Below are 97,070 nucleotides of genomic sequence, written 5' to 3'. Positions count from 1 at the left end.
CCGTTCGCGCTGCGCGCGCCGGACGCGGCGCCCGGCTGCGCGGCGTAGACGCCGTCGGTCGGGAACGCGCCCGACACGGGCGCGGCCGGACGCTCGTAGCGCGGCGCGAGCGTGCAGCCCGTCGCGAAGACGGCGAGCGCGAGTGCGGTCGAACGGATCGCCGAGCGCGTGGCCAAAGCCGCGGCGTCGCGTGTGCGGCGGCGACGGCGCGAGGCCGCCGCCGTTTCGTGAGAGGAGCGATGCATGGTGTCGTCCATGGTTATCGGGTTGCCGCGAGGAGTTGCGCGCGCTCGCTGCGCATGGCCGCGCCGTGGTCCTTCGCGACGAATGTGTAGACGGTCGGCAGCACGAACAGCGTGAAGAGCGTGCCGACCAGCATGCCGGTCGACACCGTGATGCCGATCGCGAAGCGGCTCGCCGCGCCGGCGCCCGCCGCGAGCACGAGCGGCACGAGGCCCGCGACCATCGCGGCCGTCGTCATCAGGATCGGCCGCAGCCGCACCGCCGCCGCGCGCTCGATCGCCGCGCGGCGATCGAGCCCGTCGTGACGCTGCAGGTCGTTCGCGAAGCTGACCATCAGGATGCCGTGCTTCGAGATCAGGCCGATCAGCGTGACGAGCCCGATCTGCGTATAGATGTTCAGCGTCGCGAAGCCGAGGTACAGCGGGGCGAGCGCGCCGCAGATCGACAGCGGCACCGACACGAGGATCACGAGCGGATCGCGCAGGCTCTCGAACTGCGCGGCAAGCACGAGGAAGATCACGATCAGTGCGAAGCCGAACGTGACGGCGAGCCGGTTGCCTTCCTGCACGTATTGCCGCGATTCGCCGAGCCAGTCGATCGAGAAGCCGGCCGGCAGCTTCTGCGCCTCGAGGAACGCGACGGCCTCGCCCATCGTCACGCCGGGCGCGGGCACGGCGGAGAACGTCGCCGAGTTCATCTGGTTGAACTGGCTGAGCGCGTTCGCCTGGCTGCCGTTCGTCACGCGGATCACCGTCGACAGCGGAATCATCTGGCCGGAGCCCGTTTTCACGTAGTAGCGGCTCAGCATCTCCGACGACAGCCGCTCGCCGCGCGACACCTGCGGAATCACGTCGTACGAGCGCCCCTTGAAGTTGAAGCGGTTCACGTAGTTTTCGCCGACGAGGACGGCCAGCGTGTCGGCGATGTCCTTCATCGTCACGCCGAGCGTGTTCGCCTGATTGCGGTCGATCGTCACGCCGACCGCGCGGCTGTCGAACGTCAGGTCGCTGTCGACGACCGCGAAGAGGCCGCTCTTCGCCGCGGCCGCCTTGGTCCGGTCCATCTGCGCGTAGAGGTCCGCGAAGCCCGACGGCGAGCGCAGCACCATCTGGATCGGCAGCCCGCCGCTCGACGCGGGCAGCGCCGGCAGCTGGAACGCGAACACGCGGTCTCCCTGGATCTGGTCGCCGCGCGCCTGGATCAGCGCCTGCAGCGTCGACGCGCTGCGCGTGCGCTTTTCCCAGTCGACGAGGTTCACGCCGGCGAAGCCGAGATTGCTGCCGCCGTAGCTGTTCAGGATGAAGCTCGTGTCGGCTTCGGACAGCGTGCGGAACACGCGCTCGATGTCCGGCGCGTAGCGCTCCATGTAATCGAGGTTCGCGTACTGCGGCGCCTTCACCGCGACCATGATCGAGCCCTGGTCTTCCTGCGGCGCGAGCTCGCGCTTCACGCCGGAGAAGAGCAGCACGATGCCCGCCAGCACGCCGACGCCGATCAGCAGGATCGCCGGCCGCGCGGCGAGACTTGCGTGCAGGCCGCGGCGGTAGACTTGCGTCACGCGTTCGAGTGTGTGCTCGATCGCCTTCGCGACGCGGCCTTCCGACATCTTGCTCGTCAAGAGCAGCGAGCCGAGCATCGGCGACAGCGTGAGCGCGACGATCCCCGACACGAGCACCGCGCCCGCGAGCGTGAACGCGAACTCCTTGAAGAGCGACCCGGTCAGGCCGCCCATCAGCCCGATCGGCGCGTACACGGAGATCAGCGTCGCCATCATCACGAGCACGGGCGACGCGATCTCGCGTGCGCCGATCAGCGCCGCGCGCACGGGCGGCTCGCCTTCCTCGATGTGCCGATGGATGTTCTCGACGACGACGATCGCATCGTCGACGACGAGCCCGATCGCGAGCACCATCGCGAGCAGCGTCAGCAGGTTCAGCGAGAAGCCCGCCGCGAGCATCAGCGCGGCGGAGCCGACGAGCGACAGCGGGATCGTCAGCACCGGGATGATCACCGCGCGGAACGAGCCGAGGAACAGAAAGATCACGACGACGACGATCGCGATCGCCTCGGTGAGCGTCGAGCGAACCTCGGCGATCGACGCGTTGACGAAGCGCGCGCCATCGAACATGTTCGCGATCTGGATGCTCGCCGGCTTGTTGCGCTCCATCGCGGGCAGTACCGCGTCGACGCCGCGCACGATTTCCAGCGGATTGCCGGCGGGCGTCGCGTTGACCGCGATGTACACCGCGCGCCGGCCGTTCATCAGCGCGCTCGAGTTGTAGTTCTCGCCGCCGATCTCGACCGTCGCGACGTCCTTCAGCCGCACGAGCCCGCCGCCGTTCGGATCGTGCTTCACGACCATCTCGTTGAACGCGCCGACGTCGGTCAGATCGGTGTTCGCCGAGATGTCGGCGATCGTGAGCGATCCCTTGACCTGGCCCGGCGCCGCCTGCACGTTGTTCGCGCGGATCGCCGCGGCCACGTCGCCCGCGGACAGCCCGTGCGCGGCGAGCCGCGTCGCGTCGAGCCAGACCCGCATCGCGAGGTTCTGGCCGCCGAGGATCTCGGCCGACGCGACGCCCGGCACCGTCGTCACGAGCGGCTGCGCGACGCGCACCACGTAATCGGTGATCTGCGGGATCGACAGCGTGTCGCTCGCGAAGCCGAGGTACATCACCGCGGTCGGCGCGTCGGTCAGCTTCGTGATCACCGAGTCGTACGCGTCGGCCGGCAGCTTGTATTTCACCTGCTGGACCTTCGCCATCACCTCGGTCATCGCACGGTCCGCGTTCGCGTTCAGGCGCAGCCGCGCCTTCACGACGCTCTTGCCCTGCGTGGTCGTCGACGTGATGTACTCGATCCCGTCGGCCGTCGCGATCGATTGCGCGATCGGCGTCGTCACGAAGCCCTGCATCAGGTCCTGCGACGCGCCGGGGTAGTCGGTCTCGACGCTGATCGTCGCACTCTCGAGCGCCGGATATTGCCGCACCGGCAGCGACATCAGCGCGCGCAGGCCGACGAGCAGGATCAGCAGGCTGAGCACGAGCGACAGCACCGGACGGCGGACGAATACGTCCGTGAAGCGCGCGCGGGTTGCGCCCGAATCGTGAGGCGTGCCGGCGTTCATTGCTCGGCTCCCGACGATGCGCCGTCCTCGAGCGCGACCTTCACCTTGTCGCCCGCCGCGAGCCTCACCTGGCCCGACGTGACGACCACGTCGCCCGGGCGCAGGCCCTCGGCGATCGCGATGCGGCCGTCGGCGCGCCGGCCGGTGCGCACGGGCTGCAGCCGCACGACGCCGAGACCGTCGCGGCCCGGCTTGCCGACGACGAGCACGGATTCGCCGCGCTGCGACGTCTGCACCGCGGTATCGGGCACCGTCAGCGCGCGCTCGCGCGGCGGCAGCTCGAGCCGCGCCTGGATATACATGCCCGGGCGCAGCAGATGATCGGGGTTCGCGAGCGTCGCCTGCACGGCGACGTTGCGCGTCTCGGAGCCGACCTGCGGCTCGATCGCGGTCACGCGGCCGACGAGCGCCCGGTCCGGATACGCGTCCGTCGCGATCGACACGTTCTGGCCGAGGCGCAACTGGCTCAGGTTCTTCTGCGGAACCGTGAAGTTCGCGTACAGCGAATCGAGATTGGTCAGCGTCGCGATCGCATCGCCCGCGTTCAGATATTGGCCGAGGTTCACGCGGCGCAGGCCGAGCACGCCGTCGAACGGCGCGCGCACCGCCTTTTGCGTGATCACCGCCTGCGTCTCGCGGATGTCGGCCGCGGCCGCGTCGAAGTCGAAGCGGTGCTGGTCGAAGATGTTGCGCGGCTCGGCGCCCGTTTGCGCGAGCGCCCGCGAGCGGTCGAGCTGGCGCTTCGCGAACGCCGCCTTCGCCTGGATCGACGCGAGCTTCGCGCGCTCCGGCTCGTCGAAGAGCTGGACGATCAGTTGGCCCTTGCGGACCGTCGTGCCGGCCTCGAAATGCAGCGTGACGACGCGGCCGGCCACTTCGGGCGCGAGCGTCACTTGACGGACCGCGTCGAGCGAGCCGACCGCGTCGAGCGTCACGCGCTCGGGCGCGGCGCGCACGGAGACGGCGGAGACCGTCAGCGGAGGTGGGGGAGCGGGGGGATGATCGGCGGCCTGCACGCGGCTTTCCCGCCACAGAAAGAGCCCACCGAAAATGAACGCCAACAGCGCCAATGCAAGCAATAGCCGACGGCCCATGGAAATCTCTCAGTTATTTTGTAAGAATCGCGGACATGATTTGTCTGACGACGGAATAAGTCAAGCATATCCTTGATTTATACGGGTGATTTAGCTGACCGGATCGCGCGATCGTTGCATTGCGCAAGCCGGGCGTTTGATAATGCGGCGATGGACGATATCTTTTCGAAGCAGGAAATTCCGGTTTCCGAGCGCGTGCTGAACGTGCTGAAGCGGCGCGGCCCGTTGCAGGCGGCCGAGCTCGGCACGTATCTCGGCACGACCGCCGAGGCCGCGCGGCAGCAGTTGAAGAAGCTCGAGGCGGACGGGCTCGTCGAGGCGGAGAACGTGCCGCAGGGCGTCGGGCGGCCGGCGCGGGTCTGGCGGCTCACGACGCTCGGCCACGGCCATTTCCCGGACGCGCACGCGGACGTGACGGTCGACCTGATCCGGATCATCCGCACGACGCTCGGCCAGCCGACGCTCGATCTCCTGATCTCCGCGCGCGAGACGGAGATGCGCCGCACGTACGCGCAGACGCTCGCCGGCGTGACCGACCCAGAGACGCGGATCGCGCGGCTCGCGGAGCTTCGCGACAGGGAAGGCTATTTCGCCGAATGGTCGCGCGCGCCCGACGGCGACGGCTGGCTCTTCATCGAGAATCACTGTCCGATCTGCGCGGCCGCGACCGCGTGCCAGGGGTTCTGCAGGTCGGAGCTCGAGATCTTTCGCGAGATGCTCGGCGATGCGCTGTCGATCGAGCGCGTCGAGCACATTCCGGTCGGCGCGCGGCGCTGCGCGTATCGGATTCGGTCATGCGCCGGCGGTGCGCGGCAGGAAAGGGCGGCCGCGCCTTCGCGCGACGAATGACCGAGCGCCTCGCGGCTCATCGAGCGCGTCCGCGGTCGACGCTCGATCCGAACGCGAACGCCTGACGCCATTGCGCCGCAACAAGCGGCGCGCACGCTGACGACGCTGATCGATGGGCCGCCGCGTAGCGCACGTGGTGCGCCCTTGGTGCGCGAGGAACCGGAACGCCGGGCGCACCGCGCCGGCCGTCGCCCGTTGCCCATTGCCCATTGCCCGATTCGTGCGGCTGCGTCGAAGCGAGGGTCGCGACCGCATGCCGAACGAAAAAAGACGAAGCAGCCGGCCTTCTCGCGAACCGGCAACGCGCTCGTGCGCGCCTAGCGCGTCGCCGCGCGCAGGAACTGCCCCGAGCGCCGCGTTTCGCCGTAGCCGTCTGCGAACGCGCCGTCGCGATACACGATCTGTCCGTTGACGAGCGTCGCCGCGATCGCCGCGCCGCTGCGGTTCACGAGCCGGCGCAGCCCGCCGAACGCGGCCATGTCTTCCTCGTGATACGCGTCGACCGACGCGTCGAGATGCTCGGGGGCGACGATCGCGATATCCGCGCGATCGCCGGCGCGCAGCGTGCCGGCGTCGATTCCGAAGTACGCGGCGAGCTCGCCCGTCACGCGATGCACCGCCTGGTGCATCGACATGAACGGCCGCCCGGCGCGCTCGGCCTCGCGCACGCGGCGCAGGAAGCGCACCGGCGCGTTGTAGAACGCCATGTTGCGCAGATGCGCGCCCGAATCGGCGAAGCCGATCTGCAACGCGGGATTCGTCGCGATTCGGTCGAGCACGTCCGCGCGGTGATTCGCGATCGTCATGCACCAGCGCACTTTCTGGCCGTAGGCGACGACGAGATCGAGGAGCGCATCGGCCGGATGGATCCCGCGCGCGTCCGCGACCTGGCCGAACGACTTGCCGACGACCGATTCGTCCGGACAGCCGACGATCCGCGTGTCGTACAGATCGCGCGTCCAGAGCCGCAAGTCGAGCCCCTTGGCGACCTGCTTGCGGAACTGGCGCCGGTAGCCTTCGTTCTGCAGCAGCTTGTTGCGCTCGAGCGCGTCGTTCAGATGCAGCGCCGCGCGGCCCGCGCCGAATTCCTCGAAGATCACGAAATCGATGCCGTCCGCATAGACCTCGAACGGCACCGGCAGATGCTGCCAGACGAGCTCGCCGCGAAAGAGCGCGTTCGCGAGCCGCACGCCGCCGAGCAGCACGTCGATGGTGCCGCGCGGCGCCGCCTTGCTGTCAGCCGCGACGAGGAGCGACGTGCGCAGCGGCTTGCGCACGAAGTAGCCGCAGCTCTCGGCCATGAAGAGCAGGCCGTTCAGCGGATTCGTCGTGTTCGGCGCGCTTTGCAGCACGCGGCCGCGGCGGCGCAGCAAGCGGTTCAGGCGCCGGTACTCGCGCCACGTCGCGAACGTCGACGGCAGCGACTTCGACCGGTAGCGCTCGCCGTCGAGCTTGTCCCACGGCGTCGTCATCGACGACAGTCCGACAAAGCCCGCGTCGAGCGCGTCGTCGAGCAGCCGCTCCATGCGTTGCAGATCCGCTTCGTCCGGGCGCACGCGGTCGTCGACCGCGCGCCCGAGTCCGAGCACGTACGTGCGCAGATCCGAATGGCCGAGGAACGCGGCGACGTTCGGGCCGAGCGGCAGCGATTCGAGATGGCGGACGTACGAGGCCGCCGTGTCCCACGTCTTCACGCGCGACAGCACCGCGAGCATTTGCTCGCGCGGCAGCGCCTCGACGCGACTGAAGAGATCGGTGCAGTCGAGCGCGTCCGCGTGGACCGTCGACAGCGAGCACGAGCCGAGAAAGACGCTCGTCACGCCGTGCCGCACCGATTCGGGCAGCCCCGGCGACACGAGGATCTCGGCGTCGTAATGCGTGTGGATGTCGACGAAGCCGGGCATCACCCATTTGCCGGCCGCGTCGATCACGTTCGCGCCGTCGGCCGCGAGCGGCGCGTCCGACACCGTCTCGACGCGGCCGTCGCGAATGCCGAGGTCGCGCGCGCGGGGCTCGGCGCCCGTGCCGTCGAACCACAGGCCGTTCTGGATGATCGTGTCGTAACGCGCCATCTGGGGTGTCTCCGTTTTGTGTTCTGGCGGGCCGGGCGCATGCGCTGCGCCGCGTCGCGGCTCGGCGCGCGTTCCGCGCCGGTATCGCGGGGATGTGGGCCCCGCCGGTTCGCCGGACGGTCGGCGTCATTTGCGGCGGCCGTCGTGCGTCACTAAAACGTTACATTGACTGATGTCAAGATGAATTGCAATCGAGTGATGCTTCGAGTCGGAGCGGCCGAAGCGCAAGCGCCGAATCCGGCCGGCGGCGAAGCGTACCGATGCGGGCGGCTGCAAGGCGGACAAGACGTCCGGATGTTGCGGCGCGGCATCCTGTCGTCCTTCGCCGTCGCGCTTCGTTGCCGTGTTCAGTGTAGGCGCGGTTGGCATTCGCATGGCTTTGCGGGGCGTGATGTCGTGTGGCGACGCAGCATGCACGGCGAACGTTCGCCCATGCCACAACGCGCATGCCGCCGCAGGATGCGATCAAGATAACGCCGCCATTCGTCCGATCGACGCAAACACACGGAGCCGCTTCTGTCGCGACGCCGGACGACGGGCGCCGCGCTCGCCACCCGTACCGGCGCCGGCACGGCCGTTGACCCGCGTCAAAGATCGCCGCGACCGCGAACGTAGAGTGGTCGCATTGCCCCGCCGCCGCTCCTCACGATGCCGCACAACCGCCGCCTTCGCCTCACGCTGGCCGTCGCGCTCGCCGCCGCCGCCGTCGCGGCGCTCGGCTATGCGGCGCTGCGCTGGCCCGCGCTGTTCGGCCCGCGCGAGCCGCCGTCGCGGATCGTCGTGTCGGGCAACATCGAGGCGCACGAAAGCGTGCTGAGCTTCACGCAGGTCCAGGCGCCGATCGTCTATCTGCCGTTCGACGAAGGCGCACGCGTCGCGCGCGGGACCGTGCTCGCGCGCGTTGACGATCGCCTGTACCGGCGCCAGACCGATATCGACCGCGCGAACGTCGACGTGCAGACCGCGCAGGTCGAAGCGAACCGCAGCAACGTCGCGGCGCTCGAGCACGGCGTCGTCAGCGACCGCTTCGACCTGGCCGAAAAGCAGCGCGACTTCGCGCGCGCCGACACGCTCGCGCGGCAATCGGCGGTGTCGCAGCAATCGCGCGACCTCGCGCAGACAGCCGCGCGCCAGTCCGCCGCGGCGCTCGCGCGCGACCAGGCGCTCCTCGCCGCCGCGCGCAACGACGTCGCGCTCGCCGCCGCGAACGTGACGGCCGCGCAGGCGAAGCGCAAGCTCGACGAGACGACGCTGTCGTACACGGAGCTCGCCGCGCCGTTCGACGGCGTGATCTCGGTGCGGCACGCGGAGCTCGGCCAGCTCGCGGGGCCGGGCGTCGCGATCTTCACGATCGCCGAGCTCGATCACGTGTGGCTGCGCGCGTACGTGAACGAGCCCGACGTCGGGCGCATCCGGATCGGCGAGCCGGTCGACGTGCGCACCGACGCGTATCCGTCCGCCGTCTACCGCGGACGGATCAGCTTCGTGTCGCCGCAGGCCGAGTTCACGCCGAAAACGGTCGAGACGCATGAGGAGCGGATCACGCAGGTCTACCGGATCCGCATCGACATCGATAACCCGACGCACGAGCTGTTGCCCGGCATGCCCGCCGACGCGACGATCGCGGCGATCGCGAGCGGCCGATGAGCGCGCCCGATGCCGCCGGAGCCTCGGTTGAGCCGACCGTGCGCGTCGAGCATGTCGCGCGCCGCTTCGGCACGCTCGACGCGGTGCGCGACGTGAGCTTCGCGGTCGCGCGCGGCGAGATCTTCGGGCTCGTCGGCCCGGACGGCGCGGGCAAGACGACGCTGATGCGGATGCTCGCGGGCGTGCTGCGTCCGGACGCGGGCCGCATCGAGCTCGGCGGCATCGACGTGATCGCCGACCCCGAGCGCGCGAAGATCGCGCTCAGCTACATGCCGCAGCGCTTCGGGCTGTACGAGGACCTGACCGTCGACGAGAACGTGTTCTTCTACGGCGAGCTGTTCGAGGTGCCGCGCGCGCGCTATCGCGCCGATCTCGCCGAGCTGCTCGCCGCGGCGGGCCTCGAGCCGTTCAGGCGGCGGCTCGCCGGCCAGTTGTCGGGCGGGATGAAGCAGAAGCTCGGGCTTGTCTGCGCGCTGGTCCACCGGCCGAACGTGCTGCTGCTCGACGAGCCGACGACGGGCGTCGATCCGGTGTCGCGGCGCGACTTCTGGGCGATCCTGTACCGGCTGCGCGAGGAGGGCGTGACGATCGTGATGTCGACCGCGTACATGGACGAGGCGGAGCGCTGCTCGCGGCTCGCGCTGCTGCACGCGGGCGTCGTGCGGCAGTGCGATACGCCGCAGCGGCTGAAGCAGTCGATGCGGGGCGCGCTCGTCGCGGTGGGCGGCGGCGATCCGCGTGCGATCCGCGACGCGCTCGCCGATACGCCCGGCGTGCTCGGCGCGCTGCTGATGGGCGATCGCGTGCACGTGCGGGTCGACGACGCGCAGCGGCGCTCGCCCGAGCTTGCTGCGCGGCTCGCGGCGCGCGGGATCGCGCATGCGCCAATTGCCGCGATCGAGCCCGGCATCGAGGACGCGTTCGTCGCGCTCGTCGGAGACGCGGGATGACGCGCGCGACGAAACCGCCCGCAGTGGGCTCGCCGGGCGCCGACGCCGCCGCGAGCGCAAACGCGAATGCGAATGCGAGCGTGCACGCGCACGCGGCCGCGCCGGACGGCGTCGTCGTCGCGCGCGGCCTGACGAAGCGCTTCGGCGCGTTCACCGCGGTCGACGCGCTCGACCTGTCGATCGCGCGCGGCGAAGTGGTCGGCTTCATCGGCCCGAACGGCGCGGGCAAATCGACGACGATTCGGCTGCTGTGCGGACTCTTCGCGCCGAGCGCGGGCAGCGCGACGGTCGCGGGCTTCGACGTGCGCACCGAGCCCGAATCGGTGCGCGCGCACATCGGCTACATGTCGCAGAAATTCTCGCTGTACGGCGATCTGACGTGCCGCGAAAACCTGCGTTTCTTCGCCGGCATCTACCGGGTGCCGCGCGATGCGCTCGACGAGCGGATCCGTTTCGCGATCGAGATGGCGGGCCTCGAAGGGCGCGAGGACACGCTCGTGCGCACGCTCGCGGGCGGCTGGCGGCAGCGGCTCGCGCTCGGCTGCGCGATCCTGCATCGGCCGCCCGTGCTGTTTCTCGACGAGCCGACGTCCGGCGTCGAGCCGCAGGCGCGCCGGCGCTTCTGGGATCTGATCCACCGGCTCGCGGCCGACGGCGTGACAGTGCTCGTGTCGACGCACTACATGGACGAGGCCGAGTACTGCAACCGGATCGCGCTGATCGACGCAGGCCGGCTGATCGCGATCGGCAGCCCCGGCGAGCTGCGCGAGCGCGAACTGGGCGGCGCGCTGTTCGAGCTCGCGTGCGCGCCGCTCGGCGAGGCGGTCGCCGTGCTGCGCGGCACGCGCGGCGTGCTCGACGCGTCGATCTTCGGCGACCGGCTGCACGTACTCGTCGCCGATGGCGCGCAGGCGGGCGCGCTGCGCGACGCGCTCGCCGCCGCGCGCATCGAAGCGGGCGAGCCGCAGCCGATCCGCCCGAGCCTCGAGGACGTGTTCGTGCAGCTCGTCGCGCGCGTCGAGCGGCGCAAGCGGAGCGCGGCATGAGCGTCAGGCGCCTGATCGCGATCGCGTACAAGGAGACGCTGCAGATCTGGCGCGATCCGCGCAGCCTCGCGATCGCGCTCCTGATGCCGCTGATGCAGATGGCGCTGCTCGGCTATGGCGTGAGCCTCGACATTCGTCACGTGCCGCTCTGCGTGCACGACGAGGAGCGCAGCCAGCAAAGCCGCGAACTGATCGACCGCTTCGTGTCGTCCGGCTGGTTCGCAGGCGTGCGGACGCTCGGCAGCGAGGCCGCGCTGCGCGCGGCCGTCGACCGGCGCACGTGCGTCGCGGCCGTCGTCGTGCCGGTCGACTTCTCGCGCACCGTCGCGACGCGCGGCGCGGCATCGGTGCAGACGATCTTCGATGCGACCGACACCAACACGACGAACATCGCGATCGGCTACGCGCGCGGCATCGTCGCGCAGTTCGGCGCGGACCTGAACGCGCGCTGGCAGGCGGCGCACGGCGTGCTCGCGCAAACGGCCGGCACCGTCGATCCGGAGCCGCGCGTATGGTTCAACGAGGGGCTCGACAGCCGCAATTTCGTGATTCCGGGCGTCGTCGCGGTGATCCTCGCGCTCGTCGGCGCGCAGCTCACGTCGCTGACCGTCGCGCGCGAGTGGGAGCGCGGCACGATGGAGCAGTTGATCTCGACGCCCGTCGCGCCGATCGAGCTGATGCTCGGCAAGGTGATCCCGTATTTCGCGATCGGTTTCGTCGATGCGGCGTTCTGCCTGCTGACGACCGTCTACTGGTTCGGCGTGCCGTTTCGCGGCAGCGTGCTCACGCTGATCGCGACGACCGCGCTCTTCACGCTCGTCGTGCTCGGGATCGGCTACCTGATGTCGGTGCGCATCCGCAGCCAGCTCGGCGCGAGCCAGGTCGCGCTGCTGTTGACGATGCTGCCGACGACGATGCTCTCCGGCTACGCGTTCGCGATCGAGCAGATGCCGGTGCCGATCCAGGCGGTGACGCTCGTCGTCTACGCGCGCTACTACGTGACGATCCTGCGTTCGGTGTTTCTGAAGGGCGGGCCGTTTTCGAACGTCGCGGCGCCGTTCGCGGCGCTCGCGCTGTACGCGCTCGTGATCGGCTGGCTCAGCGTGCGGGCGTTCCGCAAGCATCTCGATTGACGCGCCGCGTCCGACGGAGCCGCCATGTTCGACCGCGTGCAATCGATGCTGATCAAGGAGTTCCTGCAGTTGAAGCGCGACCGCGGGGCGCTGTTTCGCCTCGTCGTGCCGCTGCTGCTGCAGGTGATCATCTACGGCTATGCGGCGACATTTACCGTCAACCACGTCGCGACCGCGCTGCTCGATCTCGACCGCAGCCAGGCGAGCCGCGATCTCGTGTCGCACTTCGTCGCGACCGGGCGCTTCGACATCGTCGACGATGCGGCGAGCGACGACGCGATCCGCCGCGACATCGACGGCGGCCGCGCGGAGTTCGCGATCGTGATCCATGCGGGCTTCGCGCAGTCTCTCGGCAGCGGGCAGACTGCGCCGCTGCAGTTGATCGTCGACGGCACGAACTCGAACACCGCGCTGATCGCGCTCGGCTACGCGAGCCAGATCGTCGCGCAGTTCCAGGCCGATTGGACGATGCGCGCGTGGCCGTCGAACGCGGGCGCGGCGCCGCCCGCGCTGAGCGTGTCGCTGCGCGAGCGGCCGTGGTTCAATCCGGGCCTCGACGACCGCTGGTTCTTCATTCCGGGCGTCGTCGGCACGCTGACGCTGATCCAGGTCGTGAGCCTCACGGCGTTCGCGGTCGTGCGCGAGCGCGAGGTCGGCACGCTCGAGCAGATCATGGTGAGTCCGATCCGGCCCGTCGAGTTCATCCTCGGCAAGACGGTGCCGTTCTTCCTGATCGGGCTCGGCGACGTCGCGCTCGTCGCGGCGCTCGGGATCGGCTGGTTCCATGTGCCGTTCGTCGGAAGCTGGCTCGTGATGCTGGCGGGCGTTACGCTGTTCCTGCTCGCGACGCTCGGCCTCGGGCTGCTGCTGTCGACGTTCTCGCGCACGCAGCAACAGGCGTTCGCGCTCAACTTCTTTCTCGTGAATCCGATCTTCATCCTGTCCGGCTTCGTGTTTCCGATCGCCGCGATGCCGCGCGTGCTGCAGTGGCTGACCTATCTGAATCCGCTGCGTTACTTCCTCGTCGTGATGCGCGGGGCATTCCTGAGCGGCGCGGGACTCGCGGTGCTGTGGCCGCAGCTCGCCGCGATGGCGCTCCTCGGCGGCGCGATGCTGGGACTGAGCGTGCTGCGCCTCCGGAAGTCGCTCGACTGAGATCCGTCGTTAGCGTGAACAGGCCTTGGCGGCGCGCGGCATCGTGCGTCGTCGATGCACGTCGAGCGGCCGGGCAGGCCGCGCGCTACGTTGTCCGTATCCCGTTTCGCGTTTCGGGGGATGCGATGAACCTCTCGTCGATATCGCGCGCGATGCTTGCGTCCGGCGTCGCGCTCGCGTGCGTGCTGGCTGCGGCGCACGCGAGCGCGCAGGACCACGGCGGCCGCGCGGGCGGTTTCCACGGCGAGCCCCGGTTCCACGGGTAGTCTCGATCCTACGGCCATCCTCGATTCCACGGCCAACCTCGATTCCAGGGGCATTCGGGTTTTCACGGCGTCCGTCGTTCCGCGGCCATCCCGATTTCCACGGCCGCGACTTCGGCCGCTTCGCGCCGCACGAAAGCTTCCGATGGCGCGGCGGACACGGGTCGCACGGCTGGCACAGTGGCGCTACGCGTGGTGGTGGGTCGTCGGCGGCGTCGGGTACCTCTTTCCGGAGCCCGTCTATCCGTACCCGACGTACGTTCTGCCCGCAGAGATCGTGCAGGTGCCGCTGCCCGTGCCGAGCGGTCTGCCGCCGGTGTCCGCGTGGCACTACTGCGACGATTCGCAGGGCTTTTTCCCGCACGTCGCATCGTGCGACGTGCCGTGGCGGGCGATTCCGGTTTAGCCGTGAGCGCCTGGCGCGCCGCGACGGCCGGAATTTGTGCGGCGCCGCACGACTGACCAATCGGCTGCGTAATGGAAAGAGGAAAGACAATTTGCGCGCGCAACGGCAGGAACCGAGCGGACCGCACGAGCACCTCACGCATTGACCATGAATACGTAGCAATCGGTGCGCGTATGGCAGCACGATTTCACCGACCGTTGATCGGCGTCAATCGCGGGCACGGGCGATCGCCGATGCTCGCTGATGTACATCGCGCGCTTGCGCGCATGCCGCGCGCCGCTATTCCGACGATTCCGACGACGCCCGCGCATGCCGCCGCCGACCGCCCGGCGCCGCGCGCGAAACGTCCGACATATCGACAAGGAAAGACGATGATCTACGGATCGAACGAACTCTATGCGGCGATGAAGCAGCGCCGCGATCACGAGCCGCGCGCGCATGCGATGGACAGCTACGGCGCGCCGGCGCGCCTGAAGAGCGGGATGGGCTGCAGCGAATGCGGCGCGCTGTACGACGACGGCCGCTGGACCTGGCATGCGGCGGCGGGCGCGCTCACGCAGATCGCGTGCCCCGCGTGCCGGCGAATCCGCGAGCACGCGCCGGCGGGCGAACTCGTGCTCGAAGGCGGCTATTTCGCACGCCATCGCGACGACATCGTCGCGCTGCTGCGCCATCGGGCGGGCGACGAGCGCAACGATCGTCCGCTCGAACGCATCCTGTCGATCGATGCGCTGCCGGCGCGCACGGTCGTCCGAACGACGGGCTCGCATCTCGTTTACCGGCTGAGCGAGGCGCTCGTGCACGCGCATCGCGGCGACCTCGCGATCGACTATCGTGAAGGTGAGGACGTGCTGCGCGCGCATTGGATGCGCGACGCCACGTAGCGCGTCCGCCGTTCCCGATCCCCCGTATCGCCCACCGCACGCCGAGGAATCCCGATGAAGAGCGAAACAGGATACCTGGGCTTCGTCGTCGTGCTCGTGTTCATGGTGCTGCTCGCGCTGCAACTCGCGACGCTGTCCGCGCCCGCGACGCCGATCGCGTACAGCGACTTCCGCAAGCTCGTGGCGGCCGCGCAGGTCGACGATCTCGAAGTCAGCCCGACGCGGATCACCGGCGTGCTGCGCGGCAGCGCGGCGGCGGCCGCGCTGCCGGCGTCGGACGCCGAGGCGGTCAAGCGCGCAGGCGCGCCGTGGCGCTTCACGACGAAGCGCGTGACCGACGACCACCTGATCGACACGCTCGCCGCGACGGGCACCCGCTACCGCGGCGCCGAGGACGACACGTGGATCGGCACGCTCGCGTCGTGGGTCGTGCCAATCGCGATATTCGCGATAGTCTGGAACCTGATGCTGCGGCGCCCGCGCGGCGGCTTGCAGGACTGGTCGGGCGTCGGCAAGAGCAAGCCGCGCGTCTACATGGAAGCGAAAACCGGCATCGATTTCGACGACATCGCCGGCATCGACGAAGCGAAGGCCGAGCTCCAGCAGATCGTCGCGTTCCTGCGCTCGCCCGCGCGCTACCAGCGGCTCGGCGGCAAGATTCCGAAGGGCGTGCTGGTCGTCGGCGCGCCCGGCACCGGCAAGACGCTGCTCGCGAAGGCGGTGGCGGGCGAGGCGGGCGTGCCGTTCTTCTCGACGAGCGGCTCGTCGTTCGTCGAGATGTTCGTCGGCGTCGGCGCGGCGCGCGTGCGCGACCTGTTCGAGCAGGCGCAGCAGAAGGCGCCGTGCATCATCTTCATCGACGAGCTCGACGCGATCGGCAAGGTCCGCGGCGCGGGCGTCATGTCGGGCAACGACGAGCGCGAGCAGACGCTCAACCAGCTGCTCGTCGAGATGGACGGCTTCCAGGCGAATTCGGGCGTCATCATCATGGCGGCCACCAATCGTCCGGAGATTCTCGATCCCGCGCTGCTGCGTCCGGGCCGCTTCGACCGGCATATCGCGATCGACCGGCCGGACGTGACCGGACGGCGGCAGATCCTGTCGGTCCACGTGAAGCAGGTGAAGCTCGCGCCGGACGTCGATCTCGGCGAGCTCGCGTCGCGCACGCCGGGCTTTGTCGGCGCGGATCTCGCGAACATCGTCAACGAGGCGGCGCTGCACGCGGCCGAGCATGACAAGCCGGCGATCGACATGTCGGACTTCGACGAGGCGATCGACCGCGCGATGACCGGCATGGAGCGCAAGAGCCGCGTGATGAGCGAGCAGGAGAAGATCACGATCGCGCATCACGAGGCAGGGCACGCGCTGATCGCGCAGACCCGCGCGCACAGCGATCCGGTGAAGAAGGTGTCGATCATCCCGCGCGGGATCGCGGCGCTCGGCTATACGCAGCAGGTGCCGACCGAGGACCGCTACGTGCTCAGGAAGAGCGAGCTGCTCGACCGGCTCGACGTGCTGCTCGGCGGGCGCGTCGCCGAGGAGATCGTGTTCGGCGACGTGTCGACGGGCGCGGAGAACGACCTCGAGCGCGCGACCGAGATGGCGCGGCACATGGTCGCTCGCTACGGGATGAGCGAGCGGATCGGCCTCGCGACGTTCGGCGACGCCGACAGCCGCGGACTCTTGCCCGTCGTCTGGCAGCCGGGCGGCGAGCGCTGCAGCGAGAGCACCGCGACGCGGATCGACGACGAGATCCAGCGGCTTCTCGCCGAAGCGCACGATCGCGTGTCGCGAACGCTCAAGGAGCGGCGCGACGCGCTCGAACGGATCGCGCAGTATCTGCTGAAGCACGAGGTGGTCGATCACGAGATGCTCGTGCGACTCGTGAACGACGAGCCGCTGCTGGAAGGCGAAACCGGCGAAACGGGAAAATCGGGCGAGCAAGGCGGGAGCGCGGCGAAGCGGGGCGAAGACGATCCCGATCCGCCGACGCTGCCGACAGGCGCCGACAAGGCCGATCATTCGGTGCCGCAGTGACGCGGCCGTATCGGCGACCGTGCGCTCGTCGCACGCGTCGGGCGGCGCGAAACGGTTCGCGAAGCAACGGTTCGCGAAGCGAGGTGAGCGCCCGATCGGATCGGCGGATATCCGCGGCGGCGATGTCACACGGAAAGGGCGCGGCGCGAGCGTCGACGGCATGACGAAGCGCTCGTTGCCGCAATCGTCCCGGGGTGCGCCGCGCCGGTGCGGCCAACGCCGCGCACGCGCCGCCGGCCGCGCGATCGATCGCGGGCGGCGCGCCGGCAAGCCGCCCGTCGCTACCCCTTACTCGATCGGCCATTCCCTTCGCGGCCGCGCCCAGAACAGCATCAGCACGAGCGCGCCGAACATCCCGCCCAGATGCGCGAAATGCGCGATGCCGCTGGCCGCGCCGGCGACGCCGAGCAGCAGCTCGACGCCCGCGTAGACGAGTGCGAACACCCACGCGGGCATCGGAATCGGCGGAAACAGCAGCACGACGCGGCGCGACGGATACAGCAGCGCATATGCGGCGAGCACGCCGAACACGCCGGCCGACGCGCCGATCGTCGGCGCGGCGCCCGCCGCCGTATAGCGGGCGACGACGAGCTGCGTGAGCGCGCCGCAGACGACGCTCGCGAGATAGAGCGTGCCGAACCGCGCGCGGCCGAGCGAGCGCTCGACGTCGCGGCCGAACATGACGAGCCCGAGCATGTTGAAGATCAGGTGCGACAGCCCCGCATGCAGCGCGCTGTACGTGACGATTTGCCAGGCATGGAACGCCGGCGCGCCGGCCGCGGCGCCCGTGCTGAGCCGCGGCGGCCACAGCGCGAACAGCGTGAGCACGCGGTCGGGATCGGCGAGCTCGATGAAGAAGCCGATCAGGTTCAGGGCGACGATGGCGAGCGTCATGGCGGCCACGGACGGGAAAAGTGGGGCGTCGACGGTCATTATGCCGGCATCGCCCGGCCGCCGCCGACGCGCGACGGCGGGCGGCGCGACATGGTCGATGCGATCGATCCGATCGTATTTCTCATCGACCGTGGACCGTGAGCGGCTTGCGCCGCGCGTCGCGGTATCGGGTCGTCCCGGCATCCCGGCATCGCGACAGCGGGCGTTGCGAACCGCCCCCGGCCAGCCATTCCGTCGCGCCGGCCGAGGGGGCCGCATAGGGCGACCGGACCGCCCGCATCGGCTTGCCCGCCGCCGGGTTCTTATCGATAATAGCCGGGCCATCAGGGGGAGCCGGACGATCGGCTGAGAGGTTCCGCGCAAGGAACGACCCCTAAACCTGATCCGGGTAATGCCGGCGTAGGAATGAGGTCCGCCATGGTTTGTCCGAAGCTCGCCGGTCGCCGCGCCGCGGCCGCGCTTTCCGTGTTTCCCGTGATTTCCGTTCTGCCCGGCGCGCGCCGATGACGCCGTCTGTCATCGCGCTCGTCCTGTTCGCGGCGATCCTGCACGCGACGTGGAACGCGCTGCTGAGAAGCGGCGCGGACCGTCTGTGGAGCATCACCATGATGAGCTTCGCGACGACCGCCGCCGCCGCCGTCTGCGCGGCGCTGCTGCCGTTGCCCGCGCGTGCGAGCTGGCCATATCTGACGGCGTCCGCCGCGCTGCAGGTCGGCTACAGCGTGTTTCTCGCGTACGCGTATCAGGGCGCGGCGCTCAGCCAGGTCTATCCGGTCGTCCGCGGCACGGTGCCGCTGCTCGTCACGCTGGGCGGCTACGCATGGGCGGGCCAGCGCCTGGGCGGCGCGTCGCTCGCGGGCGTCGCGCTCGTATCGGGCGGCATCGCGAGCCTCACGCTCGGCCGGTCGCGGATTCATCTGCGCTCGTTCGCCGCCGCGCTCGTCACCGCGCTTTTCATCGGCGGCTACGTGACGGTCGACGGCGTCGGCTCGCGCATCGCGGGCGATCCGCTCGCGTACGCGGCGTGGGTCTTCATCGTCTACGGCATCGCGATGCCGGCCATGTTCTTCCTGTTCGGCCGCCGTTTAAGCAACGGCTTCACGCGCGGCGAATTGCTGAAATCCGCGGCGGGCGGGCTGATCTCGCTCATCAGCTACGCGGCGGTCGTCGACGCACTGTCGCGCGGTCCGGTCGGTCCGATCGCCGCGCTGCGCGAGACGAGCATCGTGTTTTCGGCGTTGATCGGCTGGGCGTGGCTCGGCGAGAAGCCGAGCGGGCGGCGCTTCGCTGCCTGCGCGGCGGTGGCGGTTGGCGCCGCCTGCCTCACGTATCCCGCTTGAGACGCAAGTGTTCGCGCGAGGCGCGACGGCGGCCCATGACGCGCGGTCGGACCGCGTGCGTGAATGGCGGAAGCCGAGGGCGCCACAACACGAATGCGGGTTCCCATCGAAGCGCGCTTTCAGTTACTTTAAGCTATATTGGTACGACAAAATGCTCCCGCTGATCCTGACGATTTACTTTCAGCCGCGAACCGGTCCGAGTGCCGCCGACGGCCGCTTGACCGTCGTCGACCGCAGTGCGGATTCGCGCCTTCCCGAGATCGTTTCCACGGGATGATTGCGCACCACCGTTCGAGAGCAGTCGCAGGCACCGGGGAGCATATCGGCGACCGGGGATCGGCTGGCATCGGTCGAGGTATGGCCCCGAGATGCGCGAGTCGAACTGCGACGGCGTGCAGCTATTGGCAGCCGTCGACCTTGCGAATCGAATTTGGACGCGCGTTTGAGGCCCCGAAAACTGACGGGAAGATCGGTTGGCGATTCATAACCGCGGTCTCGATCGGGCTCGTGCCGATCGATGACGAGCACGTCTTGGGGATTCAGCGCATTCGGCGGATGCCGAAGCCGCTCGACGCTCCGCATCCGCGCGACGCATTCGGCGAAACCGAATGAAAAAGGTCGATCGAGGCCCCTCTCTCGATCCTCGACGGCATGAATGAGGAGACAGCCACGATGGAACATTTTTCTAACGTGATCATTGGCGGCGGCCCTGCGGGAATTAACATGGCTCTCGAATTCGAGAGACGGGGGATTGAGTACCTTTTGATCGAGGCGAACGAGACTGTCGGTGGGCAGTGGGATCGATTTCCGGTATGCGGGCAGCTTATTTCGCTAAACAAAAGATACGTTCCAGGCGATAGCCATACTTATCGGATGCGATACGACTGGCACACATTGAGCACCATCAATGCCGATGATGTGACGAACGATCCCAAGCTGCGATTCACGGAGTGGACGTCGGAACATTGGCCGTCGGCAAGAATTTACAAGGAGTATCTGAAGTATGTCGCGGAAAAGAAAGGGCTGTCGAAACACATTCGGACGCGTGCTCGCGTGCAGCGCATAGCGCGCAAAGGCGGATGCTTCGTTCTCGGCGTATCGAATGCGCCGCGCATCACCGCGGATCGTATTTTCTGCGCTACCGGCAAGTCGGAGCCGATCGTTCCGGATATCAAGGGACTCAATGCCGAGACCTGCACTTTCTACGGGGACTTCGAGCCCGATGCCGCGGCGGAACGCTACCGGAACAAGGTCGTCATCATTCTGGGCCGCGGCAATTCCGCATTCGAGATCGCACACCACCTCATCGATATCACGGCGGAGACGCGCGTCGTCACGCGGTCTCTACCGATGTTCGCCCGGCAAACACACAACGTGCATGACTTGCGGGCACAAGTCTCCGACGTGTTCGATCTGATGCAACTCAAGTCCAACAACAATATCGTGAGCGATCGCATCGTCGAAGTCAGGCGAATCGCCGGCGGCAAATACGAAGGCCGCTTGCTGGTTCGCTACGAGACGCCTTGCCCCCACTGGTCTCCGCCAAGGTGGATGAAGCGAACCGGCATCGTGGACGACGTGATCGTATGTTGTGGCTTCAACTACACGCTGCCCGGCGTTTTCGACATGGAAACCGTACGGCCGGCCATTGACGAAAAGGGAAAATATTGCCTGCTGACATCGAGTTGGGAGTCGGTCAGCGTGCCAGGTCTCTACTTTCTCGGCGCTCCGATGCGCGTCAATGATCCGGATGCCGCTTCCGGATTTGTACACGGCTTCCGATGCAACATTCAAGCGCTCGGATACATCGTCGCCGAAAAATATCACGACATGGTGCTCGAACCGGTATTCGAATGCGATGTTCCGCTAGCGCACCCTTCCGACCGGCTCATTTATCTTTCTGAATTTCTCGTCGAACTCGTGAGCACGAGCATGCCGTTGTTCGAGCTGTTCGGCTACTTCGGGTGCACGGTGACGTTCGAGCCAAGCGGCGACGATGGCTTGATCCGAGCACGTGTATGGCCCCCATTTCCGCGAGCATATAACCTTGAACGCTGGGGTGAGGAGCCGATGAGGCTCGAAATCGTTTTCGAGTATGGATTCAGCCGATACGGCAACGGCGAACTGCCGACTCACTATTTCGCGCTGCCCGCGGATCATTTCGATACTTCCCGGAGCGCATATGTCCATCCGGTGTTTCACGTCTATCGCGAAGGCGTCGAAGTGAATTCCTTCCATATGCAGGAAAGCCTCATCGGCCGCTGGGACCTCGACGATTATGTCGACGAGGAGACCAATCTCGACCAGTACAAGAACGTCGCGTTCAATGCGTGTGCATGCGCGCTGGGTCTGGATGAGCGTCGCAGCATGTTGCCCGTGCTCGACGAGTTTGTGGACGCATGCTATCCGCTGATGAGCGAAGAAGAGGTGGCCGAGGCGCTTCGAATTCAGCCGACGCTGGCTTTGCTCGCGAACCGATCTTGATTGCGTGTCGAGATCTGAAACTGTATAGATACTGATGTTCATTCACCCATCCACCCTGTAATCCGTCATCGGCGCATCACCGATCAATTGAAATCGGCATGAACCCGTATTGATTGTCGACCGGTTTGGGCAAACCGAACGCTGGCGTACAGTTTGCCAATTGATCATGCCAGGCGACGAACGGCATTGGAACGTGACGGATACCGACTGTTTAGCGACGGTTCAGGGGCGATTATGAGGGCGGCTCAATGTCTGGAAACTTCACGGCGCTCGATGGCCTACTCGGGCTTGTATTTACCTCTGCAGTGTTGATCGCCGTTCCCGGGCCAAGCATCATGTTTCTTGTCGGGCAGGCGATGACGGCGGGGCGGCGCAGCGCGATGCGCGGCGTCATCGGCAACGCGATAGGAACATATTGCGTCGCAGTGATCGTTGCGCTGGGAATCGGCACCTTGCTGATGCGCACCGACAGCGTCCTGACGGGTATTCGATTGCTCGGCGCCGTCGTCCTGCTGGCCATCGGTGTTCAATATCTGTTAGCCAGACCACTGCCCGCGGCGGAAGTCCGGGCCCCTGCCAAGCGCAAGCAAACGTTGGTCGCCGGCGTCATCGTGGGCATCACGAATCCCAAAGCCCTGATCATGTTCGGTACGATCGTGCCGAGTTTCCTGAGCAGAGGGGTCGAAAGTCCAGTGGAGTCGCTGCTCTTCTTTTCGCTGGTGCCCATCGGCTTGGGTTTGTTGATCGATTCGGCGTGGGTCGCCACCGCTCATGCCGTCAGTTCACGAGCGTTCTTCAATGAGAAAGGATTCAAGCTGATCAATATCGCGGGCGGGGGCTTGATGATCGCGATGGCCGTTCTCTTGGCGATCGAGACGTTGCGTTGACGGCAGGTCTTCGCGCATCCTCCGGGGCGGTGCGCCACGGCCACGGCATTGCGCCGAATGGCGGCCGCACGATGCCCCGCTGTCGTCGAGATCGGCCGCGCCCGCGCTGACGGCGCTGTCGGCAACGGCCGGGCAGTCGTGAGAGCCAGTCGTCGCGCGCTCGGCCGGCGCGGCGGTCGGGCGTTTCGAATGCCGCGCGCTCAACCCGCCGCGCGCCGCTCGGCCTCAGCGAGAAACGCCTCCCGCGCCCGCAGTTCGCCTTCCTTGAAATACCCGCCGCGCAACGTGCGCGCGATCCCGGGCGCGCCGAAATCGCCGCGTCCGTGAAAGATCCGCCGGTTGTCCCATACGACCATGTCGCCTTGCGACCACACATGCAGATACGATCGCATCGTCGCGACGAGGCGCGCCTTGAACGCGTGATATGCGTTGAAGAACGGCATCAGATCGTCGAAGCCGATGCCGTCGAAGAACATCTTCGTCGGATTGTTGACGAGGCGCTCGACGGAGCCGTCCGGCCGCAGCCGGACGATCGGCGTCCGATGCTCGTAGTGCTTGCGCGCATTCGGATAGTCGGCGCGGTAGACGACGCGCGTGTGCGCGAGCCGCTCGAACATGTCCGGCGACGCGTTGCGCAATTCGGACAGGACCGCCCAGCCGTCGACGAAGCGCGTGCAGCCGACCTGCTCGCGCGCGCAGCGCGGATCGACGTCGAGACCATAGAGGAACTGATAATCGGGCGGCGGCGAGCAGTACGGGATGTCGGTGTGCAGCGGCAATGCCTTCGTGCTGAACGATACGCTGTCGGTTACGTCGTCCGCTTTCACTTCGAGATCGAAGAAGTCGCCGAAGTACGACGGGTCGAGAAAGCCGGCGAGCCGGTTGCGGACGTCGTCGAACGGCGGCGCCGCGCCGTCGCTTGCTTTCAGCACGACGATGCCGAATTCGAACAGTTGATTCAGCGCGCGCCGCAGCGCGGCGTCGCTTTCCAGCACGTCGGCGATGCCGAAATGGCTCGCCAACGGCGCGCCGCGCTCGGGCCAAGGCGTCCAGCGCAGCCGCTCCGCCTGCCGCTCGGTCACAGGGGCGGCGTCGCGGTAGTCGTTGTGCTCGAGCCAGTCGCACGCGTACGTGCTGACGTGCGCGTCCTGCCAGACGATCCGCAGCCCATGCGCGTCGAGCGACACGCGCTCGGGCTGGATGCCTGGCGGAATCGTGCCCGGATCGAAGTGGCGTTGCCGGCAGTAGCCGTTGAAGCAGTCTGCGCACTCGCAAGCCTGGCGCAGCCACACCCAGTGATAGCGGCTCGAACGGCCGGATTCCCAGTCGATCTGCAGATGATCGGAATGCGACGTCAGCATGTCGGCTCCTTCGGAACGCATGTTGTACGGACGAACTATCGGCGCTGCGCGATGAATAGCCCCTGCAGCAGGCATCCTTCCTCGACGAAGCGGATCTTGCGCTGCCAGCGCTCGACGATGTGCTCGGCGTCGAGCATGTCGATCGACGGATCGCGCGTCGCGATGCGCGTCTCGTAGCGATGCAGGTCGTCGATCAACTGGCGGCGCGCGTCGTCGCTGACGTTGCGCGCCGCCACGACATCGAAGCCGGCGTCCGCGACGATGCGCGCGTAATCGTCGATCGTCTTCAGGTCATAGCCGGACACCGATGTGTAAGCGTCGAACTCGGGCGACGAGCGGCCGCGGCAGAAGTCGGTCACGTACAAGCGGCCCTGCGGCGCGAGCAGCGCGTGGCAGCGCGCGAACAACGATGGCTTGTCGTGCTCGTACATCAGCACGTCGCGCGAATAGACGATGTCGAAGCGCTCGCCGGCGAGCGCATCGTCATGGATGTCGGCGTTGACGAAGCGCACGCGCCGCTGCGGATCGAGCGCCGGCTGCCGGGCGGCCGCGAGCTCCGTCATCCGCGGCGCGGTATCGAGCCCGACGACCGTCACGTCGAAGCGGCCCGCGAGATGAAAGGCGGCGCCGCCGAGGCCGGAGCCGATGTCGAGCAGATGCATGCCGGGCTCGATCGACATTTTGTCGGCGAGCATCGTCTTGAATCCTTCGATGCCGCCCGGGCTTTGAAAACCGTCGCCGTAGATAATTTCAGAACGCAGAATATTGCGCTCGTTTGAATAGCGCTGTGCTTCGTATTCGCTGGACAGCCCGATCGGATGCGTTTGCATAATCGATCACCTTTTTTATGTTGCAGTCGCGTGACGATGAGATGTTCCGTGCCGGATGACGGCACGGAGTGGAACAACGTTACGGATTACGGCAAATTCAGGCTGATGCGGAACCTAATACGCCGATTGCGTCAGGGCGTGCGGCGGAAATGCCGCCGGTCGGCCGGACGGCCCGGTTGGGCCATGCGACGGCGCTTCGCCGAAAGTCGTATTGAATCGGCGATGGTTAATAGGTATAGCAACGTCCCGTTTCATTTGTCAATCGGTTGGCGCGATAATCGCTGAATACTCGTGAATATGCGAGGTCGGCAATTTCGTTAAGCAAATCGCATTCGAGAGAATCGATAGGATTGTGTTAGGCTAAGCGCTCTGCGAAATTTCCGAAAACGGAGAGGCCGCTGAATCGAGAAGCGAAAATATGCGTTTGCAAAATCCGGGCGAATTTGTCCGGATTGTTTCATTCATTAATCATAGAGGCGGCCAATTACCGTCGATTTGCGCGTCGGGGCCGAATGAAAGCGCGCGCAGAGAGGGGCGAAGATGCGGAGCATCAACGATGACTGACCCGAAAAGCGCCGGCGCGGCGCCATGTGAACCCACGGCGCTTGCGACACCGCGCGTCGCGGTGATCGCCGTCACGTTTCGCGGCGACGAAGTGATCCTCGTCCAGCGCGGCAAGGAGCCGCAGAAGGGCACATGGGGCTTCCCGGGCGGCTCGGTCGAGCCAGGCGAGCGCCTGCACGACGCGGCCGCGCGCGAGCTGTTCGAGGAGACCGGCGTGCGCGCGGAGGTCGGCGAGCCGATCGACGTCGTCGAGGTGATCGGCTTCGATCCGGGCGGCCAGCACCACCACTACGTGCTGATCGCGATGCCGTGCCGCTATGTCGAGGGCGCGCTGCGGCCGGGCGACGACGCGACGGACTGCCGCTGGGTCCGCGTGCCGGACGGCGTGCTCGAATTCCCGGGCGTCCTCGCAGACCACGTCACGCGCGTGGCGCTGCGAGCGCACGCCATCTGTCATTCCAACCAAAAGGAAAATAACCGATGAAGCGTATGTTCTTGGGCGGACCGTTCAAATCCCTGGTCGACAAGCACACCGGCATCATGCCGGAAGACAGCATCGACCTGTTTCGCCGCGTGATCGATCATTTCGAGGATCGCGGCTGGAATGTGCACTGCGCGCACCGGCGCGAGCATTGGGGGCGCGAATTCATGACGCCCGCCGTGTGCACGAAGACGGACTACGAGCAGATCAGCCTGTGCGACTACTTCGTCGCGTTCCCGGGCGCGCCCGCGTCGCCCGGCACGCACATCGAGCTCGGCTGGGCGTCCGCGCTCGGCAAGCGGATCGTGCTGCTGCTCGAAACCGGCAGGGAATACGCGTACCTCGTGCGCGGGCTCGATGAGATCACGCACATCGAGCGCGTCGAATACAGCGACGGGCGGATCGACCCGGCCGCGATCGAAGCCGCGATCGGCCGCTTCGACGCGAGGGGCTGACATGCGGCGCTATCCGGGTCTCAGCGAGCTCTATCTCGCCACGCTCAGGCACGTCTGCGGCGCGTACGAATACCGGAGCGCGCCGCGCGGGCACGCGGAGCGCGAAATCATCGGCTACGGCGCACGGATCGACGATCCGCGCGCGCGCTTCTGCCGGCACGCCGCTCGCAGGCAGAACGTCGTCTTCAACTACGCCGAGGCGCTGTGGTATCTGTCCGGCCGCAACGATCTCGAGTTCATCGAGCACTACGCGCCTTCGATGGCGCGCTACAGCCCCGACGGCAAGCATCTGCCCGGCACCGGCTACGGCGCGCGGCTGCTGCATTACGGCGACCGCGCGCTCGACCAGATCGAGCGCGCGGTCGACATCCTGTCGCGCGACGACGCCGAGAGCAAGCGCGTCGTGCTGCAGATCTTCAGCGCCGATGAAGATCTGTACCGGCGCAACATCGACGTGTCGTGCACGCTCGGCCTGCAATTGCTGCTGCGCGACGGCCGGCTGCACACGGTGGCCTTCATGCGCGCGAACGACGCGTACATCGGGCTCCTGAACGACGTCTTCTCGTTCACGTTCCTGCAGGAGTACGTTGCGTCGCGGCTAGGATGCGAGGTCGGCACGTATTCGCACCACGTCGGCTCGATCCACGTGTACGACGACAACCTGCCGCGCGTGCAGGCGCTCCTCGACGACGTCGAAGCGGCGATCGTCACCGCCGAAGCGCCGCCGCGGATGCCGGCGGGCACCGGCCCCGCGACGATTCGGCGCGTGCTCGACCACGAAGGCCGGATTCGCGCCGGGCAGATGTCGTTCGCCGCGCTGCAGGACGTCGATCTCGACCCGTACTGGCGTGACGTGCTCGGCCTTTTCTGGATCTATCGCGGGATCAAGTCCGGCAATCCGCCGCCCGACGACGCGCTCGCGTTCGTCGGCCCGTTCCATCGCGCCTATCTCCTGAACCGCTGGGACATGGCGTCCGCCTCGCCTCAATAACGCACAAGGACCGAGAATCTCGATGAAGACCGACTGGACCGAACAGCAGGTTTCGCAGCGCTTCGACGCATACGACGACCGGATCGAGGACCGCTTCGGCTACCGGCCGCTCATCGCCGAGCTGACGGGCGCGCACGGCACGGCGATCCGCGTGCTCGACTACGGCTGCGGCGGCGGCAAGGTGTCGCGGCGGCTGAAGGCGGCGGGCGTCGCGCACGTGACGGGCGTCGACATCGCGACGACGATGATCGACAACGCGAACGCGGCCGGCACCGATGCGGGTTTGCAGTTCGCGCACATCGACGGGCCGTCGCTGCCGTTCGCCGACGCGAGCTTCGATGCGGCGATCAGCTGCTTCCTGTTCGTCAACATTCCGGAGCGCGCGGAGCTCGCGCGCGTTGCCGCCGAGGTGCTGCGCGTGCTGATGCCGGGCGGCACGTATTACATCCTCGATACGAACCCGCGCACGACGGGCGTGCAGTTCCCGACGTTCCGCAACGGCGAGCCGGGCGTCGTGTATCGCGACGGCGACACGCGTCCGGTGTATCTCCACGTGCCCGGCATGGGCGTGTTCGACGTCGTCGACACGCACTGGGACATCCCGACGTACCGACACACGCTCGAAGAGGCGGGCTTCGCGCTCGCTGCGACGACGGAGCTCGGTTTCAGCGCGGCGGAAGCGGACGGCGCGCCCCGCGGGTATGCGGACGCCGAAGGCAGCAAGCCGTTCGTGCTGTTCAAGGCGACGAAGCCGCAGCGCTGAAGCGGCGGGCGCGCACGGCGCGGCGTTCGCCCTGCGATACGGGCGGGCGATCGAACGCCGCCGCAGTGCCCGTGCGCCCACCGATGGCCGCATGGGAGCGGGAAAGCACGCGAGCGTTACCCGTGCGGCCGATCGCACGACCGGGCGATGCGGCCCGCCGACGGGCGCCGCATCGCTCGAATACCCATTAAAAAAGATGAATCACGAGGGAACATGATCGCGAACGTACTGACGATCGCCGGCACCGACCCGACGGGCGGAGCGGGCATTCAGGCCGATCTCAAGGCATTTTCGGCGATGCGCGCGTATGGCATGTCGGCGATCACCGCGGTCGTCGCGCAGAACACGACCGGCGTGCGCAGCTTCCGCGCGCTCGATCCGGCGTTCGTCGCGGACCAGATCGACGCGGTGTTCGACGACGTCGCCGTGCACGCGGTCAAGATCGGCATGATCGCGACGGCGGCGATCGCGGAGGCGGTCGCCGCCGCGCTCGTCAGGCATCGCGCCGCGCCGATCGTGCTCGATCCGGTGATGGTCGCGAAAAGCGGCGACCGGCTGCTCGATCCGGACGCGGTCGACGCGATTCGCGACAGGCTCGTGCCGATCTCGACGCTGATCACGCCGAATCTGCCGGAAGCGGGCGTGCTGCTCGATCGAAGCGAGCCGCGCACGCTGGACGAGATGCATACGGCGGCGGCCGATCTGCACGCGCTCGGCCCGCGCTGGGTGCTGCTGAAGGGCGGCCATCTGGCGGGCGAGCGCAGCGTCGACGTGCTGCGCGGCCCGGCGGCGGCGACGGTCGAGCTGTCCGCGCCGCGCGTCGCGACGAAAAACGACCACGGCACCGGCTGCACGCTGTCGGCCGCGATCGCCGCGCTGCTGCCGAGCCATTCGGTCGAGGACAGCGTGTGCCGCGCGAAGGCGTACCTGAGCGATGCGCTCGCCGCGTCCGACAAGCTCGACGTCGGCCGCGGACACGGACCCGTCCATCATTTCCACGCGCTATGGGATTGACGCTTCCGCCGCTCGCGGCGCCGAAACGCATCCACGCACACGACTCATTCGACAAGGATTCATCATGCGTCGCCTCTTGTGCTGTATCACGATCGTTCTGGGCTTCCTGGTCGCCGCGCCGTCGCATGCGGGCAGCGCGGCCGCCGTCCAGCAGCTGACGGTCGCGCTGTATCCGTGGGTGCCGCGCATCGACCAGTTCAAATCCGCGATCGAGACCGAATGGAAGAAGGCGCAGCCGGCCATCGCGCTGCAATTCGTGTCCGCCGACGAGTGGGACGGCGGCTACCGGACCAATCCGCCCGCGAACGCCGACGTCTATGTGTACGACGCGATTTTCTTCGATTATTTCCGCAGCCAGAACTGGCTCGAGCCGCTCGCGGCGAACGAGATCCTGAACATCGGCGATTTCCTGCCGTACGCGATCGACGGCGTGAAGGCGGGCGACCGGTACTACAGCATCCCGCAGCTCGGCTGCGCGAACGTGCTCTTCTATCGGAAGGACGACGCGGCGCTCGCGGCCGCGACGACGCTCACGCAAGTGCACAGCGCGCTCAAGCAGTGCACGTTCACGAGCGAGATTCCGCCCGACAAGCGCGGGCTGATGATCGACATGGCCGGGCGGACGACGAACGCCGCGCTGTATCTCGACGCCGCGCACAGCCGGACGGGTGCGTATCCGCTGCCGCTGCCGTGGAGCGCGAACGACCTGAACGGCGAGGCGGTCGCGAGCCTGCGCTCGCTGATGGCGATGTCGAGCTGGCTGAACGCGACCGCGGAGCTGCCCGGCCAATACGACCGATCGACGTGGTTCAGCGACGGCGAGGGACGCGCGGTGATCGGCTATTCGGAATCGATGTCCGCGATGAGCGAAGCGGCGCGGCAAAATCTCGATTTCAAGTTCCTGCCGCTGTCGGACGAGCCGCAGCCGCCGCTTTTCTATGCGGACGTGATCGGCGTGAACACGACGACGCACGCACGCGGCACGCGGGCGCTCGCCGTGCAGCTCGCGAACGTGATCGCTGCTTCGTCGACGATGGTGCAAAGCGTCGGGCCGGACCAGAGCGGCGTGCCGCAGTATCTGTTCTCCGCGCGGCGCAGCGTATTGCAGACGCTCGCGCAGCGCTATCCGCTCTATCGGAGGATGGTCGCGCTGCTCGATGCGCGCGAGCCGGTGATGTTCAAGATCGATGCGCAGTCGCGCAACTGGCTCGCATCGATGAGCGGGCCGATCGCGCAACGCGCGCGTACCGGCTATCCGTGCGGCTGCGATGTCGACACCGCGTTGCCGGTCGCCGACTATCGCGGCGCGCAGGCCGTGTGCCCGACCGTCTGCGCGACGCGGGGCGGCTGGAACGGCCAGTGGACCAATCAGTCGCCCGCGGCGCCCACCGGCACGTCCGCGTGCGGCTGCAACGCGTGCCCGACGCCGGCGTCCGCGAAATAGCCGAGCGCGCCCGCGGCCCGTATCGATCGCGCCGACCGCGCGAAGCCGTGACGGGCGGCGTCCGGCCAGGTCGAAACGGCGGGCCGGACGTCCGACGCGCGCAGCGCCGGCCCTTTGCCGGCGCGCGCGCCTACAGTTGCGCCCACGCGCACATCTGCCCGAAAGATTCGACCTGAGCGCGAGATTCGTAGATCTCGCACTGCAGGTCTCCGCTCAGCCGGTCGAACTCGATCCGCTTGCCGTTGCCGAGCAGCGTCCATTCGGGATCGGTGGACAGCGCCCGCAGGATTTCCGCATGCCATGAACTGAGGTTCGTGGCCGTTCCGCCGTCGACCGGAATCTCGTACGACATCTTCGGCAACGGCAGCCCCGCGGTCGCGAACAGTTTGACCATCCGGTGCGCGACGTCGAATGACGGGAACATCCGCTTGCAGCGATCGAGAATCTCCATCGCGACCGAGTCCCACAGGTTGATGGGCGGCATCGATATTGGCTTGCGGAAGAAGTCGGGCTCATGGAACGCGATGAATCCGCCCGGCTTCACGAAGCGCGCCGCGTGGCGGATGAACTCCGCGACGTGAAGCTGATGCATCAGCACACACCGGGCGACCACGACGTCGAAGCTGTGCGCGCCCTCGACCTGATCGAGACCGCATGCGCGGAAGCGGATGTTGTGCAGCCGCGCGCGCTCCGCGTTGGCGATCGCCGCGTCGATCGCGACGTCGCTCTGGTCGATCGCGACGACCGCGCCGGCCGGGCCGATCATCTCGGCCGCCAGCATGCTGACGCCGCCCGTCCCGCAGCCGATGTCGAGCACGCGCATCGAAGACCGAAGGCGCGCGGATTCGAGCAGGCGCAGCGTGATCGGCTTCAGCATCTCCGACTGGAAGTCCAGTCGGCGAAGTTCTATCGGGGAGTGGCCCAATACATATTTGGACATTGTTCGTTTGATCTCCTCTTGACGAATTGTCGTCGGTGGCGGAAGCGCGTCGGGTGTCGCATATCGTTTGTGCGTTGCGCGCTCGCTCGCCGCGAACGGCGGGCGACGACGCGCGCATTGGGCAGACGGCGCCCGTGACGCGTTGCCGAAGCCGCTGCGCGGAGCCGGCTCGCGTAATCGGCGGGCCGGCTTTGCGGCATCACGGCGTCACGAAGGCCGTCGCAACTGCGCAAGCGATCGGCATGCAGCGGCAGCGTCGAACGCGATACGCGAGCGCATCGCACGCGCTCGTGATGCTTGTTGGCGGGCGGAGCGCGGCAAGACGCTCGTGCATGACTGCAACGCGACGCACACGGACGCCTCGATTTGCTGGTCGGCTGATCGGCGGGGCTTCGCGAAATGGCAACCGGGATCGTGCGATGTCCGGCCACATTTCAGGCACGCCAATGTGCGTGGTACGGCTTCCGAATCGATGCGGCCGTTCTTTTCCGATACCGTGCGTATTCGCCGCGAAACGCGCGTCGGAACCCATGCGGTTCACAGCGAATCCTGCTTTGATAGCACGCGGTTTCTTTGGCGAAAAGCACGAAGCTTCGGAGGTCGCGCGTCATCCGAACGATCGACGCGGCGGCCTTCGAACGCATGCGTTGAGCAATGGGCAATGCCGATCGACGCAGCGGTCAACATGCGCGGGATTTGTTTCGGCACCTTGACGGCTGGCGTCGCTGCCGGCTTGCATGCCATGGCGGACATTCGAGTCGCCTATTGTCACGATAGACGAATGTAGCGAATGAGACGAATCGCACGCGCGTGGCCTGGGGAGCTCAACGACGCGGCGAACGCCACACGAATGCGATGCAAGCGCGCCGCAGGCGGCTCGCTCCGATCCGCGCGATCCTCGCAGACGATGATGGGCAACCCGCCGACCCGCCCCCGGCGCCGATGCGCATCACGCCGCGGCAACCGCGCTTCCGGCCCCCTTGACCTGCATTAATCCGTCGATCACCAGCGAACGGCATTTTTTGGACCAGCGAAATAGTGCGCGCCGAACGTGCCGCGTGCGACTTCGATGTCTGCAAGATGATCTCCCGGCCGCCGGCCCGTCGTCACGGCTCGATTCCGAATGCGCCACGGGGCGGCGATTGACGCAGGTCAAGGCCCGTCCGGGCGCAACATCTAGGCTTGTTTCGCATGCGATCGACGTGGCGAGCCGGCGAACATCGGGCGTCGCGCGTCGATCGAGGAGCGAAGCGAAATGACCGCACTTTGGGAGCATTTCCAGCATGACGCGGATGTCGGCGTGCGCGGCGTCGGCGAGACGCTCGCGCAGGCCTACGAGCAGGCCGCGCTCGCGCTGACGGCGATCGTCGCGAATCCCGCGTCGGTGCGGCCGCTGCGCGCGTTCGAGATCGCCTGCGCGGAGACCGACCGCGAGCTGCTGCTCGTCGACTGGCTCAACGCAATCGTCTACGAAATGGCGGTACGCAAGATGCTCTTCAGCCATTTCGACGTGACGCTCGCCGACGACGGCCTGCGCGCGCACATTGCCGGCGAGCCGGTGGACATCGCGCGGCATCGTCCGGCCATCGAGCCGAAGGGCGCGACCTACACGGCGCTGCGCGTGGACCGGCTCGACGACGGCGCGTGGATCGCGGAATGCGTCGTCGATGTCTGAACGGAGCATGCCGATGGACCTGACTCGGCTGAAGCAGCACGGCGAGTTCGAATGGCACATTCCGCCGGCGGGCGGCATGCGCGTGCCCGGCATCGTCTATGCAGACCGCAAGCTGATCGGCGACATGGACCAGAAGGTGTACGAACAAGTCTGCAACGTCGCGACGCTGCCGGGCATCGTCGCCGCGTCGTTCGCGATGCCGGACGCGCACTGGGGATACGGCTTCCCGATCGGCGGCGTCGCGGCGTTCGACGCGCACGCGGGCGGCGTGATCTCGGCGGGCGGGGTCGGTTTCGACATCTCGTGCGGCGTGCGCACGTTGCATACGGGGCTTGTGCGCGAGGATATCGACACAGTGAAGAAAAAGCTCGCCGACGCGCTGTTCACGCACATCCCGGTGGGCGTCGGCAGCACCGGGCGACTCAGGCTGTCGGCCGCGAAAACGGACGACATGCTGACGGGCGGCGCCGCGTGGGCCGTCAAGCAGGGCTACGGGACGCCGCTCGATCTCGAACGCATCGAGGAGGGCGGCATGGTGCTGGATGCGAAGCCGTCCGCGGTGTCGGCGCTCGCGAAGAAGCGCCAGCGCGACGAGATGGGCACGCTCGGCTCCGGCAACCACTATCTCGAAGTGCAGGAGATCGCCGATATTTACGATCCGGCGAGCGCGCAGCGCTACGGACTGCAGCGCGGGCAAGTCGTCGTGACGATTCACTGCGGATCGCGCGGGCTCGGTCACCAGATCGGCACCGAATTCCTGAAGGAGATGGTGATCGCCGCGACAGGCTACGGCATCGCGCTGCCTGACCGCGAGCTCGCATGCGCGCCGATTCTGTCGGATCTCGGCGAGCGCTATCTGGGCGCGATGCGCGCGGCGATCAACTGTGCGCTCGCGAACCGGCAGATCCTCACGCATCTGACCCGGGAAGTGTTCGCGAAGGTGCTGCCGGCCGCGCAACTGACCCTGCTTTACGACGTGTCGCACAACACGTGCAAGGTCGAAGAGCACGTGATCGACGGTCGCCGCCGGCAGCTTTACGTCCATCGCAAGGGCGCGACGCGCGCGTTCGGGCCCGGCCATCCGGCGCTGCCCGACGCGCTGCGCGACGTCGGCCAGCCGGTGCTGATCGGCGGTAGCATGGGAACAGCGTCGTACATCCTGGCCGGCGCGGACGCGGCGGGCGGCGAACGTGCGTTCGGCTCCGCGTGCCACGGCGCGGGCCGCTGCATGAGCCGCTTCGCGGCCGCACGGCGCTGGCGCGGCCGGGCGCTGGTCGACGAGCTCGCGAGCCGCGGCATCCTGATCCGCAGCCCGTCGGACCGCGGCGTCGCCGAAGAGGCGCCGGGCGCGTACAAGGATGTCGGCGCGGTCGTCGACGCGGCCGTCGAGGCCGGGCTCGCGCGCAAGGTCGCGCGGCTCGTGCCGATCGTCTGCATCAAGGGTTGATGCGATGCATCCACCCGGAGCGAAACGAGCGGCCTCAACCGGAACGGGAGAAAAGCCATGTCCATGAAGCTCAATTCCGCATCGCACCCCGCCACTGCGACCGAAATTCGCGACATCGTCGGGCCGATCGAAGACGACGTCATCGCGAAGATCCTCGAAATCGAACCGACGGGCACCGAAGTGCTCGATGCATACACGTGGTTCAGATCCGACGAACGCCTGCAGTTCCGCCTCGATCGCGAACCGCATGGCCGGACCGCGCGCGTGCTCGAGATACTGGAGCGCGAGGAGGCGGACGGCGACGACATGCGCCCGTGAATCCGCGCATCCGAAATCGAATGCGGCGCGGGTGCGGTGGACGCGAGCGCACCGCGCCCGCGCCGCACGAATGCGTCTGCGATTGCGGCTACGTCAGTCATCGTCGGGAACAGGCAGACGAATCGTTATGGTCAAGGCGAACCGCAACTATCGAGCCACGTCCGCCGCGCAGCCGGCAACGCCTCCCGTTGCCCGCGGGCGCGCGCCCGGCAAACCGCCGCGTCAGCGGGCGCTGCGGGCGTTCCTGTCCGCGCGCGTCGGCGCCGAATGGGCTTCGGTGCGTGCCGAACTCGCGCAACGCTTTCCCGAGCAGCCCGACGTTGCGGCCGACCTCGTGGCGACGCATACGTCGTCCAAGCACGGGCGCGTTCGCGTTCACGCCGCGCACGGCGTCGTCGTCGCGCTCGAGGACGCGAACTGCGCGTTCTACGTCCATCCGGAGCTCGGCACGCTGATGCGCAACGCCGCGCTCGCGTCGCGCGTGCAACACGAGAAGGAGCGCGAAGCGCGACGTGCGGAGGAACTGCACGCGCGGATGCGTCCGGTGTCCGCGCATACACAGGCGCACAAGATCGGGCCAGCGTGGTATCTGGTCGAGCTCGACTATCTGCCGTTCCCGCGCCGTGAAGCCGCCGATACGGGCGCGCGCCACGCGCACGAGCACGAAGCCGTGTTCGACGCGGTGCTGGCCCGCGTCGTCGACGCGTCGGACCGCTTCGACCTCGAGCACATTTACGGCCGGCGCGGTGTATACGGGGCACGCAAGCGCGAGCTGTCGTACCGCGAGCTGCGCGATCTCGGCTTGCTTTCGTCAGTCAAGACGTGACGGGCGGACGGGATTCCGGATGGACGGCGCGCGATGCCCTGACACGTCCGGACCTTGATCGTAATCAATGGATGCCCGATCCGATGCGCAATGCTTGGATGTGTCGATCAGCGCGCCAGGAGACGACCATGCCGGACTTCGTACTGTTGACGCGTTTGTCCCCGGAGGGACTGAAATCGCCATCGAGCATGGAGACGCTCGAGAAACGCGCGGTCAAGGAAATCGAGGAAGCGTGCCCGGGCATCGAATGGCGGCACAGCTACGCGATCCTCGGGCCATACGATTATCTCGACGTGTTTTCCGCGCCGGACATCGAGACGGCGTTCAAGGTGTCGGCGATCCTGCGCACGCTCGGACGCTCGCACGCCGAAGTATGGGCCGCGACCGAGTGGCGCGCGTTCAAGGCGATCATCGAATCGATCGGCTGATCGCGAGCCGATCGAAGCAGGCCGATCGAAGCAGGCCGATCGAAGCAGGCCGATGCGGGAGATGCGCAGCCGATCGCTGCGCGACGGCCCGCATCGCCTGACGAGCGGCCAAGGACCGTTTCATGGGAGGCGCGCGAACCGGATCGGTTCGCGCGTTGATGCGATGAATGAAGCCGACGACACGCGCGACGCTCGCGTGCGCCTTTTCCTCTGCGGCGACGTGATGACGGGCCGCGGCATCGACCAGATCCTGCCGCACCCGTGCGATCCGCAGCTATACGAATGCTATTGCCGGTCGGCGCGCGACTACGTGCGCCTGGCCGAGCTCGCAAACGGCAAGCTGCCCGCGTGCGTCGACTACGCGTATCCGTGGGGCGAGGCGCTCGCGGAGTTCGACCGTATGCGGCCGCACGCGCGGATCATCAATCTGGAGACCGCGGTCACGACGAGCGACGACCATTGGCCGGACAAATCGGTTCTATATCGGATGCATCCGCGCAACATCAACTGCGTGTCGAGCGCACGCATCGACTGCTGCGTGCTCGCGAACAACCATTCGCTCGACTGGGGGCATGCCGGCCTCGCCGACACGCTGGAGACGCTGCATCAGGCCGGCATCCGGACCACCGGCGCCGGCGAGGACGACGCGCGCGCCGCCGAGCCGGCCACGCTCGACCTGCCGAACGGACGCCGAATCCGCGTCTACGCGTATGCGGTCGAGACGAGCGGCGTGCCGCCGTCGTGGGCCGCGACTGCACGGCGCAGCGGCCTGAACTATCTTGCGAATCTGTCGTCCGAGCGCGCGACGCTGATCGGCGAACGGATCGCGGCGCAGCGGCGCGCAGGGGACCTCGTCATCGTTTCGCTCCATTGGGGCGGCAACTGGAGATTCGAGATCGACGACGACGAGCACGCGTTCGCGCACCGGCTGATCGACACGGGCGCGGCCGACATCGTCTACGGCCATTCGTCGCACCACGTCAAAGGGATCGAGATATACCGAGGGCGGCTGGTTCTTTACGGTTGCGGCGATTTTCTGAACGACTACGAAGGCATCCACGGCCATCAGCAATTTCGGCCGGATCTCACGCTGATGTACTTTCCGGTGCTCGACGCGGACAGCGGGGCGCTCGTCGAACTGTCGGTGGTGCCGATGCGGATTCGCAACCTGCGGCTGCAGCACGCGAGCGCCGAAGCGAAGACCTGGCTGCACGCGGTGCTCGAGCGCGAAAGCCGGAGATTCGGCACGCATGTGTCGGCATGCGATGCCGACGTGTTGCATCTGCATTGGTGAGGCGGTTTCGGTGGACGTGCGTCGCGGGCGCGTGGAGGCGCGCATGGGCGGGCGAGGCTGGCGGGGCGGCCGCGCGGCCGAGCTTCGATGCGATCGTTGGACGGATGCATCGCGATCGTCTGCCGCTCGACTCGATGCTGGCGACGTCCATTCCCGGTGCCGGTCAGTCGCGTATTTCGAGTACCGATCAAGCGGGCCGGCGCAAATCGCGGCGCGCCGGTATCGACCGGCGAATATCGTCCACGAACCGACATTGCATCGCTTAGCACTCACTGCCGCGCAGATTCAGGTCATTCGCCACACATCCTTCATCGTCAGCGCGACGTGACGAACATATGGCGCCGCGAGCATGCTCATGTGATTGCCCGGCGTCACGACCGCGTCGATTCGCTCGATCAGCGCGGTCCATCCGAACGCCGGCACCATGCCGCCCGCGTCGCGATCGCCGTTGGCGACGATCACCGTCGCGTCGCCTGCGTATCGGCCGCGCGGCGCGTAGCAGGTGCTCAAATTGGCCTCGAACACCTGCCGCAGATGCCGCACCGATGCGACAGGCGCACGCGGTGACAGTAGCTTGGCCCGCACCATGTAGGCATGGACGAACGCATCCCGTGCATCGTCGCCCGCGGCCGCGCAACGAGTGATTTCTGCGTCGGTGATCCCGGATGGCGCGCCGGCGGCCTGCTCGAGCAATCCGATCAGCGTGCGCAGCATGTCTGCATCGGAAGGAGCGCGCCATGCCTGCAGGGCGGGCGGCGGAATCGAATCGAGCAGGACGAGCGGGGCGCAGCGCGTTCCCATGCTGTCCAGCTGCCGCGCCGTTTCGAGCGCGACCCAGCCGCCGAACGAGTGGCCGACGATGCGCGGCGGTCCCGTCGGATTTGCATCCAGAATCGCCCGCGCGTACCGGCGCGCGGCCGCCTCGACCGACCGGTCCGGCTGGCGCTGGCCGTCCAGGCCGCGAGGCTGCAGGCCATATACCGGCACGTCGGCGCGCAGCATGGTCGCGAGCGGAACGAACGATGCGACGCTGGCGCCAGCGCCGGGGATGCAGAACACCGGCGTCTGCTCGGCGCAGCCTGCTTGAACGACGAGCAGGCAATCCGTTCGATCCGCATCTGTGCGCGCCTGGGCGCGCGTGCCCGCCAGCTTTTCGCCGGTCGGCGCCTGCGGGACGTCGTCGCGTACGTCCCGCGACCGCAGTCGTTCGACGTACGCGGCAAGCTCGACGATGGTCCGACACGCGAAGATCTGCTCGATCGGCACGGTGATATGCAACGCATCGCGGATGCGAAGCGCCAGTTGAAGCGCTTGCAACGACGTTCGTCCGAGCGCGAAGCAATCGTCTTGCGGTCTGCAATGCGCGACACCTAGCAGATCGGCCACGATCGCGGCGATGCGCGCTTCGACGGGCGACGCGAAACCCGCATCGGAATCGCGCGATACGTTGTTCGATAGCGAAACCGCGCCTGCGATCGGCGACGACGCTGGTTCGCGTCCGCGCACTGCGATGTCCGTCTCGGCAATCCAATGAAATGGCGCCGATCCGTGCGCTCGTTCGCCGTCAATCGCCGCTTCGCGGAGCAGTGCATCGAGCGTGTCGATACCGGTCACAATCGGGGCTGCCACGAGCCGCAACAACCATTGCCCGCCGCCGGGGATGCGAGCGATGCACGCGAGCAGCAACGGCGGACGTTGCACGTCGATGCACATGCCGGGCAGGGCGGCCAGCGCCGCCAACTGCGCGGCGGGATCGAGGTCGGGATCGAGCCGGGCCATATGCACCGGCAGGCGAACCTGGCGAAGCGTGACTCGCATCGGCCGCCGCAGGCGTTCCCAAAAGATGCCCGTTCGCAGACTCGCGTGCCGATCCGTTGCGCGCTGCAATGCGTCCAGCAACGCATCGAGATGGGCCCGTGAGCCGAGCGTGACGTGCGCCGCCGTCAACGGGCCGTCGCCGCATCGATCGAGCAGATGGCGCGCCAGCATCCGCTCCAGCGTGCGGGTGAGCGGAGCGATTCGCTCGACGTTCGCCGCACCGCCGTCGACAGTTCCGGCAATCCGATTCAGATCGGCGCTTCCCGGCATATCGAGCGTGCTTACGTCTGAATCGACATCATGACAATCCGGTGTCTGGGAGTTGGCTTCGGTGGACGTATCGATCGAAACGTGCATGCGTGTAAGAGCTCCCGGGTTCGATGTCGCGAAACGCGCGTCCCATTTTGCAGTCGGGCAGCGGGGCGCCGAGTGGAGCCGCCCATTTCGAACGCGCAATTAGTTGCCTTCATTGCAATGATAAAACAGCCGCAAAATAATCGGCAAATCTATTCGTTTTATAGAAACTATTTCATACAAGCGAATTTCGGATGACTCTGGTGATGTCGATGAGACTTACACATCCGTTTTAGGTTGACATGTTTTTTTAAATCAACGCTTGTTCGGTAAAAATTTCTGGGCGTCATCGGCATAACGAAACTCAACATTTTGCATAACGTGCGTGCTTAATTAATAAGCGGGCACGCGAATCTGGAGTCCAGTCGGCAAGATTGATTTGGCACGTGTGCGACGTGGAAATAACGTTTTGATTCATGGATATAGATCGACACTTCGATATCTGGGATAACGGATGGCAAGCAAGCGCTGGCTGAATCTTCAAAGCGGACGGCGAGCAACATAAGCATCGGTCTCCGCAAGCGCCGCGCTTCCTGGTTGTCATCCGTTAATGAAATCTTTGCGCCGTCCGTGTGTAAATTTTGCGCCCGTAATATTTGTCAGGTATGCGCTACTGTTTGAAATAAAGCAGGACACCTTGCCGCAAAATTGCTTGACACGTGAGAAGTTATGCCTAATTCTATTCGTGCCTTGAAGATGAAAGTGCATTGAAAAATGCATGCCCAATAACCAGATATCAGGTTAGTTCAGGGGGCAATTCCCGCAGCAGAAATACTTAATTCGATGAAGCACTTAATGCGTTGGGCGTGGTCGCGGACTTGCATCCGAGCGATGTCGAGACAGTACATCCGGCGCGTCTTTCCAGCCAGTGGTTTCGCGCGATTTCACCTGCGCGCCGCCACGGCAAAAACCCGGCACTTCACCTTGCTTTCCCTGGGAATCAGTTATGGACGACGAATTGTATTTCGTGGTGCGAAATAATGAGGGCCAGTATTCGGTCTGGATGGATGGGCGAAGCCTTCCCGCCGGCTGGGAAACGGTCGGCGAACCTGCGGCGAAGCAGCAGTGCCTGCAACGCATCGAGCAACTATGGACGGACATGGTTCCTGCCAGCGTCCGCGAGCATCTCAATCAACATTCGGGCTCGGGAATCGACTATGCCGTACGATGAAATTCTGCCTATTGAAACGCTGGTTCGACCCAAGGTATCGGACTTCCGCAAGCATTACCTGAAAAAAGAGCGTCCGGTGAAGATCGCGAGGGCGCTCGATGCGTGGCCGGCCATGCAGAAATGGTCGCTCGACTACTTCGAGAACAATTTCGGCGACGAGATCATCGGCGTCGAGAGCTTTCAGCCTGACGAGCGCGGGCCCGGCAACAACAGCCCGCAAGGTTACGTCAAGCACCTGCGCTTCCAGGAGCTCAAGCTGAAGGACTTGATCCACATCCTGCGGACGAAGCCGGATCATATGTACTACATGGCGTCGCATCCGTTTCGCAAGAGCTTTCCGAACCTGCGCATCGATCTCGCGCCGCATCCGTATGTGCAGGGGCATATCGAGCACATTCCCGGCGCGCACATGGATTCGTACCTGTGGATCGGGCCGGCCGGCACGCACACGCCGACCCATACCGATCCGATGCCGAATTTCCTGACGCAGGTCGTGGGCCGGAAGATGGTGTACCTGTTTCCGCCGGACCAGGTCAGCAAGAACCTCTATATCGGCCAGTTCGAGCGCGAGACGTTCAGCCCGGTCGATTTCGAGAAGCCGGATCTCGAGCGCTATCCGAACTATCGGCACTGCACGCCGTACCAGGCGATCATCGAACCGGGCGAGACGCTGCACATTCCGCGCAACTGGGGACATTGCGTGATCTCGATGGATATTTCGATTTCCATCAGCACGTTCTTCATCACGTATCCGCAGCTGTTCAGCCTGGTGCCCGAGTTCTTCACCGAATACGTGAAGCGCGCGTTCGAGGGCTGGCGCTGGAAGGGCATGGAAAACGAGCGGGCCGGACTGAATCCGCCGCCGCGCTGATTCCATCCGCACGATGCATCAGGCAAGAAACGACAATCATTAGAACCGGCAAGGATGAAATCGTGAGCGTTGGCGAAGCGAAGGATACCGAAGTACGGCTGGAAGCATGGGCATCCACGGAAGCCGTCTGTCTGGCGTTCAATGAAAACCCGGAAGCGGTGGAGCCGCGTGTGCGGGCCGCGATCGCGGCCGCGGCCGCTCGGATCAATCGCTACCCGTTCGACGCCGAAACGAGCATCATGCAAAAGCTCGCCGAGCATTTCGGCTGTCCCGAGGACAACCTGATGCTGGTGCGCGGCATCGACGAATGCTTCGATCGAGTCAGCGCCGAGTTTTCGTCGATGCGATTCGTCACCGCGTGGCCGGGTTTCGACGGCTATCGCGCGCGGATTGCCGTCAGCGGGCTCCAGCGCTTCGAAATCGGTCTGACCGACGATCTGCTGTTGAAACCGGACGATCTCGCGCAAGTGTCGAGCAACGATTGCGTCGTACTCGCCAATCCGTCGAATCCGACCGGCCAGGCGCTGACGGCCGGCGAGCTCGATCAATTGAGGCGGCGCGCGGGCAGGCTGTTGATCGACGAAACCTACGTCGATTATTCGTCGTTTCGCGCACGCGGCCTGGCTTACGGCGAGAACGAACTGGTGTTTCGCTCGTTCTCGAAATCCTACGGTCTCGCCGGTTTGCGGCTCGGCGCGCTGTTCGGGCCAAGCGAGCTGATTGCGTCGATGAAGCGCAAGCAGTGGTTCTGCAACGTCGGCACGCTCGATCTGCATGCCCTTGAAGCCGCGCTCGACAACGATCATGCACGCGAAGCGCACATCGCGAAGACGCTCGCGGAGCGTCGCCGCGTCGCTGATGCGCTGCGCGAGCTCGGCTACCGCGTCGCGTCATCCGAAGCCAATTTCATTCTCGTCAAAAACGCCGCCGGCGAGCGCACGCTGCAGTTCCTGCGCGAACGGGGCATTCAGGTGAAAGACGCCGGCCAGTTCGGACTTCATCACCACATCAGGATCAGCATCGGCCGTGAAGAAGACAACGATCGGTTGCTCGCGGCGCTGGCCGAATATTCCGACCACTCATAAGGTGACTCCATGACCGCTGCAACGCTCGTTCGTGCGCAAGCGCACGAAGACGACCTGTCTGTCGAAGAAATTCTGGATTCGCGCTGGTTCCAGCCCGAAATGTTCAAGACGCTCGACTATGTGAAAGGCTTCGTCGGCGCGAAGGTGATCTTCCAGATGCTCAAGCTCGGCGTGTTCGACGATCTGCTCGCGGGCAAGGCCCTCGACGAAATCGCGAGCGGCCGTTCGCTCGATCCGTACCTGCTGCGCACCGTGTTCGAGTATCTGACCGTCGAAGGGCTGCTCGTCAAGGAAGGGCGCGAGGGCGCGGCGTCGTTCCGGCTGTCCGATTACGGCTCCCGCATCAAACACTACGAAGGTTGGTTCAACATCCTGATCGGCGGCTACGACAGCATCTTCTCGAATATCGGCGCGATGCTGAAGGAAGGCATCGACGGCTACAAGCGCGACGGCAAGTGGGTTGGCATCGGCAGTTGCCAGATTTCGAAGTACGACACGATTCCGATCACCAAGGCTTTCATCGAGTCCGTGAAGCCGGATGCGAAGCAGATCGTCGACTTCGGCTGCGGCAACGCGCTCTACCTGTGCACGCTCGCGAAAGAGCTGGGCGACATCAAGGCGATCGGCATCGAGCCGGATGCGAGCGCGTACGAGGCCGGCCTGAAGAAGGTCGCGGAAATGGGATTGCAGGAGCAGGTGCGTCTCGTCAACGTCGACGCGCTGGATTACGAGATCGACGAGCAGCCCGATTTCATCTTGTTCGGCTTCGTGCTGCAGGAAATCATCGCGCAGATCGGCCGGCCGGCGTTCATCGAGTATCTGCGCAAGCTGGGCCGGAAATTCGCCGACAGCTACCTGATGGTGATGGAAGTCGACTACGACATCGACAACCGTGAAGTCATGCAGTCGCCGATGGGCCGCGGGTATTACAACCCGTATTTCCTGCTTCATCCGTTCACCAATCAGCTGCTGCTGCCGAAACGCGAGTGGGACGCAATCTTCGCGGAATCGGGCTACGACGTCGTCCGGGACGAGGTCACGAGCCCGAAGGCGGACCCGTCCGGTTTCGGCATCTGCTACGTCCTCAAGTATCGCGGCGCGGATCGCTGACTGATCCGATCAACGGCTCGACGCGCTTTCGTGCGCGATCCGAATAGGATTCCTACATGAATGACATGACTCGCGAGAAAGTCCTGCTCTGCGTCGACAACGTCGCAGGGCTGGAAACGCTCAAATATCTGGCAAATAGGGCGAGCGTCGAGGTCGTCGGCGCAATCGTCCATCCCGAAGCGAATGCGACGCACCTCGACGAAATCGTCGAGGTGTGCAAGCGGCACGGCATTCCGCCGATCGAGATCCTCGATGCGCGCGCCCGCTTCGACGAGCTGATCGCGCCGCTCGCGCCGGACTTCATTGTTTCGATCTACTTCGACTACATCCTCGACGATCGCTTCATCGAGCTGCCGACGAAGGATTCGATCAATTTGCATCCGGGCTATCTGCCGTACAACAAGGGCTTCTATTACTACGCGTGGGCCGTGCTCGACGGCACGCCGGCCGGCGTCAGCATTCACCGGATCGTGTCGGCGGTCGACGCGGGGCCGGTCATCAGCCAGAAGCGCGTGCTGATCGACGGAACGGACACGGGCGACGTCATCTACGACAAGCACATGGACGCATCGGTCGAGCTGTTCCAGACGACCTGGCCGAGCATCGAAAGCGGCACCTATCAGTTGTTCCGGCAGCGGCACAACGGCACGCGCAAGAAGATCACCGAAACCAACGAGGCGATGGAGATCGATCCGAACGCGACCTACGTCGCGCGCGAGCTCATCGATCTCCTGCGCGTGTTTTGTTTCCGCGGCAGCGGCGGTTGCGTGATGAAGATCGACGGCAAGAAATACAGCATCGGCATCGAATTCTCGGAACTGGCCGACAACGTCAACCAGATTCGCGGCAAGCGCGACAACTACCTCGTCGGCTAGTCGACGAGGCGGCGAACCCATCCATCACGGAAGATTTGACATGAAACCCAAACACATTCTCCTCGCTTATTCCGGCGGTCTCGACACGTCCACCGCGCTGCATTTCCTGAAGCGGCATTTCGATTGCCGCGTCACCGCCTATTGCGCGAACCTCGGGCAGAAAGAGGATTGGGAGCGGATGAAGCGCCGCGCGGCGATCGCCGGCGCGGATGAGCTGGTCATCGAGGATCTGCGCGAGACGTTCATCGGCGATTTCGTGTTCCCCGCGCTGAAGGCGAACGCCTCGTACGAGCGTGACTATCTGCTCGGCACGCCGCTCGCCCGGCCGGCGATCGTGAAGGGGCTCATCGAGTACGCGCGCAAGCATGACGTCGACTGCCTGTCGCACGGCTGCACGCAGAAGGGCAACGATCAGGTGCGCTTCGAGATGGCCGCGAAGATCCTCGCGCCCGATCTGCCGACCGTCGCGCCGTGGCGCATCTGGTCGCTGCAATCGCGCGAGGATCTGTTCGCGTATTGCCAGCAGCACAACATTCCGGTCGAAAGCCGTCCGGACAATCTGTTGAGCCACGACGAGAACCTCGTGCACATCACGACGGAAGGCGATTATCTGGAAAGCGTCGCGAACGAGTTCAACTGGCTCGACGTGAACTGGATCACGCCGCCCACCGATGCGCCGGATGCGGTCGAGACGATCACGGTCGGTTTCCGCCAGGGCGTGCCCGTCTCCGTCGACGGCGCGGCGCTCGGGCCGGTGGAGCTGATCGAGCGGCTGAACGAGGTGGGCGCCCGCAACGGCGTCGGCTTCCAGGACATCATCGAGAACCGCATCAACGGCCTGAAGGTGCGCGGCGTGTTCGAGAATCCCGCGCTGACGATCCTGCATGCCGCGCATCGCAAGCTCGAGAAGATCACGCTCGGCCGCGACGTCGAGCGCCTGCGCAACCTCGTGTCCGACGACTACGGCGACATCGTCTACCGCGGCCTGTGGTTCAGCGACGAGCGGCTGTGCCTGCAGGCGCTCATCGACGCATCGCAGAAATACGTGAGCGGCGACGTGAAGGTTCAGCTCTACAAGGGTTCGTGCACGGCGTCCGCGGTCGAATCGGAGCAGTCGCTCTATTCGCGCGATTTCGTGACGCTGCACGCGGGCCGCGCGATCAGCGGCGAGGACGCGACGGGTTTCCTGAACACGCTCGGCCTGCGCATCGGCATCGAAGCCGCGCGCGCCGCGAAATCGGGAGCCGGCGCATGAGCAATCCGATGGCGAATCCGTGGGCCGGGCGCTTTAGCCAGTCGATGACCGACAGCCTGGTGGCGTTCAACACGAGCCTGCCGCTCGAGGCGCGGCTCTTCGAAGCCGACATCGACGGCACGGCCGCGCACGTCGAGATGCTGCACGCCGTCGGCCTGCTTCAGACGGCGGAGCACGAGGCGCTCGCGCGCGCGCTCGACGAGATCCGCACCGCGTGGCGCGCGGGCGAGATCCAGTTGTCGCCCGCGCTCGAGGACATCCACATGAACCTCGAGACGCTGCTGGTCGACAAGGTCGGCGAGCTCGGCAAGAAGACGCATACCGCGCGCAGCCGCAACGATCAGCAGGCGAGCGCGCAGCGCATCTACTTCATGCGCTCGACGCGCGAACTGATCGACGCGATCGACACGCTGCAACGCGCGCTCTTCGAGCACGGCGAGCATCATGGCGGGCTCGTGATGCCGTCGTACACGCATCTGCAACGCGCCGAATTCACGTATTACGCGCACTGGCTCGCGACTTACGTGGTGATGCTCGATCGCGACCGCAGCCGTTTCGTCGACGCGCTCGCGCGCGCCGATCAGTGCCCGCTCGGCGCCTGCGCGTCGACCGGCACGAGCCTGCCGATCGACCGCCGGCGCTCGGCGTCGCTGCTGGGCTTCAAGGAGCCGACGCTGCACAGCATCGATTCGGTGTCCGACCGCGACTATCTGGTCGAATTCGGCGCGCATGCGGCGAATCTGATGATCCATCTGTCCCGGCTGTCGGAGGAGCTCATTTCGTTCACGAGCCAGGAGTTCGGTTTCATCGCGCTCGCGGACGGCTACTGCACCGGCAGCTCGATCATGCCGCAGAAGAAGAACCCTGACGTGCCGGAGCTCGTGCGCGGCAAGGCGGCGTCCGTGATCGGCAATGCGATGAGCCTGATGGCGCTCCTGAAGGCGCTGCCGCTCGGCTACAACAAGGATCTGCAGGAGGACAAGACCGCGTGGTTCGCCGCGCTCGACAACTGCATGAAGTCGCTCGCGATCCTGACCGAGCTCGTCCGCACGATGGCGCCCGTGCCCGACAGGATGCGGCAGGCGACGATCGGCGGGCACATCATCGCGACCGAGTACGCGAACTATCTGGTCCGAAAGGGAATGCCGTTCCGTGAAGCGCATCGGGTCGTCGGCGAGCTGGTGAAGACGGCGGATGCGCGCGGCGTCGACGTGTCGGCGTTGCCTCATGCGACGTTCGCCGAGGCGAGCCCGCTGTTCGGCGACGACATCGGCGGCATTACCGTCGAGGACATGGTGGCGCGCAAGAATTCGTACGGCTCGTGCGGCGACCAGGCGCTCGGCGAACTGCTCGCGCGGCTTCGCTCGATGCTGGACGCGCATCAGCCCGGCCGATGACCGAGCGAGCGCTGACCATGTCGGAGCCCATGCGTTCATTCATCCCGGCCGCCCGAACGGCGTCGGGCATCTCGTACTGCTCGTTCGGCGAACTGCTGCAGGGCGTGCTGCACGAGGACGACGCCGATTTTCTCGTCACGCTGCCGATCCAGAAGTATTCGGTGAGCACGTTCGTGCCGGACCACGGCAGCACCGAGATCGTCACGCACCCGAGCGGCAAGACGAAGGCCGCGGCGCTCGCGAAGGTGATCCTCCGGCGCTACGGGCACAACGTCGGCGGGACGTTCTACATCGATTGCGACATCCCGATCGGCAAGGGGCTCAGCAGCTCGTCCGCCGACTTGCTCGCGACCGCGCGCGCGATCGAGGTCTATATGGGCCGCGAGCTGCCGCTTGGCGAGCTGTGCCGCGACATGAGCGGCATCGAGCCGACCGACGGCGTGATGTTCGCGGAATCGGTCGTCTACCTGCAGCGCAAGGGGGTGCTGTGGTCGAGACTCGGGCGCCTGTCCGGCATCCAGATCCTGTCGCTCGACGAGGGCGGCACGATCGACACGCTCGAGTATCACCGCCGCGACCGCGCGCATCGGCACAACGTCGAGCATCGCGGCGAGTTCAACGAGCTGCTCGATCGGATCGTGGCGGCGTTCGGCGCGCGCGATCTCGACGAGATCGGCAGTGTGTCGACCCGCAGCGCGTACATCAACCAGAAGATCAACCCGAAGCGCCATCTGGCCGCGGTTCACGACGTGTGCAAGGCGACGCGGGGGATCGGACTCGTGACGGCGCACAGCGGCACGTGCATCGGCATCCTGTACGACACCGGCCGGCCGGGCCACCGCGACAACCTCGCGCAGGCGATCGATGCGCTCTCGGGATACGGAGCCGTAAAGGTCTATGACACGATCCAATAGCCGCCGCGCACGCGCGGCCGAACCGCTTCCGCTCCGCTTCGGCAAGGACGACCATGCCATTTTCTGAATCCGTCGCGGAAGCGCCGAGCGCCGTCGCCGCCGGGTACGCGCTCAGCGCGCGAAACGAGCGCATCTATCTCGCGTACCGGGTGCTGACGCTCGCGATCATCGATCGCGCGATCTTCGTGATCTTCCTGATGCACAAGGGGTTCGACGCGTATCAGATCGGCATCCTGCAGGGCGTGTTCTTTCTCGCGAACATCGTGACCGAAGTGCCCGCCGGCATGTTCGGCGATGCGTTCGGCCGCAAGCGCTCGGTGCTGCTCGGGCTCGTCGCGTACTGCGTGTACGCGCTCGGCGTGATCGTCAGCGACGGCTTCGCGCCGTTCGTCTGCCTGTACGCGCTCCTCGGCGTCGCGCTCGCGCTCGTGTACGGCTCGGACACCGCGCTCCTCTACGACAGCCTCGTCGTCGACGGCCGCGTCTCGCATTTCAACCGGGTGCAGCTGCGCGCGAACGCGCTCGGCCTGATCTCCGGCGCGTTCGCCGTGCTCGCGGGCGGCTTGCTCCAGAAGGTGTCTTGGAACGCGGTCTACGCCGCGTATTTCGCGATCTACGCGGCGGCGCTCGCCGCGTGGTGCTTCGCGATGGAGCCGCCCGAGGCCGCGACGGAAAAACACGCGGGGCGCAAGGATGTGACGAAGGAGCTGTTCGCGTTCATCCGCGGACACTGGAGAAGCGTCGCGCTGCCGATCCTCGGCTTTACCGTGTTCGCGGCCTGCACGACGCCGTTCTTCACGTTCAGCCAGGCGCTCTTCAAGGAGAACGGATTCAGCGTCGAGCACATCACGTGGTTCTTCTTCGCCGCGCAGATGCTGATCGGCGTGGTCTATCTCGTCATGCAGCGGACCATGTCGTTCCTCGGCTTCTATCCGGTCGTGCTCGCGAGCACGCTCTTGACCGCGGTCGTGCTCGCGTCGATGTTCTTCAACGTCGCGGCCGTCGACTTCACCGGGTTCTTCTTCGTCATGATCATCAATCCGATCGTCACGGTCGTCGCCAACGAGTACTTCAACAAGCGTCTGCCGAGCCGGATTCGCGCGTCGTTCCTGTCGCTGATCGGGCTGTGCATGTCGCTCACGATCGCCGTGATGTATTTCCTTTACAGCTATCTCGCGCAGTACCTGGCGATCTACAAGGTGATGGCGGCGACGTCGCTGATCGCCGCGTGCGCGTGCGCGATCTTCGTCGTCGCGCGCTGCTTCGACACGAAGGAGGAAGCATGATGCTGCTGCGCCGCCTGCTGTACCGCGAAGCCCCGTTCGAGCCGCTGACCGACGCCGAGCTGCAACGCCTCGAGGCGGCGTTCGGCGAGATGGTCGCGGGCCATCCGCTCATCTATTACTGGGTTCACCGGATCGACGGCGCGCGCTGGCTGATCACGGACTTCTTCCATCCGTCGATGCTGCGCTATCGCGGGCTCGAGTTCGTGCTCGTCGAGCGCGGCACGGTCTCGTACTACCGGCTGCCGGGCGCGAAGGTCGGCGGCACGGGGCACGTCGCCGCCGGCAATTACCGCGTGAGCATCACGTCGCCCGCCGGCGCGGCCTTCCTGACTGAGATCCGCAAGAACGCGCTCGGCCGGCTCGAACTGCTCGGCGTCTCGCCGGCAGCGGCAAGCGGCGCGTCGCCGTCGCACGTCGAGCTGCCGCGCCATTCGCTCGAGCCGAGCAAGTTCGCGGACGAAATGAAAGCCGCGATCGCGGGCGGCGTCGAGTGGGTCTACCGGCGCTACCGCAGCGCAGACGATCGCGCGAAGGCGGCGCTCGCGGACGAGTGGCGGGACGCCCGCTGGCCGCGCGCGGTGCGCGGCGCGAGCCCCGAGACGGATGCCTATTTGTGGATGCTCGAACAATCGATCGCATGAACGACATCATGACCCACACCATCGACAGCCCCGCCGTCCAGGTGTACGACAGCGTCTCCGGCTCGCTCGAGCATCCCGACCTGATCCGGCTCGGGCCGGGACTCGTCGCGGCCGCGTTCCGGCTGATGAAGCTCGTGCCCGCCAAGTACATCATCGAGCACGCGATCGCGAGCGGGCAGCTGAATCCGGGGATGCCCGTGCTCGAGACGTCGAGCGGCACGTTCGCGATGGGCATCGGGATCGTCTGCGCGGAAAAGCGCATCCCGTTTCACATCGTCAGCGACGCGGTGATCGACGAACGGCTGCAGGCGCGCCTGCGGCAGCTCGGCGGGCGCGTGCAGATCGTCGGGGCGAACGCGACCGGCTCGAACGTTCAGGTGCTGAGGCTCGAAGCGCTGCAGGAGCAACTGCGCGACAACCCCGGCGGCTTCTGGCCGCGGCAGTACGACAACCCGGACAACCAGCGCGCGTATCGCGCATTCGCCGCGCAGCTGATCCGCACGTTCGGCACGCGTCTCGCGATCGTCGGCACGGTCGGCTCGGGCGCGTCGACGTGCGGCACGATCCGGGCGCTGCGCGAGGTCGATCCGTCGATTCCGCTCGTCGGCGTCGATACGTTCGGCAGCGTGCTGTTCGGCCTGCCGGTCGGTCCGCGCGCGCTGCGCGGCCTCGGCAATTCGATCTATCCGAACAACCTCGACCACACGTGCTTCGACCAGGTGCACTGGGTGTCGGCCGCCGAGGCCTTCGCGAGCACGCGCCGGCTGCACCGGCGGCACGGGCTGTATTGCGGGCCGACGTCCGGCGCGGCGTTCATGGTCGCCGAATGGCTGCGCGCGCAGCGCGACGACGGCAGGACGATCGTGTTCATCGCGCCCGACGAAGGGCATCGCTACATCGACACCGTCTATGACGACGCATGGCTGCGCGAGCAAGGGCGCGCCGGCGTCGACGCCGCGCCGGACGCCGAGCCCGTGCGGGCGGTGAGTCCGAACGCCGCGTCCGGCCCGTGGGCGTACGTCGAGTGGGGGCGCCGCACGTTCGAGCAGGCGACCGGCCGCTCGCGTCCGGCGGGCAGCGTGCTTGAGCAGATCCGCGACGTCCGGCCCGCGCCCGCCGCATGACGCCGCGAGCGTCGCGTTTTGATTTACCTTTGGCGGCCACATTCATCGTGAAGACCTTCGTATTCATCGAAAGCAACACCACCGGCACCGGCCGGCTCTGTCTGCAAAAAGCGCTGCTGCGCGGCTACGACGTGCTGTTCGTCACGAGCCGGCCGCAGCTCTATCCGTTCCTGCAGGAAGAGAGGGTCGTGCCGCTCGTTGCCGATACGTCCGATCCGCAGCGGATCGTCGACGCGCTCGCGCCGTATCCGGCGATCGGCGGGATTTTCTCGACGTCCGAGTACTACATCGAAACCGCCGCGACCGTGGCCGCGCGCTTCGGCCTGCCCGCGGCGGACCCGGACGCGATCCGCGCCTGCCGCGACAAGGGCCGGCTTTACCGCTGCCTGCGCGACGCGGGCGTCGGCACGGCGGACACCGAGATCGTGTCCGATCGGACGCAACTGCGCGATCTGGCGCGCGGCATCACGTATCCGCGCGTGCTGAAGCCGGCGTTCGGCTCCGGCAGCGTCGGCGTGCGGCTCGTGCAGACGGAAGCCGACATGCTCGCGCACGGCGACCGGATCCTCGGCGCGCGCAGCAACGAGCGCGGCATCGCGGTCGCGCCGCAACTGCTCGTGCAATCGTTCGTCGAAGGCCCGGAATTTTCGGTCGAAGTCGTCGGACTCGGCGCGGCGCGCGGCTATGCGGTGCTCGGCGTAACCGGCAAGCATCTCGGGCCGTTGCCGTTCTTCGTCGAGCGCGGTCACGATTTTCCCGCGCCGATATCCGCCGCGCAGCGCGATGCGATCGTCGCCGAAACACTGCGCGCGCTCGACGCGGCCGGCCACCGCTTCGGCCCAGCCCACGTCGAATGCCGCGTGAGCGGCGGCAAGGTCGTCGTGATCGAAATCAATCCGCGTCTCGCGGGCGGCATGATCCCGCAGGCGGTCGAATGGGCGACGGGCGTCGACGTCCTCGGCGCGATGATCGACCTGCATGCGGGCACGCCGCCGGACCTGGGCCCGCGCCGCCGCGAGCACGCGGCGATCCGTTTCGTGCTGCCCGCGCGGCGCGGCGAGCTGAAGGCGCTGTCGTTCGAGCCGGACGACCGCTTCCCGGCGGTGCGCATGCGCTTCATGCCGCTGAAGCAGCCCGGCCAGCGCGTCGATCTGACCGGCGATTTCCGCGACCGTCTCGCGCTCGTCATCGCGAGCGCAGCCGATCCGGACGCGCTCGCGCACGCGCTCGAAGGCATCGATCGGCGCGTGACGGTCGTGCTCGGCGACGCCGACGCGGCCGGCGAGGGCGCGAGCACCGGCCGGCTGCGCCGCACGCTGCATCCGGAGGCGCTCTCGATCGTACGCAAGCCGGCGTCGCGCGCCGAGCGGCTCGCCGAACTCGACGCGTTCGCGGCGATCGACGAGGCGCATCTGCTGATGCTCGTCGACGCCGGCATCTGCGATCGTGCGCGGGCCGCGACGGTGCTCGCGGAAATCGCGCGGCAGCGCGACGCGGAATTCGCCGCGATCGCCGACGCCGTCGCGCCGCGCGGCGCGTATGCGCTGTACGAGCAGTTGATCATCGAGCGGGTCGGGATCGACGCGGGCGGCGCGGTGCATACCGCGCGGTCCCGCAACGACATCAACGCGTGCGTCGCGAAGCTGCGCGCGCGCGACTGGTTCGATACGTGCGGCGGCAAGCTGTGGCGCGTCCGGGCGGCGCTCATCGACAAGGCGCAGCACACGCTCGACTGGCCGCTGCCCACGTACAGCCAGTACCAGGCCGCGCAGCCCGGCAGCTTCGGCTACTACCTGTGGTCGGTCGAGACCGCGCTGCGGCGCGACCAGGCGGCGCTCGACCGGCTCGACGACGATCTCGCCGTCTGCCCGCTTGGCGCGGGCGCGGGCGCCGGCACCGACTTTCCGATCCGTCCGGACGTGAGCGCGGCGCTGCTCGGCTTCGCGCACAGCTTCGACAGTGCGCTCGACGCGGTCGCGAGCCGCGATCTCGCGCTGCATTTCCTGTCCGCGATCGCGATCGCGTCGACGACGTTGAGCCGGCTCGCGCACGACCTGCAGCTCTGGACGATGCGCGAGACCGATTTTCTCGCGCTGCCGGACGAACTGAGCGGCGGCTCGTCGCTGATGCCGCAGAAGAAGAATCCGTACCTGCTGGAAATCGTCAAGGGCAAGCTCGCGCACGTCGCGGGCGCGCTGAACGCGGCGGTGTTCGCGTCGCAGCGCACGCCGTTCAGCAATTCGGTCGAGATCGGCACCGAGATGCTCGCGCCGTGCGCGGACGCCGTGCTGGCGTTCGGCGAAAGCTGCGATCTGCTGCGGCTGATGGTGACCGGCGTGACGGGCGACCCGGCGAAGATGCGCGCGGCGGCCGAGGCGGGGCTCGTGACCGCGACGCAGGCCGCCAACGCGCTGGTCCGGGAGACGGACATCAGCTTCCACGCCGCGCATCGCCAGATCGGCGCGCTGATCACGCAGGCGCTCGACGCGCACGAAGATCCGGCCGCGGCGCTCGGCAGCTTCGTGCGGCAGCCGGGCGCGTCGATCGAAGAAGCGGCCGAACGGCTCGCCTACGGCGGCGGGCCCGGCGCGGCGGGCGCGGGACTCGCGCGATCGCGCACGCTGCTGCGGCAGTCGGCGGACCGCCAGTGGCGGCGCCGCGCCGCATGGCACGCGGCGGATGCGCGGCGGCGCGCGCGCGTCGCCGACCTGCTCGCCGCGACGCCGGCCTGAGACGGTGCGACGGTGGCAAGGCACGCGACATGCACATGCAATGACACGCACGACGACGGCCGCGCAGGCGGCGGTCTCGGCGACGAACCGGCGCAGCCAGGCCGGACGACCCAACACATGGACCGAGGCGATGATTGATTTCCTGAGCGACACGGTGACGCTGCCGACCGCCGAGATGCGGCACGCGATGTTCACGGCGAACGTGGGCGACGACTGTTACGGCGAGGACCCGACGGTCAACGAGCTGGAGTCGGTTGCGGCCGGCATGACCGGCAAGGAGGCGGCGGCGTTCGTCACGAGCGGCACGCTCGGCAACCTGACCGCGCTGCTCGCGCAGTGCCCGCGTGGGCACGAAGTGATCCTCGGCGAGCGCTCCGACCTGTACAACTACGAGGCGGGCGGCGTGTCGCTCGTCGGCGGCGCGGTGTTGCATCCCGTGGCGACGGCGGACGACGGCAGCTTGCCGGTCGAGCGGCTGCGCGCGGCGATCCGCGACAAGACCGACTACCAGTGCGCGCCCGCCGCGGTGATCGCGCTCGAGAATCCGCATTGCCTCGCCGGCGGCCGCGTGCTGTCGCTCGATTACCTGCGGCGGGTGCGCACGCTCGCCGACGAGCACGGGCTCGCCGTGCACATGGACGGCGCGCGCCTCTTCAACGCGCAAGCGAGCCTCGGCGTGCGCGCGACCGATATCGTCGCGCACGTCGATTCGGTCCAGTTCTGCCTGTCGAAGAGCCTCGCCGCGCCGTACGGCTCGATGGTGTGCGGCAGCGCCGACCTGATCGATCGCGTGAAGCGCTATCGGAAGCTGCTCGGCGGCGGCACGCGGCAGGCCGGCATCATGGCGGCCGCCGGGCTCGTCGCGCTGCGCACGATGGTCGCGCGGCTGTCCGACGATCACCGCCGCGCGGCGCGCCTCGCCGCGGCGCTGTCGCGGATACCGGGCATCACGCTGCGCTCGGCGGCGGTCGAGACGAACATGGTGTTCTTCGACGTCGCCGAGCCGGGCAACGATGCGTTTCTCGCCGCGCTGCGCGACGCGGGCATCCGGATGGGCGTGCTCGGCGACGGCGTCATCCGGGCCGTCGTGCACTACATGATCGACGACGACGCGATCAACCGCACCGTCGACGCGGCGCGGGCAATTCTCCGTCCGTTCGCACCGGCGTCCAAGCCGGCCGCCGTGCCGGAGGCGCAATGATGAGCGCCTTCTCGCTGACCCACGCGCACCTCGATTTCGGCCATGAAGGAACCCGCATGACCACTTTTCCCATTTCCACGCCGCGCCTCGTGCTGCGGCCGTTCAAGCGCGGCGATCTGGCCGCGTTCACCGCGTACCGGAACCATCCCGACGTGGCCCGCTACCAGAGCTGGTCGTCGTACACGCACGACGACGCGAACGCGTTCTTCGCCGAGCAGCAGGCGCTCATGTTCGATACCGACGACACGTGGTTCCAGATCGCCGCCGAGCACAAGGCCGACGGCGCGCTGATCGGCGACGTCGCGGTGCATTTCTTCGACGAAGGGCGCCAGGCCGAGCTGGGCGTGACGTTCGACGTCGCCGCGCAGCAGCAGGGCTTCGCGCTCGAAGCGGTGTCGCGGGTGATCGAGCTGCTGTTCGCCGATCTCGGCAAGCACCGCATCGTCGCGACGGTGGACGCGCTCAACGCGCGCGCGCAAAGGCTGCTCGAGCGGCAGGGCTTTCGTCGCGAAGGGCATTATCGCGAGAATGTCTTCTTCAAGGGAGCGTGGTCCGACGAGTACGGCTATGCGCTGCTGAATCGCGAATGGCAGACCCTTCGGCAAGCTGCGGCGGGAGGCGCGCAATGACGGCATTCGAGAATTTCGTCGACCTGTGCGCGCACCGCGCCGCCGCGAACGGCGACGCGCTCGCCTACCGCTATCTGAGCCCGCACGACGAGGATCGCGCGCTCAGCTTCGGCGCGCTCGATCTCGCCGCGCGACGCATCGCGGCCCGGCTCGCCGCGAGCGGCGCGCCGGGCGATCGCGTGCTGATCGTCTGCCCGCAGAGCCTCGACTATGTGACCGCGTTCTTCGGCTGCCTGTACGGCGGCTTCATCGCGGTGCCCGCGTACGCGCCGCGCAACAATCACCATTTCGAGCGGCTCAGCAAGATCATCGAAGACGCGCAGCCGCGCGTCGTGATGCTGTGCCGCAAGCAGTACGCGTCCGTTCACGCGTTCATCGAGCGCAATCCGCCGCTTCGCGCGGTCGAGCTCGTCGTCGTCGACGCGCTCGACGACGTGAATCCGGCCGGCTGCCGGCCGCACGCGGCCGCGCGCGACGACGTCGCGTTTCTGCAATACACGTCCGGCTCGACAGGGCAGGCGAAGGGCATCATGGTGTCGCACGGCAATCTGCTCGCGAACGAGGAGATGATCCGCACGACCTGCGGCAACACGCCGGACAGCCGCGCGGTGTTCTGGCTGCCGCTGTTTCATGACATGGGGCTGATGACGCTGTTGCAGGGCGTCTACGTCGGCTATCCGACGTACCTGATGGCGCCGATGGATTTCCTCGCGAATCCGCTGCGCTGGCTGCAGGCGGTGTCGCGTTTGCGCGCGACGCTGACCGTCGCGCCGAACTTCGCGTGGCAGCTCTGCGTCGAGAAGATCTCTCCCGGGCAGCTCGACGGGCTCGATCTGTCGAGCGTGACGGCCGCGGTCAACGGGTCGGAGCCGATCTCGGTGCGCACGCTCGACAGCTTCGTCGCGCGCTTCGGCGCATGCGGCTTTCGCCGCGAAGCGTTCCGGCCGAGCTACGGTCTCGCCGAGGCGACGCTCCTCGTCGCCGGATCGAGCGGACACGCGCCGAGCGGCGTGATCGAAGAAGCGATGATGTCGTCGGCCGGCCGCCGGACGGTGTTTCAGCGAGTCGGCTGCGGCCGGCCCGCCGCCGGCTGCGAAGTGGCGATCGTCGACCGCGACACCCGCGCGGTCCGCCGCGACGGCGAAGTCGGCGAGATCTGGGTCAAGGGGCCGCACGTCGCGCAAGGCTACTGGAACCATCCGGAGCAGACCGCGCAGACCTTCGGCAACCACACCGCGGACGGTGCGGGGCCCTATCTCGCGACAGGCGACCTCGGGTTCCTGCATGACGGCGCGCTCGTCGTCACCGGGCGCTGCAAGGACGTGATCATCCTGCGCGGCGACAACTATTACCCGTCGGATCTCGAAGCGACCGCGACGGCGGCCCATCCGGCGCTCGTGCCGGACGGCGCGGCGGCGTTCACGCTCGCGGGCGACGACGCCGGGCCGGACGACGCCGCGATGCAGGCACTCGCCGTCGTCGCCGAGGTGCGGCGCAACACGCCGGCCGCGCAGTTCGCGGAGATCGCCGCGGCGATCGTCGAACGGATCTCGGCGGGCTATGGGCTCGCGCTCGAGCGGCTCGTGCTGATCAAGGAGCGCTCGATGCCGAAGACGTCGAGCGGCAAGGTGCAGCGCGGCGCCGTGCGCGCGGAGCTCGATGACGGGCAGTTGAAGACGCTCCACGACGTGCGTCCCGGCGAGACCGGCGTGCGCGCCGCCGCGCAGCCGTTCGCCGAGCTGCACGCGATGCTTGCCGCCGCGCGCGGCGACGGCTTTGCGCGGATCGTCGAGGGCTTCGTGCTGAGCCAGTTCGCCGAGATCATGAAGACGCCGTTCTACGCGCTCGACCTGACGCGGCCCGTTGCCGCGCTCGGGCTCGATTCGCTCGCGCTCGTCAACGTCCAGCACCGGCTCGGCGCGGCGCTGAAGATCGATGCCCCCGCGGAGCTGCTGTTCAGCGACGCGACGCTCGGCGAGCTGGCGGCGCAGATCGGCGCGCTCGCGCAGGGCGCGTGGGCGGAGTCGGCGGAGTTGGCGGGAGCCACGGCCGCGTTGGATAAAGTGGCGCGGGCAGCGCCGGTGCCATCGGAAGCGGCGGCCGCGGCCGCGCCTTCGGGGACTGCCGAGGCCGGATTCGAGTCGGCCTCGGCGGTGGCCGGCTGGGACGCAACGCCCGGTCAAGCGGCGCTGTGGCTGATCCAGCAGGCCGACCGCGAATCGCGCGATTACAACGAGGGCTTCGTCGCCGCCGTCGACGGCGCGTTCGATCCCGAGCGGTTCATGCTCGCGCTGGCGCGCCTCGCCGCGCGCCACGACGCGCTGCGCGTGACGTTCGCCGAAGTCGACGGCCGCCCGGTCGCGCGCGAAGCGGACGCGCTGCAGCAATCGACGGTCCGCTGCGCGGACGACGCGGCCGCGCTGCAAGCGGCGCGCGACGCGCTCGCCGCGCCGTTCGACTTGAGCCGCGCGACGTGGCGCGCGGTGCTCGCGCAAGGGCCGGGCGCGACCTATGTCGCGCTGGCGCTGCATCATGCGGTCGTCGACATGTGGTCGTTCGACATCCTGATCGCCGAATTGAAGCAGTGCTACGACGCGCTCGCGCGCGGCGCCGACGTGTCGCTCGCCGCGCCCGGCGGCTACCGCGAATTCGCCGCATGGCAGCGCGGCTGGCTGAACTCGCCGGAAGCGGCGGGGCACGCCGCGTATTGGCGCGATCGGCTGCGCGGGATGCCGGCGCGCTCCGCGTTTCCGTCGACGTCGATTTCGACGCCCGCGCCCGCCGCAGGCGCCGGCGCGCGCGCCCACCGCTTCGCGATCGACGCGCGGACGATGGACGCCGTGCGCACGCTCGCGCAGCGGCACGGCCTCACGACCTATCACGTGCTGTTTGCGGCCGGCGCGCTGCTGCTCGGCCGCTACGCCGGCCAGCGCGACGTGGTCGTCGGGATGCCCGCGCACGGCCGCCCGCGCGCGGCCGACGCACGCACGATCGGCTATTTCGCGAACGTGCTGCCGATCCGGGTTGCGCTCGACGACCGCAAACCGCTCGCCGACTGGCTGCACGATGTCAAGGACGCGATCGTCGGCGGCCTCCGGCATCAGGCGCTGCCGCTGCCCGTGCTGACCGAGGCGCTCGCGCTCGAGCGGGGCGCGCAGGACGGCGCGCTCGTGCAAACCGTGATCTCGCTGCTCGCGCCGAGCGCGGCGCGCATCGATGCATGCGCATCGGATCACGCAGCGGACGCCGGCGACCGGCTCTCGCCGTTCGCGCTCGGCGACGCGGGCGGCCGGCTCGCGCTGGGCGGCGCGACGCTGACGTCGTGCGAATCGCGGCACGACCGCGCGCCGTTCGACATCGCTTTCACCTTGATCGACGACGGCGGCGAGCTCGCGGCGTCGATCGGCTACCGCGCCGATCGCCACTCGGCCGCGATGATCGAGCGGCTCGCCGCGAACTACCGCTGCGTGCTGGAGGCGCTCGCGCTCGCGCACGCCGCGCCCGCGCGGCTCGGCGACGTGCCGCACGTGTCGGCCGCGGAGCGCGCGCTGCTGCGCCGCAGCCTGACGCATCGCGCGCTTGCGCAGGGGGCGGCGGCTGGCGGAGACGGCGACAGCGTCGTCGATCGGTTCCGCCGCATGGCCGCCCGGCAGCCGGACGCGATCGCGCTTGCCGGCACCGCACGCACGCTTACGTACGGCGAACTGGCGCGCGCCTCCGACGCGCTCGGCCATGTGCTGCTCGACAACGGCGTCGCGCCCGGCGACCGGGTCGTCGTCGCCGTCGGCGAGCGCGCGACGCAGACGCTCCTCGCGCTCGCGACGCTCAAGGTCGGCGCGGCCTACGTGCCCGTCGACCTCGCGAATCCGCCCGAGCGGCTCGCTTATCTACTGAACGATTGCGGCGCGAATCTCGTGCTGACCACGCACCGCGACCGGCCGAGCCTGCCCGCGACCGGCGCGGAAATCGTCTGTGCGGACGAGCTCGATGAGCTCGACGACGCGACGCTCGCAGGACATGCGAGCCGCCCGCTGCCGCGCATCGCTTTCAATGCGGGCCAGCCCGCGTATTGCATCTACACGAGCGGCTCGACCGGCCAGCCGAAAGGCGTGCTCGTCACGCACGGCGGCTTGGCGAATCTCGTCGACTGGCACGTCGACGCATTCGCGCTGGACACCGGCGCGCGCGCCGCGATGCTCGCCGGCCCCGGCTTCGACGCGGCCGTGTGGGAAATCTGGCCTGCGCTGTGTGCGGGCGCGAGCCTCGCGGCGCCCGCGCCGGACGCGCGGCACGACGTGGCCGAGCTCGCGCGCTGGCTCGACGCGCACGCGATCAGCCACTGCTTCATGCCGACGCCGCTCGCGGAGGCATTCATCGCGGCGGCCGCACGGCCGCGCGCGCTGCGCTTCCTGCTGACGGGCGGCGACCAGTTGAAGGCGCGCGGCCGCGCGGGCGACGGCTTCCGGCTGATCAACGCGTACGGCCCGACCGAAAACACCGTGGTCACGACGAGCGGCGCGGTCGAGCCGGCGCCCGCGTCGGCTCACGGCGATGACGCGCACGACCGCCTCGCGCCGCTGCCGGACATCGGCGCGCCGATTCGCGGCCAGTCGCTGCACATCCTTGACGCGCAACTGCGGCCGACGCCGCTCGGCGTGAGCGGCGAGTTGTACGTGAGCGGCGCGGGCCTCGCGCTCGGTTATCTGAATCGGCCCGCGTTGACGGCCGAGCGCTTCGTGCCGGCCCCCGACGCGGACGCGTCCGGCGTGGATTCTCCCAGCGTGGATGTGCCCGGCGTGGATTCGCCTGGCGCACGGATGTATGCGACAGGCGACATCGTGCGGCTCGACGAAAGCGGGCGGCTGCATTTCGTCGGTCGCGCGGACGACCAGGTACAGATCCGCGGCTTCCGGGTCGAGCCGGGCGAGGTCGAAGCGGTGCTCGCCGCACATCCGGGCGTCGCGCAATGCAAGGTGATCGCGTTCGAGCGCGAACCGTCGGGCAAGCTGCTCGCCGCGTACGTCGCGGGCGACGCGAGCTTGACCGAAGCGGCGCTGCGCGCGTTCGTCGACAGCCGGCTGCCGTCGTACATGCGGCCGGCCGCGTTCGTGATCGTCGACGCGCTGCCGCTCGACGCGAACGGCAAGATCAGCCGGCGCGCGCTGCCGTCGCCGATGCTTGCGGCCGCGGACGAAGCCGCCTTTGCCGATCCGCTCGAGCAGGCGGTCGCGAGCGTCTATCAGGAAGTGCTCGGCTGCGGCCCGGTGCGCGCCGACGACGATTTCTTCGCGCTCGGCGGCCATTCGCTGCTGGTCGCGCGCGTCGCGTCGGGCATTCGCGCGCGGCTCGGCATCACGGTGTCGATTGCCGACCTGTTCGCACATTCGAAGGTGGCGGCGCTCGCCGCGCACCTGCGCGGCGAGGCCGCCGCGCCCATCCGTCCGCCCGAGCGGCTCACGCGCGCCGGACGGCCCGCGCGCGCGCCGCTCAGCCCCGCGCAGCAGCGGATGTGGCTGCTGCAGGCGCTCGAACCGGACAGCGCCGATTACCACGTCTGCGGCGCGCTCCGGGTGCGCGGCGCGCTCGATCTCGACCGGCTCGCGGCCGCGCTCACGCAGACCGTCGCGCGCCACGAGGCGCTGCGCACGTGCTTTCCGAAGCACGACGGCGAAGCATGGCAGGTCGTTTTGCCGCCGGCCCCCGTCGACGTGGAGCGGCTGTCGGTCGACGTCGGCGGCGCATCGCCGGCGGCGCGCGACGCGGCCGTGCAGGCGCGGATCGACGCGTGGGAAGCGCAGCGCTTCGATCTCGAGACCGGTCCGCTGTTCAGGGCGGCATACCTGCCGCTCGCCGATGACGACGGCTATCTGCTGCTGAATCTTCATCACATCGTCGCGGACGGACGCTCGATTGCGATCCTGCTCGACGATATCGCCGCGCGCTATGCGGGCCTGCACGCCGGGACAGCCAGCGCGGCGGCGCTCGACGCGCCGGATGCCCCGCACTATGCGGACTACTGCGTGTGGAGCCGCTCCGAGGCCGCGCGCGAACGCGAGGCCGCGTCACTGCCGTTCTGGCGCACGCAGCTTGCGGGCGAACTGCCGGCGGGCATCGCCGCGCTGCGTACGACCCGCGCCGGCGCGGCGCACGACACGCAAGACGCGCCCGGCGCGCGGTCCGGCGACGAAGTCAGCGACACGCTGCCGGCCGGTCTCGCGGAGAACATTCGCGATGCGGCGGCGCGCTGGGGCGTGACCGAATCGACGGTGTATCTCGCCGCCTACGGCCTGCTCGTCGCGAAATTCGGCGGCGACGCCGACGTGCTGATCGGCATCGCGTACGCGGGCCGCGATCTGCCGGACACGGCGGACATGATCGGCATGTTTGTCAACGTGCTGCCGATTCGCGTCGAGGTTGGCGACGCGGACGCGTTCGAGCAGCAGGTGCGCGGATGGCGCGACGCGTGCGTCGGCGCGTTCCGGCATGCGCATGTCAGCTACGAGCGGATGGTGGCGCTCGCGGACGGCGAGCGTCGCGACGGCGCGGGCGAGCTCGTGAAGACGATGTTCGACTTCGAGGAGCGCGGGCTGCTGCCGCGCGCATTCGGCGACGCGCAGCTCGGCGTCGAGCGCCGTCCCGATCGCAGCGCGAAATTCGACCTGACGCTGCGCTGCAGCCCCGGCGCAAACGCGCGCATGCGGATCGCGATGAATTTCCGGCGCGCCGTGCTGAGCGTCGAGCGGGCGCGAAGCCTGCTCGACGCATACCGGCTGATCCTCGAACAGGTGCTGCAAACGCCGGACCTGACGCCCGCCCGCACGCGGCTCGTCGGCGACGCGCAAGCCGACGCGCTGCTGCGGCTCGGCGCCGGGCCAGCCGCGCCGTGGTCCGGCGCGCCGGTGCATCGGCAGATCGAACGCATCGCGCACGCCGATCCGAACGCGCTCGCGATCGCGGGCGAAGACGGCGCGCGCATCGGCTACTCGGTGCTCAACGCGGTCGCGAACCGGCTCGCTCGCCGGCTGCAAGCGCTCGGCGTCGCGCCGCGCGACGCGGTGGCGCTGTGCATGCATCCCGGCCCGTCGTTCGCGCTCGCCGCGCTCGCGGTGCTGAAGCTGGGCGCCGCGTACGTGCCGATCGACCCGCGCTATCCGGACCCGCGCAAGCTGCGCATCGTCGCGGACAGCGGCGCGCGGCTCGTCGTCACGGAGCCGGACGCCGCGCCCGCGCAGACGCCGGACGCCGCCGCGCCCGTCTGGTGGGACGCGCTCGCGGTGGAAGCCGCGACGCTGCCGGACGGCGATCTCGATATTGAAACCGCGCCGGACGATCTCGCGTACATCGTCTACACGTCCGGCACGACCGGCGCGCCGAAGGGCGTCGAGATCCCGCACCGGGGCCTCGCGAACCTGTGCGAATGGCATGCGCGCGCGTACGGGCTGCACGACGCGCCGCGGTCGATCCGCGCGAGCCAGACGGCGGGCATCGGCTTCGACGCCGCCGTGTGGGAAATCTGGCCGTATCTGTGCACGGGCGCGAGCGTCTGGTTCGCGCCGGACGCGGCGCGGCAGTCGTCCCGCCGCCTCGAAGACTGGCTGACCGCGCAGCGCATCACGCATTGCTTCGTCGCGACGCCGCTCGCGCACGCGGTGCTCGCGGACGGCTGGCCCGGCTCGCCGAGCCTCGCATACCTGCTGACGGGCGGCGAGCGGCTCACGCGCCGCGCGCCCGCCGGCGCCCGCTACCGGCTGTTCAACCACTACGGGCCGTCGGAAAACAGCGTCGTCGCGACGGCGGGCGAAGTCGCGCAAGGCGCCGGCGGCGAGCCGCCGTCGATCGGCGCCGCGCTCGACAACGTCCGCATTTACGTGCTCGACCGGCACGGCCAGCTCGCGCCGCGCGGCGTGCCCGGCGAGCTGTACATCGGCGGCGCATCGCTGATGCGCGGCTACCGGTCGAACGACGCGCTGACGCGCGCGCGTCTCGTCGCCGATCCGTTCGCGGGCGCGCCCGATGCGCGGATGTATCGCACCGGCGATCTCGTGTGCTGGAACGACGCGGGCGAGCTCGACTACGTCGGCCGCGCCGACGATCAGGTGAAGATTCGCGGTCACCGGATCGAGCCGAGCGAAATCCTGCATGCCGTCAAATCGGACGCCGGCGTGTACGACGCGGTGGTCACCACGGTCGACCATCCGCAAGCCGGCCCGCAGCTCGTCGCGTACGTCGTGTTCGCGCCGGCCGTTCGCGCCGGCGCGAGCACGGCCGGCGCGCCGGATCGCGCGGCGCGCGTCAGGCGCGCGGTCGCCGCGCAGTTGCCGGCGTTCATGGTGCCGGCGCACGTCGTCGAGCTCGACGCGCTGCCGCTGACGAGCAACGGCAAGGTCGACTACGCGGCGCTGCCCGCGCCGCGCGCGGCGAACGCGAACGCGCACGCGCCGCGCACGCCGCTGCGCACCGCAACCGAGCGCGCGCTCGCCGACATCTGGGGCGAGCTGCTCGGCGAGCCCGTCGACGACGCGCACGCGAACTTCTTCGCGCTCGGCGGGCATTCGCTGCTGGCCGCACGGGCCGTCGCGCTGGTCGAGACGCGCCTCGCGCGCGAGATTGCGCTGAAGGACTTTTTCGCGGCCGAGGATCTTGCGGCGCTCGCGCGCGCGCTCGATGCGGCCGGCGTCCATGTCGGCATTCCCGCCGCGCCGGCCGGCGCGCCGATTCCGCTGTCGCCGTATCAGCAGCGTCTCTGGCTCGTGCAGGCGTTCGATCGCGGCAGCGTCGACTACAACGTCGTCGGCGCGCTGCGCGTGACCGGCGCGCTCGATCCGGCGCGGTTCCGCGCGGCCGTGTCGGCGGTGGTCGAGCGGCATGCGATCCTGCGCACGCGGATCGTCGACACGGAAGACGGCCCGCGTCAGCACGCGCCGGACAGCGACGCGCGCGAGGCGGATCTGCTGCAGATGAACCTGACGGGCAACCCGCCGTCGATGCAGGACGGTTTCGTCCGCGACTACCTGGCGCGGATGGCCGTCGAGCCGTTCGATCTGGCCGCGGGGCCGCTCTTCAAGCTCGTGCTGATCCAGACGGCGGCCGACAGCGCGGTGCTCGCCGTGAGCTTTCATCACATCGTCGTCGACGCGTGGTCCGCTAACGTGTTCCTGCGCGATCTGCTCGAATGCTACGCGGCGCAGCGCGCACGGCGTGCGCCGCGGCTCGCGCCGCTGCCGATCCAGTATCAGGACTACAGCGTCTGGGCGCAGCGCGAGCTGGCCCGCTCGGAAGATGCGCTGCGCGCGTTCTGGCGCGACTACCTGCGCGGGCTGCCCGCGCGCGCGCCGCTGCCCGTCGCGCGTCACGGCGCCGACGCCGGGGCGCGCGCCGGCCGCCGGCTGTCGATCGCGTGGCCGGCCGACACGCTCGCGCGGCTGAAGGCGCTCGCGCGCCGCGAGCAGGCGTCGCTGTACGAAGTGCTGATCGCCGCCTATTTCGCATGGCTGCACCGGTTGAGCGGGCAGGGCGATCTCGTCGTCGGGATGCCGTACAACGATCGCGGACGCGCGGAGCTGGAGAATCTCGTCGGGTTCTTCGTCAACGTGCTGCCGGTGCGCGCGCGCGTGCGGCCGCATCTGTCGTACGCGGCGCTCTTGCGGCAGGTCCGCGACGATCTGCGCCGCGTGTACCGGCATCACGCGCTGCCGTTCGACCGGATCGCCGAACAGTGCACAGACGCGACGGGCAGCCTGTTCCAGACGATGTTCGACCTGCAGGCGGAGCCGCTCGCGCACGACGCGCGCGCGGCGGACGGCGGTAGCGACAGCGACGGCCTGCGCGCCGAGTTGCTCGACGGCGCGCCGGAAGCGCCGGTCGCGGACCTGTCGGTCACGTTCCGCGAAGCGGCGGACGGGCTCACGCTGTCGTGCGTGTACGCGGCCGACCGCTTCGATGCGCCGGCCGTCGAGCGCTGGCTCGACAATTTCCGCGCGCTGCTCGACGGCGTGGCGACCGACGCCGACGAGGCCGTTGGGCGCCTCGCGTTCCTGACGGCGAACGAGCAGGCGATCGTCGACCGGCTGCGTAACGCGGCGCCCGTCGACCACCGCGACGTGCTCGCGGAGGCGGGCGGCGCGACCGGCCCGGCGCTGCTGCACCGGCTCGTCGACCGCTGGGCGACGCTCGCGCCGGCGAACCCGGCGCTCGTGTCGCCGGGGCAGACGCTGAGCTTCGCGGCGCTCGCGCGCAGGACCGACCGGCTCGCCGGGATCCTGTGGGAAGAGGGCGTGCGGCCGGGGATGGTGGTGGGCGTCGAGGCCGCGCACAGCGTCGACGCGGTGCTCGGCATCATCGCGACGATCAAGGCGGGCGCGATCTGCTTCCCGGTCGACGTCCGGCTGCCGCCGGACCGGCTCGACGCGGTGATCGCGGACAGCGGCTGCCGCCACGTGCTCGCGTCGGCGGGCGTGTCGCTCGGGCGCTTCGACGGCAAGCGGCTCGCGCTCGACGGCGCGGCGTGGCGCGCGCGCGACGCGGCCGCGCCGGCCGTCGATGCGACGCCCGACCACGGCGTGTTCCTGACCTACACGTCGGGCACGACGGGCGCGCCGAAGGCGTCGGTTCTCCATCATCGCGGCATCGTCAATTACATCGGCACGGTCGTCGAGCGCTTCGGCTATACGCATGGCGATCGCGCGATGCTGTTCGCGCCGCTCACGTTCGACGCGTCGCTCGAGGAGATCTTCACGCCGCTGTGCGCGGGCGCGTCGCTGTACGTCGGCGACGAAAACGTCAAGCGCTCGGTGCCGGCGCTCGTCGATACATGCCGCGCGCAGCGGATCAGCGTGCTCACGCTGCCGACCGCGTACTGGCGCGTGCTGAGCGAGCATCTCGCGGCAGGCGGCGGCGCGGCCGAGCTCGGCGCGGTGCGGCTCGTCAGCATCGGCGGCGAAAAGGTCACGCTCGAGGCGATCCGCCAATGGCATCGCGCGACGGCGGGACGCATCGCCCTCTACAACATCTACGGGCCGAGCGAATGCTCGATCGGCAGCATCGTCGACCGGATCGACGTCGAGCGCGCGCTCGAAGACGGCGAAGTCTATCTGCACCGGCCGGTCGCGAACGCGCATCTGCACGTGCTCGACGCATGCCTGAATCCGGTGCCCGCCGACATGCCGGGCGAGCTCTGGATCGGCGGCGTCGGCGTCGCGCACGGCTACCACGGGCGGCCCGCGCTGAGCGCGCAGCGCTTCGTCGCCGATCCGTTCGCCGTCGTGCCCGGCGCGCGGCTGTATCGGTCCGGCGATCTGGTCCGCTACGATCTCGAAGGACGCCTCCATTACCTCGGCCGCGCCGACTTCCAGGTGAAGGTGGACGGCATCCGCGTCGAGCCGGAAGAGATCCAGGCGGTGCTCGAATCGCATCCGCAAGTCGCGCAGGCGGTCGTGCTCGCGGGCGAAGCGCGGCATGCGCGCAATCCGCTGATTGGCTATGTGACCCTCGACAAAGCGCCGGCCGGCGCGCGCGCGGCCACCGGCACCGACGGCGCGGCGTTCGTCGACTTCCTGCGCGCGCGGCTGCCCGCGCACATGGTGCCGGCCCAGGTCGTCGTGATGGACGCGTTCCCGCTGACGGCGAACCAGAAGGTCGACCGCCGCGCGCTGCTGCTCGCGGCGAACGATTCGGTCGTGGCCGCGCCCGCGCTGTCGGCGACCGAAACGGCGCTGCTCACGCTCTGGCATGAGCTGCTCGGCGACGGCACGTTCGGCGTCGACGACAATTTCTTCAGCCTCGGCGGCAGCTCGCTGCTCGCGATCCGCATCAATAGCCGCGTCGAGGCGATGTATGCGGTGCGGCTGCCCGTCGCCGCGCTGTTCGACTGCCCGACGGTGCGCGCGCTCGCGGTGCTCGTCGAGCGGCTGCGCGCGAGCCGCGACGCCGCGCCCGACGCAGCCGCGCAGCGGATCGAGCGGATCGAGCGGATCGAGCGGATCGACGCGCGCGCGACGCCGCTGTCCGGCGCGCAATACCGGCTCTGGTATCTGCATCAGCGCGATCCGGACAGCACCGCGTACCATCTGCCGGACCTGCTGAAGCTTGCCGGGCCGCTCGACGCCGCCGCGCTGCGCACGGCGCTCGCACGCACGCTCGGCGAGCACGAATCGCTGCGCACGACGTTCGTCGTCGAAGGCGAGACGCCGGTGCAGGTCGTCGCCGCGCAAGCGGAGCCGCGGCTCGACGTGCACGACTTGTCGGCGCTCGCGCCCGATGCGCGCGACGCGGCGCTCGATGCGCTCGTGCGCCGCGCGCTCGACACGCCGTTCGATCTCGAACGCGGCCCGCTCGCGACGTTCGCGCTCGTGAAGCGCGCGCACGACGAGCACGTGCTGCTGTCGGTGTTTCATCACATCGTCGTCGACGGCTGGTCGGTGGGCCTGTTCCAGCGCAGCCTCGCTCGCCATTACAACGCGGCGCGCGGCCGCCGTGCATCGGCGCACGCGGCTGCCGACGCGTCCCCACGCGCGCTGCAATACCGCGACTTCGCCGCGTGGCACCGCCGCGTGCTCGACGGCGGCGAACGTGAACGCCAGCTCGACTACTGGCTCGCGCAGCTCGACGGCACGCTGCCCGTGCTGCAACTGCCGACCGATTTCAACCGCCCGCCGCAGGCGAGCGGCGGCGGCAAAGCGTTCTCGTTCGAACTCGACGCGGCGCTCGCCGCGCGGTTGCAGGCGGTCGCGCAACGGCATCACGTGTCGATGTTCATGCTGCTGCTCGCGGCGTATGCGGCGCTCCTCGCGCGCTACGCGCGGCAGGACGATCTGCTGATCGGCGTGCCCGCGCTCGGCCGCACGCGGCCCGAGTTCGAGTCGGTCGTCGGCTTCTTCGTCAACACGCTGGTGATCCGGGTGCGGGCGAATCCGTCGACGACCTTCGCGAGCCTGCTCGAGCACGTGCGCGCGACCTGCCTCGACGCGTTCGATCATCAGGACGTCGCGCTCGAAGAGATCGCGGCCGGCGTGAACGCGCGGCGCGAACGCGACGGCAGCGGGCTGTTCCAGACGATGTTCTCGTACCAGGAGGCCGACGCGCTCGAACCGGCCGCGTTCGACGGCCTTGCCGCGACGAGCGTCGAGCCCGAGCACCGGAGCGCGAAGTTCGACCTGTATCTCGCGACCTGGGCGCAGAACGGGCGGCTCCACGGCGGCTTCGAGTTCAGCACTGACCTGTTCGAGGCGGCGACGGTCCGGCGCATGGCCGATCACTACCGGAACCTGCTCGCCGGCGTCGCCGCGCATCCGGACGGCGCGCTCCACGCGCTGCCGCTCCTCGGCGACGAAGAACGCGCGTACCAGGTGCGCACGCTGAACCAGGCGTCGCTGCCGCTGCCCGACGGCGTCTACGTGCGCGATCTGTTCGCGCGGCAGGCCGCGCTGCATCCGGCGCGCGTGGCGGCGACCTGCGGCGACGCGTCGCTGACCTACGGCGAGCTCGACCGCGCGACCGATCGCGTCGCGCGCAATCTGCTCGCGGCCGGCGCGCGCGGCGAGGATCTCGTCGGGCTGCTGGTCGGCCGCAATCTCGACTATCTGGTCGCGATGCTCGGCGTGCTGAAGGCGGGCGTCGCGTTCACGCCGATGAATCCCGACGATCCCGCGCACAAGCTCGAACGGATCGCCGAGCTGGGCAACGTGCGCTATGTCGTGCACGACGCGGCGAGCGCCGAGCGCGCGCACGCGCTGGCGACGCAGGCGACGCGCATCGCGCTCGACGCGCTGCTGCGCGAGCCGGCGGCGGCGATCGACTTCCTGCCGCTCGCGCCGTCGTCGCTCGCGTACGTGATCTATACGTCGGGTTCGACCGGGCAGCCGAAGGGCGCGATGATCGAGCAGCGCGGGATGCTGAATCACCTGCTCGCGAAGATCGACGACCTGGCGATCGGCGCGGACGACGTCGTCGCCGAGATGGCGGTGACCACCTTCGACGTGTCGATCTGGCAATACCTCGTCGCGCTGCTGGTCGGCGGCCGCACGGCGGTGATGCCGGGCGACGCGGCGTGGGACCCGCAGCAGCTGCTCGCGCAGCTCGACGCCGGCGGCGTGACCGTGTTCGAATCGGTGCCGTCGCACATGAAGATCCTGATCGACGAGCTCGAAGCGCGGCCGGGCCATCACCGGCTCGACCGGGTGCGCGTGTACGTCAGCAACGCCGAAGCGCTGACGCCCGCGCTGTGCGCGCGCTGGTTCGCGTGCGCGCCGCACATTCCCGTGGTCAACACGTACGGTGCGACCGAGTGCTCGGACGACACGAGCCACCTGTGGATTCGCGAGCCGATGTCGACTGCGTTCCCGTACGTGCCGATCCAGGGCACGCTGCCGAACCTGACGACCTATCTGCTCGACGAGCGTCTCGAACCGGTGCCGGTCGGCGTGACGGGCGAGGTTTACATCGGCGGCGTCGGCGTCGGGCGCGGCTATCTCGGCGATCCGGTGCGCACCGCGCGCGCGTTCGTGCCGGACCCGTTCTCGCCGGAGCCGGGCCGCCGCCTGTACAAAACAGGCGACCTCGCGCGCTACCGGCCGGGCGGCACCCTCGAGTTCCTCGGCCGCGAGGATTTCCAGGTGAAGATCCGCGGCCAGCGGGTCGAGATCGGCGAAGTCGAGAAGGCGATCGGCGATCACGACAACGTGCGCCAGGCGGTGGTGGTCGCCGCGCGCGACGGCAAGGATCGCCTGTATCTGCTCGGCTACGTGATCCCGCATCGCCATCCGGCGCCGACCGTGCCCGAGCTGCGCGCGTTCGTCGCCGGCCGCGTCGCGGGCTACATGGTGCCCGCGTCGTTCGTGCTGATGGACGAATTCCCGCTGAACGCGAACGGCAAGGTCGACCGCAAGCGCCTGCCGAAGCCGGCGGATCAGGATGTCTTCCGCCGCCACGAGCACGTCGCGCCCGCGACGCAGACCGAGGCGCGGCTCGCCGAGTTGTGGCGCGAGCTGCTCGACGTCGACGAGATCGGCGCGCTCGACAGCTTCTTCGAGCTCGGCGGCCATTCGCTGCTCGCGGCCGAGCTGACGTTGCGGGTCCGCACGCTGTTCGGCGTCGCGCTGCCGCTGCGCACGCTGTTCCAGTCGCCTCAGCTTCGCGATGTCGCGGCGGCGCTGGACGCGCTGCGCGCGTCGGCGGACACGGCCGGGCCCGCGCGCGTCGAGCGCCTGCCCGCGCGCGCGCACTACGAGCTCGCGCCGTGCCAGGTGCCGGAGTGGTACGCGTACCAGATGGACCCGACGAGCCCCGTCTACAACATCAGCGTTGCCGACCTGTTTTTCACCGGCAAGCTGAACCGCGACGCGTTCGTCGCCGCATGGCGGACGATCCTCGACCGGCACGACGTGCTGCGCGTGAAGTTCGACTATCGCGACGGCATGCCGATCCAGATCGTCGATCCGGCGATCGACATCCGCGCGGACGACGTGTTCCTCGATCGCACGACGCTCGCCGGCGCCGACGCGATCGACGAGGCGAACCGGCTCGGCGCACGGTTCGGCACCGCGCCGTTCGATTTCGCGAACGGCCCGCTGTTCCGGCTGCACGTCGCGCGCTACGCGGGCGACTTCCATCAGTTGATCTTCGTCGTGCACCACATCATCTGGGACGAAACGTCGCTGATCAACCTGATGCTCGAGCTGAGCGAGCTGTACAACGCGCATGCGGCGGGCCGTGCGGCGAACGTGCCGGCGCTCGAAGTCGGCTATTTCGACTACGTGCAATGGACGCACCAGCAACTGCGCTCGGGCGCGTTCGACGAGCACAAGCGCTACTGGCTCGACATGTACCGCACGCTGCCGCCGCCGCTCGACCTGCCGACCGACCGTGCGCGGCCGAACCTGATGTCGTACCGCGGCGACGCGCTGCGCACCTGGCTGCCGCGCGGCGTCGTGCGCAAGATCGAGGCGTACCTGAAGCAGCACGACGTGACGCTCTTCATGCTGCAGCTCGCGATCCTCGACTGCTATCTGAGCCGCATCAGCGGTCAGCGCGATTTCGTGATCGGCTGCCCGATCGCGGGGCGCGCCGACGCGCGCCTGAAGCCGCTGCTCGGCCTGTTCGCGACGCCGATGCCGATCCGTTGCACGATCGACGAGACCATGACGTTCGGCGAGCTGCTCGCGCAGGTGTCGCGGCGTACGCTCGATGCGTTCGAGCACTATCACTATCCGTCGAACCAGGTAATCGAGCAGTTGCAGCACGAGAAGGACCTGTCGCGGCCGAAGCTGTTCTCGATCATGTACGGGGTGCAGAACAACAAGACCGACCTGATGGGCCGGCTGAAGTTCGACGGCCTCACGCTCAGCCTCGAGAACGTCGTCGATACGGAGAACAAGTCGTCGAGATTCGATTTGAACTTCGTCGTCGACCAGTTCGGCAGCGACATCATGTTCAGCTGCATCTACAACGCCGATCTGTTCGACGCGTCGACGATCGAGCAGATGCTCGACAACATGACGGCGCTGATGGATCAGGTGCTCGACGACCCGGACCGGCCGCTGCATCGCTACACGATGGTCGGCGCGAACGGCAATCCGCCGGCGGTGCTGCACGGCCCGCGCGTCGACTACGACGGGACGGTGACGATGCATGCGCTGATGGCCGAGCAGGCGGCCCGCACGCCGGCGGGCACGGCGCTCGTCGCGCAGGGCGTCGAGTACGACTACGAGACGCTGAACCGGCAGGCCAACCGGCTCGCGCATTATCTGCTGTCGCTCGGCGTGGCGGGCGGCGACAACGTCGCTGTGATGCTGCGGCCATCGTTCGAGATGGTCGTCGCGCTGTACGCGATCCTGAAGGTGGGCGGCGCGTTCGTGCCGATCGGCCCGCAGTATCCGCAAAAGCGCGTCGACGCGATCCTGCGCAACGCGGGCGCGCGCTGGGCGCTCACGCACAGCGGCCACCGGCGCGCGTTCGCCGCGTTCCCGTACGATGTCGTGTGCGTCGACGACGTGATGGGCGCGCTCGGCGGCTATTCGGACCGCAATCCGCCGCCCGTCGATCCGCGCCAGCTCGCGTACATCCTGCACACGTCCGGCTCGACCGGCGTGCCGAAGGGCATCGAGATCGAGCATCGCGGCGTCGTCAGCATGCTCGCGGACCTGCAGCGGACTTATCGCCTCGACGCGAGCGACCGCGTGCTGTTCCACACGCCGTTCACGTTCGATGTCTTCATCCAGGACGTGTTCTGGCCGCTCGCGTTCGGCGCGCGCGTCGTCGTGATGGGCGACGACGCGCTCAAGAGCGCGCACGGCTTCGCCGACATGATCGAGCGCGAGCAGGTGACGCTCGCCCAGTTCGTGCCGGCGATGCTCGAGACGCTCGTCGACGCGCGCGAGCGTGGCGAGATCGCGGGCCTCGCGTCGCTGCGGCAGGTCATCTGCGGTGCGGCGGCGCTGTATCGCGGCCTGGCCGAGCGCTTCTCGCGCGCGTTCGACTGCCGCCTCGCGAACCATTACGGTCCAACCGAAGTGACCGTCGACGCAAGCCGCTTCGACTGCGGCGAGCCGTTCGCCGGCGACACCGTGCCGATCGGCCGGCCCGTCGGCAACGCGAGCCTCCACGTGCTCGACGCGCATCTGCAGCCGGTGCCGCGCGGCGTGATCGGCGAGATCTGCGTCGCGTCGCCGGGCCTCGCGCGGCGCTATCTGAACGACGGCGAAGGCACGGCGCGCGCGTTCGTCGAGGCCGTCGTCGACGGCGCGCCGCTCAGGCTGTACCGGACGGGCGACCTCGGGCATTGCGATCGAGCGGGCGTCATCTACTTCCACGGCCGGGCGGACAAGCAGTTGAAGATCCGCGGCAATCGCGTGGAGCTCGACGAAATCGGCAGCGCGCTGCGCGGCCATCCGGCGATCGCGGCCGCCGCGCTTCAGTATCGCGAGGATGCGGCGCACGGCGGCCGGCTCGTCGCGTACGTCGAGCAGACGGCGAGCAACCATCAGGTGACGGCCGGGCCGGGCGGCGCGCCGCAGTACGGCTTCACGCTCGAGCAGCGGCCGGAGCTCGCCGTGGCGGCGCTCGCGTTAGCGCCGGACGGTTCGGACAATCCGGGCGATTCGGGCGATTCGGGCGATTCGGGCGATTCGGCGCACGAGCTCGCGCGCCGTTTCCCGGCGTGCCAGCTCGTCGTGACGGATGGCGCGAGCGCGGTGACGGCGTTCTGTCAGGCCGTGCCGCTTCGGATCGAGGCGACGGCGGGCGGCGATGCGCGGTCCGCCGCGCCTGTGCTCGGCCGCGACGCGGCGCTGCGGCTCGCGTTCGCGCAGCAGGACGACGGCGTCGAGCCGAACGCGCTGTACGTGCTCGACGATGCGGCGGCGGGCGCGCCGGCGACGTCGCCCGCTGCGCGCGCGGCGCTGCTCGCGCAGTGGCGGCGGCTCGCGGCGGCGCTCGGGCTGGCGCGCGTGTGGCTCGCGAGCGCCGGCGGCGGTGCCGCCGCCGAGCAAGCCGACGCGTCCGGACGAGACGTCGCGCCCCTTGCGTACCTGACGCGCGACGCCGTGCGCGCCTGGCTGCGCCAGTCGCTGCCCGACTACATGATCCCCGATCAGGTCCACTTCATCCCCGCCATTCCGCTGACCGACAGCGGCAAGGTCGACGCGCGGAACCTGCCGGTGATCGAGGTCGACGAGCGGCCGGGCAGGCAGGCGGCGAGCACCGCGCTGCAGCGCGAGCTGATCGACGTGTGGGCGCGCCTGCTGCAAGTCGAGCAGATCGGCGTGACCGACGATTTCTTCGTGCTGGGCGGGCAGTCGCTGAAAGCGATCGAGATGGTCGCCGAGGTCGGCCGCCGTTACGGCGTGAAGATCCAGCTGCGCCAGTTTTACGAGAACCCGACCATTCGCTATCTGGAAGCGCTGCTGACCGGACGTGCCTGACGCGAATGACGGCGCGTTCCGGCTTGCCGCCGGCCGGAACGCGCACACATCGACAAGCGGACCATCGCGACAACCAGAAAGGACGTCAACGTGTACATACTAGGCATCAACGCTGCATATCATGAGTCCGCCGCCTGCCTCGTCAAGGATGGCCAGGTGGTGATGGCGATCGAGGAAGAGCGCCTGAACCGGATCAAGCACGGCAAGCTGTCGACGCCGGAGACGACGGGACAATTGCCGTGGAAGGCGATCCGCAAGTGTCTCGACGCGGCGGGCATCGGCCTCGACGCGTGCGCGCACATCGGCTACTCGTTCAGCCCGGACATCCTGCAGAAGGGCGTCGCGTCGTGGCGTTCGGCGAACGGCGGCGCGCACGCATGGCCGCTCGACAAGGAAAGCTATCAGACGCTCGAAGGCGGGCTGAATTTCGCCGAAGGCGTGCTGTCGTCGCGCCGGCAACTGATCGAGGACGCCGGCTTCAAGGGCGAATTCCATTTCCTGCCGCACCACGACTGCCATGCGGCGAGCGCGTTCCACGTGTCGCCGTTCGACAAGGCGGCCGTGCTCGTGATCGACGGCATCGGCGAATGGGCGAGCACGTCGCTCTATCACGGCGACGGCACGACGCTCACGAAGGTGCACGACTTCCTGTTCCCGAACTCGCTCGGCTTCGTGTGGGAGAAGCTGTCGAAGTATCTCGGCTTCAGCCAGTACGACGCGTCGAAAGTGATGGGGCTCGCCGCTTACGGCGACGGCGCGAAGACCATCGACCTGTTCTCGCGGATCGTCCCCGACAAGGCGAACATGACGGTCGATCTCGCTGTGCTGCGCCACGAATCGCCCGATTTCACGACGCTCGAAGCGCTGTTCGGGCTGCCGCGCCGCCACGAGCCCGTCGACTTCAATACCGACAACTGGCAGGCGTACGTCGACGTCGCCGCGGGGCTGCAACTGCTCACCGAACAGGTGCTGCTGCACATCCTGCGCAAGTTCGATCGCACGACCTACCGGCACCTGTGCATGGCGGGCGGCGTCGCCCTGAACTGCGCGGCGAACGGCGTGATCGTGCGCGAGAAGCTGTTCGACGACGTATTCATCCAGCCGGCGTCGAACGACGCGGGCACCGCGATGGGCGCGGCGTTCCTGATCTGGAATCAGGTGCTCGGCAATCCGCGCGAATACGTGTTCAACCACGCGTATCTCGGCCCCGAGTATTCGGACGGCGAGATCGAGACGGTTCTGCAACGCACGAACCTCGCGTACCGGAAAGTCGACATCGAGAAGGAAGTCGCTAAGCTGATCGCGGACGGCGGCATCGTCGGCTGGTTCAACGGGCGGATGGAGTGGGGCCCGCGCGCGCTCGGCGGCCGCAGCCTGCTCGCGGACCCGCGCAACAAGGCGGTGCGCGAGCTGATGAACGTGAAGGTCAAGCACCGCGAGCTGTATCGCCCGTTCTGCCCGAGCATTCTCGGCGAGCGCGCGGAAGAATGGTTCGAGGGCAGCGCGAGCGTCGCGGCCGGCAAGTACATGCTGACGACCTCGCGCGTGCGCGCGGAGAAGGCCGAGCAGATTCCGGCCGTCGTGCACTTCGACGGCACGGTGCGGGCGCAGACGGTATACGCCGAAGACAATCCGCGCTACCACCGGCTGATCTCCGAATTCGACGCGCTGACGGGCGTGCCGCTGTTGCTGAACACGTCGTTCAACGATTCGGAGCCGATCGTGTGCACGCCGCAGGACGCGATCAACACATTCATGAAAACCGACATCGACTATCTGGCGCTCGGCAGCTACCTGATCTCGAAGCGCTGAGCCGCCTCGAAACACCGACCGGCGCCGCACGTCGCGCCGCCTGCCTTTTCCGCAGCGCAGACGGGCGGCGCGGCGCCGTCTCGTCTCACCGTCCCATTTCACGAACTCGCGTACCCATGACTTCTCGCACGAACCGCCTGCGGCGGTGGCTCAAGATCCTGCCGGGCCTCATCATCCTCGGCGTGCTGCTCGTCGCGGCCGGCGCGACGCTGCTCTTGCGCGCGAGCCTGCCGCAGCTCGACGGCGACGTGCGCGCCCCGGCGCTCGGCGGCCCGATGACGATCGAGCGCGACGCCGCCGGCGTGCCGACCGTCGCCGCGCGCGACCGCTTCGACGCCGCCTACGGCATCGGCTACCTGCACGCGCAGGACCGCTTCTTCCAGATGGACTATCTGCGCCGGACCGGAGCAGGGGAGCTGGCGGCGCTGCTCGGGCCCGCCGCGCTGGATTTCGATCGCGAACACCGGCTGTTCCGGTTTCGCGCGCGCGCGGCGGCCGCGTTCGCGCGGTTGTCGCCCGACGAGCAGCGCCTGCTGCGACGCTACACGCAAGGCGTCAACGACGGCCTCGCCGCGCTGCGCGCGCGCCCGTTCGAATACGCGCTGCTCGGCGAGCGGCCGGCGCGGTGGCGGCCCGAAGATTCGCTGCTCGTGATCTGGGCGATGTACTTTCAGGTGCAGGGCACGCTCGCGTCGCGCGACATCGCGCGCAACTGGCTGACGGAACACGCGACGTCGCAGCAGGCCGCCTTCCTGCTGCCGTCGTCGAGCGGATTCGACGCGCCGCTCGATGCGTCGAGCGTCGACGAAACCCCCGCGCCGCTGCCCGATGCCGCGCCCGACTGGTTCCGCGCCGCAGGCGACGGCGCGGCCAAGCGCGCATCGCTCGACTTCCGGTCGTCGGTCGGCAGCAACAACTGGGCGATCGCCGGCACCCGCAGCGCGCGCGGCGCGGCCATCGTCGGCGACGACATGCATCTCGTGCTCGGCCTGCCGAACACCTGGTATCGCGCGGCCTTCACGTATCCGGCCGGCGCGGCGCCCGTCCGGCGAGCCGTCGGCGTGACGCTCGCCGGGCTGCCGGCGATCGTCGCCGGCAGCAACGGGCATGTCGCATGGGGCTTCACGGTCGGTTACGCGGATTGTCTCGACCTCGTGCCGCTCGAGCGGGACGGCGACGATCCGCGCGCGTTCCGGATGGGCGGCGCGCGTCAGATCGCGCGCCGGTACGTCGAATCGATCCGGGTGCGGGGCGGCGCGCCCGTCGCGCTGACGGTGCTGGAAACGACGGCCGGGCCGGTGCGGGAAATCGACGGCCGGCTCTATGCGGTGCACTGGGTCGCGCAGTCGCCCGGCGCGGTGAACCTGGGGCTCGCGCGCCTCGCGGACGCCGTCGACGTCGACGGCGCGATCCGCGCGGCGAATACGCTCGGCATCCCCGCCGAGAACATCGTGGTCGGCGACCGCGCCGGACAGATCGGCTGGACCATTGCCGGCGCGCTGCCGGATCGGCGCGCGCCGCGCGGCGGCAACGACGGCCCGGCGTGGCAGTCGCTGCTGCCGCCCGACGCGTATCCGCGCGTCGTCGATCCGTCGGGCGGCCAGCTGTGGACCGCGAACAACCGGCAGTTGGCGGGCGACGCATATCGGCTGATCGGCGACGGCGGCACGGACCTCGGCGCGCGCGCGACCCAACTGCGCGACGGGCTGACGGCGCTCGGCCGCACCGACGAACAGGCGGCGTATCGCATCGACCTCGACGATCGCGCGCTGTTCATCGCGCAGTGGCGCGACCGTGCGCTGCGCGTGCTCGACGACGCGGCGCTCGCCGGCCATCCGTCGCGCGCGGAATTCCGCCGGCTGCTCGCGAACGGCTGGACGGGCAGGGCGAGCGTCGATTCGGTCGGGTACACGCTCGCGCGCGGCTTTCTGTATCGGCTGTACGATGTCACGTTCGACGGGTTCAACGCACGCCTGAAGCAAGTCGATCCGGGCGCGGACTACGAGCTGGCGAATCCGCGCTGGCCGGCCGTCGTGGCGCGGCTGCTCGACGCGCAGCCGCCGGGCTGGCTGCCGGCCGGCGCGTCGAGCTGGCGTGACGTCCAACTGATGGCGATCGACAGGACCATCGCCGCGCTCACGGCCGACGGCGCGCCGCTCGCGCAGGCGAGCTGGGGCGCGCGCAACACGCTGCGGATCGCGCATCCGTTCGCCGGCAGCCTGCCGCTGCTAGGCAGCCGGCTGACGGTGCCGGCCGCGCAGATGCCGGGCGATTCGCACATGCCGCGCGTCGCCGCGCCGGATTTCGGGCAGTCCGAGCGAATGGTCGTGTCGCCGGGACACGAGGAATTCGGGATCTTCAACATGCCGGGCGGACAGAGCGGGCACCCGCTCAGTCCGTTCTTCCTGGCGGGCCACGATGCGTGGGTGCGTGCGGAGCCGACGCCGTTCCTGCCCGGCGACGCGCGGCATACGTTGCGATTCGCGCCGTAGCGGACGGGTGGGCGACGCTTCCGCGCGATGCCGGCAGCGGGAGTCGAGGTGGTTTCCGTCCGCCGAGGCAAACGCTGCGCGCTATCGGCGGCTCGCCGGCGCCACCGTCGCGCCGCGATTGAAACGCACCGGTCTCCGACAAGCTCGGAACGGTTCAAATGCGAGAGGAGGAATCATGCAAGAGTATGTCGATGGCGCTGTCGGGCGATCCGCGCCGGTTATCGAGACGGCGCGCTTGATCCTGTCCGGCCATCGCCTGGAGGATTTCGACAGCAGCCGGGCAATGTGGGCCGATCCCGACGTGACCCGTTTGATCCGCGACGAGCCGTTCACGGTCGAAGCGTGCTGGTTTCGTCTGTTGCGCTATGTCGGGCATTGGCATCTGCTGGGCTTCGGCTACTGGACGATTCGCGAAAAGCGCACCGGTCGCTTCATCGGCGAAGCGGGCTTCGCCGATGCCAAGCGCGATATCGTTCCCGCGCTCGGCGATGCGCCGGAATTGGGCGGCGCGCTGACCTCCGCCGCGTGGGGAAGGGCAATCGCGCGCGAAGCGTTGGATGCGGTGCTGGACTGGGCGGACGAGCACCTGGCGGCTCGGCGTACCGTTTGCCTGATCGACCCCGGCAATCGCTATGCGATTCGACTGGCCGGGGCGTTCGGTTATCGGGAGATCGCCGTTACCGAATACAAAGGCCGGCCGATTCTGCTTTTCGAGCGACCGGCGGCCGAACCCCGCAACCGGAACGATCGGCCATCGGCCGAGACGGCCGATCGGGACAGGCCCGCATAGTCCGCAGCCGAAGGCGAACCCGGCCGACCGGCTTCGCCTGTCGGCGGCTCACCCGGGGCAATCGCCGCCGAGTCATGCGCGCCGATTGGCCTTGTTGTGTCTCGAATAAAAATAGACGAGCGACGTGCGCTCGTTGCCGCGCACCGTTCTGACTTCGTGCCGGTGCATGCAGCTCGTGACGATGACCGTGCCGTAAGTCGGCGCGAAGACGTTCGACGGCCGGCCTTCCGGATGGACCACGAATTCGCCGCCGTCGAAGGCGCGGCCCAGTTGGATGACGACGGAGAATTCATAGTCCGGGTTGCTCGCGGCGTCGAGGTGCATGCCGATGAAGGAGTTCTTCGACATCCGGTTGATCTGGCATCGCCGGATGAAGTACTCGGCATGCGTGGCGAACATGCTGCCGAAAAACTGCGTTCGCCGGGCATCGGCGAGCATGTCCAGTATCCGGTCCGAGTGCGGCCGATTGACGAGTTGGGGCAGTTCGCCGGCCCGGTCGACCATGATGCGCCGGACATGGATGTCGTGCGTGTCGCCGGCGTCGCCGGCGGTCACGGATTCTTCCGGAATTCGGGCTTGCAGCTCATCGATGCGCTCCAGTTCGTGCGCGTCAAAGGCCACGTAAGCGGGAAGCATCACGGTTCCCACGTCTCTCAACTGCGCGGCGTAGTCCGCCATGCCTCCTTCGTTGCAATGGAAATGAAGTTCGGCGGTTTCCATGCGCTTCTCCTGGTTGTTTTCGTCCGAGGCCCGATACGCGAAAAACGCTTGAATCGCTTATCGAACGCATTGCTGCCGGACACGCGAACGAATCGCGCGCCCGATTTTCAAATCCGTCGATCCGATCAGATGCGAGCGGCGGATCTTAGCCGTCCAGCGCGGCGAGAACGGCTTCTTTTTCTGCTTGAGTGACGACGGCCGCCCAATGAACGCCCGCTCCGCTGCCCGCGTTGACCACGCTTGAAAAGCGATTCGAGCGCATCACCATGCCGCTTGCCTCGTCACGGTGGAGGTACATTCCCAGTACGGGCTTATGTTCGGCTGCAACGAAAGTGTCGTCGAAAGGATGGCGGATCGTCGCGACCTCGCGGAAAGCCTGGCAAACCCAGTTCGTCACCCCGTCTTTTCGCAGTCGATTGGCGAGCGCCTCGGCCGGATGATCTTTGCCTATCAGCACGTCGACGCCGCCATAGGAAGCATTCAGCTTGAATACCCATTCGTCTTTGCGGGCCAACGCATCGGCGAGTGTGCTTTCGTCGAGACGGAAGGTGGGTGGAATATGGTTACGAATCGCGGCAATCTCGCGTTCGTCGAGAAGCGGGTGAAAATGCTCGTCACATAACAGCGCGAGCCAAATCTTATTCATCAGCAATTCGGCTTCCAGTCCGTTGGAAAATTTTGCGCCGCTGCGATGAATTGCCTGGAATTTATCGATATTGACCGTTATGTCGTCGTACACGAAATTACGGTGAACCAGAATGCCTTTCCCGCCGCCATCGCGCAGCCACTTCGACGGATACGTCAATTCGGTGTGAACTTCGATCGGTATATCGTCCGCAATGCCCGCAAGATATCGGCGGGCGAGTTCGGGCGAAGCATATCCACGGGCGGCGTGCGAGCTCCAATCCAGGAGGACGAGTCGATCGATTCCCAAGGATTGGATACTGTCCTCGTATAGCGCGCGCAAATTGGCATAGGGGGAGCGGTTGCGCTCGCCAGCCGGCCAACCCGCCGCCTGCATGAAACGGCGATGGCAGTCGAACAGTTCCGCTCCGCCGACCGCCGCCGAGAAATTCAACTCGCAAACCGCATAGCCTTCCGGCAAGGGCAATATGTCGACACGGGCCACGCGGCGGCGGCCCGCTTCCAGCTCTTCCCAGTCGATATAAGGCGCCAGTGCCTCGCCGAGCGAGAACTGCTCCAGAATGTCCGCCCGCGAGCGCTGCCGGCACAGATGGCGCACGATTTTGTTTTGGGCGGACAGCAGATCGCGTGCGATCCGGGCGAGCATGTCGAAGTCGTCGGCAGGGAACAGAAAGGGATGGGGCAGCAGGTTGAATGCCGCAGCGCCGACATCATCCAGCAGCGCCTGTACCTGCCGAGTGGCCCCATTTTCAGCGATCTTGCGTTTGTTTCTCATGAACGCTGCAATCACGTCTTGATTGAATGGTTCGAACATGGCCGCTTTATCGACTGGGGGGCGTGATCGACATATCGCCGAAAACCGGCAACGTGTTATCCGTTGCCGACAATCACGATATTCAACGGAATAAGTGTATCTTTGTTTTTCGCGCATCGAGGATGAATCGTCATGCTGCCAGATTTTTCTCGTTCCTTGCGCGAATCCGGTTTCATGGAAACGGATCGGCGACGCGTTACCGAATAGGGAATAACGGCGGGTGCGGATGTAAAACGGGACGTTTGACCAAACGGGCGTTGTCCCCTGCCACGCACGGCGCGGCTTACGCGCGCAACTTCCGCGCGAACGTACGTGAAAATCTGTGCGCCGAGCGCGCCCAGTATCCGCGAGCGGGCCGGCCGACGCCCGGAATGCACGTCGGCCAGCCCGCACCCGTCCGATCAGCCTGCGACCAGCTTCAGCCCGGCCGGCAGCGATTCCCCAAACGCGCGCCCGGTATCCGCGTTGTCGAGCGTCACGACCTCGCGCACCATTTGGCTCCACGCAGCCGGCGCATTCACGGACGCGAGCCGGCGCACGACCTTGTCGCGCACGTCGAGCGCCAAGTCGTTCGAACGGTCGCCCGTCATGCGCGCGATCTGCACCGCGGCAAATGCGGCCGGCTCGACCTTCTTCCAGTCGGCCGCGAGGATCGCGTCCAGCCAGCGGCTCGCCACGTCGGGCGGCACGACGCCGTGCGCGCTGCCGTACAACGGCCGCCGCGCGCCGATGCGCCCGATCGCCCACCAGCACTGGTGATTCTCCGTCGGCCGCTGCAACCGCGCGAGCAACCGTTCCCCGAGATCGATCTTGCGATCGACGGCGACGCGCTCCAGCGACGCCGCGAGGCGAACCATGTCCATGTCGCCGATCTTCGCGGGATCGAACGGCAGCTTCGGCCGCTTCGCGCCCGCGGCCTCCTGCAGCCAGGCCATCGCGTCGAGCGCCTGGCGCTGCGCCTCCTCGACGAGTCCGCCCGCCGCGCGGCGCCACAGCGTCCACCATTCCGACCAGACTCGCCCTTCGTTCACGTACTGGATGCCGTCGTCGAACAGCGTCCAGAGCTGCGCGACGCGCCAATCGTCGAGCGGGTAGCCGAACCCCGGCCGCACGCAATAGCCTGCGAGGTTCAGCCAGACGCGCTCATGATCCGCCGAGCGCCGTCGCCGGCCGACGCGCGCCCACAGCGCGCCGAACAGTTCGCGCAGGAGGGCGATGTCCCAGTGCTCGCGCGGGCCGAGCAGTTGCTCGAGCTGCGCGCGCAGACGCCGGACCTCCTTCGGATCGACGTTCGCGAGGCGCGCGCCGAACGAGCGGTCGATCAGTTCGACCGCCTTGTCGAGCGACGGATGCGGCGGCGCGTCGGCCGCGCCGTCTTCGGCACGCTCGCGCCGGAGCTGGAATTCGAGCAGCCATCGTTGCGACGGGTCGTCCGTCGCGATGCAGTGCATGTCCAGCGTGCCGACCTCCGTGAGCGACGTCGTCAGCTTGACCCGCCGCTCGCGCGATCCGCCCGCGTCGTGCTGCTGAACGACGGTCGCCACGGGCGGCAGGCGGACGAAGTCGCCCGCGGCGAGATCCGCGAGCTCGCCCGGGCGCCACGCGTTGTCGGCGACGGTCGACGCGAGATGGAAACGCACCGGATGCCCGAGCCGCAATGCGAACACGAGATCGTCGAGATGCACCTCGTGACCCTCCGCGGTGCCGCGCGGCAGCACGCATACGCCCCGCGGCGCCCGAGCATCGTCGTCGACGACGAGAAAGTAGCTGCGCGGCGAGCCGCCGCCGATTCGCGGCGCCTGCCCGGCGCGCGCGAGTCCGTATGCGACCGCGCCCCGCGCGACGGCCACGTCCGGATGATCGTTGTGCAAGACGTGCAACGGCTGTCGGCGCCAGTCGCCGAGCACGTCCGCGAGGCGGTCGGCGAGCGCCTTCGAGCGGAACACGCCGCCGTTGAGCAGCAGCGTATCGGGTATCGGCAGCGTCGAATTCGCCGCGTCCGGCGCGCCGAGCGCCTCGCGCGACTGCGCGGCGAGCCGATGCAGGAACGCCGCGATGTGCCGCGTGACGGCCGGGTCGGCGGCGTAGGGCAGGCCGAACTCGACGAGCGCGGCCCGCGACTTGCGCGGCAGGTCGTCCGGGCCGCCGGCGGGAAAGAACCCGTCGACGACGATCCGCTCGACCTCTTCCCGGCTCAGTTCCGTCTTGCGCGCGCCGCCGACGAGCCGGGCGCCCGAGCCGAGCAGCGTGAGGCCGACCGTGTCGGGCGGCGCCGCATCGAGCAGGCGCTCCTTCGCCGTTCGGCATCGCTCGACGAGCTGGGACAGGCTCGCGGCCGACAGACGCGCGTCGTCCTGCGTGAGACGCGTCTCGGCGAGGCGCGCGAGCGCGAGATCCATGTTGTCGCCGCCGAGCATCAGGTGATCGCCGACGCCGATGCGCGTCAATTGCGGCTCGCCATCCTCGACGTGCACCTTGATCAGCGTGAGGTCGGTCGTCCCGCCGCCGACGTCGCACACCAGCACGAGCCGAGTTTGCGCAAGCGATTCGCGCAGCGTCGCCCGATGATGGAACAGCCAGTCGTAGAACGCCGCCTGCGGCTCTTCGAGCAGGCGCAGCGCGGGCAGTTGCGCGATCCGCGCGGCTTCGAGCGTGAGCGCGCGCGCGCCGTCGTCGAACGACGCAGGCACGGTGAGCACTACGTCCTGATCCTCGAGCCGCGCATCCGGGAAACGGCTGTTCCACGCGGCGCGCACGTGCGCCAGATAGCTGGCGCTCGCGGCCACCGGCGACACTTTGCCGCTGGCGTCGGCCGCGCCCCACGGCAGGATCGGCGCGAGTCGATCCACCGATGCATGCGACAGCCAGCTTTTCGCGCTGGCCACGAGCCGGCCCGGCACCTGCGCGCCCAGCGAGCGCGCGAGCGTGCCGATCACGGCGGGCGGCGGCGGGTCGACGGCTTCGCTGCCTTCGGCGTCGTGCCACGGCAGCCGCAGATCGCCGGGCGCGAATTCGCCCGCCGCCGGGTGGTAGCGCGCGGACGGCAGCAGCGGCCGCGCGCCGACCTCGCCGGGCGCGACGAGCTGGTCGACGTCGAACACGCGGATCGCATCGCCGCCCGTCTCGACGTACGCGACGACGGTATTGCTCGTCCCGAGATCGATGCCGACGATGAACGGTTTCATCGGTCAGGCATTCGCGCCGCCGCGCACGTCGAACTCCACCTTCCAGCGCTCGTTCGTGCCGCTTTGCAACGCCTCGAGTTCCAGCGTGCCGGCCTCCGTGACGCGCGCGTGCAGCTTCACCGGCACGATTTCACCGGGCGTGCGCCCCTCGGGCGGCAGCGTGGCCTCGATCTCCTCGAGTTCCTGCAATTCGTCCGGCGACCAGAAGTCGAGCAGCGTGCCGACCTGATCCTGGCGGCGCACCGACGAGCCGAAGAAGCGGAAGTGCACCGGCTCGCCGACCACGAGGCCGAATTCCTGCGGCGGCAATGCGGCGTCCGTGCCTTCCTCCATGCCGAACGGCGCGACGCACAGCGCCTGGATCGGCGGCTCGAGGCCTGGCACGGCCGGCATCGCCGACTCGATCGCGATGTAATACGCGCGGGCCGTGCCGCCGCGAATGCGCACGCCCTTGCCGCGCTTCACGTAGCCGTAATACGCGGCGCCGCGGGCCACCGCAAGGTCGAGATCGGCGCCGCCCAACAGACGGGCGGGCGCCGCGCCGTCGGCGGCGAGCCAGCCATTCAGCGTGTCGAGAAGGCGCGCGACGAGCAGCGGCGACTTGAACACGCCGCCGTTGAACAGCACCGCGGTCGGATGCAGGAAGCTCGCCGCGCCGTCTTGCACGTGCTGCAGACCGTCGAGCTCCGCGAGCGCGGCGACCTGCCGGCCGAGGAACGCCGCGAGATGCCGCGTGATGCCGGCGTCCTGTGCATAGGGCAGGCCAAGCTGCGTCAGGCCGGCGCGCGTGCGGCTCACGGGTCGCGCCGACGCGTCGACTTGCGGGAAGAAGCCTTCGAGGATCGTCTGCGTCAGTTCGGCGCGAGTCAGCTCGGTGCGGATCGAGCCGCCGATCAGCTTCGAGCCGCGGCTCGGCACGACGAGCGGCACGGTGTCCGTCGCCGGATCGCTCAGCAGCGTTTCCTTCGCGCTGCGGCACGCGTAGGTGAGGGCGCGCAACTGCCACGGATCCGCCTGCGTGCCTTGCGCGGCGAGCTTGCGCGCGACGACGTGGGCGAGCGTCAGGTCCATGTTGTCGCCGCCGAGCAGGATGTGCTCGCCGACCGCGACGCGATGCAGCTCGAGGTTGCCGTCGCGTTCGACGACCGCGATCAGCGACAGATCAGTCGTCCCGCCGCCAACATCGACGACCAGGATGATGTCGCCGACCTTCACGTCCTTGCGCCACGCGCCGCTACTTTTCTCGATCCAGCTATAGAGCGCCGCCTGCGGCTCCTCGAGCAGCGTCATGTGCGCGTAGCCGGCTGCCTGCGCGGCCTCGGCCGTCAGTTCGCGCGCGGCCGGATCGAACGAAGCGGGAATCGTGACGGTGATGTCCTGCTGATCGAACGGCGCGTCGGGATGCGCGTGGTTCCAGGCTTCGCGCAGGTGGGTCAGATAGCGCACCGAGCTTTCGAGCGGCGACACGCGCGCGACTTCCGGCGGCGCGTCGCTCGGCAGGATGCCGGCGCGACGGTCCACGCCCGGATGGCACAGCCAGCTCTTCGCGCTCGACACCAGACGAATCGGCGTGCCCGCGCCGCGGCTGCGCGCCAGTTCGCCGACCGCGAAATCGCGCTCGGCCGCCCACGGCAACGCGAGATCGCCCGGCGCGAGCTCGTTCGGGTGCGGCAGGTAGAGAAAGGACGGCAGCAGATCGGGCGATTCGATCGCGCCCGGCGCGGTGAGCTGCGCGACCGGCAGCACGCCGAGATTCGTTTTCTCGCCGTCGCTGGCCGCGAGATCCACGTACGACAATGCGCAATGCGTGGTGCCCAGATCGATGCCGATCGAATAGCGCGGCTCGCTCATAGCTCCACCTCGGCCGGCGCGACGATCGTCGCGTCGTGCCCCTTGTTCAGCTTCGGCAGGCGCACCGCGTCGACGCGCCAGCCCCGGTGGCTGATGCTGCCGTTGAACGGCGGCTTGCCGACGACGTTGCCCGTGAGACGGATAGCGGTGGCATCGAAGCCTTCGCCGATCGTCACGCGGGTGCCTTCGGCCTCGTCTCGCACGGGGCGGATCGTGAAATGCTCGCGCAGCGTCGCGCGACAGCCGTCATGCACGAGGCGCGCGGCGGCGCCGATGTCCGCATCGGCGTAGCCGGCGATGTCTTCTTCGACGAAATCGATCAGGCGCGCGTCGCGCTGGAGCAGCCCGAGCAACTGGAGCGCGGCGTCCGGGCTCGCTTCCCGGATGATTTCGGGCACGGGCGCCGCGGCGGGTCGGCGCGGCGCGACGGGGGCCGCGGCCGGTGCCGGTGGGGCATCGGCTTCACGCAGCCGGCGCGCGCGGCGCGCGAGTTCGCGGTCGCCGATCACGGAAAAGAACAGGCCGAAGGCAAGCGAAAGCCTGCCGGCGAATGAAATGTTCGGTTCGGTCATGGGGAAAAGCTCCAATGGGCCCGCCGGGACGGCGAGCTATCCTGCCGGACGCGGGACGAGCCAAGGCGGGCGTCGACGGTCCTGTTCCGGCATCACGTATCTGAGCCCGACGGGCGCAAAACCCGTATTTTGCCTTGATCTGATCCGGAGCCGGCCAACGCGCGCGTGCTAGCGTTCGCTTTTTGCGAATTTTGTCGGCCGATCGCGCTTCGGAGGCCATGCGGCGCAATGTTCGGGCACGGCGCATGCGTGCGCAGGCGGGATGTGTCGACTGCGGTGGAGCGTGTTACAGCGCGTACTGCGCGGACGACGGGCGACGGGCGACGGGCGACGGGCGACGGACGACGGACGACGCATGCGCCCGCGGACGCGCACGCCGGCGCGCGCGTCGCCCGCCATTGTTCGGCATGGCGCGCCCGCAATCGCCTGAAGTCGGTGCGGCGGCCGAGCGCTGCACCGGCGCGCTGCTTTCGCGCCCGGCTTGCGGCTCAGGCGACCAGTTCCACCGACAGGTTGCCGAGTTGGCCGAATCGCACCGTCAGCCGTTGGCCAAGCGGCACGTCAATCGCCCCGGCATACGATCCGGTCGTCACGACCTGGCCCGCCCGAACGGATTCGCCGCGCGCGGCGAGAAAATTGACAAGCCACAGCAGCGGCTTGAACGGATGTCCGTCCGGATGGCGGCCATCGATCGACCGGTTCAGCCCGCCTCGAAACTCGAGCGCAATGACGTCGAGCGTGGCGTGCAGGCCGTCGGATACGACCGGCCCGACACACAAGCCCTGGTTGAACTGCCCGTCCGCGAGCAATTCAAACACGGTCGCGCGCGACGGATCCGCATAGCGGCAGCCGAGCACTTCGATCGCGAGACGCACCTCGCGAATCGCGCCGCGCACGTCGTCTTCGTTGTACGGCCTGCCGCGAGGCGGCAAATCGCGGTCGAGCACGAAGGCGATCTCCGGTTCGATCCGGACGGTCGGCGTATCGGCGACGACCCGCAACGGGCCGGCCGACGTGGGGAACATGTGGATCGTCGACGACAAGATCGGCGCGACCACGACGCGCCCCGGTGGCGGCAGCGCGCATTTCCATCCCCCCACCGGCTCGCCCAGCCATTCAGCGACGCGGCGCTGCGTCGCGAGGGCCGTTTCGATGTCGTCGGGCCGGCAGGCATCCGGCAGAAGCGCGCCGGCAACGCCGGCGCGACGGGCCGCAACCAGATGCCGCGCGGCGCCATCCACGCGTTCGAGAGTATTTGTCATGTCGTTGTCGTGTTGTTTTGCGGAATGAACGGACGGCCTGCGGGCGCGCGCCGGAATGGAGGCAACGGACGCGATAATAGCGTTTTCACTGTGATTTCATCATGCGGCGACCGTGTAGTATCGATGATCCGTGCGTCAAGCGGCGTGGCGGCCGATACGGTACGCGCGGCGCATCGAGCATCTCGCGTGCCGGCTTATGTTATGTGCGGCCGCGCGATCCTCGGGCATGCGGTCCGCAGTCGGTAGGCCGCGCGATGCACGGGCAACCACTGCGAGGCTCGGCTGCGCCTGCTGCGGTTCTTCACTATGCTGTTTCCGGTTTGGGCGCGGGACGTCGGATGATGGCGGCGATACGCGGTGTGAGCTTTACGAGTTCCGGCGGCGGCGTTGCCAGCTCTGTCTCGGTCTCGGATGCTTCTCATCGAAGGCGGTCGTCAATGTCGATACAGACGCTCGCCAATAGAGTAGCGAGAACGCCGCGCCGTCGACTGCTACAATCTCGGCTTATTTTTCAGTGGGCTGGAAGTTATGGGCTTTGAGCAACTTGCGTCGTTGCGCGATCAACTTGCGAGAGACGCCGAACGGGAACGGGCAGCGAAGAAGCTGCGGAAGCGGGATGCCAAGCAGGCGGCTTCGCCGGGCTCGACGGATCCGGTGCTGTTGACGATCGCGAAACTCCAGAAGCGGTTTCCCGTGGCTTTCCCGAGAAATCCGGCGCCCAAGGTGCCGCTCAAGGTCGGCATTCTCGAGGACTTGGTCAATCGGGCGCAAGAACTCGGCTCGAACGAGGCGGAGTTGCGGGACGCGATGAAGACCTGGTGCCGCGGGAACCGTTACTGGACGTGCCTCGTCGACGGCGCCGTGCGCGTCGATTTGACGGGCGGCGAAGCGGGGCGGGTGTCGCCGGCTGATGCGAAGCGCGCGCGAATGCTGAAGGCGCGTCGCCCGGCAAAGGCGCCGTCACAATCGGCGAAGTCCGAGCAGGCTCCGCAATAGCGACAGAAATCCGCACGCCCGTCGGAGCGCGGGCAGCGTATCGATAAAGACACACATCACGTGACAACCAGCAAAATTCATTCGCTGCAGAAGCAGCTCGGCCACGTCAACTTGCTTCTCGAGGAAGCCAAGAAGAAAGAGAAGGCGGAGGTGCTGGCCGCCATTCGGGAACAGGTGAAGCAATACGGCATCACGGAGTTGGAACTGCTGAGGGCCGCGGGCTTTGTGAAGGACAAGCCAAAGAAGCTGCCGGCCAAATACTACGATCCGTCATCGGGCAAATCGTGGACGGGCCGCGGCGCCTGCCCGAAATGGCTGGAGGGCAAGAACCTGGATGACTATCTGATCCGGTCCGCGCCGGAGCCTTGGTGGCCGGGCGAGAGCGCGTAAGCGGGCGCGGCGGGACGTCAGTTGCCACCGTGGGCCACAGTACCGCCGTGAAAATCCTCGCGTGATCGACAGGCCACGGGCTTGCCGCCGCGTATTGCCGTCGGCTCGGCGGCGTACGGCGGTATGCGTGCGCACGTTCGTGCGATGGTGTGGGGCTCTGTGGCGACCGACAAGGCCTCCGAAATTCCGCACTGTTTTTGTTGGCTGACGCGACGATCGATGTCCGGTCGCTTGCTTCGATCCAGTCGTCCGGCTTCTCTACCGGAACGTAAACAGCAAATCGAAAAATCACATGTTCGTGAGCGTGCGTCGTTTGATGCGCTTCTCGCATTGCACGAGAGCGTCGCATCGGCGAGGTCCAAATACGACATTTCTATAAAGTTACTACAATCTAAAATGTCGATTCTTGGCACCTATGGTGTGGTGTTGCGTCGGTTCGGTTTTTCAGGTTTTGTTGTATTTCAACCGGAAGGCGGCCGAGTTATCCACAGGATGACCTCGTTTTAGAGCGCTTCCTGTTGCGTGCTCGTGTGGAGGTCGTTTGTTGCGCTGCTTATCGCGGAGTGACGCAACGGGGTATCTTCCGCGAGCGGTTCCTGCCGGCGCGCGTGTTGCGTTTGGCATACTCGTGCTGTAGGGGTGATCGCCCGTGGGGGCGCGTCGGTAACACGTCAGGCAAAGTCGGTCCGTTTCTGGAAGTCGATGCTACTTGCCCCATACTTGGAAGGCCAAGACGACCGCCTGGAGGCAGCCGACAACAACGAGCAACAGGGTCAACAAATTGAGCCGAGCGGCGGTCTTCCTCTGTTGCTCGGCCAGCGCCACTTGCAACCGAACTTCGGCGTTGCGTCGGTCGTCGGGGTTGCCAAAGCCGTTGCCCGAAGCAAACGTTTCAAGGATGCCCTCCAATTCGCTCTTCGCCATCGCTTTCTCTCCAGTGTGTCGATAGTCGGCATTCTCCACCAAGTCGCTACTGAGGTTCCAAGGGGGACACTGTAGCGGAAGGAACAGCCCCGAGTTCGATGAGTTTATCCCGCGCCTCGCGGTATTGCTCATAGAATCTGGCCCACTTGCTGAAACCGCCGAGTTCGCCGACGGCGCGTAACATGGCGAGGTGTGACGCGGTAAGCAACTGCACGGTGGCTTCGAGCTCGGCAATCCGGATATCCTTATCCGCTAGCGACGCGGCAGTGTCAGCACCGGAGCGCTTTGCGACACGGCCTCGCCAGCGCCGGTATTCCGACTGGCGCTGCTGATTCTCGGCAAGCAATCTACTGCGCGATTCGCTGCGGGTGATCGACGATGCTGCCTTGATGGACGGATGCAACCGGGCAACGGCACGCGCCGTGATGTCCTCGTCGTTGGCCAGCAACGTCTCGAGAATCTCGCGCATCTGCTTGTCGTCGGCCGATGCCGTTTCATTGTTGTTAGTCATCCAGTACTCCGCGTTGCGGCGGCAGTGAGAGGTCAATCCCATCGGGGAAGGGGTGTTCGCCCGGCGCAGTCGCGAGCAGTTTCTGTACACCCGCCAGCCGCTTTTCTGCATGCTCAAGCTGGTTTTTCCAGCCAATGCTCGTCGACGGACGGGCCCTGATCGTCTCCAGTGCCAGCTGGAACTTGCCTTCGAGCCGAACAAGGTTCCGCCGATGCTCCGGAAGCTCGGTCGCCGAGAGATGGCGGCAGTCGGCGAAGCACTCGAGATGCTTGGGGCAAGGGTCAACAGTGAACGAGTTCAGGCAGTGCCCGTACGGCGTGGCATGGAAGCCGTCCGCTTCCGCACGCAGATATTCGTACGCGGCTGCGTCGCCGTCGGTGGCCTGGATGCGCTGGAACGCGTCGACGATCGGACCTCTGGCCTTGCCACCCTTGATGAGCCTGGCTACGGTGCTGGCTTTTTCGCCAAGCATGATCTCGATGTCCTGTGGAATTTCGATCTGTTCGAGATCCTCAGCCAAGCTGCGGTGATCGTACTCGTAGCTCTGTGCGACACTGCGCCGGTTGAAGCGCTTCGAGATGATGGTGTCGGCCACGCCCAGCCGGAACAGCTCCGTGTTTTGCAGATGGCGCAGCATATGCGACTCGATTTTCAGTGCGCGATCTTCATCGGTCTGACCGTACTTTTCGAACAGCGATGGCAGGTGCTTCGCATCACCGAGCGCTTGCCCGATGAACGAAGGGTCCGGGCGGTTGACGGCCATGTAGCGGGTTACGTCACACAGACCATCGTTGCGCTCTTCAGCGAGCGAACGCTTGGGCTGCACGAACAGGAACTCCCACGGCTGAACAGAACTGCTGGCCAGCGGCAGGGGAGTGAGGTCGGATACCTTTGTCGGTGTCGTGAGTCGAATGTGTTCCTCGAGTTCGCCGATGTGCAGATGCGTCGCATGCCACTCCATCCGCTCGAGGAGGTTGATCGGCGAGCCATCACCATGGCGGAAGCGCAGGCTGGTCTCGCCCTCAAGCATCGCTGTTTTCAGGCGATTCCCGAACTGATAGACGGCCATGTCGAGCATCAGCTCGCCGCTGCGCCGCCGCTCATGCTGGTACTCGTGCAGTTCGGCAAGGACCGCGGGATCGAAGCCTTCCCGATAGCGTTCGATGAACGGCTCCCGTTCGATTTTTGACCAGAACGGATTGCCCATAAGGCGCGTGTAAATTTCGATGACGGGCACGACGCTGTCGAGCGGATACCATGGGAGTAGCCGGCCGGTTTCGCATTGCAGCTTCAGCGTCGCACGCAGTGGTTCGGTGATCCGGGCTACGTGGTCCAGTGTCTCCGTCAACAGCGTCCGGAACATCTCGGGCACGGGCTGGGTCCCTTCACGCAGCACGCGGCTGTCGCTCTCATCCTCCTGCTGCTTTTCAGCGAAGTGACGAACCATCAGGGATGTCGAGATACCACCGGATTCTCCGGCGGGCCGTCCCTTCGAATCCAGGTATGCGCGCTCCCGCTTCCAGTCAATCGGCAGCAACGCGACTTCGCCCGCCCGCATACCGGTCACGATCAAGGCGCGCATCGCAGCGAACCGCAGATCGTCTATGAATGTGCGCGGCTTTTCGGTCATCACGATGCGCGTCAGTTCCCAGAACGCTCGGCGCTCCGGCAGGCGTTCACCACGCTTGCGGGCCTCGAGATCGCCACGAAGCTCGTCCGGCGACCACGTATGTTTTGCCTTGATCGCACTTTTGCCTTTCATTCGTGGAACGGCAAGCGACGAGTACAGCGGCCCCGCATCGCAGATGTGCTGGGCATCAAGTACCACCTTGACGATTCCGACCACCAAGTCTCCCAGCTTCCCCGTGGCCTGGATAGCTTTGCCAATACGCACAGCAACGCGCAGGTCATCAACGGTCAGATCCCACGGCTCCTTGTCCACGCACGTCGCGATGACCCGCAGTGGACGTGCGATGCATTGCGCCACATATCCAGTCGTGTTGCGCCTGAACAGCAATTGCTCGGCGACCGCCGCCTTTACGAGGTCTTGCCATGCGGCAGACAGCGGCCGTCTGGCAAGCGGTGCCAAGCCACGCGCGACACGCTCCGCGTTGACGATTGCCAGCGCCTTCACATCCGTGCCAAGGTCTCGCAGGTAGTGGGTCGGCGGGGGCACGTCGCCAGCAGCGACGGTGAGGTTCCATCCCACCTCGTCCTGAGCAGCGCCTGCGTCGTCGAGTGGCATGTCCCACTGCAAGCCTTTGTCGCGCGCAAGCGCTTTGCCCAGATCGATGAACGCGAGGTAGTGGGGATTCATCGGTCTTCGCCCTCCAACTCGTCGATGACCGTCTGTATTTCGGCGATCGTGCGCTGCAACTGGAGATAGGTCCGAGACCGGGTTTCCCCACGAGAACTCTGTTCGAAGAGCACGACCACTTCGCGCATTGAGGCCAGCACGCTCTCGTGCATCGCCTTGTCATGCAAGGGCATGAACTTCCTGCATCCGTAGCACGACGTCACCGGGTTATAGGGACACGCGGGCTGTCCCGACGTGCAGCCACCGATTCCGGCGATCGGAATGCCGTGGGGCACGCCGGCGATTTGCAGATCCCCCTTGAGTTGGGTGAGCTCTTCCAGGGAGATGAACCGGTCGTGTGCGATCTTTGCCACGCGCCGGTAGACATCCGATGCACCGAGCGCCCGGTTGATCCGTTCGGCGTGCGAAGCCGACGTCTCGTAGTAAACCAGTCCGGTCCGTACGTACGAATGCCCCATGAACTCGGCAAGCTCTTCGTGGCTGGCCCCAGCGTCAACGAGTCGTTGTGCAGCGGTGTGACGCAGATCGGTTGGCGTACCACGCTCTTCGGAGTCGATCAGTTTTCTTACCAGCCGCGCAATCCTGCTTCCCGCGTCGCCGGCAGACTGCACCCGGAAGAACCGTGCTGAACCAGCCGCGGCTTCAGCTTTTCGCTGCTCATCGAGAGCTGCCAATATAGGAGCCCATTCGCGTTTTACCCTGCGTGTCAGCGGCTTTCGCCTGGCCGGATCCTTTTGTTTGGCCATGTGAAACGTAAGATGCACTGTCGGCAGATCGTCGGGCGCCTCACGCCAGACGCGTACGTTCCGCATCTTCAGCTTGGCGATCTGGACGGGCCGCATTGCAAATGCATAGGAACATAGCAGCATGCCGGCTTCATCTAGATCGGCAATCAGGGGCGTCGCAGCCGACACCACTTGAGCAGCGATCTCATCAAGGTATCGAACAATGCGCGTTTCTTCATCGACCAGGAGAAACACGTCGCCTGATCGAACGCCAGCATATGGATCTCGCGCCGGCCAGGGCAGGGCGCTCAGAAACTCAAGGTAAGATCGGGACCACCCATTCAGCCGATGGATGCACAGCATGTGCAGCAGCGTCTTTAAACAGGAATACGCTGTTTTGGGTAGCGCCTTCGCCCGCAGGACAGTCCAGAACTGCTGAATTCCGATGGGCGTTGCAGTGATCGCAGATGCAATTTCGTCGCGACTCAGGTGGATCGCTCCTGTCACCGCATGAACGGCCGTTGATACGCTGTAGTCTTCACCGAGCACATAGGCGAACAGATGTTTCAGGAGACGGCCGCAACTGTTGTCGAATCGCGCAAAGTCGAACGATCCGCGCTGCCCGTCGTACATGTACTCGAAGACATCGACGTCAACGGGGGTGGGTATTGACCTCACGCAATCGTCAAAGTCATCGTAGTAGCGAATCGTTGGGGGCAGGGTCGGCAACGCCGACAGCAGCGCGTCGATTGGATCGGCATGGGGCTGCCTCGGCTGAGGAAACAGTTCCCCCTGCATCTGGGGCGTGCTCATCTCAATGTCCCAGAGGCAACGCTCGCAGCATGGCGACGCGATCGTCAAAGGCGTTGTTCCAGACGTCGGCGAGCCGGTCTTCGAATACCGCGCGTGCATAGCGTGTCGGCATGACCGATTTTCTCGACCATCCGAAGAAGGCGCGCATCTTCTGAAGCGCCTCGTCCATCGGATCACCCTGCTCGAGCAACTGATGAAGCCGGACCACGGCACAGGTATGGCGTAGATCGTGGGGCGTGACAGATTCCTTTCCAGTACGATCGCGCAGTTCTTTCAGGACGTCGGACGGCAGGCAGCGCGACATCTGGGCGAATGCCTTTGTAAGCGTCTCGGTCGCCAGCGGCATATTGGACTGCGCGTTCAGGAGAAACGGGTGATCAGGACGGCCGCGATAGTTTTCAACGTACGTGTCCACGATCGTCGCCGTTAGCTGGCTGACCGGCACCTGGCGGATCGAGTGTACGTTCTTGATCGAGGGCCTGGAGTAACGGGAATCGTCTTCGGCGGATTCGTATCTGTTTTCCTGGACATTGAGCCAGTAGCGCGTTCGTTGCTGCCGATGGTCATAAGCACTTTTCACCGTATCAACGGGAAGCAGAAGCAGTTCACCGCGCCGCAACCCTTGATGCAGCATCAACACAAATGCAACGTAGACGCGCCAACGGCTCCTGGCGCGATGAAACGGATTTTCTGGACACTCCGGGTCCAGCAACTCATACAGGATCTTGACGGTACTGGCTGGCAGCGAGCGAATCGTCTCAACGCTCGTGTTCTTTTTCACATGCAACTGGCCGTACAGCGACGACAGGCGGTGCAGGCGCTGTTCGATTTGCCGCAGCCGGTCTTCAGCACAGCCCGACGTGGAGAGCCACGTGACGATGTCAGTCACGAAGCCGAACCCTGTTTGCCAGCGAATTTCGTCGGCGCCGGTCGCTACCGGCTGGTTACGGGTATGAACAAGGTCAGCGCAAATTCCTATCATAAGACGTGAAGTTATAAAGATCGCGAGAATCATTACGATTTGAGGCAGTAACCCTCGACTTTTCTTGCGCTAATCTGAGTGGCCCTCTGCGATCCGGACGATCCGCAATGGCAGCCCTCGAACGCACCGCGTACCCGCGCTTCCCCGAGGTTCTGGCACCCCGGGAATTGCAAGCCTGTTACACACCGCTGCCCGACGAACTCGAATGGGCGCGCCGGTCAACCCGCGGCGAGCGACCTCGACTGGGCCTGATGGTGTTGTTGAAGGTCTTTCAACAACTGCACTACTTCCCGCCGATCGACAGCATTCCGCCCGCCGTCGTGGATCATGTCCGGGCAGCCGCGGACATCGGCGATACCGTGCGGTTCGGCTATGACGCCGCGACATCCCCGACGCTGTTCCGGCATTACGCGGCGGTTCGTGGGCTTGGGCGCATGTCAGCGAGGACGTGATGATTTCCAGTCGCCCAGCAGAAGTGCAGGATCGTGCTGTGCCGGGCCATTGGGAGGGAGACCTGCTCATCGGCCTGAACCGGTCCGCGATCGGGACA

General features: G+C 67.4%; 66 protein-coding genes, 2 pseudogenes and 1 riboswitch. Of the genes and pseudogenes, 47 read left to right on the top strand and 21 right to left on the bottom strand.

What is annotated here, in order from left to right:
• The 3 genes and pseudogenes from WS62_RS36360 to WS62_RS13650 all read right to left on the bottom strand — a co-directional run.
• A pseudogene (locus WS62_RS36360) lies at positions 1-245 on the bottom strand (multidrug transporter); the annotation flags it as partial.
• A 14-nt stretch (positions 246-259) separates the two neighbouring features.
• Positions 260-3,370: an efflux RND transporter permease subunit gene (locus WS62_RS13655; protein WP_066571465.1), complete on the bottom strand. Its 3,111-nt coding sequence runs from the start codon at positions 3,368-3,370 to the stop codon at positions 260-262.
• A complete protein-coding gene (locus WS62_RS13650; protein WP_066571464.1) occupies positions 3,367-4,464 on the bottom strand; it encodes an efflux RND transporter periplasmic adaptor subunit in 1,098 nt (365 codons plus the stop codon). The genes WS62_RS13655 and WS62_RS13650 overlap by 4 nt, the downstream gene beginning before the upstream one ends.
• A gap of 150 nt (positions 4,465-4,614) precedes the next feature.
• Between WS62_RS13650 and WS62_RS13645 the strand changes: the two genes are divergently transcribed.
• Positions 4,615-5,313: a helix-turn-helix transcriptional regulator gene (locus WS62_RS13645; RefSeq protein WP_066571463.1), complete on the top strand. Its 699-nt coding sequence runs from the start codon at positions 4,615-4,617 to the stop codon at positions 5,311-5,313.
• Between the two features lie 317 nt (positions 5,314-5,630).
• On the opposite strand, the gene WS62_RS13640 is transcribed toward WS62_RS13645, so the two are convergent.
• Positions 5,631-7,385, bottom strand: a complete 1,755-nt coding sequence (locus tag WS62_RS13640) for an N-acyl-D-amino-acid deacylase family protein (protein WP_066571462.1) — start codon at positions 7,383-7,385, stop codon at positions 5,631-5,633.
• Positions 7,386-8,033: 648 nt separating this feature from the next.
• Between WS62_RS13640 and WS62_RS13635 the strand changes: the two genes are divergently transcribed.
• The 9 genes from WS62_RS13635 (at position 8,034) to ftsH (ending at position 16,906) form a co-directional block, all read left to right on the top strand.
• Positions 8,034-9,032, top strand: coding sequence for an HlyD family secretion protein (locus WS62_RS13635; RefSeq protein WP_066571461.1), 999 nt, complete (start codon positions 8,034-8,036; stop codon positions 9,030-9,032).
• Entirely contained in the window at positions 9,029-9,982 is a 954-nt protein-coding gene (locus WS62_RS13630; RefSeq protein WP_066571459.1) for an ABC transporter ATP-binding protein, read from the top strand. The genes WS62_RS13635 and WS62_RS13630 overlap by 4 nt, the downstream gene beginning before the upstream one ends.
• Complete coding sequence (locus WS62_RS13625; RefSeq protein ID WP_197422828.1) at positions 9,979-11,028, top strand: ABC transporter ATP-binding protein; 1,050 nt, start codon at positions 9,979-9,981, stop codon at positions 11,026-11,028. The genes WS62_RS13630 and WS62_RS13625 overlap by 4 nt, the downstream gene beginning before the upstream one ends.
• The gene (locus tag WS62_RS13620) at positions 11,025-12,161 is read left to right on the top strand and encodes an ABC transporter permease (RefSeq protein ID WP_066571457.1); all 1,137 of its coding nucleotides are present in this window, start codon (positions 11,025-11,027) and stop codon (positions 12,159-12,161) included. Before WS62_RS13625 ends, WS62_RS13620 begins: the two co-directional genes overlap by 4 nt.
• A gap of 24 nt (positions 12,162-12,185) precedes the next feature.
• Positions 12,186-13,316: an ABC transporter permease gene (locus WS62_RS13615; RefSeq protein WP_066571455.1), complete on the top strand. Its 1,131-nt coding sequence runs from the start codon at positions 12,186-12,188 to the stop codon at positions 13,314-13,316.
• Positions 13,317-13,441: 125 nt separating this feature from the next.
• Positions 13,442-13,582: a hypothetical protein gene (locus tag WS62_RS37415; protein WP_197422829.1), complete on the top strand. Its 141-nt coding sequence runs from the start codon at positions 13,442-13,444 to the stop codon at positions 13,580-13,582.
• Positions 13,583-13,724: 142 nt separating this feature from the next.
• Positions 13,725-13,985 (top strand): hypothetical protein, encoded by a 261-nt coding sequence (locus WS62_RS13610; protein WP_231748283.1) that lies wholly within the window; start codon positions 13,725-13,727, stop codon positions 13,983-13,985.
• Positions 13,986-14,356: 371 nt separating this feature from the next.
• Positions 14,357-14,869, top strand: coding sequence for a BCAM0308 family protein (locus tag WS62_RS13605; RefSeq protein WP_066571477.1), 513 nt, complete (start codon positions 14,357-14,359; stop codon positions 14,867-14,869).
• Between the two features lie 54 nt (positions 14,870-14,923).
• On the top strand, positions 14,924-16,906 hold the full coding sequence (ftsH, locus tag WS62_RS13600) for an ATP-dependent zinc metalloprotease FtsH (RefSeq protein WP_066571453.1): 1,983 nt from the start codon (positions 14,924-14,926) through the stop codon (positions 16,904-16,906).
• Positions 16,907-17,194: 288 nt separating this feature from the next.
• Here ftsH and WS62_RS13595 read toward each other — a convergent pair whose 3' ends face one another.
• Entirely contained in the window at positions 17,195-17,800 is a 606-nt protein-coding gene (locus tag WS62_RS13595) for a rhomboid family intramembrane serine protease (protein ID WP_066571476.1), read from the bottom strand.
• A 316-nt stretch (positions 17,801-18,116) separates the two neighbouring features.
• Positions 18,117-18,223, top strand: a riboswitch (TPP riboswitch).
• An 80-nt stretch (positions 18,224-18,303) separates the two neighbouring features.
• Between WS62_RS13595 and WS62_RS13590 the strand changes: the two genes are divergently transcribed.
• From WS62_RS13590 to WS62_RS13580, 3 genes are all read left to right on the top strand, one after another.
• Positions 18,304-19,140 carry a DMT family transporter gene (locus tag WS62_RS13590; protein ID WP_066571451.1) on the top strand — a complete coding sequence of 279 codons (837 nt, stop codon included), beginning with the start codon at positions 18,304-18,306 and terminating at the stop codon, positions 19,138-19,140.
• A gap of 672 nt (positions 19,141-19,812) precedes the next feature.
• Positions 19,813-21,624 (top strand): NAD(P)-binding domain-containing protein, encoded by a 1,812-nt coding sequence (locus tag WS62_RS13585; protein ID WP_082720949.1) that lies wholly within the window; start codon positions 19,813-19,815, stop codon positions 21,622-21,624.
• A 248-nt stretch (positions 21,625-21,872) separates the two neighbouring features.
• On the top strand, positions 21,873-22,511 hold the full coding sequence (locus tag WS62_RS13580; protein WP_066571448.1) for a LysE family translocator: 639 nt from the start codon (positions 21,873-21,875) through the stop codon (positions 22,509-22,511).
• A gap of 200 nt (positions 22,512-22,711) precedes the next feature.
• Here WS62_RS13580 and WS62_RS13575 read toward each other — a convergent pair whose 3' ends face one another.
• Positions 22,712-23,872 (bottom strand): TauD/TfdA family dioxygenase, encoded by a 1,161-nt coding sequence (locus WS62_RS13575; protein WP_066571441.1) that lies wholly within the window; start codon positions 23,870-23,872, stop codon positions 22,712-22,714.
• Between the two features lie 35 nt (positions 23,873-23,907).
• Complete coding sequence (locus tag WS62_RS13570) at positions 23,908-24,702, bottom strand: methyltransferase domain-containing protein (RefSeq protein ID WP_066571439.1); 795 nt, start codon at positions 24,700-24,702, stop codon at positions 23,908-23,910.
• 556 nt (positions 24,703-25,258) lie between these two features.
• On the opposite strand from WS62_RS13570, the gene WS62_RS13565 reads away from it, so the two are divergent.
• The 6 genes from WS62_RS13565 (at position 25,259) to bcmE (ending at position 30,414) form a co-directional block, all read left to right on the top strand.
• On the top strand, positions 25,259-25,750 hold the full coding sequence (locus WS62_RS13565; protein ID WP_066571437.1) for an NUDIX hydrolase: 492 nt from the start codon (positions 25,259-25,261) through the stop codon (positions 25,748-25,750).
• On the top strand, positions 25,747-26,202 hold the full coding sequence (locus WS62_RS13560) for a nucleoside 2-deoxyribosyltransferase (RefSeq protein ID WP_059472011.1): 456 nt from the start codon (positions 25,747-25,749) through the stop codon (positions 26,200-26,202). Before WS62_RS13565 ends, WS62_RS13560 begins: the two co-directional genes overlap by 4 nt.
• A 1-nt stretch (position 26,203) precedes the next feature.
• Positions 26,204-27,193, top strand: coding sequence for a thymidylate synthase (locus tag WS62_RS13555; RefSeq protein ID WP_066571435.1), 990 nt, complete (start codon positions 26,204-26,206; stop codon positions 27,191-27,193).
• A 22-nt stretch (positions 27,194-27,215) separates the two neighbouring features.
• Positions 27,216-27,956 carry a class I SAM-dependent methyltransferase gene (locus tag WS62_RS13550; RefSeq protein WP_066571434.1) on the top strand — a complete coding sequence of 247 codons (741 nt, stop codon included), beginning with the start codon at positions 27,216-27,218 and terminating at the stop codon, positions 27,954-27,956.
• 213 nt (positions 27,957-28,169) lie between these two features.
• A complete protein-coding gene (thiD, locus tag WS62_RS13545; protein ID WP_066571433.1) occupies positions 28,170-28,970 on the top strand; it encodes a bifunctional hydroxymethylpyrimidine kinase/phosphomethylpyrimidine kinase in 801 nt (266 codons plus the stop codon).
• A gap of 64 nt (positions 28,971-29,034) precedes the next feature.
• Positions 29,035-30,414: a thiamine pyridinylase gene (gene bcmE / locus WS62_RS13540; RefSeq protein ID WP_066571432.1), complete on the top strand. Its 1,380-nt coding sequence runs from the start codon at positions 29,035-29,037 to the stop codon at positions 30,412-30,414.
• Between the two features lie 130 nt (positions 30,415-30,544).
• Here bcmE and WS62_RS13530 read toward each other — a convergent pair whose 3' ends face one another.
• Positions 30,545-31,354 carry an SAM-dependent methyltransferase gene (locus WS62_RS13530; RefSeq protein WP_082720941.1) on the bottom strand — a complete coding sequence of 270 codons (810 nt, stop codon included), beginning with the start codon at positions 31,352-31,354 and terminating at the stop codon, positions 30,545-30,547.
• A gap of 537 nt (positions 31,355-31,891) precedes the next feature.
• Positions 31,892-32,107: a hypothetical protein gene (locus tag WS62_RS36355; protein ID WP_156440971.1), complete on the bottom strand. Its 216-nt coding sequence runs from the start codon at positions 32,105-32,107 to the stop codon at positions 31,892-31,894.
• Positions 32,108-32,609: 502 nt separating this feature from the next.
• On the opposite strand from WS62_RS36355, the gene WS62_RS13520 reads away from it, so the two are divergent.
• The 6 genes from WS62_RS13520 (at position 32,610) to WS62_RS13495 (ending at position 37,342) form a co-directional block, all read left to right on the top strand.
• Entirely contained in the window at positions 32,610-33,029 is a 420-nt protein-coding gene (locus tag WS62_RS13520; protein ID WP_066571425.1) for an archease, read from the top strand.
• Positions 33,030-33,042: 13 nt separating this feature from the next.
• Entirely contained in the window at positions 33,043-34,476 is a 1,434-nt protein-coding gene (locus WS62_RS13515; RefSeq protein WP_066571424.1) for an RtcB family protein, read from the top strand.
• Positions 34,477-34,539: 63 nt separating this feature from the next.
• Positions 34,540-34,794, top strand: a complete 255-nt coding sequence (locus WS62_RS13510; RefSeq protein WP_066571423.1) for a hypothetical protein — start codon at positions 34,540-34,542, stop codon at positions 34,792-34,794.
• Between the two features lie 127 nt (positions 34,795-34,921).
• Positions 34,922-35,620, top strand: a complete 699-nt coding sequence (locus WS62_RS13505; protein WP_066571421.1) for a hypothetical protein — start codon at positions 34,922-34,924, stop codon at positions 35,618-35,620.
• Positions 35,621-35,748: 128 nt separating this feature from the next.
• Complete coding sequence (locus WS62_RS13500; protein ID WP_010115323.1) at positions 35,749-36,048, top strand: GYD domain-containing protein; 300 nt, start codon at positions 35,749-35,751, stop codon at positions 36,046-36,048.
• Between the two features lie 163 nt (positions 36,049-36,211).
• Positions 36,212-37,342 carry a CapA family protein gene (locus tag WS62_RS13495; RefSeq protein ID WP_066571474.1) on the top strand — a complete coding sequence of 377 codons (1,131 nt, stop codon included), beginning with the start codon at positions 36,212-36,214 and terminating at the stop codon, positions 37,340-37,342.
• A gap of 285 nt (positions 37,343-37,627) precedes the next feature.
• Here WS62_RS13495 and WS62_RS13490 read toward each other — a convergent pair whose 3' ends face one another.
• Entirely contained in the window at positions 37,628-39,517 is a 1,890-nt protein-coding gene (locus WS62_RS13490; protein WP_066571419.1) for a thioesterase domain-containing protein, read from the bottom strand.
• Positions 39,518-40,460: 943 nt separating this feature from the next.
• Here WS62_RS13490 and WS62_RS13485 point away from each other — a divergent pair.
• The 18 genes from WS62_RS13485 to WS62_RS13400 all read left to right on the top strand — a co-directional run bounded on the left by WS62_RS13485 (position 40,461) and on the right by WS62_RS13400 (position 79,813).
• Complete coding sequence (locus tag WS62_RS13485) at positions 40,461-40,685, top strand: MbtH family protein (protein WP_066491172.1); 225 nt, start codon at positions 40,461-40,463, stop codon at positions 40,683-40,685.
• Entirely contained in the window at positions 40,672-41,556 is an 885-nt protein-coding gene (locus WS62_RS13480) for a cupin-like domain-containing protein (RefSeq protein WP_066571417.1), read from the top strand. The genes WS62_RS13485 and WS62_RS13480 overlap by 14 nt, the downstream gene beginning before the upstream one ends.
• 62 nt (positions 41,557-41,618) lie before the next feature.
• Positions 41,619-42,641 (top strand): pyridoxal phosphate-dependent aminotransferase, encoded by a 1,023-nt coding sequence (locus WS62_RS13475; protein WP_066571416.1) that lies wholly within the window; start codon positions 41,619-41,621, stop codon positions 42,639-42,641.
• Between the two features lie 9 nt (positions 42,642-42,650).
• Entirely contained in the window at positions 42,651-43,751 is a 1,101-nt protein-coding gene (locus tag WS62_RS13470; RefSeq protein ID WP_066571415.1) for a methyltransferase family protein, read from the top strand.
• 56 nt (positions 43,752-43,807) lie between these two features.
• Entirely contained in the window at positions 43,808-44,626 is an 819-nt protein-coding gene (locus WS62_RS13465; protein WP_066571414.1) for a formyltransferase family protein, read from the top strand.
• 40 nt (positions 44,627-44,666) lie between these two features.
• Entirely contained in the window at positions 44,667-45,881 is a 1,215-nt protein-coding gene (locus WS62_RS13460; RefSeq protein WP_066571413.1) for an argininosuccinate synthase, read from the top strand.
• Positions 45,878-47,278, top strand: a complete 1,401-nt coding sequence (gene argH, locus WS62_RS13455) for an argininosuccinate lyase (RefSeq protein ID WP_066571410.1) — start codon at positions 45,878-45,880, stop codon at positions 47,276-47,278. The genes WS62_RS13460 and argH overlap by 4 nt, the downstream gene beginning before the upstream one ends.
• Positions 47,279-47,307: 29 nt before the next feature.
• Entirely contained in the window at positions 47,308-48,192 is an 885-nt protein-coding gene (locus WS62_RS13450) for a GHMP family kinase ATP-binding protein (RefSeq protein WP_066571473.1), read from the top strand.
• Positions 48,193-48,245: 53 nt separating this feature from the next.
• Positions 48,246-49,478 (top strand): MFS transporter, encoded by a 1,233-nt coding sequence (locus WS62_RS13445; RefSeq protein WP_066571408.1) that lies wholly within the window; start codon positions 48,246-48,248, stop codon positions 49,476-49,478.
• Positions 49,478-50,119 carry a hypothetical protein gene (locus tag WS62_RS13440; protein ID WP_066571468.1) on the top strand — a complete coding sequence of 214 codons (642 nt, stop codon included), beginning with the start codon at positions 49,478-49,480 and terminating at the stop codon, positions 50,117-50,119. Before WS62_RS13445 ends, WS62_RS13440 begins: the two co-directional genes overlap by 1 nt.
• Complete coding sequence (locus WS62_RS13435) at positions 50,116-51,243, top strand: cysteine synthase family protein (RefSeq protein WP_066571406.1); 1,128 nt, start codon at positions 50,116-50,118, stop codon at positions 51,241-51,243. Before WS62_RS13440 ends, WS62_RS13435 begins: the two co-directional genes overlap by 4 nt.
• 29 nt (positions 51,244-51,272) lie before the next feature.
• On the top strand, positions 51,273-53,975 hold the full coding sequence (locus tag WS62_RS13430; protein WP_066571405.1) for a lyase family protein: 2,703 nt from the start codon (positions 51,273-51,275) through the stop codon (positions 53,973-53,975).
• Between the two features lie 40 nt (positions 53,976-54,015).
• Positions 54,016-55,176 carry a GntG family PLP-dependent aldolase gene (locus WS62_RS13425; protein ID WP_082720946.1) on the top strand — a complete coding sequence of 387 codons (1,161 nt, stop codon included), beginning with the start codon at positions 54,016-54,018 and terminating at the stop codon, positions 55,174-55,176.
• The gene (locus WS62_RS13420; protein ID WP_066571403.1) at positions 55,173-55,805 is read left to right on the top strand and encodes a GNAT family N-acetyltransferase; all 633 of its coding nucleotides are present in this window, start codon (positions 55,173-55,175) and stop codon (positions 55,803-55,805) included. The genes WS62_RS13425 and WS62_RS13420 overlap by 4 nt, the downstream gene beginning before the upstream one ends.
• Positions 55,802-74,719, top strand: a complete 18,918-nt coding sequence (locus tag WS62_RS13415; RefSeq protein WP_066571402.1) for a non-ribosomal peptide synthetase — start codon at positions 55,802-55,804, stop codon at positions 74,717-74,719. Before WS62_RS13420 ends, WS62_RS13415 begins: the two co-directional genes overlap by 4 nt.
• A gap of 90 nt (positions 74,720-74,809) precedes the next feature.
• The gene (locus WS62_RS13410) at positions 74,810-76,531 is read left to right on the top strand and encodes a carbamoyltransferase family protein (protein WP_066571400.1); all 1,722 of its coding nucleotides are present in this window, start codon (positions 74,810-74,812) and stop codon (positions 76,529-76,531) included.
• 116 nt (positions 76,532-76,647) lie between these two features.
• Positions 76,648-79,023 (top strand): penicillin acylase family protein, encoded by a 2,376-nt coding sequence (locus tag WS62_RS13405; RefSeq protein WP_066571398.1) that lies wholly within the window; start codon positions 76,648-76,650, stop codon positions 79,021-79,023.
• A 175-nt stretch (positions 79,024-79,198) separates the two neighbouring features.
• Entirely contained in the window at positions 79,199-79,813 is a 615-nt protein-coding gene (locus tag WS62_RS13400) for a GNAT family N-acetyltransferase (protein WP_066571397.1), read from the top strand.
• A gap of 72 nt (positions 79,814-79,885) precedes the next feature.
• On the opposite strand, the gene WS62_RS13395 is transcribed toward WS62_RS13400, so the two are convergent.
• The 6 genes from WS62_RS13395 to WS62_RS13370 form a co-directional block, all read right to left on the bottom strand.
• Positions 79,886-80,533 carry a 2OG-Fe(II) oxygenase gene (locus tag WS62_RS13395; protein ID WP_066571396.1) on the bottom strand — a complete coding sequence of 216 codons (648 nt, stop codon included), beginning with the start codon at positions 80,531-80,533 and terminating at the stop codon, positions 79,886-79,888.
• Between the two features lie 145 nt (positions 80,534-80,678).
• Positions 80,679-81,992, bottom strand: a complete 1,314-nt coding sequence (locus WS62_RS13390; protein WP_066571395.1) for a hypothetical protein — start codon at positions 81,990-81,992, stop codon at positions 80,679-80,681.
• A gap of 401 nt (positions 81,993-82,393) precedes the next feature.
• A complete protein-coding gene (locus tag WS62_RS13385) occupies positions 82,394-85,177 on the bottom strand; it encodes an Hsp70 family protein (protein ID WP_066571393.1) in 2,784 nt (927 codons plus the stop codon).
• Positions 85,178-85,180: 3 nt separating this feature from the next.
• A complete protein-coding gene (locus WS62_RS13380) occupies positions 85,181-87,028 on the bottom strand; it encodes an Hsp70 family protein (protein WP_066571392.1) in 1,848 nt (615 codons plus the stop codon).
• Positions 87,025-87,600 carry a DUF2760 domain-containing protein gene (locus tag WS62_RS13375; protein WP_066571390.1) on the bottom strand — a complete coding sequence of 192 codons (576 nt, stop codon included), beginning with the start codon at positions 87,598-87,600 and terminating at the stop codon, positions 87,025-87,027. The genes WS62_RS13380 and WS62_RS13375 overlap by 4 nt, the downstream gene beginning before the upstream one ends.
• A gap of 488 nt (positions 87,601-88,088) precedes the next feature.
• Entirely contained in the window at positions 88,089-88,862 is a 774-nt protein-coding gene (locus WS62_RS13370) for a 2-keto-4-pentenoate hydratase (RefSeq protein ID WP_066571389.1), read from the bottom strand.
• A 528-nt stretch (positions 88,863-89,390) separates the two neighbouring features.
• On the opposite strand from WS62_RS13370, the gene WS62_RS13365 reads away from it, so the two are divergent.
• The 3 genes from WS62_RS13365 to WS62_RS36350 all read left to right on the top strand — a co-directional run bounded on the left by WS62_RS13365 (position 89,391) and on the right by WS62_RS36350 (position 90,755).
• A complete protein-coding gene (locus tag WS62_RS13365) occupies positions 89,391-89,858 on the top strand; it encodes a ProQ/FinO family protein (RefSeq protein ID WP_066571387.1) in 468 nt (155 codons plus the stop codon).
• 60 nt (positions 89,859-89,918) lie between these two features.
• Positions 89,919-90,248 carry an H-NS histone family protein gene (locus tag WS62_RS13360; RefSeq protein ID WP_066571385.1) on the top strand — a complete coding sequence of 110 codons (330 nt, stop codon included), beginning with the start codon at positions 89,919-89,921 and terminating at the stop codon, positions 90,246-90,248.
• Between the two features lie 81 nt (positions 90,249-90,329).
• Positions 90,330-90,755, top strand: a complete 426-nt coding sequence (locus WS62_RS36350; protein WP_156440970.1) for a hypothetical protein — start codon at positions 90,330-90,332, stop codon at positions 90,753-90,755.
• Positions 90,756-90,953: 198 nt separating this feature from the next.
• Here the strand turns inward: WS62_RS36350 and WS62_RS13355 are convergent, their stop codons facing one another.
• The 5 genes from WS62_RS13355 to WS62_RS13335 are packed head-to-tail and all read right to left on the bottom strand — an operon-like array spanning position 90,954 to position 96,553.
• Positions 90,954-91,172, bottom strand: coding sequence for a hypothetical protein (locus tag WS62_RS13355; RefSeq protein ID WP_066571383.1), 219 nt, complete (start codon positions 91,170-91,172; stop codon positions 90,954-90,956).
• 46 nt (positions 91,173-91,218) lie between these two features.
• Complete coding sequence (locus WS62_RS13350; RefSeq protein ID WP_066571381.1) at positions 91,219-91,683, bottom strand: hypothetical protein; 465 nt, start codon at positions 91,681-91,683, stop codon at positions 91,219-91,221.
• Entirely contained in the window at positions 91,676-94,000 is a 2,325-nt protein-coding gene (locus tag WS62_RS13345; protein ID WP_066571379.1) for a hypothetical protein, read from the bottom strand. The genes WS62_RS13350 and WS62_RS13345 overlap by 8 nt, the downstream gene beginning before the upstream one ends.
• Entirely contained in the window at positions 93,997-95,538 is a 1,542-nt protein-coding gene (locus tag WS62_RS13340; RefSeq protein WP_066571377.1) for a tyrosine-type recombinase/integrase, read from the bottom strand. The genes WS62_RS13345 and WS62_RS13340 overlap by 4 nt, the downstream gene beginning before the upstream one ends.
• Before the next feature lies 1 nt (position 95,539).
• Entirely contained in the window at positions 95,540-96,553 is a 1,014-nt protein-coding gene (locus tag WS62_RS13335; RefSeq protein WP_082720937.1) for a tyrosine-type recombinase/integrase, read from the bottom strand.
• A 74-nt stretch (positions 96,554-96,627) separates the two neighbouring features.
• On the opposite strand from WS62_RS13335, the pseudogene WS62_RS33585 reads away from it, so the two are divergent.
• Positions 96,628-96,942, top strand: a pseudogene (locus WS62_RS33585) (DUF4158 domain-containing protein); the annotation flags it as partial.
• Between the last annotated feature and the right edge of the window lie 128 nt (positions 96,943-97,070).

It is taken from the genome of Burkholderia sp. ABCPW 14, assembly GCF_001523835.1.
Lineage (GTDB): Bacteria > Pseudomonadota > Gammaproteobacteria > Burkholderiales > Burkholderiaceae > Burkholderia > Burkholderia mayonis.
The sequence above is the reverse complement of the archived record's forward strand: the minus strand, read 5'-3'. Positions and strand labels throughout refer to the sequence as shown.

What these genes read in the sequence shown, in the direction of transcription:
- WS62_RS13655 (WP_066571465.1), bottom strand. Translation starts at nt 3,370, where the DNA reads ATGAACGCCGGCACGCCTCACGATTCGGGCGCAACCCGCGCGCGCTTC.
- WS62_RS13650 (WP_066571464.1), bottom strand. Translation starts at nt 4,464, where the DNA reads ATGGGCCGTCGGCTATTGCTTGCATTGGCGCTGTTGGCGTTCATTTTC.
- WS62_RS13645 (WP_066571463.1), top strand. Translation starts at nt 4,615, where the DNA reads ATGGACGATATCTTTTCGAAGCAGGAAATTCCGGTTTCCGAGCGCGTG.
- WS62_RS13640 (WP_066571462.1), bottom strand. Translation starts at nt 7,385, where the DNA reads ATGGCGCGTTACGACACGATCATCCAGAACGGCCTGTGGTTCGACGGC.
- WS62_RS13635 (WP_066571461.1), top strand. Translation starts at nt 8,034, where the DNA reads ATGCCGCACAACCGCCGCCTTCGCCTCACGCTGGCCGTCGCGCTCGCC.
- WS62_RS13630 (WP_066571459.1), top strand. Translation starts at nt 9,029, where the DNA reads ATGAGCGCGCCCGATGCCGCCGGAGCCTCGGTTGAGCCGACCGTGCGC.
- WS62_RS13625 (WP_197422828.1), top strand. Translation starts at nt 9,979, where the DNA reads ATGACGCGCGCGACGAAACCGCCCGCAGTGGGCTCGCCGGGCGCCGAC.
- WS62_RS13620 (WP_066571457.1), top strand. Translation starts at nt 11,025, where the DNA reads ATGAGCGTCAGGCGCCTGATCGCGATCGCGTACAAGGAGACGCTGCAG.
- WS62_RS13615 (WP_066571455.1), top strand. Translation starts at nt 12,186, where the DNA reads ATGTTCGACCGCGTGCAATCGATGCTGATCAAGGAGTTCCTGCAGTTG.
- WS62_RS37415 (WP_197422829.1), top strand. Translation starts at nt 13,442, where the DNA reads ATGAACCTCTCGTCGATATCGCGCGCGATGCTTGCGTCCGGCGTCGCG.
- WS62_RS13610 (WP_231748283.1), top strand. Translation starts at nt 13,725, where the DNA reads ATGGCGCGGCGGACACGGGTCGCACGGCTGGCACAGTGGCGCTACGCG.
- WS62_RS13605 (WP_066571477.1), top strand. Translation starts at nt 14,357, where the DNA reads ATGATCTACGGATCGAACGAACTCTATGCGGCGATGAAGCAGCGCCGC.
- ftsH (WP_066571453.1), top strand. Translation starts at nt 14,924, where the DNA reads ATGAAGAGCGAAACAGGATACCTGGGCTTCGTCGTCGTGCTCGTGTTC.
- WS62_RS13595 (WP_066571476.1), bottom strand. Translation starts at nt 17,800, where the DNA reads ATGACGCTCGCCATCGTCGCCCTGAACCTGATCGGCTTCTTCATCGAG.
- WS62_RS13590 (WP_066571451.1), top strand. Translation starts at nt 18,304, where the DNA reads ATGACGCCGTCTGTCATCGCGCTCGTCCTGTTCGCGGCGATCCTGCAC.
- WS62_RS13585 (WP_082720949.1), top strand. Translation starts at nt 19,813, where the DNA reads ATGGAACATTTTTCTAACGTGATCATTGGCGGCGGCCCTGCGGGAATT.
- WS62_RS13580 (WP_066571448.1), top strand. Translation starts at nt 21,873, where the DNA reads ATGTCTGGAAACTTCACGGCGCTCGATGGCCTACTCGGGCTTGTATTT.
- WS62_RS13575 (WP_066571441.1), bottom strand. Translation starts at nt 23,872, where the DNA reads ATGCTGACGTCGCATTCCGATCATCTGCAGATCGACTGGGAATCCGGC.
- WS62_RS13570 (WP_066571439.1), bottom strand. Translation starts at nt 24,702, where the DNA reads ATGCAAACGCATCCGATCGGGCTGTCCAGCGAATACGAAGCACAGCGC.
- WS62_RS13565 (WP_066571437.1), top strand. Translation starts at nt 25,259, where the DNA reads ATGACTGACCCGAAAAGCGCCGGCGCGGCGCCATGTGAACCCACGGCG.
- WS62_RS13560 (WP_059472011.1), top strand. Translation starts at nt 25,747, where the DNA reads ATGAAGCGTATGTTCTTGGGCGGACCGTTCAAATCCCTGGTCGACAAG.
- WS62_RS13555 (WP_066571435.1), top strand. Translation starts at nt 26,204, where the DNA reads ATGCGGCGCTATCCGGGTCTCAGCGAGCTCTATCTCGCCACGCTCAGG.
- WS62_RS13550 (WP_066571434.1), top strand. Translation starts at nt 27,216, where the DNA reads ATGAAGACCGACTGGACCGAACAGCAGGTTTCGCAGCGCTTCGACGCA.
- thiD (WP_066571433.1), top strand. Translation starts at nt 28,170, where the DNA reads ATGATCGCGAACGTACTGACGATCGCCGGCACCGACCCGACGGGCGGA.
- bcmE (WP_066571432.1), top strand. Translation starts at nt 29,035, where the DNA reads ATGCGTCGCCTCTTGTGCTGTATCACGATCGTTCTGGGCTTCCTGGTC.
- WS62_RS13530 (WP_082720941.1), bottom strand. Translation starts at nt 31,354, where the DNA reads ATGTCCAAATATGTATTGGGCCACTCCCCGATAGAACTTCGCCGACTG.
- WS62_RS36355 (WP_156440971.1), bottom strand. Translation starts at nt 32,107, where the DNA reads ATGTCCGCCATGGCATGCAAGCCGGCAGCGACGCCAGCCGTCAAGGTG.
- WS62_RS13520 (WP_066571425.1), top strand. Translation starts at nt 32,610, where the DNA reads ATGACCGCACTTTGGGAGCATTTCCAGCATGACGCGGATGTCGGCGTG.
- WS62_RS13515 (WP_066571424.1), top strand. Translation starts at nt 33,043, where the DNA reads ATGGACCTGACTCGGCTGAAGCAGCACGGCGAGTTCGAATGGCACATT.
- WS62_RS13510 (WP_066571423.1), top strand. Translation starts at nt 34,540, where the DNA reads ATGAAGCTCAATTCCGCATCGCACCCCGCCACTGCGACCGAAATTCGC.
- WS62_RS13505 (WP_066571421.1), top strand. Translation starts at nt 34,922, where the DNA reads ATGGTCAAGGCGAACCGCAACTATCGAGCCACGTCCGCCGCGCAGCCG.
- WS62_RS13500 (WP_010115323.1), top strand. Translation starts at nt 35,749, where the DNA reads ATGCCGGACTTCGTACTGTTGACGCGTTTGTCCCCGGAGGGACTGAAA.
- WS62_RS13495 (WP_066571474.1), top strand. Translation starts at nt 36,212, where the DNA reads ATGAATGAAGCCGACGACACGCGCGACGCTCGCGTGCGCCTTTTCCTC.
- WS62_RS13490 (WP_066571419.1), bottom strand. Translation starts at nt 39,517, where the DNA reads ATGCACGTTTCGATCGATACGTCCACCGAAGCCAACTCCCAGACACCG.
- WS62_RS13485 (WP_066491172.1), top strand. Translation starts at nt 40,461, where the DNA reads ATGGACGACGAATTGTATTTCGTGGTGCGAAATAATGAGGGCCAGTAT.
- WS62_RS13480 (WP_066571417.1), top strand. Translation starts at nt 40,672, where the DNA reads ATGCCGTACGATGAAATTCTGCCTATTGAAACGCTGGTTCGACCCAAG.
- WS62_RS13470 (WP_066571415.1), top strand. Translation starts at nt 42,651, where the DNA reads ATGACCGCTGCAACGCTCGTTCGTGCGCAAGCGCACGAAGACGACCTG.
- WS62_RS13465 (WP_066571414.1), top strand. Translation starts at nt 43,808, where the DNA reads ATGAATGACATGACTCGCGAGAAAGTCCTGCTCTGCGTCGACAACGTC.
- WS62_RS13460 (WP_066571413.1), top strand. Translation starts at nt 44,667, where the DNA reads ATGAAACCCAAACACATTCTCCTCGCTTATTCCGGCGGTCTCGACACG.
- argH (WP_066571410.1), top strand. Translation starts at nt 45,878, where the DNA reads ATGAGCAATCCGATGGCGAATCCGTGGGCCGGGCGCTTTAGCCAGTCG.
- WS62_RS13450 (WP_066571473.1), top strand. Translation starts at nt 47,308, where the DNA reads ATGCGTTCATTCATCCCGGCCGCCCGAACGGCGTCGGGCATCTCGTAC.
- WS62_RS13445 (WP_066571408.1), top strand. Translation starts at nt 48,246, where the DNA reads ATGCCATTTTCTGAATCCGTCGCGGAAGCGCCGAGCGCCGTCGCCGCC.
- WS62_RS13440 (WP_066571468.1), top strand. Translation starts at nt 49,478, where the DNA reads ATGCTGCTGCGCCGCCTGCTGTACCGCGAAGCCCCGTTCGAGCCGCTG.
- WS62_RS13435 (WP_066571406.1), top strand. Translation starts at nt 50,116, where the DNA reads ATGAACGACATCATGACCCACACCATCGACAGCCCCGCCGTCCAGGTG.
- WS62_RS13425 (WP_082720946.1), top strand. Translation starts at nt 54,016, where the DNA reads ATGACACGCACGACGACGGCCGCGCAGGCGGCGGTCTCGGCGACGAAC.
- WS62_RS13420 (WP_066571403.1), top strand. Translation starts at nt 55,173, where the DNA reads ATGATGAGCGCCTTCTCGCTGACCCACGCGCACCTCGATTTCGGCCAT.
- WS62_RS13415 (WP_066571402.1), top strand. Translation starts at nt 55,802, where the DNA reads ATGACGGCATTCGAGAATTTCGTCGACCTGTGCGCGCACCGCGCCGCC.
- WS62_RS13405 (WP_066571398.1), top strand. Translation starts at nt 76,648, where the DNA reads ATGACTTCTCGCACGAACCGCCTGCGGCGGTGGCTCAAGATCCTGCCG.
- WS62_RS13400 (WP_066571397.1), top strand. Translation starts at nt 79,199, where the DNA reads ATGCAAGAGTATGTCGATGGCGCTGTCGGGCGATCCGCGCCGGTTATC.
- WS62_RS13395 (WP_066571396.1), bottom strand. Translation starts at nt 80,533, where the DNA reads ATGGAAACCGCCGAACTTCATTTCCATTGCAACGAAGGAGGCATGGCG.
- WS62_RS13390 (WP_066571395.1), bottom strand. Translation starts at nt 81,992, where the DNA reads ATGTTCGAACCATTCAATCAAGACGTGATTGCAGCGTTCATGAGAAAC.
- WS62_RS13385 (WP_066571393.1), bottom strand. Translation starts at nt 85,177, where the DNA reads ATGAAACCGTTCATCGTCGGCATCGATCTCGGGACGAGCAATACCGTC.
- WS62_RS13380 (WP_066571392.1), bottom strand. Translation starts at nt 87,028, where the DNA reads ATGAGCGAGCCGCGCTATTCGATCGGCATCGATCTGGGCACCACGCAT.
- WS62_RS13375 (WP_066571390.1), bottom strand. Translation starts at nt 87,600, where the DNA reads ATGACCGAACCGAACATTTCATTCGCCGGCAGGCTTTCGCTTGCCTTC.
- WS62_RS13370 (WP_066571389.1), bottom strand. Translation starts at nt 88,862, where the DNA reads ATGACAAATACTCTCGAACGCGTGGATGGCGCCGCGCGGCATCTGGTT.
- WS62_RS13365 (WP_066571387.1), top strand. Translation starts at nt 89,391, where the DNA reads ATGGGCTTTGAGCAACTTGCGTCGTTGCGCGATCAACTTGCGAGAGAC.
- WS62_RS13355 (WP_066571383.1), bottom strand. Translation starts at nt 91,172, where the DNA reads ATGGCGAAGAGCGAATTGGAGGGCATCCTTGAAACGTTTGCTTCGGGC.
- WS62_RS13350 (WP_066571381.1), bottom strand. Translation starts at nt 91,683, where the DNA reads ATGACTAACAACAATGAAACGGCATCGGCCGACGACAAGCAGATGCGC.
- WS62_RS13345 (WP_066571379.1), bottom strand. Translation starts at nt 94,000, where the DNA reads ATGAATCCCCACTACCTCGCGTTCATCGATCTGGGCAAAGCGCTTGCG.
- WS62_RS13340 (WP_066571377.1), bottom strand. Translation starts at nt 95,538, where the DNA reads ATGAGCACGCCCCAGATGCAGGGGGAACTGTTTCCTCAGCCGAGGCAG.
- WS62_RS13335 (WP_082720937.1), bottom strand. Translation starts at nt 96,553, where the DNA reads ATGATTCTCGCGATCTTTATAACTTCACGTCTTATGATAGGAATTTGC.